The sequence below is a fragment of the Mesorhizobium sp. M0159 genome, assembly GCF_040322295.1.
Classification (GTDB): domain Bacteria; phylum Pseudomonadota; class Alphaproteobacteria; order Rhizobiales; family Rhizobiaceae; genus Mesorhizobium.
Genome location: NZ_JAMYTF010000013.1, coordinates 1 through 115,343, shown reverse-complemented (window position 1 = coordinate 115,343; position 115,343 = coordinate 1). Strand labels below are relative to the sequence as shown.

92 protein-coding genes, 1 tRNA gene and 3 pseudogenes (1 of these 96 running past the window's edge) are annotated in these 115,343 nt (G+C 63.4%); 47 read left to right on the top strand and 49 right to left on the bottom strand.

Translation table 11 applies throughout. The annotated features are described in order from the left end of the window. From gyrB to NKJ32_RS15750, 3 genes are all read right to left on the bottom strand, one after another. Window positions 1-1,413 carry the 5' portion of a DNA topoisomerase (ATP-hydrolyzing) subunit B gene (gene gyrB, locus NKJ32_RS15760; RefSeq protein ID WP_352828001.1) on the bottom strand. 1,059 nt of this gene lie to the left of the window's left edge, so the window shows 1,413 of its 2,472 coding nt (coding positions 1-1,413); it begins with the start codon at window positions 1,411-1,413; its stop codon lies off the left edge, out of view. A gap of 146 nt (window positions 1,414-1,559) precedes the next feature. Continuing rightward, window positions 1,560-4,226: a caspase family protein gene (locus NKJ32_RS15755; protein ID WP_352827998.1), complete on the bottom strand. Its 2,667-nt coding sequence runs from the start codon at window positions 4,224-4,226 to the stop codon at window positions 1,560-1,562. A gap of 58 nt (window positions 4,227-4,284) precedes the next feature. Further along, window positions 4,285-4,854 (bottom strand): NADPH-dependent FMN reductase, encoded by a 570-nt coding sequence (locus tag NKJ32_RS15750; protein ID WP_352454723.1) that lies wholly within the window; start codon window positions 4,852-4,854, stop codon window positions 4,285-4,287. A 183-nt stretch (window positions 4,855-5,037) separates the two neighbouring features. On the opposite strand from NKJ32_RS15750, the gene NKJ32_RS15745 reads away from it, so the two are divergent. After that, window positions 5,038-6,411 (top strand): cytochrome P450, encoded by a 1,374-nt coding sequence (locus NKJ32_RS15745; RefSeq protein WP_352454722.1) that lies wholly within the window; start codon window positions 5,038-5,040, stop codon window positions 6,409-6,411. Between the two features lie 21 nt (window positions 6,412-6,432). Here the strand turns inward: NKJ32_RS15745 and NKJ32_RS15740 are convergent, their stop codons facing one another. Then, window positions 6,433-7,407: a complex I NDUFA9 subunit family protein gene (locus tag NKJ32_RS15740; RefSeq protein ID WP_352454721.1), complete on the bottom strand. Its 975-nt coding sequence runs from the start codon at window positions 7,405-7,407 to the stop codon at window positions 6,433-6,435. Between the two features lie 243 nt (window positions 7,408-7,650). Here NKJ32_RS15740 and NKJ32_RS15735 point away from each other — a divergent pair, with 243 nt between their 5' ends. Further along, window positions 7,651-7,923 (top strand): hypothetical protein, encoded by a 273-nt coding sequence (locus NKJ32_RS15735; RefSeq protein ID WP_352454720.1) that lies wholly within the window; start codon window positions 7,651-7,653, stop codon window positions 7,921-7,923. A 57-nt stretch (window positions 7,924-7,980) separates the two neighbouring features. Here the strand turns inward: NKJ32_RS15735 and NKJ32_RS15730 are convergent, their stop codons facing one another. The 5 genes from NKJ32_RS15730 to NKJ32_RS15710 all read right to left on the bottom strand — a co-directional run bounded on the left by NKJ32_RS15730 (window position 7,981) and on the right by NKJ32_RS15710 (window position 12,448). After that, window positions 7,981-8,982 (bottom strand): Ldh family oxidoreductase, encoded by a 1,002-nt coding sequence (locus NKJ32_RS15730; protein WP_352620731.1) that lies wholly within the window; start codon window positions 8,980-8,982, stop codon window positions 7,981-7,983. 111 nt (window positions 8,983-9,093) lie between these two features. Next, on the bottom strand, window positions 9,094-9,900 hold the full coding sequence (locus NKJ32_RS15725) for an ABC transporter permease (protein WP_352620750.1): 807 nt from the start codon (window positions 9,898-9,900) through the stop codon (window positions 9,094-9,096). 14 nt (window positions 9,901-9,914) lie between these two features. Next, window positions 9,915-10,580 carry an ABC transporter permease gene (locus tag NKJ32_RS15720; protein WP_352453687.1) on the bottom strand — a complete coding sequence of 222 codons (666 nt, stop codon included), beginning with the start codon at window positions 10,578-10,580 and terminating at the stop codon, window positions 9,915-9,917. A 212-nt stretch (window positions 10,581-10,792) separates the two neighbouring features. Continuing rightward, on the bottom strand, window positions 10,793-11,587 hold the full coding sequence (locus NKJ32_RS15715) for a transporter substrate-binding domain-containing protein (protein ID WP_352568373.1): 795 nt from the start codon (window positions 11,585-11,587) through the stop codon (window positions 10,793-10,795). A 51-nt stretch (window positions 11,588-11,638) separates the two neighbouring features. Beyond that, a complete protein-coding gene (locus NKJ32_RS15710; protein ID WP_023676274.1) occupies window positions 11,639-12,448 on the bottom strand; it encodes an ABC transporter ATP-binding protein in 810 nt (269 codons plus the stop codon). Between the two features lie 217 nt (window positions 12,449-12,665). Here NKJ32_RS15710 and NKJ32_RS15705 point away from each other — a divergent pair, with 217 nt between their 5' ends. Genes NKJ32_RS15705 through NKJ32_RS15695 form a run of 3 tightly spaced genes read left to right on the top strand, consistent with a single transcriptional unit; the run spans window position 12,666 to window position 15,856 of the window. Further along, window positions 12,666-13,514: a dimethylarginine dimethylaminohydrolase family protein gene (locus NKJ32_RS15705; RefSeq protein WP_352568564.1), complete on the top strand. Its 849-nt coding sequence runs from the start codon at window positions 12,666-12,668 to the stop codon at window positions 13,512-13,514. Beyond that, on the top strand, window positions 13,511-15,091 hold the full coding sequence (locus NKJ32_RS15700) for a 5-guanidino-2-oxopentanoate decarboxylase (RefSeq protein ID WP_352827994.1): 1,581 nt from the start codon (window positions 13,511-13,513) through the stop codon (window positions 15,089-15,091). Before NKJ32_RS15705 ends, NKJ32_RS15700 begins: the two co-directional genes overlap by 4 nt. Window positions 15,092-15,148: 57 nt before the next feature. Beyond that, window positions 15,149-15,856, top strand: coding sequence for an SDR family NAD(P)-dependent oxidoreductase (locus NKJ32_RS15695; RefSeq protein WP_352625129.1), 708 nt, complete (start codon window positions 15,149-15,151; stop codon window positions 15,854-15,856). 107 nt (window positions 15,857-15,963) lie between these two features. On the opposite strand, the gene rpsA is transcribed toward NKJ32_RS15695, so the two are convergent. From rpsA to aroA, 4 genes and pseudogenes are all read right to left on the bottom strand, one after another. Further along, window positions 15,964-17,661 carry a 30S ribosomal protein S1 gene (gene rpsA, locus NKJ32_RS15690; protein ID WP_023676278.1) on the bottom strand — a complete coding sequence of 566 codons (1,698 nt, stop codon included), beginning with the start codon at window positions 17,659-17,661 and terminating at the stop codon, window positions 15,964-15,966. A gap of 205 nt (window positions 17,662-17,866) precedes the next feature. Then, complete coding sequence (cmk, locus tag NKJ32_RS15685; RefSeq protein ID WP_352625169.1) at window positions 17,867-18,517, bottom strand: (d)CMP kinase; 651 nt, start codon at window positions 18,515-18,517, stop codon at window positions 17,867-17,869. A 30-nt stretch (window positions 18,518-18,547) separates the two neighbouring features. Continuing rightward, a pseudogene (locus NKJ32_RS15680) lies at window positions 18,548-18,826 on the bottom strand (DUF6881 domain-containing protein); the annotation flags it as partial. Further along, complete coding sequence (aroA, locus tag NKJ32_RS15675) at window positions 18,823-20,181, bottom strand: 3-phosphoshikimate 1-carboxyvinyltransferase (protein WP_352625131.1); 1,359 nt, start codon at window positions 20,179-20,181, stop codon at window positions 18,823-18,825. The gene aroA and the pseudogene NKJ32_RS15680, both read right to left, overlap by 4 nt. 195 nt (window positions 20,182-20,376) lie before the next feature. On the opposite strand from aroA, the gene NKJ32_RS15670 reads away from it, so the two are divergent. Together NKJ32_RS15670 and NKJ32_RS15665 are read left to right on the top strand one after the other, a co-directional pair. Beyond that, window positions 20,377-20,766: a TIGR02300 family protein gene (locus tag NKJ32_RS15670; protein WP_023676282.1), complete on the top strand. Its 390-nt coding sequence runs from the start codon at window positions 20,377-20,379 to the stop codon at window positions 20,764-20,766. Between the two features lie 163 nt (window positions 20,767-20,929). Continuing rightward, a tRNA-Ala gene (locus NKJ32_RS15665) sits at window positions 20,930-21,005 on the top strand. Window positions 21,006-21,229: 224 nt separating this feature from the next. Here the strand turns inward: NKJ32_RS15665 and NKJ32_RS15660 are convergent. After that, the gene (locus NKJ32_RS15660) at window positions 21,230-21,535 is read right to left on the bottom strand and encodes a hypothetical protein (protein WP_352623313.1); all 306 of its coding nucleotides are present in this window, start codon (window positions 21,533-21,535) and stop codon (window positions 21,230-21,232) included. A gap of 286 nt (window positions 21,536-21,821) precedes the next feature. Here NKJ32_RS15660 and NKJ32_RS15655 point away from each other — a divergent pair, with 286 nt between their 5' ends. The 3 genes from NKJ32_RS15655 (at window position 21,822) to NKJ32_RS15645 (ending at window position 31,299) form a co-directional block, all read left to right on the top strand. Continuing rightward, window positions 21,822-27,533 carry a HAMP domain-containing protein gene (locus NKJ32_RS15655; RefSeq protein WP_352623319.1) on the top strand — a complete coding sequence of 1,904 codons (5,712 nt, stop codon included), beginning with the start codon at window positions 21,822-21,824 and terminating at the stop codon, window positions 27,531-27,533. 10 nt (window positions 27,534-27,543) lie between these two features. Then, window positions 27,544-29,652, top strand: coding sequence for a PAS domain-containing hybrid sensor histidine kinase/response regulator (locus NKJ32_RS15650; protein WP_502896637.1), 2,109 nt, complete (start codon window positions 27,544-27,546; stop codon window positions 29,650-29,652). A 150-nt stretch (window positions 29,653-29,802) separates the two neighbouring features. Continuing rightward, window positions 29,803-31,299 (top strand): helicase HerA domain-containing protein, encoded by a 1,497-nt coding sequence (locus tag NKJ32_RS15645; protein ID WP_352568365.1) that lies wholly within the window; start codon window positions 29,803-29,805, stop codon window positions 31,297-31,299. 247 nt (window positions 31,300-31,546) lie between these two features. Here the strand turns inward: NKJ32_RS15645 and NKJ32_RS15640 are convergent, their stop codons facing one another. The 3 genes and pseudogenes from NKJ32_RS15640 to NKJ32_RS15630 all read right to left on the bottom strand — a co-directional run. Further along, window positions 31,547-34,051 (bottom strand): adenylate/guanylate cyclase domain-containing protein, encoded by a 2,505-nt coding sequence (locus tag NKJ32_RS15640; protein WP_352681415.1) that lies wholly within the window; start codon window positions 34,049-34,051, stop codon window positions 31,547-31,549. Between the two features lie 42 nt (window positions 34,052-34,093). Next, window positions 34,094-35,188 (bottom strand): branched-chain amino acid ABC transporter substrate-binding protein, encoded by a 1,095-nt coding sequence (locus NKJ32_RS15635; RefSeq protein WP_352448431.1) that lies wholly within the window; start codon window positions 35,186-35,188, stop codon window positions 34,094-34,096. A 242-nt stretch (window positions 35,189-35,430) separates the two neighbouring features. Next, window positions 35,431-35,787: pseudogene (locus NKJ32_RS15630) on the bottom strand (ABC transporter permease subunit); the annotation flags it as partial. Between the two features lie 127 nt (window positions 35,788-35,914). Here NKJ32_RS15630 and NKJ32_RS15625 point away from each other — a divergent pair. Both NKJ32_RS15625 and NKJ32_RS15620 read left to right on the top strand, forming a co-directional pair. Further along, window positions 35,915-36,514 (top strand): ANTAR domain-containing response regulator, encoded by a 600-nt coding sequence (locus NKJ32_RS15625; RefSeq protein ID WP_352568364.1) that lies wholly within the window; start codon window positions 35,915-35,917, stop codon window positions 36,512-36,514. A gap of 2 nt (window positions 36,515-36,516) precedes the next feature. Then, complete coding sequence (locus NKJ32_RS15620; protein WP_352577826.1) at window positions 36,517-37,755, top strand: CmpA/NrtA family ABC transporter substrate-binding protein; 1,239 nt, start codon at window positions 36,517-36,519, stop codon at window positions 37,753-37,755. Between the two features lie 243 nt (window positions 37,756-37,998). Here NKJ32_RS15620 and NKJ32_RS15615 read toward each other — a convergent pair whose 3' ends face one another. After that, a complete protein-coding gene (locus NKJ32_RS15615) occupies window positions 37,999-38,127 on the bottom strand; it encodes a hypothetical protein (protein ID WP_352448433.1) in 129 nt (42 codons plus the stop codon). Here NKJ32_RS15615 and NKJ32_RS15610 point away from each other — a divergent pair. From NKJ32_RS15610 to NKJ32_RS15570, 9 genes are all read left to right on the top strand, one after another. After that, window positions 38,114-39,430 (top strand): CmpA/NrtA family ABC transporter substrate-binding protein, encoded by a 1,317-nt coding sequence (locus NKJ32_RS15610; protein WP_352623312.1) that lies wholly within the window; start codon window positions 38,114-38,116, stop codon window positions 39,428-39,430. The two genes, NKJ32_RS15615 and NKJ32_RS15610, sit on opposite strands and share 14 nt — an antisense overlap. A gap of 84 nt (window positions 39,431-39,514) precedes the next feature. Then, the gene (ntrB, locus tag NKJ32_RS15605) at window positions 39,515-40,411 is read left to right on the top strand and encodes a nitrate ABC transporter permease (RefSeq protein WP_352577824.1); all 897 of its coding nucleotides are present in this window, start codon (window positions 39,515-39,517) and stop codon (window positions 40,409-40,411) included. Between the two features lie 11 nt (window positions 40,412-40,422). After that, a complete protein-coding gene (locus tag NKJ32_RS15600) occupies window positions 40,423-41,220 on the top strand; it encodes an ABC transporter ATP-binding protein (RefSeq protein WP_352577823.1) in 798 nt (265 codons plus the stop codon). A 393-nt stretch (window positions 41,221-41,613) separates the two neighbouring features. Beyond that, window positions 41,614-41,811 (top strand): hypothetical protein, encoded by a 198-nt coding sequence (locus NKJ32_RS15595; protein ID WP_352827990.1) that lies wholly within the window; start codon window positions 41,614-41,616, stop codon window positions 41,809-41,811. A gap of 58 nt (window positions 41,812-41,869) precedes the next feature. Beyond that, on the top strand, window positions 41,870-43,171 hold the full coding sequence (locus tag NKJ32_RS15590) for an MFS transporter (protein ID WP_352568357.1): 1,302 nt from the start codon (window positions 41,870-41,872) through the stop codon (window positions 43,169-43,171). Window positions 43,172-43,190: 19 nt separating this feature from the next. Further along, window positions 43,191-45,641 carry a nitrite reductase large subunit NirB gene (gene nirB / locus NKJ32_RS15585; RefSeq protein WP_352623311.1) on the top strand — a complete coding sequence of 817 codons (2,451 nt, stop codon included), beginning with the start codon at window positions 43,191-43,193 and terminating at the stop codon, window positions 45,639-45,641. Window positions 45,642-45,707: 66 nt separating this feature from the next. Beyond that, complete coding sequence (nirD, locus tag NKJ32_RS15580; RefSeq protein ID WP_023676297.1) at window positions 45,708-46,037, top strand: nitrite reductase small subunit NirD; 330 nt, start codon at window positions 45,708-45,710, stop codon at window positions 46,035-46,037. A gap of 3 nt (window positions 46,038-46,040) precedes the next feature. Then, entirely contained in the window at window positions 46,041-48,995 is a 2,955-nt protein-coding gene (locus NKJ32_RS15575; protein WP_352827987.1) for a nitrate reductase, read from the top strand. Window positions 48,996-49,098: 103 nt separating this feature from the next. Continuing rightward, on the top strand, window positions 49,099-49,584 hold the full coding sequence (locus NKJ32_RS15570) for a hypothetical protein (protein WP_023676299.1): 486 nt from the start codon (window positions 49,099-49,101) through the stop codon (window positions 49,582-49,584). Between the two features lie 25 nt (window positions 49,585-49,609). Here the strand turns inward: NKJ32_RS15570 and NKJ32_RS15565 are convergent, their stop codons facing one another. Then, window positions 49,610-50,641, bottom strand: a complete 1,032-nt coding sequence (locus tag NKJ32_RS15565; RefSeq protein ID WP_352623309.1) for a hydroxyacid dehydrogenase — start codon at window positions 50,639-50,641, stop codon at window positions 49,610-49,612. Between the two features lie 177 nt (window positions 50,642-50,818). On the opposite strand from NKJ32_RS15565, the gene NKJ32_RS15560 reads away from it, so the two are divergent. Together NKJ32_RS15560 and NKJ32_RS15555 are read left to right on the top strand one after the other, a co-directional pair. Continuing rightward, the gene (locus tag NKJ32_RS15560; RefSeq protein ID WP_031211677.1) at window positions 50,819-52,255 is read left to right on the top strand and encodes an aldehyde dehydrogenase family protein; all 1,437 of its coding nucleotides are present in this window, start codon (window positions 50,819-50,821) and stop codon (window positions 52,253-52,255) included. A gap of 37 nt (window positions 52,256-52,292) precedes the next feature. Beyond that, window positions 52,293-52,874, top strand: a complete 582-nt coding sequence (locus NKJ32_RS15555) for a DUF1349 domain-containing protein (protein WP_023676303.1) — start codon at window positions 52,293-52,295, stop codon at window positions 52,872-52,874. Window positions 52,875-52,915: 41 nt separating this feature from the next. Here the strand turns inward: NKJ32_RS15555 and NKJ32_RS15550 are convergent, their stop codons facing one another. Continuing rightward, the gene (locus NKJ32_RS15550) at window positions 52,916-53,668 is read right to left on the bottom strand and encodes an SDR family NAD(P)-dependent oxidoreductase (protein ID WP_352623308.1); all 753 of its coding nucleotides are present in this window, start codon (window positions 53,666-53,668) and stop codon (window positions 52,916-52,918) included. A 328-nt stretch (window positions 53,669-53,996) separates the two neighbouring features. On the opposite strand from NKJ32_RS15550, the gene NKJ32_RS15545 reads away from it, so the two are divergent. Then, window positions 53,997-55,268 (top strand): O-antigen ligase family protein, encoded by a 1,272-nt coding sequence (locus tag NKJ32_RS15545; RefSeq protein WP_023676305.1) that lies wholly within the window; start codon window positions 53,997-53,999, stop codon window positions 55,266-55,268. Between the two features lie 127 nt (window positions 55,269-55,395). On the opposite strand, the gene NKJ32_RS15540 is transcribed toward NKJ32_RS15545, so the two are convergent. Continuing rightward, entirely contained in the window at window positions 55,396-56,607 is a 1,212-nt protein-coding gene (locus tag NKJ32_RS15540) for a polysaccharide biosynthesis/export family protein (protein WP_084641075.1), read from the bottom strand. A gap of 207 nt (window positions 56,608-56,814) precedes the next feature. Next, window positions 56,815-57,492 (bottom strand): sugar transferase, encoded by a 678-nt coding sequence (locus tag NKJ32_RS15535; RefSeq protein ID WP_023676307.1) that lies wholly within the window; start codon window positions 57,490-57,492, stop codon window positions 56,815-56,817. 549 nt (window positions 57,493-58,041) lie between these two features. On the opposite strand from NKJ32_RS15535, the gene NKJ32_RS15530 reads away from it, so the two are divergent. From NKJ32_RS15530 to NKJ32_RS15495, 8 genes are all read left to right on the top strand, one after another. After that, window positions 58,042-58,371 (top strand): exopolysaccharide production repressor protein, encoded by a 330-nt coding sequence (locus NKJ32_RS15530; protein ID WP_245274682.1) that lies wholly within the window; start codon window positions 58,042-58,044, stop codon window positions 58,369-58,371. A 455-nt stretch (window positions 58,372-58,826) separates the two neighbouring features. Further along, the gene (locus NKJ32_RS15525; protein ID WP_023676309.1) at window positions 58,827-59,849 is read left to right on the top strand and encodes a glycosyltransferase family 2 protein; all 1,023 of its coding nucleotides are present in this window, start codon (window positions 58,827-58,829) and stop codon (window positions 59,847-59,849) included. Between the two features lie 270 nt (window positions 59,850-60,119). Continuing rightward, complete coding sequence (locus NKJ32_RS15520; protein WP_023676310.1) at window positions 60,120-60,521, top strand: hypothetical protein; 402 nt, start codon at window positions 60,120-60,122, stop codon at window positions 60,519-60,521. A 132-nt stretch (window positions 60,522-60,653) separates the two neighbouring features. Beyond that, entirely contained in the window at window positions 60,654-61,520 is an 867-nt protein-coding gene (gene exoK, locus NKJ32_RS15515; protein ID WP_023676311.1) for an endo-1,3-1,4-beta-glycanase ExoK, read from the top strand. Window positions 61,521-61,605: 85 nt separating this feature from the next. Next, on the top strand, window positions 61,606-62,937 hold the full coding sequence (locus tag NKJ32_RS15510; protein WP_023676312.1) for a UDP-glucose dehydrogenase family protein: 1,332 nt from the start codon (window positions 61,606-61,608) through the stop codon (window positions 62,935-62,937). A 31-nt stretch (window positions 62,938-62,968) separates the two neighbouring features. Continuing rightward, on the top strand, window positions 62,969-64,048 hold the full coding sequence (locus tag NKJ32_RS15505; RefSeq protein WP_352568351.1) for a glycosyltransferase: 1,080 nt from the start codon (window positions 62,969-62,971) through the stop codon (window positions 64,046-64,048). Window positions 64,049-64,118: 70 nt separating this feature from the next. Continuing rightward, entirely contained in the window at window positions 64,119-65,405 is a 1,287-nt protein-coding gene (locus tag NKJ32_RS15500) for a glycosyltransferase (protein WP_352827984.1), read from the top strand. Further along, window positions 65,402-66,865, top strand: a complete 1,464-nt coding sequence (locus tag NKJ32_RS15495) for a lipopolysaccharide biosynthesis protein (protein WP_352568349.1) — start codon at window positions 65,402-65,404, stop codon at window positions 66,863-66,865. Before NKJ32_RS15500 ends, NKJ32_RS15495 begins: the two co-directional genes overlap by 4 nt. A gap of 222 nt (window positions 66,866-67,087) precedes the next feature. On the opposite strand, the pseudogene NKJ32_RS15490 reads toward NKJ32_RS15495, so the two are convergent. Further along, window positions 67,088-68,140, bottom strand: a pseudogene (locus NKJ32_RS15490) (polysaccharide pyruvyl transferase family protein); the annotation flags it as partial. Window positions 68,141-68,442: 302 nt separating this feature from the next. On the opposite strand from NKJ32_RS15490, the gene NKJ32_RS15485 reads away from it, so the two are divergent. From NKJ32_RS15485 to NKJ32_RS15460, 6 genes are all read left to right on the top strand, one after another. Continuing rightward, window positions 68,443-69,615 (top strand): glycosyltransferase family protein, encoded by a 1,173-nt coding sequence (locus tag NKJ32_RS15485; RefSeq protein ID WP_352568348.1) that lies wholly within the window; start codon window positions 68,443-68,445, stop codon window positions 69,613-69,615. Between the two features lie 11 nt (window positions 69,616-69,626). Continuing rightward, a complete protein-coding gene (locus NKJ32_RS15480; RefSeq protein ID WP_352568347.1) occupies window positions 69,627-70,619 on the top strand; it encodes a glycosyltransferase family 2 protein in 993 nt (330 codons plus the stop codon). Further along, window positions 70,619-71,569 (top strand): glycosyltransferase family 2 protein, encoded by a 951-nt coding sequence (locus NKJ32_RS15475; RefSeq protein ID WP_352623307.1) that lies wholly within the window; start codon window positions 70,619-70,621, stop codon window positions 71,567-71,569. The genes NKJ32_RS15480 and NKJ32_RS15475 overlap by 1 nt, the downstream gene beginning before the upstream one ends. Further along, window positions 71,559-72,509, top strand: coding sequence for a glycosyltransferase family 2 protein (locus tag NKJ32_RS15470; protein ID WP_352568345.1), 951 nt, complete (start codon window positions 71,559-71,561; stop codon window positions 72,507-72,509). The genes NKJ32_RS15475 and NKJ32_RS15470 overlap by 11 nt, the downstream gene beginning before the upstream one ends. Before the next feature lie 75 nt (window positions 72,510-72,584). Next, a complete protein-coding gene (galU, locus tag NKJ32_RS15465) occupies window positions 72,585-73,481 on the top strand; it encodes a UTP--glucose-1-phosphate uridylyltransferase GalU (protein WP_352568344.1) in 897 nt (298 codons plus the stop codon). A gap of 149 nt (window positions 73,482-73,630) precedes the next feature. After that, a complete protein-coding gene (locus NKJ32_RS15460; RefSeq protein ID WP_352568343.1) occupies window positions 73,631-76,051 on the top strand; it encodes a polysaccharide biosynthesis tyrosine autokinase in 2,421 nt (806 codons plus the stop codon). 15 nt (window positions 76,052-76,066) lie between these two features. Here NKJ32_RS15460 and NKJ32_RS15455 read toward each other — a convergent pair whose 3' ends face one another. Beyond that, window positions 76,067-76,840 carry a metallophosphoesterase family protein gene (locus NKJ32_RS15455; RefSeq protein ID WP_352827977.1) on the bottom strand — a complete coding sequence of 258 codons (774 nt, stop codon included), beginning with the start codon at window positions 76,838-76,840 and terminating at the stop codon, window positions 76,067-76,069. A 121-nt stretch (window positions 76,841-76,961) separates the two neighbouring features. Continuing rightward, window positions 76,962-78,869: a propionyl-CoA synthetase gene (locus NKJ32_RS15450; RefSeq protein WP_352568341.1), complete on the bottom strand. Its 1,908-nt coding sequence runs from the start codon at window positions 78,867-78,869 to the stop codon at window positions 76,962-76,964. A gap of 170 nt (window positions 78,870-79,039) precedes the next feature. Between NKJ32_RS15450 and NKJ32_RS15445 the strand changes: the two genes are divergently transcribed. Next, window positions 79,040-79,831 (top strand): DUF2259 domain-containing protein, encoded by a 792-nt coding sequence (locus NKJ32_RS15445; protein ID WP_023676324.1) that lies wholly within the window; start codon window positions 79,040-79,042, stop codon window positions 79,829-79,831. Window positions 79,832-80,115: 284 nt separating this feature from the next. Here NKJ32_RS15445 and dhaK read toward each other — a convergent pair whose 3' ends face one another. The 14 genes from dhaK to NKJ32_RS15375 all read right to left on the bottom strand — a co-directional run bounded on the left by dhaK (window position 80,116) and on the right by NKJ32_RS15375 (window position 92,839). After that, entirely contained in the window at window positions 80,116-81,102 is a 987-nt protein-coding gene (dhaK, locus tag NKJ32_RS15440; protein WP_023676326.1) for a dihydroxyacetone kinase subunit DhaK, read from the bottom strand. 26 nt (window positions 81,103-81,128) lie between these two features. Further along, on the bottom strand, window positions 81,129-81,551 hold the full coding sequence (locus NKJ32_RS15435; protein ID WP_023676327.1) for a hypothetical protein: 423 nt from the start codon (window positions 81,549-81,551) through the stop codon (window positions 81,129-81,131). An 8-nt stretch (window positions 81,552-81,559) separates the two neighbouring features. Continuing rightward, on the bottom strand, window positions 81,560-83,176 hold the full coding sequence (gene ptsP / locus NKJ32_RS15430) for a phosphoenolpyruvate--protein phosphotransferase (RefSeq protein ID WP_023676328.1): 1,617 nt from the start codon (window positions 83,174-83,176) through the stop codon (window positions 81,560-81,562). Then, window positions 83,160-83,462, bottom strand: coding sequence for an HPr family phosphocarrier protein (locus NKJ32_RS15425; protein ID WP_023676329.1), 303 nt, complete (start codon window positions 83,460-83,462; stop codon window positions 83,160-83,162). Before NKJ32_RS15425 ends, ptsP begins: the two co-directional genes overlap by 17 nt. Before the next feature lie 22 nt (window positions 83,463-83,484). After that, window positions 83,485-83,874 carry a dihydroxyacetone kinase phosphoryl donor subunit DhaM gene (gene dhaM / locus NKJ32_RS15420; protein ID WP_352448466.1) on the bottom strand — a complete coding sequence of 130 codons (390 nt, stop codon included), beginning with the start codon at window positions 83,872-83,874 and terminating at the stop codon, window positions 83,485-83,487. Beyond that, window positions 83,871-84,473, bottom strand: coding sequence for a dihydroxyacetone kinase subunit DhaL (dhaL, locus tag NKJ32_RS15415; RefSeq protein WP_352827973.1), 603 nt, complete (start codon window positions 84,471-84,473; stop codon window positions 83,871-83,873). The genes dhaM and dhaL overlap by 4 nt, the downstream gene beginning before the upstream one ends. 81 nt (window positions 84,474-84,554) lie before the next feature. Next, window positions 84,555-86,198: a dihydroxyacetone kinase subunit DhaK gene (locus NKJ32_RS15410; protein ID WP_023676331.1), complete on the bottom strand. Its 1,644-nt coding sequence runs from the start codon at window positions 86,196-86,198 to the stop codon at window positions 84,555-84,557. A gap of 67 nt (window positions 86,199-86,265) precedes the next feature. Beyond that, window positions 86,266-87,279, bottom strand: a complete 1,014-nt coding sequence (locus NKJ32_RS15405; protein WP_023676332.1) for an ABC transporter ATP-binding protein — start codon at window positions 87,277-87,279, stop codon at window positions 86,266-86,268. Next, entirely contained in the window at window positions 87,272-88,384 is a 1,113-nt protein-coding gene (locus NKJ32_RS15400) for an ABC transporter ATP-binding protein (RefSeq protein WP_023676333.1), read from the bottom strand. Before NKJ32_RS15400 ends, NKJ32_RS15405 begins: the two co-directional genes overlap by 8 nt. A gap of 3 nt (window positions 88,385-88,387) precedes the next feature. Then, window positions 88,388-88,588, bottom strand: coding sequence for a hypothetical protein (locus tag NKJ32_RS15395; protein WP_023676334.1), 201 nt, complete (start codon window positions 88,586-88,588; stop codon window positions 88,388-88,390). Then, window positions 88,585-89,535, bottom strand: a complete 951-nt coding sequence (locus NKJ32_RS15390) for a carbohydrate ABC transporter permease (protein ID WP_023676335.1) — start codon at window positions 89,533-89,535, stop codon at window positions 88,585-88,587. The genes NKJ32_RS15395 and NKJ32_RS15390 overlap by 4 nt, the downstream gene beginning before the upstream one ends. After that, window positions 89,532-90,479 carry a carbohydrate ABC transporter permease gene (locus NKJ32_RS15385; RefSeq protein WP_031211681.1) on the bottom strand — a complete coding sequence of 316 codons (948 nt, stop codon included), beginning with the start codon at window positions 90,477-90,479 and terminating at the stop codon, window positions 89,532-89,534. Before NKJ32_RS15385 ends, NKJ32_RS15390 begins: the two co-directional genes overlap by 4 nt. A gap of 126 nt (window positions 90,480-90,605) precedes the next feature. Then, window positions 90,606-91,937 (bottom strand): ABC transporter substrate-binding protein, encoded by a 1,332-nt coding sequence (locus NKJ32_RS15380; RefSeq protein WP_023676337.1) that lies wholly within the window; start codon window positions 91,935-91,937, stop codon window positions 90,606-90,608. A 212-nt stretch (window positions 91,938-92,149) separates the two neighbouring features. Further along, window positions 92,150-92,839 (bottom strand): PIG-L deacetylase family protein, encoded by a 690-nt coding sequence (locus NKJ32_RS15375; protein WP_352623303.1) that lies wholly within the window; start codon window positions 92,837-92,839, stop codon window positions 92,150-92,152. A 27-nt stretch (window positions 92,840-92,866) separates the two neighbouring features. Between NKJ32_RS15375 and NKJ32_RS15370 the strand changes: the two genes are divergently transcribed. The 5 genes from NKJ32_RS15370 (at window position 92,867) to nhaA (ending at window position 99,778) form a co-directional block, all read left to right on the top strand. Beyond that, entirely contained in the window at window positions 92,867-93,757 is an 891-nt protein-coding gene (locus NKJ32_RS15370) for a DMT family transporter (RefSeq protein WP_352577799.1), read from the top strand. A 75-nt stretch (window positions 93,758-93,832) separates the two neighbouring features. After that, entirely contained in the window at window positions 93,833-96,451 is a 2,619-nt protein-coding gene (hrpB, locus tag NKJ32_RS15365; RefSeq protein WP_352577798.1) for an ATP-dependent helicase HrpB, read from the top strand. Between the two features lie 89 nt (window positions 96,452-96,540). Further along, window positions 96,541-97,866, top strand: a complete 1,326-nt coding sequence (locus tag NKJ32_RS15360; RefSeq protein ID WP_352448476.1) for an ActS/PrrB/RegB family redox-sensitive histidine kinase — start codon at window positions 96,541-96,543, stop codon at window positions 97,864-97,866. Window positions 97,867-97,929: 63 nt separating this feature from the next. After that, window positions 97,930-98,493, top strand: a complete 564-nt coding sequence (locus tag NKJ32_RS15355; protein WP_023676342.1) for an ActR/PrrA/RegA family redox response regulator transcription factor — start codon at window positions 97,930-97,932, stop codon at window positions 98,491-98,493. 91 nt (window positions 98,494-98,584) lie between these two features. Next, complete coding sequence (gene nhaA / locus NKJ32_RS15350; protein ID WP_352568332.1) at window positions 98,585-99,778, top strand: Na+/H+ antiporter NhaA; 1,194 nt, start codon at window positions 98,585-98,587, stop codon at window positions 99,776-99,778. Window positions 99,779-99,795: 17 nt separating this feature from the next. Here nhaA and NKJ32_RS15345 read toward each other — a convergent pair whose 3' ends face one another. The 7 genes from NKJ32_RS15345 to NKJ32_RS15315 form a co-directional block, all read right to left on the bottom strand. Beyond that, window positions 99,796-101,223 (bottom strand): gamma-aminobutyraldehyde dehydrogenase, encoded by a 1,428-nt coding sequence (locus tag NKJ32_RS15345; protein ID WP_352568331.1) that lies wholly within the window; start codon window positions 101,221-101,223, stop codon window positions 99,796-99,798. Window positions 101,224-101,248: 25 nt separating this feature from the next. Next, complete coding sequence (locus NKJ32_RS15340; RefSeq protein WP_023676345.1) at window positions 101,249-102,064, bottom strand: ABC transporter permease; 816 nt, start codon at window positions 102,062-102,064, stop codon at window positions 101,249-101,251. Beyond that, a complete protein-coding gene (locus NKJ32_RS15335) occupies window positions 102,054-103,004 on the bottom strand; it encodes an ABC transporter permease (RefSeq protein WP_023676346.1) in 951 nt (316 codons plus the stop codon). The genes NKJ32_RS15340 and NKJ32_RS15335 overlap by 11 nt, the downstream gene beginning before the upstream one ends. Before the next feature lie 14 nt (window positions 103,005-103,018). Continuing rightward, entirely contained in the window at window positions 103,019-104,014 is a 996-nt protein-coding gene (locus NKJ32_RS15330) for an ABC transporter ATP-binding protein (protein WP_352568330.1), read from the bottom strand. A 188-nt stretch (window positions 104,015-104,202) separates the two neighbouring features. Further along, entirely contained in the window at window positions 104,203-105,357 is a 1,155-nt protein-coding gene (locus NKJ32_RS15325) for an ABC transporter substrate-binding protein (RefSeq protein ID WP_023676348.1), read from the bottom strand. Between the two features lie 304 nt (window positions 105,358-105,661). Continuing rightward, the gene (locus NKJ32_RS15320; protein WP_023676350.1) at window positions 105,662-106,588 is read right to left on the bottom strand and encodes a LysR family transcriptional regulator; all 927 of its coding nucleotides are present in this window, start codon (window positions 106,586-106,588) and stop codon (window positions 105,662-105,664) included. Window positions 106,589-106,666: 78 nt separating this feature from the next. After that, on the bottom strand, window positions 106,667-107,443 hold the full coding sequence (locus tag NKJ32_RS15315) for a DeoR/GlpR family DNA-binding transcription regulator (protein ID WP_352568329.1): 777 nt from the start codon (window positions 107,441-107,443) through the stop codon (window positions 106,667-106,669). Window positions 107,444-107,878: 435 nt separating this feature from the next. On the opposite strand from NKJ32_RS15315, the gene NKJ32_RS15310 reads away from it, so the two are divergent. Then, the gene (locus NKJ32_RS15310; RefSeq protein WP_352828010.1) at window positions 107,879-108,763 is read left to right on the top strand and encodes a phosphotransferase; all 885 of its coding nucleotides are present in this window, start codon (window positions 107,879-107,881) and stop codon (window positions 108,761-108,763) included. Next, window positions 108,760-111,213, top strand: a complete 2,454-nt coding sequence (locus NKJ32_RS15305; RefSeq protein ID WP_352623198.1) for a GcvT family protein — start codon at window positions 108,760-108,762, stop codon at window positions 111,211-111,213. The genes NKJ32_RS15310 and NKJ32_RS15305 overlap by 4 nt, the downstream gene beginning before the upstream one ends. A gap of 18 nt (window positions 111,214-111,231) precedes the next feature. On the opposite strand, the gene NKJ32_RS15300 is transcribed toward NKJ32_RS15305, so the two are convergent. Further along, window positions 111,232-111,864, bottom strand: coding sequence for a class I SAM-dependent DNA methyltransferase (locus NKJ32_RS15300; RefSeq protein WP_352454671.1), 633 nt, complete (start codon window positions 111,862-111,864; stop codon window positions 111,232-111,234). A gap of 103 nt (window positions 111,865-111,967) precedes the next feature. Here NKJ32_RS15300 and NKJ32_RS15295 point away from each other — a divergent pair, with 103 nt between their 5' ends. Then, window positions 111,968-112,870: a phosphotransferase gene (locus tag NKJ32_RS15295; protein WP_352568326.1), complete on the top strand. Its 903-nt coding sequence runs from the start codon at window positions 111,968-111,970 to the stop codon at window positions 112,868-112,870. Here the strand turns inward: NKJ32_RS15295 and NKJ32_RS15290 are convergent. Together NKJ32_RS15290 and NKJ32_RS15285 are read right to left on the bottom strand one after the other, a co-directional pair. Continuing rightward, window positions 112,867-113,787, bottom strand: coding sequence for a DMT family transporter (locus NKJ32_RS15290; protein ID WP_352782155.1), 921 nt, complete (start codon window positions 113,785-113,787; stop codon window positions 112,867-112,869). The genes NKJ32_RS15295 and NKJ32_RS15290 overlap by 4 nt on opposite strands. 115 nt (window positions 113,788-113,902) lie before the next feature. Continuing rightward, window positions 113,903-115,177: an amidohydrolase family protein gene (locus tag NKJ32_RS15285; protein ID WP_352469954.1), complete on the bottom strand. Its 1,275-nt coding sequence runs from the start codon at window positions 115,175-115,177 to the stop codon at window positions 113,903-113,905. Window positions 115,178-115,343: the final 166 nt, after the last annotated feature.

Below are 115,343 nucleotides of genomic sequence, written 5' to 3'. Positions count from 1 at the left end.
GAGGATCTTGCCGCGCAGCGGAAGAATGGCCTGGTTCTGGCGCGAGCGGCCGCCCTTGGCCGAGCCGCCGGCGCTGTCGCCCTCGACGATAAAGATCTCGGATTTCGCCGGATCGCGCTCCTGGCAATCGGCCAGCTTGCCGGGCAGCGAGGTAACGCCGAGCGAACTCTTGCGGGTGATGTCGCGTGCCTTGCGCGCGGCTTCGCGCGCGGCAGCGGCCTGGATGACCTTCTCGATGACCGCCTTGCCCTCGGTCGGGTGCTCCTCGAGCCAGGTGCCGAGCGCTTCGTTGACAAGCCCTTCGACCACCGGGCGGACCTCGGACGACACCAGCTTGTCCTTGGTCTGCGAGGAGAATTTCGGGTCGGGAACCTTGACCGACAGCACCGCGGTCAGCCCTTCGCGGCAATCATCGCCGATCAGCGCCACTTTTTCCTTCTTGGTCAGGCCCGAGGAGTCGCCATAGCCGGTTATCTGGCGCGTCAGCGCACCGCGGAAGCCTGCCAGATGCGTGCCGCCGTCGCGTTGCGGGATGTTGTTGGTGAAGGCCAGCACGTTTTCATGGTAGCTGTCGTTCCACCACATGGCGACTTCGACCGTGATGCCGTCGCGCTCGGCGCGGATCGAGATCGGCTTGTCGAGCAACGGCTTCTTCGTCCGGTCGAGATATCGGACGAACTCTTCGAGGCCGCCATCGTAGTGCAATTCATGGCGCATGATGTCGGCATGGCGGGCATCGGTCAAAATGATGCGCACGCCGGAGTTAAGGAAGGCGAGTTCGCGCAGCCGATGCTCCAGCGTACCGTAGTCGAATTCGACCATGGTGAAAGTCTCGGACGACGGCAAAAACGTGATTTCGCTGCCGCTGCGCCCTTCATAGGTGCCGGGGACCTTGTCTTGTTCATAACTGCCGGTGATGCGCAGCGGCGCGTCGGCATTGCCATGCGTGAAACTCATCTCGTAGATCTGGCCGTTGCGGCGGATCCTCAGTTTCAGCCAGGCCGACAGGGCGTTGACGACCGACACGCCGACGCCGTGCAGGCCGCCTGACACCTTGTAGGAGTTCTGGTCGAACTTGCCTCCGGCATGCAGCTGCGTCATGATCACTTCGGCCGCCGAAATGCCTTCGCCGGTGTGGATATCGGTAGGAATGCCGCGGCCATTGTCGATGACCGTCACCGATCCGTCCGGATTGAGCGTCACCGTCACCAGGTCGGCATGGCCGGCCAGTGCTTCGTCGATGGCGTTGTCGACGACTTCATAGACCATGTGGTGCAGGCCCGAGCCGTCGTCGGTATCGCCGATATACATGCCCGGCCGCTTGCGAACGGCATCCAAGCCCTTCAAAACCTTGATGGAATCGGCGCCGTATTCGGCTTCAACGCCGTTGGCGATGTCGGTCTGGTCGCTCATGAAAACCTGTCTGATTGATGCCGTGTGCAGAGCGCGAAAAATCGGCTTCGAATCGCGCATTTCTAATGTCGTAGATATAGGCGCAAAAGGCGGTTTTTCCAAGGTTTGCAGGCATTTCGGAACGGAATGACCATCGCGTGAGCCGGCTACCGGCGCCTGGCTTCGATCCTGGCCAGCCGCTCACGTAAAAACTTGATCATGAACTTGTGGCGCGGTGCCAACCGCCCGCTCCGGTCGAGCTCGAGCGTCATGTCGAGCGCCTTGGAAAGCACAGCCTTCGGGTCCTTTGCGACTTGGGCGTAGTCGATATAGGCGACCACCAGGTCGCGCTGCCAGGTGGCGTTGTCCGGATCGGACCAGGCAAGTTTCTCGCGAATGGCCAGGCTGTCCTGAAGGGCTTGGCGGGCGCCCCTGACGTCGCGCTGCCTGAGGCGCAGCGTGGCGACTTCGGACAGCGTTATCGACAAGTCCCGCTGCCAGTCGGAATTGGCGGGATCGAGCTTGGCCAGCCTCTGCGCAATCGCGTAGCTGTCCAGATAGGCTTTCAGCGCGCCTTTGTGGTCGCCCTGTATCGCCAGGACGCCGGCGACTTTCTCGATGCACACGGACAGGTCGCGCTGCCATTCGGTGTTGTTCGGGTCGCCGGCGGCGAGCGCGCTGGCCTGCGAAAGTGCCTCACGATAAGCCGAAAGTGCCGCCGGCCAATTCTGCTGGTCGCTCAGCGCATTGCCGATCTTGGCGTTGCCGACCGACAGGTCGCGCTTCAACTCGGTGTCGTCCGGATCGCGTTTCGCCAGTTGTTTGACGATCGCCAGACCTTCCTTGTAGGCCGCCAGCGCCCCGGCGGCGTCGCCGCGTTCGCGCAGCAGGTCGCCTATCGTATCGTGGCTGACCGAGACGTCACGCTGCCGGTCGGCGTCTCCCGGTTTGTCCGCCGCCAGCGCCAGCCGCACCTTCAGGCTCTCTTCATAGGCCGCCTGTGCGTTGTCCAGTTGGCCTGCGATATGGGCAAGGTGACCGATCTCATCGTAGGTGATGGTCAGGTCGCGCTGCAGTTCGGCACGGTCGGGCTCTCCGGCGGCGAGCTGCTTCTTGATCGACAGGCTTTCCTGGTAGACCTCTGCGGCGCCGGCCAGATCGCCTTGCGTCGCCAATACGTTGCCGATCTTGTCGTCGGCCATGGCGAGGTCGCCGAACCACTCCAGATTGTCCGGTTCTGCCTCGGTCAGGCCCTGCAGAATGGTCTTGGCGGTCTCATAATTCTGCAGCGCTGACGGCAGATTGCCTTGCGCCATCCGCACGTTGCCGAGCTTGACGTGGCTGACGCCGAAGTCGCGCTTCACGTTGGGATCGGTTTCATGATGCGACCGCCGCTCGAGATCGGCTTGCAGCGCCTCGAAGGCACGGCCGGCCGCATCGATATTGCCGACCGTGGTATAGAGCTTGCCGAGCTCGTCCAGCGTGCGGATCAAGCGGTCGGCGTCGTCGAGCGACAGCACCACCTGTCCGGCTTCGCCATAAAGCGCGAGCACGGACTCATAGTCCCCGATGGCTGTGGCGTAGTCGAGGTCGGCGCGCGCCGCCCCGCCGGACAGATAGCGCGTTGCGGCCTCGGAGAGCGTGCGGCTGACGAAATTGGCCTTCAGCGCGTTGCGCGAGACATTGTCGATCTCGGCTGCCTCGGCGAGCTTTTTACGCGCGGCATCGAACGCTCCCAGCGAAAGCTGCTCTTCGGCCTGCCGGCGCAACGCTGCCACCCGCAGATCGTCGGATCCAAGCGTCTGCATTTCGCTCCGCACCTTGACGAAGGCGTCGGCTGCCTCACGCAGCCTGGCGTTCAGACTGTCAGCGGAGAGGTGGCCGGTATCGGAACTGATCAACGCGCCATAGAGCGGTGCCAGCGGCATGTTGGCGTCGCTGGCGATCTTCTCCACCTCGCCGCGCATCTGAGGCGTCACCTCGGCCATGGCCAGCAACAAGCGTTCGCGCTCCGGCAATTTCTCCTTGGCCGAGGCGGCAAAGAACAGCTGCGGCAGGCCGCTCTCGACATAGGGCAATTGCTTACCGCGCGAGAGGTCGTAAACCTCCTGCTGCACGAGCGTCAGCACGGAGCGGATCTCGAGACCTTCGGTGCCGAGGTATTTCGTCAGCGCCGCGGTAAACGGCGAATTCTGGTCCGTCCCATCCGCGGCGGTCTCGCCGGGCGCCGCCGAGAAGGCAAACAGGATGTTTTCTGCCCGCCCGATGCGGCCAAGACCCGGCCGGACCTTGTCGCTGACCTCTTTTACCAGCGCCGTTGCGCCGCGGCCTTCGCCGCCCGTAGCCGCAAACGGATCGCTGCGGCAGGCATCGAGCACGATCAGTCCGACCTTGCTGGTGGCGGCGACGGTCGCGCGGATCTCCTCCAGCGGCAGGCTGGTCCTTTCCAGCGTAGCGAGCGACGACGCGTCTGCATCGACCGGCAGGAGCCGATTCTCGCCGGCTATCTCGACGCCGTGGCCGGAGAAGAACACCAGCGCCACGTCGGCGCCTTTGGCATCCTCGCGGAAATCGTCAAGCGCCCGGCGCATGCGCCGCAGGTCGCGGTTGGTTTCGAGGAAGACCTCGAAACCGAGCTTCCTCAGCACCGTTTCCATGATCTCGCCGTCATTGACGGGATTGGCGAGCGGCCGGATCAGCCGGTAGTCGTTCTCGGCGATGACCAGCGCAGCGCGCCGCTCCGCCATTGCAGCGGAGGCCGTCGAGAGGATCAGCAGCAAGGCAAACAGAAAACGCAAATCGAACCGCCCCGGCCCGGTCATTTGCCGGAGCATTCCATCTCTTTATGGCATGAGCAAGTTACGGCATCGGCAAGCCGGGCCGTTCGCGTTGTCAGCCAACCCGCATCGGCTTCAGCGCTTCGCTCCAGCGGAACAGCTCGTCCAGCATGGTCCTGGCCCCGCCGAGCACCTGCTCGCTGGGCAGGAAGGCGCCGGTCTCGTCGAGCAGCTTCTGGTACATCGGCAGCGCCACGCCTTCCGGAATCGGCATGACACCGACGGCGGTCAGCAACGGTTTGACCGCCTGCGCCGCTCGTAAGCCGCCGGAGACACCGCCGTAGCTGAGGATGGCGGCCGGCTTGTATCGCCATTCCCTGAGCAGGTAGTCGACCGCGTTGACGATCGCGGGAGCGGTGAAATAATTGTACTCCGGCGCCACGAAGACGAATGCGTCGGCGGCGTCGATTGCTTTCGACCAGGCTTTCGTGTGGCTGTTTTCGTATTTGCCGAGTCTCGGATGATGCGGCTCGTCCAGCACCGGCAGGTTGAATGCGGCGATGTCAGTGAGCACCGGCTCGAATTTGCCATGCTCGCGCGCAAAGCTCTCCAGCCACTTTGCGAAAGCGGGTCCGGCGCGGCCCGGCCGCGTGCTGCCGATGATGACGTTCAACTGGTGCTTCAAGGCAGGCTCCCGCCGGTTCTGACATCTGTGGTGCTGCCACCTAAGACACGCAGCCGGACACAGCAAGCAGGCACTTTCCGGTGCCCGGGTCACATTCCAGAGAGCGGATGCATCACCTTGTCGTCCGCTCACATGGACGCCTGCCTTGCCCGCCACTACATTGAGGTGTCAGCGGAGCAAGTCATGGACAGTCAGCCCGTCCCCTTCGTCCCGCCGGCGCCGAAGCCGCGCACCGCGCCGCCCTCGACGCTGGAGATGATCCGCATCGTCTACCGCAATCCGCTCGAACTGTGGGGCGAGCCGACCTACAACGAGCCCTGGATTTCGGTGACCGGCATCGGCGGGCCGCTGGTCATCGCCAACGACCCCGGTCTCATTCGCCACGTGCTGGTCGATAACGCCAAGAACTACAAGATGGCGACGGTTCGCCAGCTGATCCTGCGGCCGATCCTGCGCGACGGCTTGCTGACCGCCGAGGGCGAGGTGTGGAGGCGTTCACGCAAGGCCATGGCGCCGGTGTTCACGCCGCGCCATATCTTCGGTTTTGCCGAGCCGATGCTGAGGCGCACGCGGGAGTTCGTCACGCGCTACGAGGGCGGCGGCACGTTCGACATCGCTCACGACATGACGCTGCTTACCTTTGACATCCTGGCCGAGACGCTGTTTTCCGGTGAGATTTCAGGCGAGCCGGGCAGCTTTGCCAAGGAGATCGACCGCCTGTTCGAGACCATGGGTCGGGTCGATCCGCTCGACCTGTTGCGGGCACCCGATTGGCTGCCGCGTCTGACCCGCATCCGCGGCCGCAAGACCATGGCCTACTTCCGCAAGATCGTCACCGACACGGTGCAGATGCGCGAGGCGCGGTTGAAGCGTGATCCGGACACGGTGCCGCAGGATTTTCTCACGCTGCTGTTGAAAGCGGAGGGACCGGGCGGGCTGACCCGGGCCGAGGTCGAGGACAACATCATCACCTTTATCGGCGCCGGCCACGAGACTACGGCCAGGGCGCTCGGCTGGACGCTCTACTGCCTTGCCGAAGCGCCGTGGGAGCGCGAAAAGATCGAGCACGAGATCGATGCCGTGCTGGCGCGTGAGCCCGACCCGACGAAATGGCTCGACGCCATGCCGCTCACCCGTGCCGCCTTCGAAGAGGCGCTCAGGCTCTATCCGCCGGCGCCATCGATCAACCGCGAACCGATCGAGCCCGAAACCTGGAACGGCCTCTACATACCGCGACGTGCCGCGGTGCTGGTGATGCCGTGGGTCGTCCACCGCCATCGCAAGCTGTGGGACAGGCCCGACGCCTTCATGCCGGAACGCTTCCATCCGGGAAACCGCGAGAAGATCGACCGTTTCCAGTATTTGCCGTTCGGCGCCGGGCCTCGCGTCTGCATCGGCGCCAGCTTTGCCATGCAGGAGGCAATCATCGCGTTGGCGATCATGCTGTCGCGCTATCGTTTCGATACCACCGCGCAAACCCGCCCCTGGCCGGTGCAGAAGCTGACGACGCAGCCGCAAGGCGGGCTGCCTATGCAGGTTACCAGGCGCGCGGCGTAGGCAACCCGACGTCCGTTCGTGTTATGCGGCGGACTTGCGTTGGAACTGGCCGGCGGCGCGGTAGCGCCAGAGATAGCTGGGCAGGATGGTTCCGATCGACCGCGGCTGGATACCGAGGCCGGCGAGCGTCCTGTTGTCCTTGACGGCGGCATCCGACACCACATTGTGCTGGCGCAACAGCAGGACCTGGTCCTTGGTCAACAACGGATTGGGCAGCAGCCCGAGAATTGATGCCTGGAAGTTCGCCAGCCACCATGGCACGGGCAGCAAAAACCGCTTGCGTTCGATGATGACAAGCAGCTCTTGCATGCATTCCTTGAAGCTAAGCACCTGCGGCCCGCCGAGTTCATAGATCCGGCCGCCCTGGACCTTGCCGTCGACCGAGTGTGCCACCGCTTCGGCGACGTCGCCGACATAGACCGGCTGGAATTTCGTCTGCCCGCCGCCGATCAGCGGCAGCACTGGGGAAAAGCGAGCCATGTTTGCAAAGCGGTTGAAGAAACCGTCCTCCGGCCCGAAATTGATCGATGGCCGAAAGATCACGGCGTCCTGGACCGTCTCAAGAACGGCCTTTTCGCCGAGCGCCTTGGTACGCGCGTAGTCCGATTGCGCGTGGAGATCCGCACCCAGAGCCGAGATATGGGTGAGGCCGGCGCCGACGGCGCGCGCCGCTTCAGCGACAGCCCGCGCGCCGAACTCGTGGACGGCAGTGAATTTCTGCCGGCCGGCCTCATGCGCGATCGCCACCAGATTGACGACATGGTCCGCGCCTTGCACGGCGCGGTCGACCGACCAGCGCACCCGGACATTGGCTTGCACCGGCTGGATCTGCCCGACATTGCCGAGCGGCTGCAGGTGGCCGGCGAGATCGGGCCGGCGGCAGGCGACCCGGATGCGGTAGCCGCGCTTGGCCAGCGCCCGCACGACATGACGACCGACAAAGCCGGAGCCGCCGAACACGACCACGAGCTTTGGGGTCTGCAGGATTTCGGTCATGGCTGGCTCCGGCGGCTATCCAGATGGCTTGGTTGAAGCCGTTTCATAGTCGGTTTCGCGCCAAAGGCAAAGGGCGACCATCGGTCGCCCGGCATTGTTGAAGCATGATTTCCAGTATCCGTTGGAAACGGCAGAAAACCCGCCGACGCCGGGCTTTAGGGTAACTCCATTCGGGACAGGAACCTTTGTTCCGGCCGGCGATTTTAGGATGTATGGTTTGATTCCGAATGGAGGATATTGCCGATGACGACAAAACGCGTTGCGATCTTCGCTCTGGCTTTCGCAACAGGCTGCAGCATTGGTGCCTCGGCATTCGCGGCAAACCGGCATCACCACCAAGCTCAACCCGAACGCTACGTTCCGGCCAACGGCAACATCATCGACATTCTGTTCGGTGGCCCGCGCTACTATGACAACCACCTGTTCACGACGGCCGCCGAACCCTGCTCCTACAACAGGGTAGGGCCGGACGCGAATGCGGCGAACGTCATCAACGATCATTATTGCGGGAAGTAGGCTCGCTCTGCCGGATCGGCAGGCGTTCTCAGCCGCTCATCGGACAAACGAATTTCTTCAGGACGAATAGCGGGCGGCGAATTCGGAAATGCGCTGCACCACGGCTTTCGGCGCGCTTATGCCGCGCGCCGCCGCCTTCTCCGCGGCCTCGGCCCGGGCACGCCCCGGCACATGCACGCCATAGCGCCGCCGCAGCCGGTTGAGTTGATCCTTCATCCGCTTTTCGAAGTCCGGATCGAGCAGCTTGGGCTCGACGGCAAGCACGAACAGGCCGGTCCCCGGACTGTCCGGCCCGCCGCTGAACCATGGCGCATCGAGCGACCAGTTGGCGCCCGACAGGCCCGCAGCCAGCACCTCGACCATCAGCGCGATGTTGGCGCCGCGCTGGCCGCCGAAGGCAAGCATGGCGCCCTTCATTGCAGCTGCCGGGTCCGTGGTCGGATTGCCGCTCGCATCCAGTGCCCAGCCTTCGGGTATCTTCTTGCCGTCCTCGGCCGCCTTGCGGATGTTGACGAAGGCGGTGGCGCTCGACGATTGGTCGATGACCAGCGCCGCCCCGTCCGCGGCGGGTGCCGCAAAGGACATCGGGTTGGTGCAGTAGACCGGCTTGACCGAGCCCGAGCCGGCAAGCACGGCCGGGCCGTTGGTGGCGGCGAACGACACCAATCCCTGCGCGGCCAGCCGTCCGGTGAAATAGCCGAGCGCGCCGCACGTATAAGCATTCTTCTGCGAAAAGATGGCGACGCCGAACAGCCGCGCCGCCTTGGCGAGGTCATCGATCGTGCGGTCGAAACCGGTATGCGCTAAGCCGCCGCGCGCATCGGAAAGATAGACCGCGAGCGCCGGCCTGGTGATCACCGGATCGGCGTTGCCGTCGATACGGCCGGCCTCCAGTGCTTCAAGATAATCGATAAAGTGCGAAAGCCCGACGATCGACAGTCCTTCCGCCTCGGCCGCGACGATCGAGGCAGCCAGCGACTGCGCCGCCTCTTCGTTGGCGCCAGCGCCAAGTGCGGCCATCCGGCACAGCCCTGTCGCCTGGTCGAGACTGAGTTGCATTGTGATTGCCATGGATATCTGAGGGAATGGGTGAATGGTAAATGGTGAGTGGGACTTAGCCGGTAACACTACGGGCTACTCACTACTGACTATTCACCATTCACCATTCACCTAACCAATCTTGTTCGGAATCCGCGCCTCGATCTTGCCCAGGGTGAAGACGAGGATGCCGGTGATCGCCATATAGATCAACGCCAGGAGCAGCAAGGGTTCATAGGTGAGGTAGGTATCCTGACGCACCTTTGAAGTGACGGCGAATATGTCGATCACGCTGATGGTCGCCACCAGCGGCGTCGATTTCAGCTGCAGCACGATTTCGCCCGTCAGTGTCGGAAGCGCGCGGTAGAAGGCCTGCGGCAGCCAGATTCGCCGGAAAATCCTCCAGCGGCTCATGCCGAAGGCGCGGGCGGCTTCCAATTGGCCTTTCGGTACGCCGGCAAAAGCGCCTCGCATCACCTCACCCTCATAGCCGGCGAAGGACAGCGTCAGCCCGAGCACGCCATAGGGCCATGCCTGCCTCAGATAGGGCCACATCCAGGACTCGCGAATCCATGGATATTGTGGAAACAGCGAGCCCAGCCCGTAATAGAGCAACCAGAGCTGCAGCAGCAGCGGCGTTCCCCTGATGACGGTGCAGAAGGCCTTGGCGGGCGCCGCGAACCAGAAAGAGCCTGCGGCTTGTGCCAGTCCGAGCGGCATGGCGAGCAGGAAGCCCAGCGTGCAGGTGACGGCAAGAATCCACAGCGCGCGCCAGATGCCGAGCAATCCCATCCCGTAATATTTCGGCAGCCAGTCCCAGCGCATGAAGACGGCCGCCGCCAAAACCAGCCCCAGCGCGATCAGGATCAGCGCGATACGATGCGGCTTCAGCCACAGCGAAGCGCGTGCGGCTATCTCGACGGCCGCTTCGCCAGTCATCACCGGGCCGGCCATCAACGGGCCTCCTTGAGCGACGGCATGCCGCGGCGGGCCCAGCTCTCGATGCGGCCGATGATCAGGTTGGAGACCAGCGTCAACAGAAGGTAGATCGCGCCGGCGGCGACAAAGAATGTCAGATAGGCTTTGGTGACGCCGGCCGCCTGCCGTGTCGCCAATGTCAGCTCGAAAAAGCCGACGACCGCCAGCAGGGCGGTGTCCTTGGTGGCGATCAGCCAAAGATTGGCAAGGCCGGGTATGGCGAACGGCAGCATCGCCGGCAGCGTGATGCGCCGCAGCAGCAGGCCGGGAGACATGCCATAGGCGCGCGCGGCTTCGATCTGGCCCTGCGGAATGGCGAGGATCGCCCCGCGGATCACCTCGGTCGAATAGGCGCCCTGGACGAAGCCGAGCACGGCAATGCCGGCCGCCAGCCCGCTAATGTCCATGCGCTGATAGCCCATTGCCGTCAGCATCTGATTGATCAGATCGGTGCCGGCGTAATAGAGCAGAAGGATCAGCACCAGCTCCGGCACGGCGCGCACGACTGTCGTATAGACTGCCAGGAGATCGCGCACCACCGGACCACCATACAGCTTGCCGGAGGCGCCGCCGATGCCGATCAAAAGGCCGAGACAGGTGGCGCCGACCGCGATCTCGATCGTATGGAGCAGCCCGACGATGAGCGTTCCACCCCAGCCCGGCGGCGTGGGCGAGAGAAGCGCGATGGCGGAGGCGGCCCAAGCCGGAACAAATGCGTCGATCAGCGTCGCCCTCGAATTGCTGGCGCTAAAACCGCCGGCGATCTCCGCCCGCGGAAGCACGCGTCGATGGATTTCGACTAACCACGCGGCTCTATCGGGGCCGTGTGGTTAATCGCTCATGGATGAGGCCGTCAGTTCGACTGCGTGTCGGCACCGTAAATGTCGAAGTCGAAGTACTTCTTCGAAATCTCGTCATATTTGCCGTTGGCGCGGATGGCCTTGATGCCGGCGTTGATCTTTTCCTTCAACTCGGAGTCTTCCTTGCGGACGCCGGCGCCGACGCCGGGCCCGAGAATGGCCAGATCCGGCGCGACCATGCCCTTCAGATCGCAGCATTGCTTGCCCTGGTCCGATTTTAGGAAGGCGTCGAGGGCAATGGAATCGGCCTGCACCGCGTCGACCCGGCCGGCGGCAAGATCCTGGTTGGCCTCGTCCTGGGTCTGGTATTCCTTGATTTCCGCCGCGTCGGCGAAGTGCTTCTTGGCGTAGTCGGCGTGTACGGTCGAGACTTGGACGCCGATGATCTTGCCCTTGAGGTCCTCCGGTGTTGAGCCGAACTTCTGGTCCTTCGGCCCGATGATCGCAGTCGGGGTGTTGTAATATTTGTCCGAGAAGGCGATCGTCTTCTCGCGCTCGGCGGTGATCGACATCGAGGCGGCGATAAGATCGATCTTCTTGGTCGTCAGCGCCGGAATGATGCCGTCCCAGGCGACGGGGGTGATGACGCAGTCGAGCTTCTCCTCGGCGCAGACGGCATCGATGAATTCGATCTCCCAGCCGACCCATTTGCCGGAAGCGTCCGGCGAGGCGAAGGGCGGATAGGGTTCGGCGGCGACGCCGATCTTGACCGGATCGGCCTTGGCCACGCCCATCGCGGCAACGCCGAGCAGCAGCGCTGCGGCAAAGGTCTTGAGAATAATCTTCATCGTCATGACTCCCAGTTTTGTTGTTGTTCCCGGTTTTCGTCCGCCCACAGTTTAACTGATGTTGCGGATGAACTGCTTCAGCCTTTCGGATTTTGGTGCGCCGAAGATCTGTTCCGGCGGCCCTTCTTCCTCGACCAGCCCGTTGTGGAGGTAGACGACATGCGTCGCGACCTCGCGGGCAAACTTCATCTCATGGGTAACCAGCACCATAGTGCGGCCTTCGCGCGCCAGGTCGCCGATCACCTTCAGCACCTCGCCGACCAGCTCCGGGTCGAGCGCCGAAGTCGGCTCATCGAACAGCATGACGCGCGGGTTGATGGCCAGCGCCCTGGCGATCGCGGCACGCTGCTGTTGGCCGCCCGACAGATAAGCGGGATAGACGTCGCGTTTTTCGGCCAGGCCGACGCGGGCGAGCAATTTTTCCGCCTCGCCGATCGCCACATCGCGCTTGACGCCGAGCACATGCACGGGAACCTCGATGACGTTCTCGATCAACGTCATGTGGCTCCACAGATTGAAGTTCTGGAAGACCATGCCGAGCTTGGAGCGGATGCGTTCGATCTGCTTGCGGTCGGCGGGCACGGTGTGGCCGTAGCTGTCGGCCTTCAGCTTTATCTCTTCGCCATTGACCCGGATGATGCCGCTGGTCGGGTTCTCCAGGCAGTTGATGCAGCGCAGCAGCGTCGATTTGCCCGAGCCGCTGCCGCCGATGATGGCGATCACCTCGCCATCGCGCGCCGACAGCGAAACGCCCTTCAATACATGCAGCTTGCCGAAATTCTTGTGCAGGTTCTCGACGTGGATGGCTTCGGCAGCGCCGTTCTGCGCCGTATGCTTCAGGGCGGTGGCCGGCGCTGTCATCGTCGCGGCGCCCCGCGGAGCAGCCGAGGCAGTCCTTGCTGGAATTTTTTACCCATTACCCGTCACTGGACAGCGTTCCGATTCTCAAGATGGACCGTTCCGCTTGCCTCCGTCAACCGCAGTTTTTGGACCATTGATCACGGCCTGCCGAGTGGCTATTGGCAGGAGGGGCGCGTTTCAGGAGAACTTAGTGGGCAAAGCATACGGGTCGCAGTCGATGGCCGGGCCGCTGCAGCGCGTGCTGATGCGCTCCGCCGCCAGCGCCATGCGTCGGGCCGAAGCGCTGGAGTGGCACTATGGCCCCGGCTTCGATCCACAAAAAGCGGCAACCCAGCATGATGCACTGGCCAGGCTGATTTCTGTCTCAGGTGCCGAAATCGAATGGCTGAGCGACGCCGATGACGGGCTTGCCGATTCGGTCTTTACCCACGATCCGTCGCTGATGACCGACCATGGCGCGGTCATCCTTGCCATGGGCAAGGCGCTGCGCCGGCGAGAGCCCGGCCTGCACGAGGCAGCCTACGGGCGCATGGGCATCCCCACCCTCGGCCGTATCGAGGCTCCCGGCCAGGTCGAGGGCGGCGACTGCGTGTGGGTGGATGCAAACACGCTGGCCGTCGGCCGCGGCGTGCGCACCAATCAGCACGGCATCCAGCAGCTCTCCAACCTGCTTTCACCCAAGGGCATCCAGGTCTATGGCTTCGACCTCCCGCTCTGGCAGGGCGAGGAGGCCTGCCTGCATCTGATGTCGGTGATCAGCCCGCTCGCAGACGATCTGGCGCTGGTCTATGCGCCCCTCCTGCCGGTCGCCTTCCACCAGATGCTGCGCGAACGCGGCATTCGGCTGGTCGAGGGCGACGCCGACGAATTCTTCGCCTCGAATGGGCTCAGCCTGAACGTGCTGCCGACCGCGCCGCGCCAGGTTATCGCCGTTGCCGGTTTTCCGAAGACGGCGGCTGCCATGCAAGCCGCCGGCTGTACGGTCTCGACATTCGAGGCCGATGCGCTGTGCATTGCCTGCGAGGGCGGCCCTACCTGCCTCACGCGCCCGGTGCTAAGACAATGACGACCATCGGCGAAGCGCTCATCACCTTGCTGGAAGCGCACGGCGTCGACATCGTGTTCGGCATTCCCGGCGTGCACACGGTCGAGCTCTACCGCGGACTGGCGCGGTCGAATATCCGTCACGTCACGCCGCGCCACGAGCAGGGCGCCGGCTTCATGGCCGACGGCTATGCGCGCGCCAGCGGCAAGCCGGGCGTCGCCTTCGTCATCACCGGGCCAGGACTGACCAACACCATCACCGCCATGGGCCAGGCGCGCGCCGATTCGGTGCCGATGCTGGTAATCTCCGGCGTCAACGCAACACCGACGCTGGGCAAAGGCCTTGGCCATCTGCATGAATTGCCGGACCAGCGCGGCATGATGGAGAAGGTGGCGCTGTTTTCGCACCGTGTCACGGAGGCCGGCGAACTGCCCGGCGTGCTCGCCGGCGCCTTTGCGCTGTTCTCATCCTCGCGTCCGGGTCCGGTGCATATCGAGATCCCGACCGATGTCATGACCATGCCCGCCAACGGCATCGTGCCGCTGCTGCGGAATTCAGCGCCGCCCGAGCCGGATGTGGCGGCGATTGCAGAGGCGGCAAGGCTATGCGCGTCTGCCCGCCGGCCGCTTATCCTGGCCGGTGGCGGCGCCAAAGCTGCCGAAGCGCCGTTGCAGCGCCTGGCCGAGAGGTTGGGAGCGCCGGTCGTCCAGACCGCCAATGCGCGCGGCCTGCTCCATCGTCATCCGCTTGGCGTGCCGGCCAGTCCCAGCCTGAAGGCGGTGCGTGCGCTGATGGCCGACGCCGATCTGGTCATTGCGGCCGGCACCGAATTCGGTCCGACCGACTATGACGGCTATGGCGACGGCGGTTTTGTCCTTCCCGCCAATCTGATCCGCATCGACATCGGCGCCGACCAGCTTGCCCGCCGGCCTGCGCGGATTTCGATCCAGGCCGATTCTGGCGCAGCGCTCGAGGCGCTGCATGCCGAACTCGGCACGGGCCAGGCGCAATCGGGCGGCGGCGCAGCTCGCGCCGCCGCGACGCGGCAGGCGGCCTTTGCCGAGATTGGCCCGGCTATGCAGGCGCAACTGGGCGCCGTCGAGACGATCCGTGATACGCTGCCTGGCGCGATCATCGTCGGCGATTCGACCCAGCCGGTCTACGCCGCCAACCTCTACTACGATCACGACCGGCCGGGCGGCTGGTTCAACGCCGCCACCGGCTTCGGCGCGCTCGGCTATGGCCCGCCAGCGGCGATCGGTGCCGCCCTCGCCAGGCCTGAGGCGCCGGTCGTTTGCCTCACCGGCGACGGCGGCTTCCAGTTCACCCTGCCGGAACTGGGCGCCGCGCTCGACGCTGCGGCGCCGGTGATCTTCACAGTCTGGAACAATCGCGGCTACCGCGAGATCGAGACCTCGATGCTCGACGTCGGCGTCGAGCCGGTCGGCGTCTCCCCGGCACCGCCGGATTTCTGCAAATTGGCCGAAGCCTACGGCATTGCCGCCGAGCGGATTTCCGGCACCGGCGGCTTGGCGGACGCGCTTGGGCGCGCGCGGGCGACTGGACGACCTTACGTCATCGAGATTTCGGTTGAGTGATCGCGCGAAAGGCGCGACCTTCCGCATCGGCGGCGCGCAATGACGGAGCGGTCGAATATGACGGAAACACTGGACGGCAGACATATCGTGGTGACCGGCGGCACCGGTGCCCTTGGCGGCGCGGTCGTAGGAAAACTGCTGGAGCAGGGCGCGATCTGCCATGTGCCCAATGCCCACGCTGCCGCGCCTGCGCATTTTCCCTTTCCGGCGCATGACCGCGTCAGGCTGGCGCACAATGTCGACCTTGCCGACCCTGCCAAGGTCGACGCCTTCTATGCCAGCGTTCCAGATTTATGGGCATCGGTGCATCTTGCCGGCGGCTTCACCGCGGCGCCGGTCGAGAAGATCGAACCCGCCTCCTTCGCCGAGATGATGGACACCAATGCCCGCACCACCTTTCTGTGCTGCCGCGCGGCGATACGCTCGATGCTGGGATCTTCCGTGCCGGGCCGCATCGTCAATGTCACCGCGCGAGCCGGGCTCGATCCGCGGCGCGGCTCCGGCAAGGTGGCCTACGCCGCCGCCAAGGCGGCAGTCGCCGCGATGACTGTGGCGATGGCCGAAGAGCTGAAGGGCAACGGCATCCTGGTCAACGCCGTGGCGCCCTCGACGCTTGACACGCCGGCCAACCGGGCTGACATGCCGAACGCAGATTTCAGCAGATGGGTCAGCCTTGAAGCGGCCGCCGAGGCCATTGCCTATCTCGCCTCGCCGGCCAACATGGCGATCAGCGGCACGCTGGTGCCACTCTACGGCCGGGCCTGAGCCTGCGGCTCGTCACAAGCAAAAGGTCACAAGCAAAAGCCCCGCCGGATCGTTCCGGCGGGGCTTTTTTTGTTTCGTTTATAACCCGCGCGAGGCGCGGTGTTGGCTTAGCTGCCCTGCTTCTTCAGCGCGGCGCCAAGGATGTCGCCCAGCGAAGCGCCGGAGTCGGTCGAACCGTATTGGGCGACCGCTTCCTTCTCTTCGGCGATTTCCAGCGCCTTGATCGAGACCTGCAGCTTGCGGGTCTTCTTGTCGAAGGCGATGACGCGGGCGTCGACCTTCTGGCCGACGGTGAAGCGCTCGGGGCGCTGCTCGTCGCGGTCACGGCTGAGATCGGAGCGCTTGATGAAGGTCTCGATGCCGCTGTCGACCAGCCGCACTTCCAGACCGCCATCCTTCACGCCGATAACCTCGCAGGTGACGACTGCGTTCTTGCGCAGTTCGCCTGACGTCGCTGCTTCGCCGACCGTGTCCTTGGCCAGCTGCTTGATGCCGAGCGAGATGCGCTCCTTGTCTATGTCGACGTCGAGCACCTGCGCCTTGACCATGTCACCGCGATTGTACTCTTCGATCACCTGCTCACCCGGACGGGTCCAGTCGAGGTCGGAAAGGTGGACCATGCCGTCGACGTCGCCTTCGAGGCCGATGAACAGGCCGAACTCGGTCTTGTTCTTGACCTCGCCCTCGACCTGGCTGCCGACCGGATGGCTGCGCGCGAAGGCCTCCCACGGGTTCTCCAGCGTCTGCTTGAGGCCGAGCGAGATACGGCGCTTGGCCGGATCGACTTCGAGCACCACCACGTCGACTTCCTGCGTCGTCGACAGGATCTTGCCGGGATGCACGTTCTTCTTGGTCCACGACATTTCCGAAACGTGGATGAGGCCTTCGATGCCCGGCTCCAGCTCGACGAACGCGCCGTAGTCGGTGATGTTGGTGACGGTACCCTTGATCTTCTTGCCGATCGGGAACTTGGTGCCGATCTCGGACCACGGGTCGCTCTCGAGCTGCTTCATGCCGAGCGAGATGCGGTGGGTTTCCTGGTTGATGCGGATGATCTGCACCTTGACCGTCTGGCCGATGTTGAGGATTTCGGTCGGATGGTTGACACGGCGCCAGGCCATGTCGGTGACGTGCAGCAGGCCGTCGATGCCGCCGAGGTCGACGAACGCACCATAGTCGGTGATGTTCTTGACGACGCCTTCGACCACCTGGCCTTCTTCGAGATTCTGCACGATTTCCGAACGCTGTTCGGCGCGGCTTTCCTCAAGCACGGTGCGGCGCGACACCACGATGTTGCCGCGGCGGCGATCCATCTTTAGGATCTCGAAGGGCTGCGGGTTGTGCATCAGCGGCGAGACGTCGCGGATCGGGCGGATATCGACCTGGCTCCGCGGCAGGAAAGCCACGGCGCCGTCGAGGTCGACGGTGAAGCCGCCCTTGACCTGGTTGAAGATGACGCCTTCGACGCGTTCGCCCTTGGTGAACTTCTCTTCGAGACGGACCCAGCTCTCTTCGCGGCGGGCCTTTTCGCGCGACAGCATGGCTTCGCCAAGCGCGTTCTCGATACGCTCGACATAGACCTCGACCGTGTCGCCGACCTTGAGCGTCGTGTCCTTGCCCTTGACGCCGAATTCCTTCAGCGGCACGCGGCCTTCGACCTTGAGGCCGACGTCGATGATGGCCATGTCCTTTTCAATGGCAGTGATGATGCCCTTGACGACCTGGCCTTCGCCGGAATGGCCGGCGGAAAATGATTCTTCGAGCAGGCTCGCGAAATCATCGCGAGTGGGATTTGCAACTGACATAGTTTCTCCTGGAATGCCCCGCAATCTGTCGCGGGGCGGGCGCCGTGGGTTAGCGTTGCGTTGGCCTGCCGGCGTTCCGGGCAAAAAGCCCTTGGCCGCCCTTGAGCGGCAATTCCGGCGCATGAAGAATGCTGGCAGGCTGGTTCATACCCGATATGGGAATTCTTGTTGTCGCCGGCAATCGGCGGCGGCAGGAAAACCCGGCTCAGGCTTCGTTTCTCTTGGCCAGGACGTTGTCGATGATCACCTGAGCTGCCAGAAACGCGGCCTCTATAGCCATTTCCGACGTGTCGAGCAAGTGCGCATCGGCCGCCGGCTTCAAGGGCGAGTCCATGCGGCCCATGTCGCGCTCGTCGCGGCGCACGATATCGGCAAGGATTTCATCGAAATTGGCAGTGCCGCCGATGCTCTCGATTTCGTCCAGCCGCCGCTTTGCCCGCACCTCGGCGCTGGCCGTGACATAGAGTTTTACGTCGGCATCGGGACAGACGACGGTGCCGATGTCGCGGCCGTCGAGCACCGCACCCGGCGGGGTTTTTGCAAAGTCGCGCTGCTTGTCGACCAGTATGCGCCGGACCGACGGGATGACAGCCACTTTCGAAGCCGCCTCGCCGACCGCGTGTGCCGAAAGCACGGCGCGGTCGAGCTTTGCCAGATCGACCTGACGAGCCGCGGTTTCAGCGGCCGAGACATTGTCGAGCGGCAGGCCGAGCCGGAGCAGCGCATGCGCCACCGCGCGATAGGTAAGGCCGGTGTCGAGCAGGTTCAGCCGATAGTGATCGGCCAGCCGCCGGGCAAGGGTGCCTTTGCCGGCACCGGCAGGTCCGTCGATGGCGATGGTGAAGGACGCCGTCATATGCCGTCGCGAGGCAAGCGCCTGCTGCCAACGCTTTTCAAACTCTGCCGCCGTGACTTCCACCGCCTCAAATACAGGATCAGCGTTGATCTCGTCGAGGTCCGGAAAAGGTTGGTCTGAGTTCGTTGTCCCGCCAACTTCGAGGTCCTCTGATCCATCTGGCGCGACGCCACGTGACGCAAAACCGACTGAACCGTCCCGATAGAACTCTATTGTTCTCGACTGATAGTTGTCGTCGGCAATCTCATACCAGAGATGAGATGGTTGCTCCGGCCGCTCGTGCTTCCAATGTACGCAGACATATTTCATTCAATCTCCGCACCGAGCCCCTTCATCAGGCCCATGAACTCCGGAAAACTCGTCGCGATCATCGCCTGGTCGTCGATGGTCACGGGCTTTTCCGTCGCCAGCCCCATCACCAGAAAACTCATGGCGATGCGGTGATCGAGATGGGTCTGGACGATGGTGCCCTGTCCGTTGGGATGCTGGCCGAGGCCCTTGCCGCCGGGTTTTCCGCGCACGACAAGCGAGGCCTCGCCTTCGCTGCAGTCCACGCCGTTGAGCTTCAGCCCTTCGGCCACTGCCGACAGCCGGTCGGATTCCTTCACGCGCAGCTCTTCCAGCCCGAGCATCAGCGTCTCGCCCTCGGCGAAGCTCGCCGCCACGGCAAGCACCGGATACTCGTCGATCATGGTCGGCGCCCGTTCGGGCGGCACGGTGACGCCTTTCAGCTCGGAGTAACGCACGCGCAGGTCGGCGACGTCTTCGCCGCCTTCATTGCGGCGCTCGAGAATGTCGATCCGGGCGCCCATTTCCTGCAGCGTCAGCAGAAGGCCTGTGCGGGTCGGGTTCATCAGCACGTTTTCGATGGTAATGTCCGAACCCGGCACGATCAGCGCCGCCACCAGCGGAAAGCCGGCCGAGGAGGGGTCGCCAGGCACCGCGATCGTCTGGCCGGTGAGCTTGCCCTGGCCTTCGATGAAAATGTGGCGCACGCCGCGCTCGTCGGTCTCGACCGACAGATTGGCGCCGAACCCCTTGAGCATCTTTTCGGTGTGGTCGCGCGTCATAACCGGCTCGATGACGGTGGTGATGCCCGGCGTGTTCAGCCCAGCCAGCAGCACCGCCGACTTGACTTGCGCCGATGCCATCGGCACGCGGTAGGTGATCGGCGCGGCGTGCTTGGGCCCGTGCATCGTGATCGGCATGCGGTCGCCGGGCGTCGCCTTCAGCACCTGCACGCCCATCTGGCGAAGCGGTTCGAGCACGCGGCCCATCGGCCGGCCCGACAGCGAGGCGTCGCCGATGAAGGTGGTTTCCATGTCATAGGTGCCGACCAGGCCCATGGTGAGGCGTGAGCCGGTGCCGGCATTGCCGAAGTCGAGCGCGCCTTCCGGCTGCAGCAGCGCGCCGTTGCCGGTACCGCGGATCACCCACTCAGCGCCATGCTTCTCGATATGAGCGCCCATCGCCTTCATGGCAGCGCCCGTACGCATCACGTCCTCGCCTTCCAGCAGCCCGGTGATGCGGGTTTCGCCGGAGGCCAGGCCACCGAACATGAACGAGCGGTGCGAGATCGACTTGTCGCCCGGCACCCGTGCCGCGCCTGAAAGGCCAGATGATTTGCGGGCGGTGGCCTGCTTCGGGGCGGCAGTGTGCGACATGGTTCTTTCCTGGAAACGCCGGCGGCCGGCCATTTTCTGCTGGTTTGCGGGGGTCTCCTATCATGGCGTACCGAAATGGTCATCCCCTTGGTATGAAGGCCTTCGAATTCAAGCTTTTTGGGACGCCGGCTTTTCGCTTTGACAGCGCCGTAAACTCTGGTTAAGGGGACCAAACTTTCATCGACGAGGCTTGCTGTGGCAAAACCCGAACTTGGCACCAAACGCATCGACCCGGAGACAGGTCGAAAATTCTATGACTTGAACAAGGACCCGATCGTCTCGCCTTACACGGGCAAGAGCTATCCGCGCTCCTATTTCGAGGAAGGCAAGATCGCCGCCCTCGAGGAGGAAGAGGAAGTTGCCGAGAAGGAAGTGGACGCCGAGGAGGAAGAGGGCGTCGAGGTCGTCTCGCTCGAAGAGGCGGACGAGGACGCGAAGGCCGACGAGCTTCCCGATCTCGGCGATGACGAAGACGACGTTGACCTTGGCGATGACGAGGATGACACGTTCCTCGCCGACGAGGAGGAAGAAGACGACGACGTTGCCGACATGATCGGCGTCGGCGAAGACGACGACGAAGTCTGAGCGAACCGCATTCGCCGGCTTTCGCGGCGCTGCCTAGAAAAAGCGGTTCTTGAAGGCTTGATATTGACTGAGGGCGGGGTTAGAAGCCGCCATCACTAACGGCGCGGTCTAGAACCCGCGCCGGATCTCTTCGCCGGAAACGGCGCCGGTGAACTGCCGGAGTGGGGCCATAGCTCAGTTGGGAGAGCGCTTGAATGGCATTCAAGAGGTCGTCGGTTCGATTCCGATTGGCTCCACCAGTTCTCTCCGCGAAAATCAGCAGAACGGCCGCCCGCCCGTCCGGGCTGGCCGTCGCAGAACCTAGCTGAGACTAGTGTAATCGGCCGCCCTACTTGGGCTCGCCGATCCATTCAGAAGTAGTGAGCCCGTGCCCGGTCTGTGCATTTTTCTGGCTGTGGTTTGAACCGCGAGCACCGGGACTCGACCAGGCAGCGGGCTGAAATGATCGCTGCGCAAAACTCCGTTACTTGTTGCAGTTCTGCATATCCGACGTCATAGCGCCGCTGGGGGTGTTGTTGTCGGTATCGATGCCCGCCGTATCCTTGCAGCGGTCCTCCATACCGTTTGTCTGCGGCGTGGTAGAGTTCGTTGCGTTCGGATCGATCGTGTTCGGGGTAGCTGCGCTGCCGGTCCCGGTGTTGCCGCCGGAAGTGCCTGTGTTGACGCCGGTATTGCCATCGGCGCTACCGGTCCCGGAGTCCATGGATTGTGCCATGGCAGATGTGGCCAGGCCGATAGCAAGTAGGGATGCAGAGAGAATTTTCATCATCTTAGTGTCTCCATCGAGTTGCATCGCTCTATCGCGATCTATACCAACGAGAGTTTTTTCGAGATGTTCCGTTGGGCAGAAATATTGATCGATACATCATTATGGATCTTTGTTGCTCGTCGTTTCGTGAATGCGGCTGCGAAATTCCTGCCGCATAGCGGCAATTTCGTCTGGAACCAAATCGAGCATGCCGCGTTCTTGCGCTTGCGGGGAGTTGTGTCGGCCGCAGGGGACAGTTTCACCAGGACATTCAAGAAATCCGTGAGCTGGGAGGGGCGCTGTGAGCGTGCTTGCATCCACAAGGCAATTGGACCACCGTCAAATACTGAACGCGCTGAAGGCTTTTCGGAGCGGTGATTTCTCCGTTCGTATCGACAATGTCTACGCCGGCCTTGATTCCGAGATCGCCGACACCTTCAACGAAATCGTAGAACTCAACGATCAGGTCACGCGCGAGTTCGAACGCCTCAGCAAGGTCGTCGGCAAGGATGGCCGGATCGGCGAACGCGGCCGTGTCCGCAACGCCACCGGCAGCTGGGAATCGAGCGTCCGTTCCGTCAACGATCTGATCGAGGACATGGTTCAGCCGACGGCCGAAGTGGCGCGCGTCATCGGCGCGGTGGCCAAGGGTGACCTGTCGCAGACGATGATGGTCGAAATCGACGGCCGGCAGCTGCGCGGCGAGTTTCTGCGAATCGGCAAGATCGTCAACACCATGGTCGGGCAACTGGCCTCCTTCGCCTCGGAAGTGACGCGCGTGGCGCGCGAGGTCGGCACCGAAGGCAAGCTCGGCGGCCAGGCCCGCGTGAAAGGTGTGGCCGGGACCTGGAAGGACCTGACCGACAACGTCAACGCGATGGCGACGAACCTGACCGGGCAGGTGCGCAACATCGCCGAGGTGACGACCGCCGTCGCTTCCGGCGACCTGTCGAAGAAGATTACCGTCGACGTGAAAGGCGAAATCCTCGAACTCAAGAACACCATCAACACGATGGTCGACCAGCTCAATTCCTTCGCCTCGGAAGTGACGCGCGTCGCGCGCGAAGTCGGTACAGAAGGCAAGCTCGGCGGCCAGGCGCGCGTCGAAGGTGTCGGCGGCACCTGGAAGGACCTGACCGACAACGTCAACCTGATGGCCGAGAACCTGACCGGCCAGGTGCGCAATATAGCCGAGGTGACGACGGCTGTGGCGCTGGGCGACCTGTCGAAGAAGATCACCGTCGACGTCAAGGGCGAGATCCTCGAGCTGAAATCGACTATCAACACCATGGTCGACCAGCTGAATTCATTTGCCGGCGAGGTGACGCGCGTCGCCCGCGAGGTCGGCACCGAGGGCAAGCTCGGCGGCCAGGCTCAGGTGCGCGGCGTTGCCGGCACCTGGAAGGACCTGACCGACAACGTCAATTCGATGGCCGAGAACCTGACCGGCCAGGTGCGCAACATCGCCGAGGTGACGACTGCGGTCGCTTCGGGCGACCTGTCGAAGAAGATCACTGTCGCCGTGCAAGGCGAAATCCTCGAGCTCAAGGACACCATCAACACGATGGTCGACCAGCTCAATTCCTTCGCTTCGGAAGTGACGCGTGTGGCGCGCGAGGTCGGAACCGAAGGCAAGCTCGGCGGCCAGGCCGAGGTGAAAGGGGTCGGCGGCACCTGGAAAGACCTGACCGATAACGTCAACCTGATGGCCGCCAATCTGACCGGCCAGGTCCGCAACATCGCCGAGGTGACGACCGCCGTTGCCCGCGGCGACCTGTCGAAGAAGATCACCGTCGACGTCAAGGGCGAAATCCTGGAGCTCAAGGATACCGTCAACACGATGGTCGACCAGCTTAATTCCTTCGCCTCGGAAGTGACGCGTGTGGCGCGCGAAGTGGGGTCGGAAGGCAAGCTCGGCGGCCAGGCGCATGTCGAGGGTGTCGGCGGCACCTGGAAGGATCTGACCGACAACGTCAACGCCATGGCCGGCAATCTGACCGTGCAGTTGCGCGACGTCTCCAAGGTGGCGACGGCAATTGCGACCGGCGATTTGACCCAGAAGATCACCGTCGATGCGCTGGGCGAGATCCTGCAGATCAAGGACGTCATCAACACGATGGTCGACCAGCTGAATTCCTTCGCCTCCGAGGTGACGCGCGTGGCGCGCGAGGTCGGTTCGGACGGCAAGCTCGGCGGCCAGGCGCAGGTGCGCGGCGTTGCCGGCACCTGGAAAGACTTGACCGACAATGTCAATGCGATGGCTGCCAACCTGACCGGCCAGGTGCGCAACATCGCCGAGGTGACGACGGCAGTGGCGCTGGGCGACCTGTCGAAGAAGATCACGGTCGATGTGCGCGGCGAGATCCTCGAGCTCAAGGACACCATCAATACGATGGTCGACCAGCTGAATTCCTTTGCCTCGGAGGTGACGCGCGTTGCGCGCGAGGTCGGCACCGAAGGCAAGCTCGGCGGCCAGGCGCAGGTGCGCGGCGTTGCCGGCACCTGGAAGGATCTGACCGACAATGTGAATTCGATGGCCGAGAACCTGACCGGCCAGGTCCGCAACATCGCCGAGGTGACCACCGCTGTGGCGCGCGGCGACCTGTCGAAGAAGATCACCGTCGACGTCAAGGGCGAGATCCTGGAGCTGAAATCGACGATCAACACCATGGTCGACCAGCTGAACTCCTTTGCCGGCGAAGTGACGCGTGTCGCCCGCGAGGTCGGCACCGAGGGCAAGCTCGGCGGCCAGGCGCGGGTCGAGGGCGTTGCCGGCACCTGGAAGGACCTGACCGACAACGTCAATCTAATGGCGACGAACCTGACCAACCAGGTGCGCGGCATCGCCGATGTCGTGACCGCGGTCGCGCAAGGCAATCTCAAGCGCAAGCTGACGGTCGACGCCAAGGGCGAGATCGCTTCGCTCGCCGACACCATCAACGGCATGATCGAGACGCTGGCGACCTTCGCCGACCAGGTGACCAACGTCGCCCGCGAGGTGGGCATCGAAGGCAAGCTCGGCGGCCAGGCCCGGGTGCCCGGCGCTGCCGGCCTTTGGCGTGACCTGACCGACAACGTCAATCAGCTGGCGGCCAACCTGACCACCCAGGTGCGCGCCATCGCCGAGGTGTCGACGGCGGTGACCAAGGGCGATCTGACCCGCTCGATCAGCGTCCAGGCCTCCGGCGAGGTGGCGGCGCTGAAAGACAACATCAACGAGATGATCCGCAATTTGAAGGACCAGACGCTGAAGAATGCCGAGCAGGACTGGCTGAAGACCAATCTCGCCCGCTTCTCGCGCATGCTGCAGGGCGAGCGCGACCTGGCCACGATCTCGCGCCTCATCATGTCCGAACTCGCCCCGCTGGTGAATGCGCAATATGGCGTGTTCTACGTGACCAACCGCGACGAGGATGAATTCTATCTGGAGCTCGCCGCCTCCTATGGCGCCGAAAGCAAGGCGGAGATCAAGCAACGCCTCGATCTGCGCGAAGGCCTTGTCGGGCAGAGTGCCGCCGACAAGCGCGCCATCATGCTGGACAATGTGCCGCCGAATTTCCTGCGCGTTACCTCCGGCCTTGGCAATGCCGCGCCGGCGAACGTGATCATTCTTCCGGCTCTGTTCGAAGACGAGGTGAAGGCCGTCATCGAACTCGCCTCGTTCAGCGAATTCCGCGACACGCACCAGTCGTTCCTCAACCAGCTGATGGAATCCGTCGGCATCGTTCTCAACACCATCGCCGCCACCATGCGCACCGAAGGCCTGCTCAAGCAGTCGCAGCTGCTGACCTCGGAATTGCAGGCGCGTCAGACCGAACTGACCAAGAAGCAGGAGGAGCTGCACGCCACCAATGAGGAGCTGCAGGAAAAGGCGCAGCTGCTCGAGAACGAAAAGAAGCAGGTGGAGAACAAGAACCTGGAAATCGAGATGGCGCGGCGGGCGCTGGAGGAGAAGGCCGAGCAGCTGGCGCTTACCTCGAAATACAAGTCGGAATTCCTCGCCAATATGAGCCACGAACTGCGCACGCCGCTGAACTCGCTGCTCATCCTTTCAAACCTGCTCGCAACCAACCAGCAGGGCAATCTCAACGACAAGCAGGTCGAGTTCGCGCGCACCATCAATTCGGCCGGCACCGACCTCTTGAGCCTCATCAACGACATCCTCGACCTGTCGAAGATCGAATCGGGCACCGTCTCGATCGATATCAACGATATGCCCGTGGTGCATCTTCGCCAGCATATGGAGCGAACCTTCCGGCAGCTGGCGACCGACAAGGGACTTGGCTTCACCATCAATGTCGACCCCGAGCTGCCGGAGACCGTCCGCACCGACGAGAAGCGGTTGCAGCAAATCGTGCTCAACCTTTTGTCGAACGCGTTCAAGTTCACCTCGCAAGGCGAGGTCCGCTTGAATTTCCGGGCCGAAACGACGGGCCGTCACAACGGCTCGGCGCAACCGATGGAGGCGCTCGCGATCGTGGTCAGCGATACCGGCATCGGTATTCCGCAAGACAAGCAGAAGCTGATTTTCGAGGCCTTCCAGCAGGCCGACGGCACCACCAGCCGCAAATATGGCGGCACCGGGCTTGGGCTCTCGATCAGCCGGGAGATTGCCCGGCTGCTCGGCGGCGAATTGCGGGTCGAGAGCACGCCGGGCAAGGGTTCGACGTTCACTCTGGTCATTCCATTCGACGGACCCCGGATGGCCTTGGCCCCGCAAGCGGCGTTGCTGCCGGCGATGGAGGTGGCCGCGACGACAGCGCAGCCGAGCCCGCCGTCCTCCGAATTGCTCGATGACCGCGACATGATCTCGTCTGAAGATCGGGTCGTGCTGATCGTCGAGGACGACCCGACCTTCGGCGGTTTGCTGCTCGGCCTTGCACGTTCGGCCGGGCTGAAAGGCGTCCTGTCGACCGCGGGCTCCGGCACGCTGGCTTTGGCACGCAAGCTGGTTCCCGACGCGATTACGCTCGATCTCGGACTATCGGATATCGACGGCTGGGTGTTGTTCGATCTGCTTCGCCATGACCCGAAAACCAAGGACATTCCCGTTCATGTCATCTCGGGCGCCGAAGACATCGAGGTGCTTGCCCGCAAGGGTGCATCCAGCATTTCAACCAAGCCCGTATCGTCGGACGAACTGATGAAGGTCTTCCAGGATATTCATTCCAGAAAGCTCCGCGTCCAGAGCCGCGTCCTGATTGCCGATCCCGATCCCGAGCGCCGCCTTTCGCTGATCGAGGCGATCCGCGACGGCGTCACCTCGGTTACGGCGATCGGCCGCGTCGCGGCGAATGCGGACGAAATCGGCATCGCCAACTATGATGCCGTTGTGCTCGGCTTTGGCCGCTCGGCCAAGGACAACGCCCAGATGCTGGATGAGATTGCCGTCCTGTTCGGGCAGTCGGTGTCGCGACTGCTGTTCTTTGCGCCTCATCCGGAAGCGCTGCAACAGTCGCTCGCCTTGCATCCGGCATTGGCGGATGTTCCGCGGGCGGAGAATTTCGCGCAGCTGGCTCTCCTGATGTCGGCAACACTCCCCGGGCGAGGCCACGAAAACGATGGTGCGGCAGCCGAACAGCCGGACAAATTCGACCTCGCCGGCGCAAAGGTCCTCATCGTCGACGACGACATCCGCAACATCTATTCGCTTACTAGCGTTCTCGAGACCTATGACATCCAGGTGCTGCATGCGGAGCGCGGCCGGGAAGGTATCGCGCTTCTGGAGCAGAGCCCGGACATCGATGCGGCACTGATCGATATCATGATGCCGGAAATGGATGGCTACGAGACGATGCGGCAGATCCGCAGCATGCCGGCGATCGCCCATATCCCATTGATCTCGGTCACAGCCAAGGCAATGAAGGGCGACCGGCAGAAGTGCCTCGACGCCGGCGCCTCCGACTACATCGCCAAGCCTGTCGACCTCGATCTGCTGTTGGCATTGCTGCGTGTCTGGATCGGCCGTTCGCGATCCCGTGTCCATGGTCCGGAAAAGACGCTCATGGCAGTGAACTGACGGCCGCTCGATGCAGAAGCTGTCGAGAAACGGAGCAAGGAAGCTGGAGGTCATGGCGCCGGCAGCGGGGCCGGCAAAGGCGCGCATCCTGGCCGTGGATGACGACGAGCGCAATCTGCTGGCGATCGGCGAGGTTCTGGCCCCTATCGGTGAAGTCGTCTGCGTGCAGTCGGGCGAAGAGGCGTTGCGCGCACTGCTGAAGGAGGATTTCGCAGTCATCCTGCTGGACGTGCTGATGCCCCGGCTGGATGGCTACGAGACCGCGGGATTGATCCGCCAGCGCGAGCAATCCAGGCGAACGCCGATAATTTTTCTCACCGCCATCAACAAGGAAGACGCGCACATGCTGCGCGGCTACGACGCCGGCGCGGTGGATTACGTGTTCAAGCCTTTCGACCCGGCCATGCTGCGTTCCAAGGTTGCCGTGTTCGTCGAACTTCATGAGAAGACGCTCGAAATCCAGCAAAAGGCGGCTGCCGAGCAACGGCTGCTGGCCCAGGCACTGCAGGCGCAGAAGGAAAAGCTCGAGGCCGAGCGGGCGCTGCGCAGCGCACAGGAGCGGCAGCATGCCATTTTGAGCTCTCTTCCGGTCTGCTTCCACGCAAGGGCGGCGGAGCCGCCGTTCGGCGCCAGCTTTGTCACCGAAGGGGTCGAACGCCTGACCGGCTTTCCTGCGGAACGGCTGACCGCCGATCCAGGCTTCGGCCTGAGCCGCGTTCATCCCGACGATCTGCCGAGAGTGAGGGAGGTCCTGCTCGCAGCCAAGGCCACCGGCTCCTACACCTGCGAATTCCGCTGGCAATGCGCCGACGGCAATTACCGGATTTTTCTCGACCAGGGCGTCCTGTCGAATGGCTCCGACGGCCGGAACCCCGAGATCCTCGGCACATTGCTGGACGTTACCGAGCGGCGCGAGCTTGAGGACCAGCTGCTGCAGTCGCAGCGCCTCGACGCGATCGGCAAGCTTACCGGCGGCCTGGCGCATGATTTCAACAATCTGCTTGCCGCAATTCTCAGCGGATTGGGATTGCTCGAGCGCCATGCCGAGTTCGACGGACAGACCAGGCAGGTTCTGGAACTGACACGCCGGTCGGCAAAACAAGGCGCCGAGCTCGTCAACCGCATGCTTGCCTTCTCGCGCCGCCAGACGCTGCGGCCGCAGGCCGTGCGCCTCGCCGCGCTCGGCGATACAATGAACGGGTTGGTGGCCCCGGTCCTGGGCGGCCTGATCCGTTTCGATTGGCTTGTCGACGACACTGTGTGGCCGGCGCATGTCGATGCCAGCCAGCTGGAGCTCGCGCTGATGAACCTGGTCTTCAACGCGCGCGATGCCATGCCGTCCGGCGGCACGATAATCGTGGAGGCGCAAAATCGAACGCTAGGCAGTGCAGCCGAGGATATTTCGGCGGGCGACTATGTCGTGGTCACGGTCAAGGACACGGGGTCGGGCATACCGGCTGACATTCTCGCCAAGGTCGTAGAACCGTTCTTCACCACAAAACCGGTCGGCAAAGGCACTGGCCTCGGTCTGAGCACGGTGCATGGTTTCGTCAAGCAATCGGGCGGCACGCTTCGCATTGAAAGCACCGTCGGCAGTGGAACATCCGTCCAGCTCTGGCTGCCGCGTTCAATCGAGCGCCCGGTGGAAATCGCCGAGAAGTCCGATGCCGACGACAGCGTCGGGAATGCCGGCGAGGACTATCCATCGGTCCTGCTGATCGACGACAGCAATGTACTACGGGAACTGACGGCGCAATCGCTTCGCCAACACGGCTTTGCGGTTACCTGTGCCGGGGGCGGTGCCGAAGCGCTGGCGATGATCGAGCGGGCGCCGTACGATTTCGATGTCATCGTCACCGATTTTGCCATGCCGCTCGTCTCGGGCCTGGAGGTCATTCGGTTCGCCCGGAATCTGCGGTCCGATTGGCCGGCGGTGATGATAACGGGATATGCCGATGCCGACGCGATCGCCGACCGGCCCCCCGACGTGCCGCTGCTCGGCAAACCGCTGCGCGAAAAGGACCTGATGGAGAGCATTCTTGCGGCGGCCGCGCGCGCCGGCTCGCAGAAAGCCAGGCAGGCCCAGCCGGTGAAAGGCGGGTACCGGTTTTCGACCTGAAGAGACAAGCCTTATCGAATCGAAACGGTACGTTCCGTATCCTCGATCGTCCGCGACATCCAGCCTGTGCGCAACACGGAGCGCCGGCCATGGCGCGCTCGACGGGCTGTGATGCGGTTGATAAGCCCTCTCCGCAAGGAGAGTCGAGACATGACCGTTGCGATCGAGATGGGCCAGACGAGCGCAGGCGCCCCGGCGGCGCTGGATCTTGAGGAACTGCTGGCGACGCGGCTTCTGGTGCAGGGCAATTCGGGCTCCGGCAAGTCCCACCTGCTGCGCCGGCTCTTGGAGCAGAGCGCGCCCTGGGTGCAGCAGACCATCATCGACCCCGAAGGCGACTTCGTGACGCTGGGCGACCGTTTTGGCCATCTGGTGATCGACGCCGAGGAGCATACCGAGCGCGGCCTGCAGAGCGCCGGCGAGCGGGCGCGCATCCACCGCGTCTCCACGGTGCTCAATCTCGAGGGGCTCGACGCCGAGAACCAGATGCGGCGCGCCGCCGCCTTCCTCGGCGGGCTTTTCGAGGTCGCCCGCGACCACTGGTACCCGATGCTGGTGGTGGTGGACGAGGCGCAGCTGTTCGCGCCGGCCGTCGCCGGCGAGGTTTCGGACGAGGCGCGCAAGCTCTCGCTCGGCGCCATGACCAATCTGATGTGCCGTGGCCGCAAACGCGGGCTGGCCGGGATCATCGCCACCCAGCGGCTGGCCAAGCTTGCCAAGAACGTCGCCGCCGAGGCTTCCAATTTCCTCATGGGCCGGACTTTTCTCGATATCGACATGGCGCGCGCCGCCGACCTTCTCGGCATGGAGCGGCGCCAGGCCGAGGCCTTTCGCGACCTCGAGCGCGGGCAATTCATGGCGCTCGGCCCGGCGCTGTCGCGCCGTCCGCTCGGCTTGCGCATCGGCCCGACAGATACAAGCCCGCGCAACGCGACCCCGCGCCTGATGCCGCTGCCGGAATCGGCGTTGGAGGATGCCCGTGCGATCATCCTGGCGGCCCCGCCGCCGGAAACCGTCCGGCCGCAGCGCCGCTCGTCGCCGGATCTACTCGATCAGCTGATGGCGGCGAAGTCGGCGGCGCTGGAAATCCGCCCGGAAGCAGCGGAGGCGCAAATCAGCGCCGAGGATTTGGCGGAGCGGCGCGAGCGCGTCGACCGGGTGCTGCGCGCCGTGCTGGCGCAACCCGATGCCGGCTTCCGGGTCATCGGCGTGCTTTATCAGGAGTTCGTGGTCCGCTGCCGCATCGAGGGCCTCGCCTCGGTCGTGCCGGACCTGCCCGAGTTCCGCCGCATGCTGACCCGCGCCCGCGCCGGCCTCGGCTCCGACATGGCGGGCGACGACGCCTGGCAGGACGTCTCGGCGCGCGCCTCGCTGCTGCCCGAGGACATGCAAGGCGTGTTCATGATGATCGCTCGCGCCGCCAAGGAGGGCTGGCCCTGCCCGAGCGACGCGGCAATCGCCCGCGCCTACGGCTCGCACTCGCTGCGCCGCGCCCGGCGCCTGCTGACCTATATCGAGGAGCAGGGGCTGATCGTATGCCAGCTCGACGGAGCCGGCCGGCGGACGGTGACGCTGGTGGAGCTCGCCTGGGCAACGGCACCGGGGGATCCCAATGCGGAGGAGGCGGAGCAGGGGAGTTTGGTGTGATGGGGGGACGAACTCACACTGAGAAAGCACCGCTCATCAGGCAGGGGCTAAGTCTGTTTTGCGCCATATCCGGACCTTGCCAGTGATGCCGTGAATGTTAAGTCTCGGCTCCGATGCGGACGTTCCGCCCGAGTTCGAAGACTGACCGCGACCGTTCTGCGGCCTTCGCATGGATAGCGCCAATGAGCGGCGTCCCACATCCCACTCCTTGTGTCCATTGGGAGGGGTCGTTGTGGACCAAGCCCTACTACCCAGGCTTGTGACGAAGCCGATCCAGCGCGTCTCGAAGTGCATTGGCGGCATCGCCACGCTCGTCAGGGGACATCAGCTCCGGTTCAAGTTCCAACCTGAAGTGCGGCAGCTCGGTTCGAACAGCACGACGAGCGGCCGCCAGATTGGCCTTCAGATCGATGACGCGGTAGGTGGCGACGGGATAGGCGATCCCCTTGACCTGGACTTGCCCCAGTTCCTCACAGTCGATTGCGTCCTTCACTTGCGCAAACGTCTCGTAGGAAATGAGGATGGCCCCCGGCGGCGCCTCCTGCTCCAGGCGCGAGGCGAGATTCACGGCGCCGCCGATTATCGTGTAGTCCATCCGGTCCTCGCTGCCGAAGTTACCGACGGTGCAGTAGTCGGTATGGATGCCGATGCGACAGCGCAGCGGTGTTTCGATCCCCATGTCCCGCCAGACTTCGGCAAGCTCGCTAATCCGCTTTTGCATTGCAAGTGCCATCTGCGCGCAAGCCAGCGCGTCCTCCTTGACGCCGCGAGTCTCGGGATCGCCGAAAAACATCAGGATCGCGTCGCCGACATATTTGTCGATCGTCGCGCCGTGATCCGAAGCAATTTTCGACATTTCCGTCAGATAGTGATTGAGGAGTTGGGTGAGATCCTCGGATTCCATTTTGTCAGTGGTCTCGGTAAAGCCGGCGATATCGGAGAAGCATATTGTCAGTTTCTTCCGCTGGCTGGCGATCCTGACCTCCTGGCGGCCGGTGAATATCGAGCGATACACCTGGGGCGCCAGATACTTCGCCAGCTTGCTGGAAAGCGCCTCCAGAACCACGGATTTCTCGGCGAGGTTCTCCTCCCTTTGCTTCAGCTCAGTGATGTCCGAATAGACGGCGACCGTGCCGCCGGCGCTGATCCGCCGCTCGCTGACCATGACCCATCGCCCGTCGCCTCGCCTCTGCACCCAAGGTTCGCCAGGGTTGCGGTGCCGCGAGAGGCGCTCGGCGACCCACTCCTCGACCCGCCCCTCGGCGTCCCTGATGTAGCCGCGCTCAGCGGATCGGCGAATGATTTGCTCGAATGTCGTGCCGGGCGTCAGTTCGCTCTCCAGACCGGTGTAGAGCAATTCGCGGTAGCGGCTGTTGCTGAGGACGAGCCGGTCCTCCCAGTCGTACAGAGCGAATCCTTCGGAGATGCTTTCGATGGCATCGATGAGCCGCTGACGAGCTTCCGCAACGTCGCGCAGGTTCTTTTCCTCGACCTCGACAGCAGTATCCCGGAAGAGTCTCAGCGCTTCGGCCATGCGCCCGATTTCGTCGCTGCCCGCGGCTGGCAGCGGCGCACGAAGATTGCCCCCCGCAATCGCGAGCATGCCTTGGCTCACGGCCCCCAGTCGGGCGAGGAGGCTGCGGTCGACATAGAGCCAGACAACCAGAACCGAACTCAGGAGGCTGAGAAAGGCGGAGCCGAGTACAACCGCGGTGCCGTAGCGCTGGACGAGCGCGGCTTCGCGACCGGACGCAGCGATCTCCTGATCTGCCGTGGCGACCAGGCGATCGACGCCAGCGGTGAGATTGCGCGACAGTCGATTGTTCTCGGCCAGAAGCCTTTCGCCCTGTGCCAGGACAGCAAACTCGTCCTCCCGCACCTTGGGGATGCTGTCCTCGCCGTCGGTCAAACCCCTGAACTCGTCAACACGCTGCCGGAAGCGGGTCCGCAGCTTTTCGTCGATCTCCGTGGAAACCTTTTCAAGAGCAGTGAGCGAACGGCGTAGCGGAAAAAGGATCAACGCCAGGTCGCCCGGCGTCGGCGCGTTCGCGACCTTCACCAGCGCGTCGTTGACCGCCGAGATCTCCAGCTGCGCCTTCTGCTGGGGAATGTAAGCCGCAATCGCCTGGACCAGGTCGGCCATCGCCGCTGCGCGTCGATCGGGCGACAGCGACGTGTCGGCCGCGACCGCCCGCCATTGCGGGAGCCTGGAATCCATTACTAGGATGCCGGTGGCCACAAGGCGCTGGCTTCCGGTCGTCGTCGCGGCGAGGCGGTTCAGGAGCTCCTCCTTGCGGGCGACCACGTCGAGCCGGGCGACAACAAGAGAGTCGAGCTCCTTCAGGTTGCGCCTCAGAACAATCGCGGCTTCCTCGATCTCGGCCAAAGGCACTGTGCCCAACGTGGCATCCCGGAGGTCCGTGCGCAGGGCCTCGAGGCGGGACATCTCGAGCGCGACGGCAGCCGAGACCTCGCTGTGCTGAGCCCTGCTTGTCGCTGCCAGCACCGATGGCGCGGCAGCAGCGACCCGTTCGGCCTGGCGCGACAGCTGGAGGGAGGCGAGCGCCGACGGCACTCGATCCGTGGTAATTCGGTCCACGACGTCGCCAACCTGGAGGAAGGCATAAAGCGCCGCAGCGGTTGCCAGCACCGCAAGGGCGCTGATCCCGAAAAAGGCGAGCAACAGCCGGCCGCGTATGCCGAGGCGTTCAAGCTCGGCGAGTCGGAACAGTCCGGCCACACTGGTCTGCATCAGACTAGACATCTCAGCCGGCACGCCGGCGATCAGCGAACCCTATTCAACCGGCACGTACTCTCCGCCGCGCCAGACGTACCAAACCCAACTCTGCTTCGTGAGGTCGCCCTTGTCGTCGAAATCGACCCGGCCGATGACGGTGTCGAATTCCTGTTCGTGCAGTGCCGCAATGATGGCCTTCTGCTCCAGCGAACCTGCCTTCGAGACTGCCTGGGCCCAAACCTGGACCGCGCAGTAGCTCAACAGCGTGTAGCCCGCGGGTTCGAAATTCTCCGCACGGAACTGCTCAACGACCGCGGCCGCTTCGGGGCTTCGCCTCGGGTCCGCCGGGAACGTGAAGAGGGTCCCCTCCGCCGCGGGGCCGGCGATCAGGGCAAATTCCTCGGTCGCCAAAGCATCTCCGGATATGAGCTGAACCGTGTAGCCACTGTCGTGTGCAGCGCGAGCAATCAGCGCAACCTCGGCATGATACCCACCCACATATAAGGCGGAGACGCCGGCGGTCTGCAACGTAGCGACCTCGGCCGAATAGTCGTCCTTCCCGGGAATGTATGCGTCGTAAACGGCCTCAGTCACGCCCCGCTTGTTCAGCTGCTTCCTGGTCTCGTCGGCGAGACCCTTCCCATAGGTCGAATTGTCGTGGAGGATCGCAATCTTCTTGTTGCCCCAGCGATCGGCAAGGTAGTTGCCGGCGATGAAACCTTGCGCGTCGTCGCGGCCAATGGTGCGAAAGACATTGGCACGGCCCTGTTCGGTCAGCTGCGGATTGGTCGAGCCTGGGGATATCTCAACGACGCCTGCCTCCTCGTACACTTTTGATGCGGGGATCGAGGCCCCGGAGCAATAATGCCCGACGACGAGCACGACCCCGTCAGCCACCAGCTTCTTGGCGGCCGCCACAGCTTGCTCGGGATCGCAGAAGTCGTCGACCGAGATGAGCCTCACCTTCTGGCCGAGCACGCCGCCCGCCGTGTTGACGTCGGCCACTGCCATCTCCGCGCCGCGCTGTCCCTGCTCGCCGATCCAGGCGAGCCGTCCCGTCATCGCAGCCGAGACGCCGATCAGCACCTCCGCCCGCGCGGAGCTGAACACGGCCGCGAGAACTAAGATCGCTATGGCGATGATGCGGTGCATGTGTGCACCCCCTTAACTGTAGCTTACGCCAATCCCGTCAAAGCCGACAGCCCCTTCGGCAAGCGCGACTGTCTCGGGCTGCTATTGCAGCGCACACCCAATTTGGCGAAGCAAGCATACACTGGAATGGCGTGTCATAACTTCGTTCGCTGAGGTCGGAATCGCGCGCCAAATCCGGACGTTACCACTGACCGGAGTGAGCGTCGTGATTGGGTCAAAGCAGCCCCCGCCTCAGCTTCCCCCTATCTCTCCTCCACAATCCGCAAATAGGCCGCCGTCACAAACAGCACGATTAACCCAAACAATATCCACCACGCCCCTTCCGGCATCTGCAAAATCGTCAGCAGCGTCGTCAGCGCGGTAGGGATCAGCGCCGTTGATTGTGCCGGTGCAGCCGCCGCGGCCGCCGAAGATCGAGGTGCCGCCGACGACGGCGGCGGCCACCCAAGGCAGCACCAGCGGGTCGGCGAGCGACGGCCTTGATCAGGCCGATGTAGTGCAGTGCCGACGAGCACGCTCGAGATAACGTAGAGCGCGGTGATCACCTGCCAGCAGCGTACGCCGGACAGGCGCGTTGCCCGTTCGTTGTCGCCGACCGCCCCAGCACCACCGCCGCGACGCTGGCCGTCGCGTCCAATTCCTCAGGCGGCGCCTGGACGCCGGCTTTGTTTCCGTGAATCTCGCGATGCCGCATTGCACAATCGTCTCGCCTGCGCAAAATGCGGCATGATCCGCAAATCCCTCACTGTCCTGGTGATCGATGAGAACCACATCCGCGCTTCGATAATCGAAGCGGGATTGCGGGAGGCCGGGCATCAGCAGGTCACGGTCATCCATGACGTCGCCGGCATAGCGCGGCGGATAGCCGAGATCGAACCCGACGTGATCGTCATCGATCTCGAAAATCCCAATCGCGACATGCTCGAAAACATGTTCCAGCTGTCGCGCTTGGTGAAGCGGCCGATCGCCATGTTCGTCGACCGCTCGGATCAGGCTTCGATCGAAGCAGCGGTGGAAGCCGGAGTGTCGGCCTATGTCGTCGACGGCCTGCGTCAGGAGCGGGTCAAGCCGATCCTCGACATGGCAATCAGCCGCTTCAATGCGTTTTCGCGCATGGCGCGCGAACTGGAAGAAGCCCGCAGCGAATTGGAAAGCCGCAAGGTGATCGATCGCGCAAAGGGCATCCTGATGAAGTCGCGCGGCCTGTCGGAGGACGCGGCGTATACGCTGCTGCGCAAGACCGCCATGAACCAGAACCGCAAGATCGCCGAGATCGCCCAGAGCCTGGTAACGGCGGCAGGCCTGCTGGATCCCGAGGAGAGTTGAGAATGGCGGCCGAGCACCGGATCAATGCTGGCTTCATGCCGCTCTTCGACAGCGCTGTCCTTGTCGCGGCGAAGGAAATCGGCTTCGCCCTGCGTGAAGGCATCGACCTGACGCTCAACCGGGAAACATCCTGGGCCAACATCCGCGACCGCATCGCCATCGGCCATTTCGATCTGGCGCACATGCTGGGGCCGATGCCGATCGCCTGCAATCTGGGGCTGACGCCGCTCGCCTCCGATACCGTCGTGCCGTTTTCGCTCGGCCTCGGCGGCAATTGCGTGACGGTTTCGAACGCGGTCTGGGCCGGCATGGCCGCGCACGGCGCCCAACCCGATCTCGATCCGGCGCGGGCCGGCAAGGCGTTGGGAGCGCTGATTCGTGAGCGGGCGAATGGCGGCGGCGATCCGCTTCGCTTCGCCGTCGTCCATCCGCACTCCGGGCACAATTACGAATTGCGCTACTGGCTCGCCGCCTGTGGCATCGACCCGTCGCGTGAAATCGAGATCGTCATCGTGCCGCCCCCCTTCATGGCCGACGCACTCGCCGCCGGCAGGATCGACGGCTACTGCGTCGGCGAACCCTGGAACAGCGCCTCGGTCGTCGCGGGCACCGGCCATATCGCCACGGTCAAGGCGGCCATCTGGAAGACCAGCCCCGAGAAAGTCGTCGGCGTGCGCAAGGCATGGGCGGAAAGAGAGCCGGACGCGCTTTCAGCCCTGCTGCGTGCGCTTCATCACGCGGCGCGCTGGTGCCAGGATCCGGCAAACCGTGACGAACTCGCGGCCCTTATGGCGCAGCCGGCCTTCCTCGGACTTGCGCCGGCGCTGCAGATGCCGATCCTCAGCGGGCATCTGGCGCTCGGCGGCGGCGCCGAACTGAGTGTCGGCGACTTCTTTCTGCCCTTCAACAAGGCGGCGAACTTCCCGTGGAAGAGCCATGCGCTGTGGTTCTACACGCAGATGGTGCGCTGGGGGCATGTCGCGCACACGCCGGAAAACCTCGCTATTGCCCGCGACTGCTACCGCCCCGATCTCTACCGCTCGGCGTTGAAGCCGCTTGGCGTAGCGCTTCCCGGTGCCAATGCCAAGGTCGAGGGCGCGCTGAAGGCCGCGACTCCGGTCGGTTCGGCGGGGGCAAGCCTGGTGCTCGGTCCCGATGGTTTCTTCGATGGCCAGATCTTCGATCCCGACGAGATCGACGCCTACATTGCCGGCCAGAAATTGGCGCGCGCCGAAGTCTGATCATTTCGGCGGCATTCTTGTGCGCTGCACAAAAAATGTGCGTGCAACTGCGCTAATGAACAATCTTTGGCTTGCTCGCCCAGCGGGCCGGCGCGCCGACGATTTTGGCATGTCGTTGATCTCGTTGATGTTTGTCATCCATTCCGAAACTGGCACGGTTCCTGCGTTGCAATAGGCAGACTCTTCTCGGGTCACGGAATAGGCGTCCAATGGCGGGCGCTACAGGCAACGCTGCCGCTCAGGTCAACACGCGATCCCGGATGGACGGACGCGCGCGGCCTGGCCGGCGGCTTTTTTGTTTTGGTCGAACACGCAATCGACGGCGCCGATCCCAAGCCGCGCCCAACCGGAGATGACGATGACGAAAAGCACCAATAGCCATTCCGCCCAAACGGCGATCAGCCGCCGCGATTTCCTGAGGATCAGCGCGGCCACCGCGGCAACGCTGGCCGCGGCGCGTGCGCTGCTGCCCTCCGGCGCCTATGCGGCGCCCGCCGCGCCGGAAGTCACCGGCGCCAAGCTCGGCTTCATAGCGCTGACCGATGCGGCGCCGCTGATGATTGCCAAGGAGAAAGGCCTGTTCGAGAAATTCGGCATGCCCGACGTCGAGGTGCTCAAGCAGGCCTCCTGGGGGGCGACGCGCGATAATCTGGTGCTCGGCGGCGAAGCCAACGGCATTGACGGCGCCCATATCCTGACGCCGATGCCTTATCTGATGCACACCGGCAAGGTGACTCAAAACAAGCAGCCGCTGCCGATGGCGATCGTGGCCCGGCTCAACTACGACTGCCAGGGCATTTCTGTCGCCCAGGAATATGCCGGCACCGGTGTCGGCCTCGACGCCTCCAAGCTGAAGGACGCCTTCGCTGCGAAAAAGGCCGCAGGCAAGGAGGTGAAGGCCGCCATGACCTTCCCGGGCGGCACGCACGATCTTTGGCTGCGCTACTGGCTGGCTGCCGGCGGCATCGATCCCGACAAGGACGTCTCGACCATCGTCGTGCCGCCGCCGCAGATGGTCGCCAACATGAAGGTCGGCAACATGGACGTGTTCTGTGTCGGCGAGCCGTGGAACGAGCAGCTCGTCCACCAGGGCGTCGGCTTCACCGCCGCCACCACCGGCGAACTGTGGAAGGGCCATCCGGAAAAGGCGCTCGGCCTGCGCGCCGCCTTCATCGACAAGTACCCGAACTCCACCAAGGCGATCCTGATGGCCGTCATGGAAGCCCAGCAATGGTGCGAAGCCAAGGAAAACAAGGACGAGATGGCCGCCATCATCGGCAAGCGGCAATGGATGAACGTGCCGACTGCCGACATCATCGGCCGCCTCAAGGGCGACATCAATTACGGCAATGGCCGCGTCGCCAACGGCACCGATCTCTACATGAAGTTCTGGCAGGGCGGCGTGTCCTATCCCTTCAAGAGCCACGACAGCTGGTTCCTCGCCGAAAACATCCGCTGGGGCAAGTTCGCGCCGACCACCGACATCAAGGCGCTGGTCGCCCAGGTCAATCGCGAGGATCTGTGGCGAGAAGCGGCCAAGGATCTTGGTGTCGCCGCGGCCGATATCCCGGCGTCTTCATCGCGCGGCGTCGAGACCTTCTTCGACGGCAAGGTCTTCGATCCGGAGAACCCGTCCGCCTATCTCGACAGCCTGAAGATCAAGGCATCGGCCTGAACGGTGCAAACGGCGCTCGCGCCGTTTGTCGCCACAAGCGCAACGGCGCCGCTTGTCGCCAAATGCCAAAGGAACGTTCGAGAAATGTCTATCCAAGCCATCGAGGACCGCAAGGTGAAGCCGTTCCCCGCGCCTGCCAAGCCCGCCGAAATCATCGCCTTCACCGCCAGGGCGCGGCGCCGCTTCGACCCGGCCGCGATCGCAGGCAAGCTGGCCAGCACGCTGGTGCCGCCGGTCATCGTCATCACCATTATGCTCGTCGTCTGGCAGGTCGCCTGTTCGTCGCCCACAGCCAGCCTGCCACCGCCAAGCCAAGTTTGGAACGAGGCCTATGACCTGATCGCCCATCCGTTCTTCAACAATGGCCCGCAGGACATTGGACTCGCCTGGCGGGTGCTGATCTCGCTGCAGCGCGTCGCCATCGGCTTTGGCCTTGCGGCTGTCGTCGGCGTCGCGCTCGGCGCGCTGGTTGGCCAGTCGATCTGGGCGATGCGCGGTCTCGATCCGGTGTTCCAGATCCTGCGCACGGTACCGCCGCTCGCCTGGCTGCCGCTGTCGCTGGCGGCGTTCCGCGATTCCAGCCCGTCGGCGATCTTCGTCATCTTCATCACCTCGATCTGGCCGGTGATCATCAACACCGCCGTCGGCGTCCGTAACATTCCAGAGGACTATCGCAACGTCTCCCGCATCCTCAGGCTCAACCAGCTCGAATTCTTCGTGAAGATCATGGTGCCGGCCGCGGCACCTTACATCTTCACCGGCCTGCGCATCGGCATCGGCCTGTCGTGGCTGGCCATCGTCGCCGCCGAAATGCTGACCGGCGGCGTCGGCATCGGCTTCTTCATCTGGGATGCCTGGAACTCGTCGCGGCTGCCCGACATCATTGTCGCGCTCGCCTATATCGGCGTCACCGGTTTCTGCCTCGACCGCCTGGTCGCGGCGGTCGGCGCCTTCGTCACCCGCGGCACAACGGCAAAGTGAGGAGAGGGACGATGACGGCCTATCTGAAACTCGACCATATCGACAAATCCTTCGCCCGCGGCAGCCAGGTCAGCGACGTGCTGAAGGACATCCGGCTGACCATCGACAAAGGCGAATTCGTCTCGATCATCGGCCATTCCGGCTGCGGCAAGTCGACCTTGCTCAACCTGATCGCCGGCCTGACCAAGGTCTCGGCCGGCGCGGTTCTGTTGGATGACAAGGAGGTCGATAGTCCCGGCCCGGAACGCGCCGTGGTGTTCCAGAACCACAGCCTGCTGCCATGGCTCACCGTCTACGAAAACATCAATTTGGCAGTCACGAAGGTCTTTGGCCGGAGCAAGAGCCGGGCCGAGCGGCATGAATGGATCATCCGCAATCTCGATCTCGTTCAGATGGCGCATGCCAAGGACAAACGTCCGGCCGAGATTTCGGGCGGCATGAAGCAGCGCGTCGGCATCGCCCGGGCGCTGGCCATGGAGCCGAAGATCCTGCTGCTCGACGAGCCGTTCGGGGCGCTCGACGCGCTGACGCGCGCGCATCTGCAGGACGCGGTGATGGATATCCATTCGAGGCTCGGCTCGACGACGATCATGATCACCCATGATGTCGACGAGGCGGTGCTGTTGTCCGACCGCATCGTCATGATGACCAACGGCCCGGCGGCCACCATCGGCGAGGTTCTTGCCGTGCCGCTGGCCCGGCCGCGCCGGCGCATCGAGCTTTCCTCCGACCGCACCTTCCTGCGCTGCCGCGAGGCGGTGCTGAAATTCCTCTACGAACGCCACCGCTTCGTCGAAGCCGCGGAGTAAGGCCATAACGGGAAAACTCGTCATCATCATTGGCAATCTGCATCGGCAATGGGCAATCTACCGCATTGCACAAATATTATGCTGCTGTGCAAGGCATTTTGACTAATCTTTGATCCGCTGCCGAGCTTGGTCAAAAGTCGCGCGGCTGCGGTTCATATTGATTTCATTCGATAATTAAGAGCGCTGTCGAATTGGCACGCTTCCTGCTTTCCAAAATGTAGGGTCCGCAAGGGCCAAGTGAAACGGCGTCCAATGGCGGGCGCCACAGGCAAAGCTGCCGCTCAGGTCCACACGCGCTCCCGGAACCCCGGACGCGAAGACCTGGCCGGCGGCTTTTTTGTTTTGACGCAATCGACGGCGCTGGTCCCAAGCGGCGCCCAACCGGAGACGACGATGACGAAACGGATTGGAACTGGCGCTTCCCTCGCGGCCTTCACGCGCCGCGATTTTCTGGCCGTCAGCGCGCTCCCGGCGGCGCTGTTCACCGCCGCGCTCCTCCTCTTTCCCGCCGGCGCCAAGACTGACGGCAAGGGTCTCGAAGTGACCGCGCAAAGGTCGGTTTCAACCAGTTCGCCGATGCTGCGCCGCTGACAGTCGCGAACGAACAGACAAGGGCGGTGCCTCCCACGCCGCAAACCGGAGCCAGAAAATGACCGCAAATCTCCCAGCCGCGCCCAGCCAGGACAGCGCTCCCCGGCAGGCGCTTGCCATGTCCACCATCGCCTTCACCGTCTGCTTCGCGGTGTGGACGATCTTTTCAATCATCGGCGTGCGCATAAAGCAGGAGCTGGGGCTGAACGAGACGGAGTTCGGCCTGCTCGTCGGCACGCCGATCCTCACCGGCTCGCTCGTCCGTATGGTGCTCGGTGTCTGGACCGACCGTTTTGGCGGACGGCTGGTATACACCGCGACCATGCTTGCGGCGGCGGTCGCGACCTTTCTGCTCGCTTTTGCGCACACCTACGGGCAGATGCTGGTCGCCGCACTAGGCGTTGGGCTCGCCGGCGGTTCCTTCGCCGTCGGTGTCGCCTATGTCTCGCGCTTCTTCCCGGCCGGCAAGCAGGGTACGGCGCTTGGCATTTTCGGTGTCGGCAATGTCGGCGCCGCGGTCACCAAGTTCCTGGCACCGTTCGTGCTTCTCTCCTGGGGCTGGCAGTCGGTCGCGCTGATCTGGGCGGCAGCACTCGTCGTCATGGCCGCCGTCTTCTGGTTCACGACCGGCGACGATCCAGTCATCCGCGAGCGCCGCGCCGGCAAGGCAGCGCCCGCGAGAAGCTTCTTGCAGGAATTCGCGCCGCTCAAGAACCTGCAGGTCTGGCGCTTCGCCTTCTATTATTTCTTCGCCTTCGGTGCATTCGTGGCGCTCTCGCTGTGGCTGCCCCGCTACCTGATCGGCGTCTACGGCTTCGGGCTTGCGACCGCCGGCATGATCGGGGCGGCCTATTCAATTCCGGCAAGTATTTTCCGCGCCTATGGCGGCGTGCTTTCCGACCGGATCGGCGCCCGGACCGTGCTCTACTGCACCTTCGCTGTCAGTGCCGTCGCGACTCTCGTTCTGTCTCTCCCCTCGGCAGACTACGTCGTGCGCGGTATCAGCGGGCCGATCGCCTTCCATTTCGAGATCGGCCCGCTGGCCTTCATAGCCGTTGCCTGTGTGCTCGGCTTCTTCATGAGCCTCGGCAAGGCCGCCGTCTACAAGCACATCCCGGCTTACTATCCGCAGAGTGTCGGCGCGGTCGGCGGCGTTGTCGGCATGATTGGCGGGCTCGGCGGCTTTATCCTGCCAATCGCCTTCGGCGTGCTCAACGACCTCACCGGCGTCTGGTCGAGCTGCTTCATGCTGCTCTTCGTCATCGTCGCCACCTGCTTTGCCTGGATGCATTCTTCCATCCGGCGGATGGAGCGCACGGCGTCTGACGAAGCTTCAGGCCTTTCCTACGCGGCTGAGTGAGACCGGAGTGGATCAGGACATGACCGAGAAACTCGTTATCATTGGCAACGGCATGGCCCCCGGGCGCATGCTGGAGCACCTCCTGGAAAAGGCGCCTGGGCGCTACCAGGTCACCATCTTCAACGCCGAGCCGCGCGTGAACTACGACCGCATCATGCTCTCGCCGGTTCTGTCGGGCGAAAAGGCCTATGAGGAGATCATCATCCATGGCGACGGCTGGTACATCAAGCACGGCATCACCCTCTACAAGGGCCACAAGATCGTCGCCATCGACCGGCAGGCAAAGACCGTCACCTCCGATCATGGCGTGACCGAGCCCTACGACAAGCTTGTCATCGCCACCGGGTCGGTGCCGTTCATCATTCCGGTGCCGGGCCATGACTTACCGGGCGTGCTCACCTATCGCGATCTCGACGACGTCCGGGCCATGATGCTTGCCGCCCAGTCGCGGGCCAAGGCTGTGGTCATTGGCGGCGGCCTGCTCGGGCTGGAGGCCGCGGCCGGCCTCAACGCGCAAGGCATGGACGTCACCGTGCTGCATGTCATGCCGACGCTGATGGAGCGCCAGCTCGATCCAGCCGCCGGCTATCTGCTGCAGCGCGCGGTTGAAGAACGCGGCATCAAGGTCATCACCAAGGCCAACACCCAGGCGATCACCGGCAACGGCAAGGTCGAGCGGGTGGAGCTTGCCGACGGCACAGTCATCCCGGCGACGCTCGTCGTCATGGCGGTGGGCATCAGGCCGAATGCGGCGCTGGCGAAGGAAGCCGGCATTGCGGTCAATCGCGGCATCGTCGTCGACGCCGGCATGCGCAGCAACGATCCCGATATCTACGCAATCGGCGAATGCGCCGAGGTCAACGGCCAGGTCTACGGGCTGGTCGCGCCGCTCTACGAAATGGCGCGCGTCGCCGCCAGCCATCTGGCCGGCAATGAGGCGGCGGCTTTCGTCCACATGGACACGCCGACCAAGCTCAAGGTCACCGGCATCGAGCTGTTCTCGCTCGGCGACTTCGCCGAGGGCGATGACCGCCAGGAGATCGTGCTGCGCGATGCCGCGGCCGGCGTCTACAAGCGCCTGGTACTCAAGGACGACCGCATCATCGGCACCGTGCTCTATGGCGAGACGGCGGACGGCGCCTGGTTCAACGACCTCAAGAAGAAGCAGACCGACATATCCGAGATGCGCGATACGCTCATCTTCGGCCAGTCCTACCAGGGAGGCGCCCCCCTGGACCCTATGGCGGCCGTTGCAGCCTTGCCGGATGATGCGGAAATCTGCGGCTGCAACGGCGTATGCAAGGGAAAGATCACCGGCGCGATTACGGCCAGGGGCCTGACCTCGCTCGACGACGTGCGCGCCCACACCAAGGCGTCGGCCTCCTGCGGCTCCTGCACCGGGCTGGTCGAAAAGCTGATGGTGCTGACCATCGGCGACAAATACAATCCCGCGGCGGTCCAGCCGATGTGCAGCTGCACCGCGCTTGGCCATGACGAGGTCCGCCGGCTGATCAAGGCCAAGGGCTTGAAGACCATTCCCGCCGTCATGCAGGAACTGGAGTGGAAGACTTCCTGCGGCTGCGCCAAATGCCGGCCGGCGCTCAACTATTATCTCGTCTGCGACTGGCCCGACGAATACGCCGACGATTACCAGTCGCGCTTCATCAACGAGCGCGTCCACGCCAACATCCAAAAGGACGGCACCTATTCGGTGGTGCCGCGCATGTGGGGCGGCGTCACCAACGCCGCCGAATTGCGCGCCATCGCCGACGTCGTCGACAAGTTCGAGATCCCGATGGTCAAGGTCACCGGCGGCCAGCGCATCGACATGCTCGGCATCCGCAAGGAAGACCTGCCGGCGGTATGGGCCGATCTCGGCCAGGCTGGCTTCGTCTCTGGCCACGCCTATGCCAAAGGACTGCGCACCGTGAAGACCTGTGTCGGCTCGGACTGGTGCCGCTTCGGCACGCAGGATTCGACCGGCTTGGGCATCCGTATCGAAAAATTCATGTGGGGCTCGTGGACCCCGGCCAAGGTCAAGATGGCGGTGTCGGGCTGTCCGCGAAACTGTGCCGAGGCGACCTGCAAGGATGTCGGCGTGATCTGCGTCGATAGCGGCTACGAGATCCATTTCGCCGGCGCCGCCGGTCTCGACATCAAGGGCACCGAAGTGCTCGGCCTGGTCAAGACCGAGGACGAGGCGCTGGAGCATATCGTGGCGTTGACGCAGATGTATCGCGAGCAGGGCCGCTATCTCGAGCGTATCTACAAATGGGCCAAGCGCGTCGGCATAGCTGAGATCAAGCGTCAGATCATGGACGATGGCGAGAAGCGCAAAGCCTATTTCGACCGCTTCGTCTTTTCGCAGAAATTCGCCCAGGTCGACCCATGGTCGGAACGTGCTTCCGGCAAGGACAAGCATGAATTCCGGCCGATGGCTTCGGTCGGCTTTGCCCAGGCGGCGGAGTAGGCGCGTGTTCCCGAAAAGTGGAATGCGGTTTTCGGACAAGAACACGCGCAAAAGAGGAATGGCCACATGAATTGGGTATCGATCGGCACGCTCTCGGACATTCCGCGTCGCGGCGCGCGCTGCGTCGCCACGCCGGAAGGAAAGATCGCCGTCTTTCGCACGGCCGACGATCAGGTCTTTGCCATCGACGACCATTGCCCGCACAAAGGTGGGCCGCTCAGCCAGGGCATCGTCCATGGCACGGCGGTGACCTGTCCCTTGCACAATTGGGTGATCTCGCTGGAGACAGGCAAGGCGCTCGGCGCGGACGAGGGCGCGGTGCGCACCATTGCCGTGCGGATCGACGGCGAGCGGCTGTTCATTGCGCTGGAAGCGCTGGCCAGCCGCGCGGCGTGAACCATGCAGATTGATGAAGCGCGCGAGGTGAGGACCACCTGCCCCTATTGCGGGGTGGGTTGCGGCGTGCTGGCGAAGGTCGCCGCGGACGGTGAAATAACCGTTCGCGGCGACCCGGACCACCCGGCGAATTTCGGCCGGCTCTGCTCCAAAGGCTCGGCGCTAGCTGAGACCATCGACCTCGACGGCAGGTTGCTATACCCGGAGATCCACGGTCGCCGCACCGACTGGGACGAAGCGCTCGACCTTGTCGCTTCGACCTTCTCGCAAACCATTGCCGAACACGGCCCCGGCTCGGTCGCCTTTTATGTTTCCGGCCAGTTGCTGACCGAGGACTATTACGTCGCCAACAAGCTGATGAAAGGCTTTATCGGCTCGGCCAATATCGACACCAATTCGCGTCTGTGCATGGCCTCGTCGGTCGCCGGCCACCGCCGCGCCTTTGGCTCGGACACCGTTCCGGGAAATTACGAGGATCTGGAACTTGCCGACCTGATCGTGCTGGTCGGCTCCAATCTCGCCTGGTGCCATCCGGTACTCTACCAGCGCATTGCCGCCGCCCGGGAAAAGCGGCCCGAGATGAAGGTGGTGCTGATCGACCCTCGCCGCACCATGACCTCAGACATCGCCGACATGCATCTGGCGATCGCGCCCGATGGCGACGTCGCTTTGTTCACCGGGCTGCTCGCCTATCTCGGCCAGCACAACGCGCTGGACCGCACCTATATCACGGCGCACACGACCGGCTTCGGGCAAGCGCTTTTCGCCGCCTCGGCGCTCGATCTTGCCGGCATCGCGGCTGCCACGGGTCTCAGTGAGGACGAACTGGCCCGCTTCTACAGCCTGTTTGCCGCGACGGCGAAGACGGTGACCGTCTACAGCCAAGGCGTGAACCAGTCGTCTTCGGGCACCGACAAGGTCAACGCCATCATCAACTGCCATCTGGCCACCGGCCGCATAGGCAAGCCCGGCGCCGGGCCGTTCTCGGTGACCGGCCAGCCCAACGCCATGGGCGGCCGTGAGGTCGGCGGCATGGCCAACATGCTGGCCGCCCACATGGAGATCGAAAACCCCGAGCACCGCGAACGCGTGCAGCGCTTCTGGAATGCCCCAACCGTCGCCGAAAAACCCGGCCTGAAAGCGGTCGAGATGTTCCAAGCGGTGGCCGACGGACGCATCAAGGCGCTGTGGATCATGGCCACCAACCCGGTCGATTCGATGCCGGACGCCGATGCCGTCGAGGCGGCGATCAGGGCCTGCCCGTTTGTTGTGGTCTCGGACGTGCTGGGCGAGACCGACACGGTCCGCCACGCCCATGTCCGGCTGCCGGCCTCCGCATGGGGCGAAAAGGATGGCACCGTCACCAATTCGGAGCGCCGCATCTCGCGCCAGCGGGCTTTTTTGACCAGGCCCGGCGAGGCAAGGCCAGATTGGTGGATCATCGCTGAAGTCGCCAAGCGGATGGGCTTCGGCGAGGCTTTTTCGCATGTGTCGCCGGCCGACATCTTCGCCGAGCACGCGGCGCTGTCGACATTCGAGAATGATGGCGTTCGCGATTTTGATATAGGCGCGTATGGCGATATCGGTGCAGAGGCCTATGAGGATCTTCTGCCGTTCCAATGGCCAGCGCCGGCCTCACCCTCCCCCTTGAGGGGAGGGTCGGCACGCGCGTTGAGCAAAGCGAAACAAGCGGGACGGGGTGGGGTCGGTGGTGAAGTCTCGACCTCTCCGGGTCGCCCCACCGAGGTGGAGGCCGTCGCAGATGACCCCCTCTGGCCTGCCGGCCATCTCCCCCTCAAGGGGGGAGATCAGCCTGCTGCTCGGCTGTCGCCAGTCTCCCAGGTTGATGAGTGGGCGCAGCCGGCAAAACCGCCAATCTCCCCCCTTGAGGGGGAGATGGCCGGCAGGCCAGAGGGGGGTGTTCAGGCTGGACATAGCTCAGCCAGCATCCGCTTCTTCGCCAATGGCGGCTTCTACACGCCCGACGGCAAGGCGCGCTTCATTGCCATCCGCCCAGCCGCACAAACCCGCACCAACCCGGACTACCCGCTCGTCCTCAACACCGGGCGCGTCCGCGACCATTGGCACACCATGACGCGGACCGGCAAGAGCCCGCGCCTGTCGCAGCACATGGCCGAACCGTTCGTCGAAATCCACCCGGCGGATGCGCAGCACTATGGTATCGGCGATGCCGACATCGTGCGCGTCTCGACTGGCCATGGCGAGGTGCTGGTCCGCGCGCTGGTGACGGTGCGCCAACGCCAAGGCTCTGTATTCGTTCCGATGCACTGGACCGATCAGATCTCCGCCCGCGCGCGTGTCGATGCACTGGTCCCGCCGACGACCGATGCGATTTCAGGTCAGCCGGCCTCGAAGAACGTTGCCGCCCGCATCCAGCGGTTCGCCGCCACTGCCTTCGGCTTCGCCGTGCTTGCCGAACGACCCGCATCGATCGACGCCGATTACTGGAGCCTCGCCCGCTGCCCCGCCGGCTGGCGCCTTGAAATTGCGCTGCAGTCCGGCCGTGACTGGACCGGGTTTGCCGCCTCGCTGTTCGGCCTCGAAGGCGAGACGCTCGCCTATCACGACATCGCCGGCGGGCACCATCGCTTCGCCCGTTTCGCAGGCAATCGGCTGGTCGGCGCGTTCTATCTTGCGCCTACCCCGGTAGCGGTGTCGCGCGGCTGGGCGGTCGAACAACTTGGTGCTGACCATGCCGATCGGCAGGCGCGGCTGGCGATTGTCGCCGGGCGGCCGGGCGGCAACAGCGTCGACCGCGGTGCCATCGTCTGCGCCTGTTTCGGGGTCGGTGCCAACCAGATCGCGGAAGCGGTACGCGGCGGCTGTACCAGCGTCGCGGCAATCGGCGCCGCCCTTCACGCCGGCACCAATTGCGGCTCTTGCCGCGTCGAGATCAAGACCATTATCGACGGGCGGCGTCTGCAAGCTGCGGAGTGATGCGCCGAGGAACTCTGCCGCGCCGCTGCATGATGCTTACTAGCAATTTACAAACCATGGGCTACCAACGTTCTGACTTCGATTCGCTCGGAACGGGAGCCTCATGAGCAAAGCCCTGACCTCATTCGCGCTTGCCGCCGTGCTGACGGCCTTGCTGATGGCGCTCAGCCTGGCGGTGGCCAGGCATGGCTATCCCTATGGCGCGATCGGCGCCAAGCGCTTGAGCGACGTCGCCGATGCGGGGACGTTCATTCCGCTCGCGGCGATCTATTTTTTCAGCGCACTGCTGATGATGGTTCTGCCGATCAGGCTCGCTGGCATCGTCCTGACACATGCCGCCGATGCGATCTTCTGGACGGTCATCGTGTTGTTTGCGCTCATCGTTGGATGTCTCGCCGCGAGATTTGCTTTCGGTCAGCGCGATGTGCTCTCCGCACTCCTGAACTGGCGCTTCCTGTTTGTCGCAGGCGTCGTCGGATGCCATCTGTTCATCAACGAGCTGCGCCGCAACATCTTGTTGAGAAGCCTGTTCTTCGTCATCTTCGCCGCAGCGACACTGGCCTGCCTGTTTTGGTCCTTCACCGTCTGAGCATGTGCGACCGTCGGCAGGCGGCTTAATTCTTGTCGACCGGCTTCGAACGCATTCGCGAAACGGTCTCACGCTCGGCCCGCTTCGAACGCATCGGCGGCAGGCCGCGGTCGATCAGGTCCATGTCTTCCAGCACCATGTCGCCCATCCGCTTGAAGGCGATGTCAAGCGCGCCGGCCCGGTGGGCGGAGCGCAGGAACCCCGGCAACGTACGGACCGGGTGATCCTGGGCCAGAGGCTCCTCAGGAAAAACATCGCTGGCGGCGACGATATGGCCGCTGCGGACGACGTCCATCAGTGCCGGGAAATCGACCACGCCGGCTCGGCTGAGCAGGATGAAAGCGGCTCCCTTGCGCATCCTGGCAAACGCCTCGGCGCCGAGGAAGCCCTGGTTTTCGCTGGTCACCGAAGCGACGACGAAGACGAAATCGCTGTTCGACAGAACGTCGTCAAGAGAGGCCGGCTCGACGCCGTTTTCGATCAGGATCGACGGCGGCAGCCACGGGTCGAAGACTTTTGTCCGCGTGCGAAAGCCTGACAGCAGCCGGTTGAGCGCACGGCCAAGATCGCCGAAGCCGATAATGCCGACATCCGCGCCGGAAAGAAGCCGCGCCGTCCGGTTGCCGTCGCCGCCCCACAGCTCCTTGCCCTGACGAAATGCGAGATCGGCGTCGACGATTCCGCGGGCGAGGTTGAGCGCCATGGCAAGGCCGAGCTCGGCCACCGGCTCTGCAAACACCAGCCCGGTGGTGACGACATGGATGCCGCGCGAAAACAGCGCCTCGTACGGCATGTTGTCGATAAGGTTGCTCTCGACATTGAAGACGCAGCGCAGCGCCTTCATTTTCTCCAGCGTCTCCGGCGTGATCGGCGGCTGGCCGACAATGTAGCGCGCCTCGCCAAGGATATCGGCCGGCAGCGCCGCGACACCTTCAGGCGATGTTTCGACGATGCGGTATTTCGATCGAAATTTCGCCAGCGCAGCCGGCGTGAAGATCAGGTCGAGCGTGCGCGGTTCGGGTGCGCTGATCACCAGCGGCAAGGCGCTGTCGGACATGATACTTTACCTCCCGTGCGATCCGCGTCGCACCACACAAGAATCGTCTTTTCCCGCCCCCGACACCTATCACATGCCTGTCGAGAAGGAGAAGTTTGCCTTCTTCGGCCTTGCGGTGCGGCGGTCGGTGGTCCAGATAGACGGCGATCGAAGGACGACAAGGAAGACAGCAACATGATCCCGTTTCGAAAGAACCTCATCGATGGCGAGTGGGTAGGCGATGCCGGCTCCCGCAACATCAACCCGTCCAATCTCGACGACGTGGTCGGCGAATATGCATCGGGGGGCGCGGAGCATGCTCGGCAGGCCATCGCCGCGGCGAAAGCGGCATTTCCGGCATGGTCCCGATCGGGCCTGCTGGCACGCCATGCGGTGCTGAGGAAGACGTCGGACGAGATCACCGCGCGGAAAGATGAAATAGGCCGGGCGTTGGCGCGCGAAGAAGGCAAGACACTGGTCGAGGGCATCGGCGAGACTGTGCGGGCCGCCCAGATATTCGATTTTTTCGCCGGCGAGGCGTTGCGCCTGTCGGGCGAGCTGGTGCCAAGCGTGCGGCCCGGCGTCGGCGTCGAGATCACCCGCGAAGCGGTCGGCGTCGTCGGCATCATCACGCCGTGGAATTTCCCGATCGCCATTCCGGCTTGGAAAATCGCTCCGGCGCTGGCCTACGGCAACACCATCGTCTTCAAGCCGGCGGAACTCGTTCCGGAGAGCGCCTGGACCATTGTCGACATCCTGCACCGCGCCGGGCTGCCCAAGGGTGTGCTCAACCTGGTGATGGGCAAAGGTTCGGTGGTCGGCCAGGCCATGCTCGACAGTCCTGACCTCAACGCCATCACCTTCACCGGCTCGGTCGGCACCGGCAAGCGCGTCGCCGCCGCCAGCGTCGAGCACATGCGCAAGTTCCAGCTCGAAATGGGCGGCAAGAACCCGCTTGTGGTGCTCGACGATGCCGACCTTGCCGTCGCCGTCGACTGCGCCATCAACGGTGCCTACTTCTCGACCGGCCAGCGCTGCACGGCGTCGTCCCGGCTGGTGGTGACGGACGGCATCCACGACCGCTTCGTCGAGGTGCTCAAGGACCGCATGGCCAAGCTGATCGTCGGCGACGCTCTCGATGCCAAGACGCAGATCGGGCCGGTTGTCGACCAGAGCCAGCTCAAACAGGACGAGGACTATATCGCCATCGGACGTCAGGAAGGTGCCGATCTCGCCTTCGGCGGCGAGCGGCTCGATCGCGAAACCCGCGGCTTCTATTTGCAGCCTGCGCTGTTCACCGAAACCACCAACGCCATGCGCATCTCGCGCGAGGAGATTTTCGGCCCGGTCGCCAACGTCATCCGCGTCAAGGATTATGACGAGGCGCTGGCGGTGGCCAACGACACGCCGTTCGGGCTGACGTCCGGCATCTGCACCTCGAGCCTCAAGCATGCCACGCACTTCAAGCGCAATTCGGAAGCCGGCATGGTCATGGTCAATCTGCCGACGGCCGGCGTCGACTTCCACGTGCCTTTCGGCGGGCGCAAGGGATCGAGCTACGGCCCGCGCGAGCAGGGCCGCTATGCCGCAGAGTTCTACACCACGGTGAAGACCGCTTACACGTTTGCCGGCTAAGAAAAGGCGGCAGACCAGCCAGGCAGCGAGCAAGTCGATGGCATCTGAGAATACGGACCTGACCTGGCTCAATCCGCCGCCGCACCACGCCTTCGGCAACAATACGGTGCATGTACGGACCGGTGAGGAGACCGACTTCTGGCGCGAGACGTTCTACGGCTTCTGGCGCGACAATGGCCATTTCCTCTATCGTGAGGTCGAGGGCGATTTCAGCGCCGAAGTCACGGTCAAGGGGCACTATGAGGTACTTTACGATCAGGCCGGGCTTATGGTCCGCCTGAGCGAGACGCACTGGATCAAGGCCGGCATCGAATACACCGACGGGCTGATGTATTTTTCCGTCGTCGTCACCAACGATGCCTCCGACTGGTCGCTGGCCAGCATTCCGGCCGATCCGGACGGGGTCAGGATCCGCATGACCCGCCATGCCGAGACGATCCGCGTCCAGTATCGCGACGCATCTGACAAGCACTGGAAACCGGTGCGGCTTGCCTATTTCCCGCCGTCGAAAACGGTCGATGTCGGCATGATGTGCTGTTCGCCGCAGCGCGAGGGCTTCGAAGTGACATTCAGCGATTTTTCGATCGGCCCGCCGATCTCGCGGGAGCTTCACGACTGAGGCGCCGCGATCCGGTCGGGCGGTTTGCGTCCGGCCCCGCCTCAGTAGGTCGCCCGGCCGCCGGAGACGTCGAAGACGGCCGCCGTCGTGAACGAGCATTCCTCGGACGCGATCCAGCAAATCAGCGCCGCCACCTCCTCGACCTCGCCGAACCGCGCCATCGGTATTTTGGACAGCATGAAGTCGATGTGTTGCTGGCTCATCTGCTGGAAGATCGCGGTGCGCACGGCCGCCGGCGTGACGCAGTTCACCGTTACTTTGGTCTTGGCCAGTTCCTTGCCGAGCGATTTGGTCATGCCGATCACCGCCGCCTTGGAGGTGCTGTAGGCCGAGGCGTTCGGGTTACCTTCCTTGCCGGCAATCGAGGCGATGTTGATGATCCTGCCGTAATTGCGTTCGAGCATATGCGGGACCAGCGCCTTGTTGCAGAAGAAGACGCCGTTGATGTTGATGTCGGTGACCCGGCGCCAATCCTCCACCGAATACTCCCAGGTCGTCATGTTCGGCCCGGTGATGGCAGCACTGGTGACAAGGACATCGACCACGCCAAGCGCTTCGATCGTCTCTCCGGCGGCGGCTTCGACCGCTATGGGGTCGGCGACGTCTAAGGTGACGCTGTGCAGGCCTGGAACAATGGCCTTGGCCTGCTCGATCTGGGCGGCATCGCGATCCCAGACCGAAACACGCCCGCCTTCGTCAGTGATCCTTTGCGCGACGGCCAGGCCGATGCCTGAGGCGCCGCCGGTGATAACAGCAGATCGTCCGGCAAATCGTCCCGCGAAACTCATCGGCATGTGGTCTTCCTCCCAATGGGCGGCGAATGTGAAGTCAACGGCGGACAAGTTCAAGCGCGGACTTGCAACCTCAGAACAGCTTATGATGGGCCAGCACCGGTCAATTGTACGGCACTGCCTTCTGGCCAAATCGTCTCGCCCGGTATGGAGAGAACGGCTGGAACGACGCGCCCGGTTGGCATCCGGGTGACAGGCGGCGCCGGATGGGTTATATTGCACTGCACAATGCGAGCGCCTGCAGGCGAGGCTCCCATCGATCTGACGAATCGGCCCACGAGCGGCCCATGAAATCGGCATTGAGCTGCAAGGACGGAAAACCGCTATCGAGATGAAGATTCCAAAATCTCTGTTGATCGATCCGGACAAGAACACGGTCTATGGCAGCTTTGCCGTTGCCGTCTCGATCTGGGCGTTCTCCTACTCGACCATTTTCGGCCAGGCCATGATCCTGGCTTATTATGCGGTCTGGCTACCGCTCATCCTGGTCGACTACCGCAAGATATTAAGGCACGCTTCCAGCGCCTGGCTTCCGCTGGCCTTTGCAACCTATGTCTGCTTCTCGGTGTTCTGGTCGGCGGCTCCCGGCACCACGGCAAGAACGGCCGTCCAATATTGCTCCCATATCGCCTGCGCCTACATTGCCGCGCGCACCGTCAGCGTCCGGACCTTGACCATAGGCGCCCTGATCGGGATTTTCGTCGTTCTGCTCTACTCGCTCAAGGTCGCAAGTTATTCCTACGACGTTCTCGACGGGACATACAATTTCGTCGGCGCTTTCAGCTCCAAGAACCAGATCGGCTTTGTCGCATCGCTCGGCATTTATTTCTGCGTTGTCTACCTCGCCTTTCTCAGGCGCGGACGCATAAGCTTTTTGTTGATTGTACCGATCGTCCTTCTGTCGGGCTATCTGCTGGTCGTGTCGCATTCGGCCACTTCGATGGCGTCGACCCCGGCGGTTCTCGCTCTGGTCGCCCTGCTTTCCATCGGCAAGCTGCTTTCGCTCCGCCATCGCCGGGTGATTTTCATAATCGGTGCGGGCGGGCTGGTCGCCTGCACCGTGATTGCGCTGAATCTCGGGCTGATGGACTTTGTCCTTGGCCTTTTCGGCAAGGATTCGACGCTCACCGGACGAACCTACCTCTGGCAACAGGGCTGGAATGCCGCGCAGCAATCGCCCATCCTCGGCGTCGGCTACGCGGCTTATTGGGTGCAGGGCTTCTCCGAGGCCGAGCGGCTGTGGAACGAATTCTATATCGCCGCGCGAAGCGGCTTCCACTTCCACAACACCTACATCGAGACCTTGGTGGAACTCGGCTTCGTCGGCGCGACACTGCTTTCGCTGATCATCCTGCGCACGCTCTGGGGTCACGTCTCGGCGCTGATATTCAGGACATGGCAAGCCGACTCCGTGATTCTTGCCGGCGTCATGGTGCTTCTGTTCATCCGATCCTTCGTCGAGGTCGAGACCCTCAATCCCTACATCATGGGATCGTTCCTGCTGTACTACAGCTACTTCAAGCTGGTGAGGGTGCCGGCCGTCGCTCCTTCCCGGTGGAGCGCCGTGAACCATCTCGAGGAACCGGACGCCGTGCGAGGCTAGAGCGGGCGGATCCAGGCGGTTCGTTGCCCGAAGGCCGCCTTGTTTTCTGACCCATAAGATCCCAAACGCAAAAACCCCCCGCAGACCGCTGCCTGCGGGGTTGGTGCTTTGCTCCGGTGGAAAGAAGCTACTGGATGGCCATGGGCGCCGGTTTGACCTTGATCACGTCCCCTGGCAGCACCGGCGTGTCTTCATCGGCGGTGATTTCGCTGGTCTTGCCGTCGACCACCCGCACCAGGGAAAATGACAAGGCCGCTGGTTCGTTGTTGCCGTAGAATTGCGGCATGGGGCTGCCCGACAAGGCTTCGGACATCAAGGCCTTTTCCATATTCAGCTTCAGCGTCACCTCGTTGAGATCGGCTTCCGTCTGTTGCCGGTCGGTCGCGAGGCTGGAGTTCTGGGTGTTCTCGAGATCGATGGCGTCCTGGGTGGCCTTGCTGATCGACTGCTTGGCCGTGAGAATCGCCGTTTCGTAATCCAGGATCTGGCCCTCGAGGTCGGCGATGGTTTGCTGCGAGTTCAAAACCCGCGTGTTGACGACCAGCCCCTTTTGCGCCAGCGAGCCGATGCCGTTGAGCTGCTCCTTCGCCAGATCAACCTGCTTCTGCTGGTTGACGATCTTTTTCTGCAGCGAATCGATCTCGCTTTGCAGCAGTGCCTTCAAATCGTCGAGCGCCTGCAAGCGCAGCTTGAGTTTCTTCTGGTCGGCCGCCAGGATCGCCGTCTCATCGGCAACGATGCTGGGCAGCTTCGGATCGTCGGCCACCTCTTTCGGCACCGCGAATGTCGGCTTGTCCGCTAGTTCCGCTTCGATGCGGGCGCGCTTGACGGTCAGCCTGACCAATTGGTCTTGTAGTACGTCGAAATTGCCCTTGGCATTGATCAGGTCGCGGTCGTAGCGCTGTCCGCTCTCCGGGTTCCGCCGGGCTCCGCCGGCAATGCTCATCGCTTTCAGCACGGACAACCCAGGCACACAAGGATACTGGCCGGGCGATTGCACCTCGCCAGAGATGTAGAATGGCCGGTACTGCGCCATTTCGACGGAAGCCTCCGGCTTGTCGGCCAGAGCGAGCTTGCGCTGCAGCGCCTCACCGAGCGATGCCGCGATCTCCGAAGTCGTCTTGCCGGATGCGGGCATCTCGCCGACGAAGGGAACCGACAAGGTTCCAGCGGGGCCGACCGTGTATTCTCCATTGATGGCCGACCAGTCACGGAACGTGCCTTCGACGGTCTGCCATTCCGCCACGCGGATGGTCAGCTTGTCCTGTGCTCCTAGGCGATAGTCGTCGGCGAAGGCAAACTGTGGCAGGGCTAGCGACAGCGTCAGGCCGGTCGCCATTGTAAGGCAAGTCGTCAAAAGCCGTACTCGCCGCATGCGTCTGGAGAGAATGCCGGTGCAAAAGATATCGATTATATCTGCTTTCAACTGAGCGTTTCCGATCTGGTTTGCCCCGCCCGATGAGCTGCCGATGCCTGAGTTAGGGGCCTGAGTTCTGGGCCCGAATTCTGGACAGTCGCTCCTCGATGCACGGCCAGCAAGCGGCCGTCAGTAGCAGCCTCGCGACATCCAGACCGCAGGTACGGTCTTGATGATGATGCGAATGTCTTCGAACATCGACCAGTTCTCGACATAGTGCCTGTCGAATGCGACGCGGCTGTCATACGAAACATCGTTGCGTCCGCTGACCTGCCAAAGCCCGGTGAGGCCGGGGCGCGATTTCAGGTAATAGACGGCCGAATTGCCATATATCTCCAGCTCATCGCGCACCACGGGACGAGGCCCGACCAGGCTCATATCCCCCTGCAGGATGTTGATGATCTGCGGCAACTCATCGAGGCTGAGCTTCCTCAGCACCGCTCCGACGCGCGTGATCCGCGGGTCGTTCTTCAACTTGCGGGTCGCTATCCATTCGGCGTTGGCCTCCGGATTCGCGGCGAGATAGGCAGCAAGCACCCGCTCGCCGTCTGGAACCATGGTGCGGAACTTGAGGCACGGAAAAATCCGTCCTCCGCGGCCGATTCGGCTGTGACCATAGAAAATCGGCCCGCCATCGGAAAACCTGACAAGCAGCGCTATCATTACGAACAGCGGGCTGAGAGCGACCAGGCCGATCAGCGAACCGACAATATCGAAGCTGCGTTTGAGCAGGCCGCCAATCGGTGGCGGAAAATCGACGCCGGCCTGCGAAAAATCCGCATCGGCCGGCTTGGCTACGTCCCTCATGCGTAAACTCCATACGTTGAACGGATGGTTTACCGCACGATACCAAAAAAATGTTGCAGCGCAACACACAATTTCTCAGACGGCTGTAATAGTCGCGTCATGAACTGACTAAATAATAAACTCGTCCTGCACAAAATTTCCCATTTATGTCGCAAAAGAGACAGATTATGGGCAATTTTGGAAAAGCTAGTCCAATTTTTGGGCTGATTTTAGGCGAATCGCTCTTTATACCCTCCTGTGGAGCTTTGCCGTCATTTAGAATTTCAAGATAATGACTGATGTTATGATAAAATACTATTCAATATTATGAATCATACTGGAGCGAGTCGATATCCGGCAATCAGTGGTGATGCCGACGTGTGCGTTGCACCATGGCAGAGTCGATCCCGAGGATTCGTTTAAAATTTATTCCGCAGCTGCCCTTGCCGCCTATTGCGCGGCTCAATAGAGTTGTAAATTGTTTCTGTCGGACTATGGACAGATTGGGCTAGGCCGGAAGCAACCGGCCAGACGCGGGCAACCTAAATAAGCTCGCAGAGTTTAAGGGAGGTGCTCGGGGTGGGCTTGTCGACATTTTTTCCCGAGCCGGTTGATGGGCTATCGGGTATGTCACTGCCAAAGTTCATTATCGGAATGTGTTTTGCGCTGGCGATCGTGATCGTCTGGTCCTATTTGGGCGGCGCCTCGCTCGGTACGACGCTGTTTCGCGTCATCGGCTGTGCCATAGTCATCCAACTGGGTTATTTTCTGCTGGTCTTTGCCATGGTCGCCAGAAATGCCCCGACCCCGGCCGACAAAATTCGCGACGCTGAACGAAAGCTGAGTTCGAACGAAGCGGCCGAAGGCGAGAAACTCAGCGCCAGGAGAGGCCTTCACTGATTTCGGGCCTGGCCGCGGTCTGCGATGTCCATATGACCTGTGGTTAAGCTCGCCGGTCCTCTGACGAATTGCTCGCCTCAACAACACCGGCAGTCGGCATTCCTGTTCTTTCAATTCCTTGACACTGCGGGCCTCGACGCGCTCGCTCCGCCCCGCCGCCGTCCGGTCGGCGAGGATCAGCAACTGGTTTCTGCCAGTCGAGCGCTCTATAGAGCGTGTAGGAACGGCTCTGCCAAAGCGGCGCATTTCTGGAGCCATCCCGATTGAGGCTCGCCGCCTGCCCAACCGGGCCATGACACCCAGCAAAATGAAAAACTGGACGGCGCCGATGATTTTGGCGATGCTTGCTTCGCACTTGCAGCATAGGCGTTTGGGCCGATGCATTTCAGAATGGGCGGTGGGGCATTGAGCGGACGGGGCGAGGAAATCCGCAACGACTTCTGCAATCGAGAGGCATGTCCATGACATCATTCCAGGTCTGCGTGATCATCGCCGCCCGCAATGCGGCGCGGACAATCCCGGCTGCCATTGCATCGGCATTACGCGAGCCTGAGGTTGCGGAAGTTGTCGTCGTCGACGACGCGTCCACCGACGATACCGCGAAAGTCGCCCACGCGGCCGGCGACGGCACGGGCCGCCTTTCCGTCATCCGCTTCGACGTCAATCGCGGCCCATCCTTTGCACGCAACGCCGCGATAGCCGGTTCCAGGTCGCCGTTCATCAGCATTCTGGACGCTGATGATTTCTTTTTCGAAGGCAGGTTTCACAGACTGTTCGCCAGCACCGATTGGGATTTCGCCGCAGACAATATCATGCTTGTCAGGGATGACGCGGCAACCGACGTTTCGAAAATCGTTGCTCCACCGTTCTCGCCCGAGCCGGAATTCCTCGATTTCGAGGGTTTCATCGACGCCAACATCTCCAGGCGCCGTGTGCAACGCGGGGAACTGGGCTTCCTCAAGCCAGTGATCAGCCGCGCCTTTCTCGATCGGCATGGGCTGCGCTACGACGAGAAGCTGCGCCTGGGTGAAGACTATGAACTCTATGCGCGCGCGGTTGCCCATGGCGCGCGCTTCAAGGTCATCAAATCCTGTGGCTACGGCGCGATCGTGCGCGCCGATTCGCTGAGCGGACGGCACAAGACCCAGGACCTGAAGCATCTGGCCGATGCCGACCTGGCACTGCTTGCGATCGACAGTTTGCCGGAGGCATCGAAGGCTGCGCTGAGAAGGCACGAGCGGCACATCCGCGACAAATACCGGTTGCGGAAGTTTTTAGACGTGAAGGCTGAGCGCGGGCTGGCGCCGGCCGCGGCCTACGCCTTGGCCGGCTCGTCCAACCTCACAGCCGTCGTCCGCGGCGTCGCCTCCGATAAGCTGGATGCGCTGTTTCGCCGCGCCGGCCTCGCCGCGAAGCGTCAGCATGTGCCGCCGCTGCGCTTCCTCATGGCCGGAACCAGCACGGCCAGCGAAAGCTAGGCCCGTCAACGTGCGACGGCGGTAGCTACTCCCTTACCCTTCGGTCGGCTCGGACGGTTTCAACGAGATTCATGAGTTTACGATCTAGGTGGTTGCCTATCCGCGCAGGGAATGGCAATCTATGTTGCGGTGCAGCAATTTTGGACGGCCAACCGAACTGGCCCAAGATATCCCCCTGTCAGAGGAGCTGGACGATGCAAGAAATGTCTTTTGAACGCGGACGGGCGCCAAGGCCGGTCACCAGCTCGACGATGATGGGGCGCTGACTGCATGGCCTCGATCTTTCGCTTCCGATCGAGAGATCCGGCGCGCGACACGCAGACCGACACCTCGCGCCTCGATCGCTTGGCAAAGCTGCTGGACCAGATCTCGGCCGAGGTCGAGGCAGAGAAGAACGGGCTTGAGAACCGCTACAGGACAACGGCTACCAATGCCGCCTTCCTGGTCGAGGCCATGGAGAACGGAGCGGTCTCCTCCCGCAAGTCCTCCGAAGTCGGCGAACTGACCAGGTCGATCCTGAATTGCGAGCGACGCATCGCGGCGCTCTCGCGCCAGAAGCAGATGATGAAGGATCTCCGTCATTCGCTGGATGAAATCTTCGATGAGAATCGGCAGAACGGCCCCGACATAAGGACCGATTTTGTGAAGCCCGCCGATTCCGGCACAGGCTGAGCGAACACCCCGAGTCGGCGCAATGGTTTTAGGCACAACACGGAGCTTGGGAGCGACAGAGGTCAAGATCAGGTTGTTTCGTCACGGTTCGAACGATCGCTTTGGGGGCGCACAGCACAAGGTGAGTTTGATATGAACGCAGATCCTAAAAGCACGCCCGCCCCGGCAACCCGAGGCACCCCGTTCACGCGCCCGATCCCAGGCAAGCTGCGGCGGCTCCGTTCAGACGGCGCGTTTCTGCTGGTCGTTCTCGGCAGCATGGTTGCGGGCCTGGTCCCCGTGCGCGCCCAGGATCTCCCAACCGCGCCGTCCTTTGTCGATGATTTCACCAGCCTCAGTCGCGCGCGCTGGTACATTTCCGACGGCTGGACGAACGGCAAGCATCAGAACTGCACCTGGTCCAAAAGCCTGATCGGGCTTTCCGACGGCATGCTGACGCTCGGTTTCGAGAAGCGCAAGCTGAAGGATCGCGAATTCGCCTGCGCCGAGATCCAGACCAAGCAGCGCTTCGGCTACGGCACTTACGAGGCGCGGATGAAGACCGACACGGGCTCCGGCGTCAACGCGGCATTCTTCAGCTTCGTCGGCGATGCCGACAAGCAGCCGCATGATGAAATCGACTTCGAGGTGCTGACCAAGGACACGTCCAAGGTTCAGGTCAACGCCTACATAGCCGGCAAAGGCAAGAACGAGAAACTGGTCGACGTCGCTGGCGGCACCGACAAGGCCTTCAACGACTACGCCTTCGTCTGGGAAAAGGACCGGCTGCGCTGGTACGTCAACGGCAAGCTTGTCCACGAGATCACCGATCCGGCGAAGCTGCCCACCCATTCGCAAAGGATCTATTTCAGCCTTTGGGGCAGCGATACAATGAAGGGCTGGATGGGGCCGTTCTCCGATCCCGGCCGCAAGCTCACCATGCAGGTGGATCGCGTTGCATTCACCGCACTTGGCCAGCCCTGCCAATTCCCCGAATCGCTGGCATGCAACACAAACTAGAAGCGCATCTGAACCGGCCGGGCCGAAGGTGGTCGGAAAACCGAAGCTCGAACAGGCCCGAAACCTTGAACAGGAATGAAACCGAATGAATTTGACTGTCTTTGGAATCGGCTATGTCGGTCTTGTACAGGCGGCGGTGCTTGCCGAAGTCGGCCATCAGGTGGTCTGCGTCGACATCGATGCAAAAAAGGTCGAGCGGCTCAACCAGGGTCATGTCCCGATCTTCGAGCCTGGGCTCGAAAGCATGGTCAAGGAGAACCATGCCGCCGGCCGCATCAAGTTCACCACCGACGCCGCCGCGGCGATCAAGCATGGCCAGATCCAGATGATCGCCGTCGGCACGCCGCCGGGCGAGGATGGTTCGGCCGACCTCAAATATGTGCTGGCCGTCGCCGAGGCCATCGGTCGTGAGATGGACGAGCCCAAGATCGTCGTCGGCAAGTCGACCGTGCCCGTCGGCACCTGCGAAAGGATAAAGGCCAGGATCGCCGCAACGCTGAAGGCGCGCGGGCGCGAGGATCTGGCTTTCGACGTCGCCTCCAATCCGGAATTCCTCAAGGAAGGGTCCGCTGTGAGCGACTGCATGAAGCCCGACCGGATCATCGTCGGCACCAGCAACGAGGACACCGAGGCGGTGATGCGCGAGCTCTACGCGCCGTTCAACCGCAACCACGAAAAGATGATCGTGATGGATGTGCGCAGTGCCGAGTTCACCAAATACGCGGCCAATTGCATGCTGGCGACCAAGATCAGCTTCATGAACGAAATGGCCAACCTAGCCGAGCAACTGGGTGCCGACATCGAGGAGGTCCGCAAGGGCATCGGCAGCGACCCGCGGATCGGCTACCACTTCATCTATCCGGGCCTCGGCTATGGCGGCTCATGCTTCCCGAAGGATGTGCGTGCCCTGATCAAGACCGCCGAGGCCGTCAAGTTCGACGCCAAGCTGCTGCGTGCCGTCGAGGAGCGCAACAACCAGCAGAAGTCGGTCCTGTTCGAGAAGGTGGACCGCTATTTCAAGGGCAATCTCAAAGGCAAGACATTTGCGCTGTGGGGCTTGGCCTTCAAACCCAATACCGACGACATGCGCGAGGCCCCGGCCCGCACGCTGATGGAAGCGCTCTGGGCCGCTGGTGCCAATGTGCAGGCCTATGATCCGGAGGCGATGCAGGAATGCCAGGCGATCTACGGGCTGCGCGACGACCTGCAACTGTGCGGCACCAAGGAGGCCGCGCTGCGAGGCGCCGATGCGCTCTTGATCGTGACCGAGTGGAAAAGCTTCAGCGCGCCGTCTTTCGATGCGCTGAAGAACGCGCTGACCACGCCCGTCATCTTCGACGGACGCAATCTCTACGACCCCAAGGTCATCGCCCGCCACGGCATCGAATACCACAGCATCGGCAGAATGGCGGCGTGACGCTAGGGCGGTCCAGCAAGGAGCCAGGTCCATGAAAGTTCTGTTTGCGGGCGGCAACGGCTACACGCCGCAGTTCAGCGGTGGCGTTCAGTCGAGCACGCATCATCTGGTCGAGCAGCTGCGCGAGCACGGTCATGACGCCTCGGTTCTGGCGGCGCTGTTCGGTGACGGCATGTTCGGCTTCAAGGCGCGCGCCAAGATGAAGCTGCTTCGCCAGCGAGCGGTCATCGACAGCTATCCCGGCTATCCGGTCGTGCGGGCATGGTTTCCCTGGGAGGCGGCGCGCTTCGCGGTCGAACGGCTCGATCCCGATGTCGCCGTCGTGCAGTGCCACAAATCGGTGCCGATCGGAAAGGCGCTGCAGGCGCTCGGCGTGCCGCTGGTGGTCTATCTGCGGAACGTCGAATTCCACGAACTGGCCGGCGACCTGCGCGAATTGCATTCGGCGCTTTATATCGCCAACTCCGAATTCACTGCGCGCACCTATAAGGAAAGGTTCGGCATCGATTCGACCGTGATCCCGCCGACCATCAATCCCGGGCTCTACAGCACGCCGACCACCGGTGAATTCGTCACGCTGATCAATCCTTACAATGAAAAAGGGTTCGAACTCGCCGTGCGCATCGCCGGCCAATGCCCAGAAATTCCGTTCCTGTTCGTCGAAAGCTGGAAGCTCGACGACGACCATCGGGCGCAGATCGAACAGATCATCGCCCCGCTGCGCAACGTCAGGCTGGAAAGCCGCACCAGCGACATGAAGACCGTCTATGGCCGCACCAAGATTCTGCTGGCGCCCAGCAAATGGGAAGAAGCCTGGGGGCGGGTGGCATCCGAGGCCCATTGCAGCGGCATTCCAGTCGTCGGGTCCCGTCGCGGCGGCCTGCCGGAAGCGATTGGCGCCGGCGGCGTGGTGCTCGACTATGATGCACCGCTCGACGACTGGGTCGCCGCGGTCAGGCGACTATGGAGCGACAAGGCCGAGTACGATCGGCTGTCGGCGGCGGCGCAGCTGTTTTCGGAGCGGCCCCAAATGAACCCCGACAGCCAGTTCGCGACTTTTCTCGGCGTTCTCGACCGCGCCAGGCAAGGCGCGCTGGAGCGTGCCGCCTGATGCATTTCGTCCAAAGCCATGCACGTTGCCCAAAAGCCGGCTCTCGCGCCTGACCGGGGTGGGAGCTGCCTTGGGACAAAGACACGCACAACACCAGACGCTTGAGGCGCCTCGCACGGTGGCGACGGGCGTCAGCCCTCATCCGCGCGAGCAGATCGCCGACCGGCCTCGAAAGATCGTCCATCCGATGAAGATTTGCTTCGTAGTTGATAAGTTCCCCTCTTTGTCGGAGACCTTCGTCCTCGACCAGATAGAAGGGTGCCTCGAGCGCGGCATGCAAGTCGGCGTCGTCTGCAACGAGACGTCCTTCGGCAAGGACAGCAACATCGACGATCGCCGCTGGCAGGCTCTCCCTGGCAAGGTCGTCTGCTGGTGGGGCGGGCTGGGGCGCTTTCGCCCGACGCTCAGGAGATGGTCGGGCAGGTTCTGGGATAAGCTCTCGACCGCTATCGACATCGCTTTTGCGCGCAAATTGCAGAACGCCGATGTGATCGTCGCGCATTTCGGCAATAACGGCATGCGCGTCGCCCGCGCCATGAAACGAGGCCGGATTTCCGCTCCGCTGGTGACCATATTCCACGGCCGCGATGTCGGCGAACCGCTGCATGACAACACGCTCACGCGCTACAAGGTTGTCTTCGACAAGGGCGTTCTCCAGCTCCCGGTGAACGCGTTTTTCCGCGACGCCCTGATCGGCGTCGGAGCACCCCCGGCGCAAGTCATGGTTCACCATATGGGCGTGCGGCTCGGTGAGATCGGCTACCATTGGCGTTCCTGGGACCGGGACACGCTGTCCTTCATCTCGGTCTGCCGGCTGACCGAAAAGAAGGGCATCGAATTCGCCCTTCGCGCCCTCGCCAGCCTGCCGCGGCGCGACTGGGTCTATTCGGTGATTGGCGGCGGCGAATTGCTGGAAGAGTTGAAGAAGCTCGGCGCAAATCTCGGCATTGCCGACCGGGTGACTTTCCTCGGGCCGCGTCCGCACGCCGAGGTCAAGCAGTGCCTGCGCGATGCCCACGTATTCCTGCTGCCCAGCGTTGCCGCGCGAGACGGCGATCTCGAGGGTATTCCGGTGGCGCTGATGGAGGCTATGGCCGCCGGGCTGATCGTCGTCAGCACCTATCACTCGGGCATTCCCGAACTGATCGAGGATCAGGAGACAGGCTTCCTCGCACCGGAGCGAGACGTTGCGGCGTTGGCCCGCAAGCTTGTCTGGGTGGCCGAGAACCCGGACAAATGCGAGCGCATCGCACGTGCGGCGCGCCGCAAGATCGAGCAGGATTTCAACGCGGACGTACTCAACGAACGTTTTGCGCAGATCGTTGCCCAGCTGGCCGAAGCCAGGCAGCCGGCATGAACGCCAACCCGCCCCCCCAGTTCGGTCGCGTCGCCCTGCGCGGCGGCGTGGTGACGATCGGCGCGCAAGGCTTCAAGATGGCGATCCAGTTTCTCTCCGTCATCGTGCTTGCGCGTCTGCTCGTGCCCGAGGATTTCGGCCTGGTGGCTTCCGTCGGGCCGATCGTGGCCTTTGTCGGGCTGCTTCAAAACCTTGGCCTGCAGCAGGCCGTGGTCCAGCGCAAGGATATCAGCACCGAGCAGCTCAACCAGGTATTCTGGATCAGTGCGCTGGTGGGGCTGGGCAGTGCCGTGGTGGTTGCATGCCTGGCGCCCGCCATCGCTGCCTTCTATGGCGATCAACGCATGGTCGGGATCACCATCGGCTCTGCCTTGCCGCTGCTGCTTGGCAGCCTCGCCGCGGTGCCGCTGGCGCTGATGAACCGTCACTTGCGCTTTGGCCAGCTCGCGCTGAACGACGTGATAACCGCTGCTGCCGGACTTGCGACTACCGCAATCGCCGCCTATGCGGGGCTGGGCTACTGGTCGCTGGTCATCGGCCCTGCGGTATCGGCTGTTGTCGCGCTGGCCGCGGCATGGCAGGTGGCGCGCTGGACGCCGTCGCGGCCGGACCTGAAGGTCGATACCGACATATTGTCCTTCGGCGCCAATCTGACCGGCTTCAATCTGGCCAACTTCTTCTCGCGCAATCTCGACAACATCCTGATCGGAAAATATTCGGGCGCGATCGAGCTCGGCTATTATGACCGCGCCTACAAGCTCCTGCTGTTTCCGCTGCAGAACATCAACCAGCCGCTGACACGCGTGATGGTGCCGCTGCTGAGCCGCATCCATGAGGACAAGGCGCGGTTTCGCGACATCTATGTGCGAACCAATTGGATGCTGGCGGCCATCACTATGCCCGGCATCGCGGCGCTGACGCTGACGTCGGACCAGGTCGTCGGGCTTCTCTTCGGCGAGCGCTGGACAGCGGTGGCGCCGATCTTCGCCTGGCTGGGCATCGCCAGCCTGATCCAGTCCGTCTCGAGCACCACCGGCTGGATCTTCATCTGCCAGGGCAAGACCAAGACCATGTTCCACTGGGGCATCTACTCGTCGCTGACGACGGTCGCCGCCTTCATCATCGGCCTGCACTGGGGCGCCGTCGGTGTCGCGGCGGCCTATGCGATCAGCGGCTATGTGCTGCGCGTCCCGGTGCTTGCCGTTCTTGTCCACCGGGTCGGCCCGGTGACCGCAGCCGACTTCCTGGTCATGCAGGGACTTTTCATCGCGTCGTCGCTGCTTGCCTGGTCCGTGTACCGCGAGTTGCCGGCATCGCTGACCGGCCAGTCAGACCTGCTCGCGGTGGTCCTGGCGGTTGCCCTCAATTATTCGATCGGCCTGGTCCTCATGCTTGCCCTTCGCCAGTCGCGCAGCGCCCTGTTCACCACGCTTTCCAGCGCCATGCGCAACGCCCGCTAGGCCGGCAATCACCGGCCTCAAAAGCTCACCTGCCGACATCGCCGACGCATGCTCCTCAAGCACTGCCTGAAGGCTCGTCCTGCGATAGAGGTCGAGATTGGCGGTAAGTCTGCCGAGCTTCTCGCTCGCTTCCTCGGGCGTCACCGTGTCGATGTCGAGCAGCAGGTCGGCGACGCCGATCCGCTTGGCGAGTTCCTTGGTCTTGAATTCATAGGCGATCGGCAGCACCGGCGTGCCGACGCAGAGCGACATGATCATCATGTGCATGCGCGTTGCGACAACGAAGTCGAAGCCTTTCACCAGTGCCATCAGTTGCTCCGGCGTGTGGAACGAAGCGTCCACGCTGACATGCTTGGCGATCTCCGGATCGAGTTCGGCAACGATAGCCCGCGCCGTCTTGGAATCATCATGGGCGTATTCCGGCACGCCCTGGCAGGTGGAGACGAAGGTGACCTCCTTGGCGTGGTCCCTGACCAGGATGGTCGCGATCGCGCGGATCGAGTCGATGTAGCGGCGCATGCCGCCCTCGCCGTCGCTGACATAGTTCCAGTGACGGACGGAAATGGCGACGCGGCCGGTGACGGTCGCCGACTGGCCGGAGGCCAGAATTTTTCCGATCCTGTCGGTGTCGGCCAGGGCAAAGACGGCGTCGGCCACGACGTGGCATTTGCCGGGGTCTTTCACCATGTCCACAATGTGGCCTCGCGAACGTTCGTCGCGCAGCAGGATGAGCGGGCTCCGATCGAAGATTGGGCTCAACTCCTGGCGATTGTAACTTTTGTTGAACGGGCCGAGCGATTGCGTGAAGAAGACGGGGTCCTTGCCCAGAATCGCGTCGATCCGGAATTGATTGAGTCGCCGTTCCAGATTGTAAGTCTCGACAAGATAGGTTCCGCCTGTCGTGACCACGAGGTCGGCGTCTTTGTAGATCTCGAGACCACGGCGATTGCTTGAGCTGAACAAACGCCCGAGAACGCCGCGGATGCCGAACCGCCGCAGGGCATTGAGGACGAGCCGATTGTAGATCGGCTTGAACAGGTTCTTCAGCCCGCTGCCGTATTTGTAGCGGAACAGCGATTCCGACAGCAGCTTGTGGAATTCGAGATCAGGATACTCTTTCTTCGTGTAGAGCCTCGCCGCCACCTCCGGCTGGCTGTCGAAGACGTAGAACTGGATATCGTCTTGCACGATCGTCTTGAAAACATGGCGGATCGCCAGGAGAATCGCTGCATCCCCGGTATTCAGGCAGACGGTGTTTTCAACCGCGATCTTCATGGAATGACCTCATTTCGTGAGTAGTCCCGTGCTTCCATCGACGGGTGCGAAGGGGCGGATTGCAGGCGGGTTGGCCGAAAATGCTGCACGCCAAGGATGGTCCTCGCGTCGTGATTATTGGCGCGCAGCCCGATGGCAGGCCAACGCGCGGTCCATGTGGCCCAAGCAGAGCGAGATTAACCCATCGATTTTGCAGTGCAACAAAAAACGGGGATCTTTGCTACGCTGCAACCAAAAATGTTGCGATGCAGCAAGAGCTGTACTAGCATTGTCGCGGGCGGGCCAACAGCGGTCGAGTTTTCATGCTGCATGTCTTGTACTTGGTACACGACGTCTCCGACCCGGCAGTGCGCCGGCGGATCATAATGCTCAAGGCAGGCGGCGCCCAGGTTACGCTGGCGGGCTTTCGTCGTACGGCAAGCGCAGTTGCTGATGTCGAGGGCTTGCAGCCGATCGATCTCGGCCCGACTCGTGATGGCCGATTCGCCCAACGTCTGGCCGCGATCATGAAGGCAGTCGTCTCGACCGGCTCGAAGCTGGGCTCAATGCCACGGCCCGACCTCATTATCGCGCGCAATCTGGAAATGCTGGCGCTTGCCCGCCGCGCCAGGTCGGCTTTCCAGGCAACGGTGCCGATCGTCTACGAGTGCCTGGATATCCATCGCCTGCTGCTTCGCGACGATCCGCTGGGCTGGGCGATGCGCGGCGCAGAACGCTTCCTGGCCAGGGATGTGAAGCTTCTGGTGACCAGCTCTCCGGCCTTCATCGCCAACTATTTCAAGCCGTTCGGACAGATTGCCGCCCCGGTCGAACTGCTCGAAAACAAGTATTTCGAGCCAGCCGCGGCCTCGCTGGATGACCGCGCGGCGCCGGAGAACCCCGTAGCGCCGCCTTGGCGGATCGGCTGGTTCGGGGCGCTTCGCTGCCGTCGCTCCCTGGAGCTTCTGGCCGAATTTTCGCGCCGCCTCGACGGCCGCTTTGAAATCGTCCTCAGGGGCCGGCCGGCGCTGTCCGAATTTCCCGATTTCCACGGTTTCGTCGAATCGGAACCCTGGCTCTCGTTTGGCGGGCCCTACCGCAATCCCGAGGATATGGCGGCGATCTATCGCGAGGTCCACTTTTCCTGGGCCATCGACTTTTTTGAGCAGGGCCTGAACTCCGAATGGCTGCTGCCCAATCGGCTCTATGAGGGCTGCCGCTTCGGAGCCGTGCCGATTTCGATGGGAGCCACCGAAACCGGCCGGTTCCTTGACCGGCAAGGCATAGGGGTTCTTTTGCCAGAAGCCACGCCCGAGGCGCTCGAAGCCGCCGTCGGCACGATGGAGCAGCATCGGTTCGAGACATTGAGGGCGCGTGTTCTCGCCCGCAATCCGCGCATATGGAGCTACGACCGCGCCGATTGCCGGGCGCTCGTCGAAAAGCTCCGCGGGCTGACTGCGGCTCCCGGTCCATATGCTGCCGAAGCATTGGCATAGAAGGACTGCCGATGACGCAAACCGAAATTCCATCCTGCATGATCGTGGTTCCGTGCCTGAACGAAGCAGCCCATATCGGCGCGTTGCTTCGAGAGCTCCGCCCTGCGGCCGAGAGGCTGGGCGCCGTGATCATCGTTGCCGATGGCGGCAGCACGGACGGCACCAGGACGATCGTCGCGGACATCGCCGCAAAAGATCAGCGGGTGATCCTGCTGCACAATGAAAAGCGCTTGCAGAGCGCGGCAATCAATCTCGCCGTCGCCAGGTTCGGGGAAGGCGTCGACTATCTCATTCGCATCGACGCGCATGGCGGCTATCCTACGGATTATTGCGACCGGCTGGTCGAAGAAGCGCAGGCCACCGGTGCGGATTCGGTCGTCGTCTCGATGCTGACCAGTGGCAGCGGCATGGTTCAGAAAGCAGCGGCAGCGGCGCAGAACTCCAGGCTCGGCACCGGCGGCTCCAAGCACCGGCATCTTTCGGCGGGGGAATGGGTCGATCATGGCCACCACGCACTGATACGGATATCGGCCTTCACCGCGGTCGGCGGCTATGACGAAACCTTCAGCCACAATGAGGATGCCGAACTCGACTATCGGCTCCGCCAGGCCGGCTACCGCATCTGGATGACCGGCAAGACGCAAATGGTCTACTACCCGCGCTCCTCGCTGAAGGGCCTCTATTTTCAATATCTCGGCTATGGCCGTGGCCGGGCGAAGAACGTTCTCAAGCACCGCATGATCCCGAAGATCCGGCAGATGGTGCCGCTTCTGGTGTTCCCCGTGGTTCTTCTCGCCGCCTTTTCCTTCGTCCACTGGCTGGCGGCCGTGCCGCTTTTGCTATGGGCGTCGGTCTGCCTCGGCTACGGCTTTTGGACCGCCGTCAGCCAGCGCAAAGCCGACATTGCGCTTGCCGGGGTCTCGGCAATGGTCATGCATTTCGGCTGGTCGGTCGGTTTCTGGCTGCAACTGCTCGCACCGCGACCGCAGCGCGGGGTGGCGTGATGGACCCCCTCAGGAAAAATCGAAGCATCGATATCTGCGTCTGCACATTCCGCCGGCCGGAGCTTGCCGACACGCTTCGCTCCATAGCGGTCATGGACATGCCCGCGGGGTTCGACGTCGGTATCGTCATCGCCGACAACGACGATACGCCGACGGCCGGAACGCTGGTCGCCAAGCTGGCGGGGGAGTTGAAGCTGCCGGTGACCTACCGGCACGCCCCGGCCCGCAACATCTCGATCGCGCGCAACGCTTGCCTCGATACCAGTGCGGCGGATTTCGTCGCCTTTATCGACGACGACGAGACGGCCACCGCTGGCTGGCTTGCCGAACTGGTGGCGACGGCGGAAGCAACAGGTGCTGCGACGGTGCTTGGGCCGGTGCAAGCCCGTTACCTGCCGGATGCGCCCGCCTGGATGCGCAAAGGCGATTTCCACTCGACCTTGCCGGTCTGGGTGAGCGGCGAAATCCGCACCGGCTACACCTGCAACGTCCTGCTCAGGATTGGCGCTGAGAGCCTGCGCGGCCGGCGCTTCAGCCTGGCACGTGGCCAGACCGGCGGCGAAGATACGGAATTTTTCGACCAGATGGTCAAGTCCGGCGGCCGCATCGCCTTTTCGCCGGAGGCTTGGGTCTACGAAGCGGTGCCACCTGCCAGGGCGGCATTCGACTGGCTCGGCCGCCGCCGGTTCCGCGTTGGGCAGACGCACGGTCATCTTCTGGGGCGCAACGCACACGGCCTTGCCCGGCTCAAGCAGGTCGGCATTGCCGCGGCAAAGGCCGCCTACAGTTTCCTGTCGGCAATTCCGGTCGCCATCGACCCCGTACGTCGGAACCGCAGCCTGCTTCGCGGCATTATGCATGTCGGCGTCGTCAGCGGCCTCGTCGGGGTTCGTGAAATCCGCCAATACGGCCTGTCTTCGCCGCAGCAAGGGGGCAAGCGTGCAGCCTGACGTGAGCTTCGTGATTGCCGCCTACAATGCCGAGGCGACCATCGATCGGGCGATTGCCAGCGCCGTCGCCCAGCGCAATATCAGCGTCGAGGTCATCGTCGTCGACGACAAGTCGCGCGACCGGACGCTCGACCTGGCGAGATCGTACCCCGAAGACATCGTACGCGTTGTCGCGCTTGAGCAAAACCGTGGCCCCGGCGGCGCCAGGAATGCCGGCCTTGAGCTTGCACGCGGCAGGTGGGTCGCGGTCCTCGATTCCGACGACGCGGTCTATCCCGGGCGACTCTGCACCATGATCGAACGCGCGGAGAAAGCGGGCGCCGAGATCGCGGTCGATAATCTGCAGGTCGTTCGCGAGGATGGCGTTGCCGAAGAGACGATGTTCCCGGCCGACTATCTGGAAGGCCTCGGTTCAATCTCGCTGGCGGATTTCATCGGCGGCAATGTCCTCTTCGAATCGAGGTTCAATCTCGGCTACCTCAAGCCGATCTTCCAGCGCCGGTTCCTGAACGAGAACGGGCTTCGTTACGATGAAAGCCTGATCATTGGCGAAGACTATATCCTCCTGGCCAGTGCTCTGGCTAAAGGCGGCAATTGCGTGGTCGAGCCGACGACGGGCTATATCTACCACATTCGCACCGGTTCCATCTCCCGGGTGCTCGAACTTCATCACGTCGAGGCGATGCGCAGGGCCGATGCCACCTTCGCCGCGACCCATTCCATGGATGCTGCGGCCGAGGCGGCGTTCGCCAGGCGCGCTCGCAGCCTGCGCCGGGCGGCATCATTCCTGTCGCTGGTCCAGCACATCAAGGCGCGGTCCCCGCTCAAGGCGATATGGACGGCGCTCAGCGATCCGGCGGCGGTTCGGCATATGAGCATGCCGATCGCCGTCCGGCTGCGAAGGGTAGCGGCACAGTTTGCCGTGGTGGCGGGGAGGTGAAGGGCTGCAGGTGAATGAAGACAGTTTCGCCGCCTGCGACAGGGTTGAAATCGATCTCCTCAGAAGGAACATGCAATGAAAAAAGTCAGGAAGGCAGTCATACCGGTGGCGGGGCTCGGAACGCGGTTCCTGCCGGCGACCAAGTCCATGCCGAAGGAAATGCTGCCGGTGGTCGACAGGCCTGTCGTGCAATATGCGGTTGACGAGGCGTTCGAGGCCGGCATCGAGCACATCGTCTTCGTCACCGGCCGCAACAAGGCGGTGATCGAGGACTATTTCGACCTACATCCTGAACTGACCGGAACCCTGGAGCAGAGCGGCAAGAAGGCGCAACTCGAATCGCTTGAAAGCCTGCTTCCCGTCGCCGGCGCGACGAGCTTCATCCGCCAGCAGTCGCCGCAAGGCCTCGGCCATGCCGTCTGGTGCGCGCGCGAAGTCATCGGTGACGAGCCCTTCGCATTGCTTTTGCCGGACATGGTGTCCTTCGGCGGGCGCGGGTGTCTCGCCGAGGTCGCCGATCTTTATGCGCAGACTGGCGCAAACGTTATCGCCGTCGAGCGTTGCGATCCGACCGAGACCAGCAAATACGGCATTGTCGGGCGCGGCGCTGATGTCGGCACGGGCTTCGAGGTGACGGCCATGGTCGAAAAGCCGGCTCCTGCCAACGCGCCGTCGAACTTCTACATCAACGGCCGCTACATCCTGCAGCCCGAGATATTCTCGTTGCTGGCCAGCCAGCAGCGCGGCGCCGGCAACGAAATACAACTGACCGACGCAATGGTGCGTCTCGCACAGACCCAGGCCTTCTTCGCCCAGCCTTTCGACGGCCGCATGTTCGACTGCGGTTCGAAGGAGGGCTTCATCCAGGCCAATGTCGCTTTCGCGCTGGCGCGGGAGGACATGAAGGGCCCGATCTTCGAGATGCTGCAGGAATTCGTACGGTCGCATCAGCGTCGGGAAGAAGCCGCATAATGTCCATTTTTTCGAGGCATTGTGGGTGCGGCTGATGACGCAGGACAGGCCGTTGCGCCGCGCGCGACGCGCACTGTCCGGCGCAAGGTTTGCACCCTATGTCCCGACCTTCGAGGCGGTAGCGCCTGCAAACTAGAATTGGACCGAAGATGAACTATGCCAATTTTCCTGTCGACAAGAGGACGCCATTGCCGGCTTCTAATGCGGCAAACGCCGAAGACTTCATCGACATCGAGCGCCTGCTTGGCATGGCCGCGCGGCAGGCGAAAGTGGTTGCCGCCTGCGCCGTCATCGGTCTCTTTCTCGGCGTGCTCTATTTGCAGACGACGCCTCCTACCTACGTGGCGACGAGCAGCGTGCTGATCGACGAAGGATTGAACAAGGTCGTCGACGACATTTCGGCGGCGTCGGTCAGCATGCAGACCGACTCCGCCGTTCTGAGCCAGATCGAAATACTACAGTCGGCCAGGCTGGCTGGGGTGGTCGTCGACAAGCTGAAGCTCGATCAGAACGACGCTTTCATGAACCCTCCGACATCGGCCCTGTCGAAGGTTGCTGGCTTTGTGCGCGGTATCATCCAGTCTGTCCGCCCCAAGCGCGCCGCTAGCACAACCGATGTCACTCAGCTTGATGCTGCGACGCGTGACGCGATCACCGCATCGTCGTCGCCCCGCGACTATGCAATCTTCAAACTGCAGAACCAACTCGACGCCGAGCGGATCGGCCGAAGCTTTGTCATCAGCATCTCCTTCCAGGCGACGGATCCGGCGCTTGCGACCGCCATCACCAAGGCCTATGCCGACGCCTATCTCGCCGATCAGCTCGATGCCAGCTTCGACGCGACCGAGCGGGCGGCGGTCTGGCTGCAAGGCCGGCTGACCGAGCTTCGTGAGAGCTCCCAGGCGGCCGCATTAGCGGTCGAAAAGTTCAGGGCCGAACACGGATTGGCCGTCAATGACGGCCAGCTGATCAGCGACAAGCAATTGTCCGATCTCAACACCCAGCTGATCGTCGCGCAGGCCGATACCGCACGTGCCGGCGCCCGCTATCAGCAGTACAAGTCGATCGTCGAAAGCGGCTCGGACAATGCATTCAAGGACGCCGCGATATCGAACGACCAGCCGAGCAGCTCCGTCATCACGACGCTGAAGAACCGCTATCTCACCGTCGCCAAGCGGCAGCAGGACGTCGAAGCCAATTTCGGCCCGCAACATCCGCAGGCCGTCGCGCTCGCCAAGGAGAAGGCCGACATATCGGCGCAGATTTTCGGCGAGCTGAAGCAACTGACCGAAAGCTACCGTAACGAATACGAGGTCGCTCTGGCGCGCGAAACCGCGCTCCGCGCAAATGTCGCCTTGGCGGCTGGCAAGAGCTCCATCGACAACCAGTCGCAGGTCAAGCTGCGTGAGCTGGACCAAAAGGCGACGGCGCTGTCGACGCTCTACCAGACGTTCCTGAACCGCTATGAGGAGGCCGCCCAGCAGCAATCCTTCCCGGTCGGCAAGATCCGGGTCATCTCGGACGCGACGATGCCGCAGTCGGCCGCAACCCCGCGCACGGCCATCGTGCTGGGGCTTTCGCTGGCGCTTGGCATAATGATGGGCGCAGGGGTTGGTGGCCTGAATGAATTCAGGGAACGCTTCTTCAGGACCGGCGAGGATGTGCGCGACCGTGTCGGCCTCAAATTCCTCGGCTACCTGCCGGTCATCGGCAAGGCTGGCAAGGATGACCAGCGCAATGGCGGTCAGCCTGACGTCAAAGTCGTTGAATCCAAGACCGCCAAGTCCTCCAAATCCCAGCCCTCCAAAACATTGTCGGCAGCCGAAAAACGTGCGCGGATGCGGGTAACCGTCGATGCACCGGCATCGATGTTCTCAGAGACGCTGCGCAACGCCAAGATCGCCTTCGACGTCGTCATGGAGGGCCAGGGCAGCCGGGTCATCGGCGTGGTCTCGGTGCTTCCCGGCGAAGGCAAGTCGACGGTGGCGGCCAATCTTGCCGGGTTGCTTGCCGTCAACGGATCGAAAACGCTGCTGATCGACGGCGACCTGCGCAATCCCGGCCTCAGCCGCAGCCTCGGTATGGAGGCCGAGCAGGGCCTGATGGAAGCTGTGGTGAGCGGGCAGACATGGCAGTCGGTCGGCAAGATCGACCGGCAGACCAAGCTGGCTATCATCCCGGCCGTCCTGCGTGGCCAGTTTTCGCATACCAGCGAGCTTCTGTCTTCAGCCGGCATGCGGCGTTTCATCGATAACGCCAAGGAAACCTTCGAATACATCATCGTCGATCTGCCGCCGCTCGGGCCTGTCGTCGACGCCAAGGCCTTCGCTCCGCTTGTCGACGGCTTCGTGCTGGTCACCGAGTGGGGACGCACGCCGCGTGCGATGGTGCAATCCATGCTCAGCTCGGAGCCCTACATCGCCAAGAAGATCATTGGCGCGGTGCTGAACAAGGTCGAACTGAAGAAGCTGGCCAAATATGGCGCGATCGGCGGCTCGGAAAAATTCTTCGACAAATATTCGAGCTACTATCTGGAAAAATCGGAAGCGCGCACCAAGGCAGCCGCCTGAGCGACGACATCGCGCTCAGGAAAATATCAACCTGGCGCGGTTGTCGATGATCCTGAGGGCGGTCAGCTGGCCGGTTTGGAAGGCGCCGGTGTCTATGCCAAGCCGGCGTCCCTCGAGCTTCGGAGTGTCGACCGGCGTATGTCCGTGCACGACATAGCGGTCGAGAAGATGCGTAGCGTCGAAGAAGTCCGAACGGATATTCAGCAGGTCGTCCTCGTCCTGCGCGGCGAGGTCGATGCCGGGCCTGATGCCGGCATGGACGAACACGAATTTCGCCGAACAGACCATGACCGGCAGCGCACGCATGAAACTGACGTGGTCGGCGGGGATGATCTCCCGAATGCGCCTGTCGACCTCCTCGCTTGAACCGTAGAGATCGGCCATGCGCTCCGGGTCGACGCCGTAGGAAAACAGCGTTTGCAGGCCGCCTATTGCCAGCCACGACTCTCTCGAAATGATCCCGTCGAGATAGTTCAGCATCACGACTTCGTGGTTGCCGGCAAGGCAGATGCGCTGGAAATCATGGAGCGGCGGCGCCAGCAGATGATCGAGCACACGCGCCGACTGGGGTCCACGATCGACGTAGTCGCCAAGCATGATGATGAGCTTGCGCCCTTCGAAGGGCGCCGAATCGAGCAGGATCTTCTGCTCCAGGGCGCGGAGTTCCTTGTAGCAGCCATGCACGTCGCCGATCGCATAGACGACTGCGCCCCGCATATCGATCTCCAGCCGCTGGCGTGCCGCGGCCTGGGGCTTTCTCGATCGCTGGAACAGGGTCACGTATGGCATCTCGCATGGCTGTGGGTGCGTCTCGATTCCGAAACAACATGACGACACCGCGCGTGGATACCACGTCCGGCGCCGGTCGTTCCATACCGGAGCTTCGGACGCAACTCGGCTTCGGCGCCCCTTACAGGCCGATGCCGCGGCGGTTCAGCGCGGCGGTGATCTCGTCGAGGATGGCCGGGTCGTCGATCGTTGCCGGCATGGCCCATTCCTCCTTGTCGGCGATCTTCTGCATGGTGCCGCGCAGGATCTTGCCGGAGCGCGTCTTCGGCAGGCGCTTGATCGTCACCACCGTCTTGAAGGCAGCGACCGGGCCGATCCGTTCGCGCACCAGGGTGACAACCTCGTTTTCGATGATGCCGGCGTCGCGGTCGACGCCGGCATTGAGCACGACGAAGCCGAGTGGAACCTGGCCTTTCATAGCATCGGCAATACCGACGACGGCGCATTCGGCGACGTCGGGATGCGCGGCCAGAACCTCCTCCATGGCGCCGGTCGATAGCCGGTGGCCGGCGACATTGATGATGTCGTCGGTGCGAGCCATGACATAGAGATAGCCGTCCTCGTCCATCATGCCGGCATCCGCGGTTTTGTAGAAGCCGGGGAACTCGTCGAGATAGGCTTGGCGAAACCGCTCGTCGGCATTCCACAGCGTCGGCAGGCAGCCGGGGGGCAACGGCAATTTGACCACGACGTTGCCAAGCGTGCCACGCTTGACCTCATGCCCGGCATCGTCGAGCACGCGGATGTCATAACCGGGCATCGGCACGCCGGGCGAGCCGTATTTGACCGGCAGCAGGCCCAGTCCGGCGGGGTTGATGGTCATCGGCGAGCCGGTCTCGGTCTGCCACCAATGGTCGATCACCGGCACGGTCAATTTCTGCTCCGCCCATTTGATGGTTTCCGGATCGGCGCGCTCGCCGGCGAGGAACAGCGTCCGGAATTTGGACAGGTCGTATTTCGGGACGAATTCGCCCCTCGGGTCCTGTCCCTTGATGGCGCGAAAGGCGGTTGGCGCGGTGAACAGCGCGACGACGCCATGCTCGGCGATCACACGCCAATAGGTGCCGGCATCGGGCGTGCCGACCGGCTTGCCCTCGAACAGGATCGTTGTGCAGCCATGCAGCAGCGGGCCGTAGACGATATAGGAATGGCCGACCACCCAGCCGACATCGGAAGCCGCCCAGAACACTTCGCCCGGCTTGACGCCGAACTCGTTTTCCATCGACCATTTCAGCGCGACCATATGGCCGCCATTGTCGCGCACGATTCCCTTCGGCTGGCCGGTCGTGCCCGACGTGTAGATGATGTAGAGCGGATCGGTGGCAAGCACCGGAACACAGTCGACATTGGCACCCGCGGCCCGCTCCCGCGCCACGGCGTCGGCATAGTCGATATCGTGGTTTTCCCTGAGTTCGCAGCGCAGTTGGTCGCGCTGCAGGATAAGGCAGCTTTCCGGCTTGTGCCGCGACATCTCGATCGCCTTGTCGAGCAGCGGCTTATAGGCAACGACGCGCCCTGGCTCCAGGCCGCAGGAAGCGGAGATGATCAGCTTCGGCTTGGCGTCGTCGATGCGGGTGGCGAGCTCATGCGAGGCAAAGCCGCCGAAGACCACCGAATGCACGGCGCCGATCCGCGCACAGGCAAGCATTGCGAAGGCTGCTTCCGGTACCATCGGCATGTAGATGATGACGCGATCGCCTTTTTGGATGCCACGATTCTTGAGCACCGAGGTCAGCGCGACCACCTCGCGCTTCAACTCGGCATACGTGAATTTCCTGATTGTGCCCGAAATCGCGCTGTCATGGATCAACGCGATCTGGTCGGCACGGCCGCCCGCCACATGACGATCGACGGCATTGAAGCAGGTGTTGCACGAGGCGCCAACGAACCACCTGCCATAGACGCCGGCATTGGCGTCGAACACCGTCTCGAAGGGCGAGAACCAGTCGATTGCGCCGGCGGCATCGGCCCAGAATTTTTCCGGGTCGCGTTTCCAGCCGTCATAGACCTCGTGGTAGCGTGACGCCATCCAGCTTCCTCCCCAGGAATGTTTGCTGTCCTTGAAATAGCGTATGCTGGTTTGTGTAACCATGTATTTGTGCGTTTCGTTTGCTGTCGTTCTAACTTGGCCGCAAGTGCGGGTCATGGTGGTCTGGGGGCCGGTATCGTTCGAATTTTCGGCATTAGGGGCAGGGCGCGATGAAATTGCGATATGAGCTTGGGTTTGCCGCGGTTGCGACGCTGGCGGTGGTGCTCGCTTCAGCTGCTCAGGCAGGCGACGCGGCGGCCCGGCGCGTCATCGGCTTTTCGCCAGACGGCAACTACTTCGCCTTCGAACAGTACGGCACGCTCGATGCCGGTGCTTCGGATTCGGGCTGGTCGGAGATCGAGATCATCGACACGCGGACCGATGAGTTCGTCGGCGGCAAGCCGATCGTCATCGCCGACGAGACGGAGGATTCGACATTGACGCTTGCGCAGGCGAGGGCACAGGCCGCCGAACTGGCGGCGCCCTTGCTGGCCAAATATGCCATCGCGCCGCGCGGCGAGCGGACTGCCTTGGACAGGTTCACCTTTCCCGACGACATGGTCGCCTACAATGACATTGCGCGCCTCGAGCAGGTTTCGCAAAAATGGCTTTCGCCGGCCTATGACGAGCTTGGCACCATCCAGCTCGAGCAGATCCGTGCCGACAGCACGGCGGATTGTTCAGCGAGTTTCGACGCGACGCAGCAAGGCGAAACGACCGGCAAGGCGCTCGGCTTTCGCCTGACGCTGCAGGGTCAGGACGGCAAGCCGATCAAGCTGCTGCATGAGGACAAGGCGGTGCCCGGTTCGAGGAATTGCCCGACTTCCTACAGCCTGTCGGAATCTTACGCATTCACCCCGGATGGAAAACCGGGCGTGCTTGCGGTGCTCGTGCAGCGCTTCAGCCAGGGATTTGAAGGGCGCGACCGCCGTTTCATCGCCGTGACTGGCCAGGCGCACTGAGGCAACGCGCTGAGACGTAGTCCGCTACCCGAGTTTGTTGTCCCTAAAGCGGGAGGGCAGCGAGCATAAGTCCGACCCCGCCGACGATCAGCAAGGCGGCTGCCAGCACCTTTCCATGGCGCTCGAAACCCGTCGGCGCCCGATCCCAATTGTAACGCATGCTCGAACTCCCCAAACCCGCAGATTCTTTATCTTACGCAGGGTGAGGAGGGCAACTGTCTGGCGATGCGCGGCGTTGCCGATACCGGTCTTGTCACCGACTATTTCTGGGGCATTCTCCGCCGCTACATGCCCCAGCGCAGCGCGGCCGTATGTACCGGTGCATCCCACCAAACAGCCGCCTCGTCGTCGAGCATGCTCAGCGTGATCGAACAGCCGGCCATGTCGAGCGAGGTTACATAGGACCCGACCAGCGACCGGGTCACCGTCACGCCGTGCTTCTCGAAGATTTTGCGGGCGCTGTTGTACATCAGATAAAGCTCCATCAACGGTGTGCCGCCAAAGCCGTTGACGAAGAGTAGCGCCTGGCCTCTGGCACCGTCGCCCAGGTCACCCAGGATTGCGGTACAGATCTCCTCGGCGATAGCATCGGCGCTTTTCAATGTGTCGCGCCGCCTCCCAGGCTCGCCGTGGATGCCGACCCCGAACTCCATCTCGCCATCGCCGATATTGAAGGTCGGCTTGCCCGCCGCCGGCACGGTGCAACTGGTCAGCGCCACGCCCATCGAGCGCGTCGCGCCGTTGACGCGCTCGCCGAGCGCCTTCAACGGCTCCAGTGCCATGCCTTGTTCGGCCGCCGCGCCGACGATTTTCTCGACCACCAGCGTGCCGGCGACGCCGCGCCGGCCGGTGGTGTAGGACGAGTTTTCGACCGCAACGTCGTCATTGGTCACGATTTGCATCACGCCTTCCGACATTTCAGCGGCCATGTCGAAATTCATCACGTCGCCCTCGTAGTTCTTGACGATGAACAGGCAGCCGGCGCCCGTATTGACGACTTCGGCCGCCGCCATCATCTGGTCAGGCGTTGGCGAGGTGAATACCTGGCCGGGGCAGGCCGCATCCAGCATGCCGTGCCCGACGAACCCGCCATGTAGCGGCTCGTGACCCGAGCCGCCGCCGGAGATCAGCGCCACCTTGCCCGGTGTGAGCAGCTTGCGGCGGACAAATTTGTGTTCCTCGCCAAGCGCCAGGATATCGGCATGCGCGGCAACGAAGCCGTCGAGGCTCTCGGTCAGCACCGTATCGACCGAATTCAAAAATTTCTTCATGGCCGTCCTCCCGAAATAGCCCAGCGTCAGCTGCCCTTGCCGGCGATGCTGGTGATCTTCTGGATGAAATCGTTGACCGCCCGGTCGAGCGCCGCGTTCTGCTTGTCGTCGCCGAAATCGGGAACGATCAGCGAGACATGGCGTGTCTTGCGCAAGCCTGCGGCCAGCGACATCTTTCCCGGATGCGCCCGATGGTAGGCCTCAAGGAAATGATCGCGTTCGGCCGGGCTGAAATGGCAGACGGAGAAGATAGCCGGCAAATGCTTCGACGGGATCGGCGTCGAATAGGCCGGGCTGGAAATCTGCGTGACGAAGCTGCGATGCTTGCCCAGCGCATCAGCGAGGCGCTGGCGCATGCCGGACGGGCGCTGGTCGATCACCTGCGACAGGATCGTCTTGTAGGCGCGGATCGCCTCTTCGGGGCCGGATTGCGACGCCTTGTCTGCCATACCGGGGCCTAGATCGAAACGTCCGCGATGGCCGCCTTGGCCATCGCGAGTTGGGCGGGAGCGACGGAGAGGTCACGCAGGCCGGTTTCGAGCAGCGCCGGGATCGAGGCGGGGTCGCCGCCGGCATCGCCACACAGGCTGACCGGGATATTATGCTCGCGGCCGAAGGCGGCAACCGAGGCGATCAGCCGGAGCACGGCTGGGTGCCTGACGGAATTCAGATGTGCGACCGACGCATTGTCGCGCGCGGCGGCCATCACGTATTGGGTCAAATCATTCGAGCCGATCGAGAAGAAGGCGGCCTTGGCGAATGCCTCCGGTGCGATGGCCACCGACGGCACCTCGACCATGATGCCAAGCGGCGGCATTTTGTGCGCGATGCCGCGCGCCAAAAGGTCAGCCTGCTCCTCAGCGAACAGCGCGGTGGCGTGTTCATACTCTTCCGGAACGGCGATCATCGGGAACATCACCTTCAGATTGCCGTGCATGGCAGCACGTAGCAAAGCGCGGATCTGCACACGAAAGACCGCCGGACGCATCAGTGACAGCCTGATCCCGCGCAGGCCAAGGAATGGATTACCTTCCTCGACGGTCAGGCCCGGCACAGGTTTATCGCCGCCCGCATCGACAGTACGGATCGTCACCGGCCTGTCGCCTGCCCATTCCAGCACTCTACGGTAGGCGCGATATTGCGTCTCCTCGTCCGGCAGCGTCTTGCCGAACAGGAATTCGGTCCGCATCAGCCCGACACCGTCGCACGCCGCAGCATCGATGCGGTCGACATCGGACGGATCGGCAATATTCACCTGCACGTGGACCGCTATGCCGGTCTTCGTTGCTGCCGGCCTTGTCAAATAGGCTACCGCATTGTCGCGATGCGCCGCGAAAGACGACGACGATCGCCGGAATGCCTCGATCTCCGCTTTCGAAGGCGCCAACACGATGCCGCCATGTTCGGCATCGAGCAGTGCGATTCCGACAAGCTGAGCCGGCGAAGCACCGGGCCCGGCTACCCCACGCGCTACGAGCCCCAACCCCACCACCATTGGCACGCCGCGTGAGCGTGCCAGCATTGCGACATGACTTGCGGCACTTCCGGCCGTAAGTGCTATGCCGCCGCCGGCACTCCAGTCGGTTTCGAGGAAGCGCGTCGGTGCGATATCCTCGCCGTAGAAGATCGCACCTGCCGGCGCGGCAATGTCGCCGCCCCCGGCAAGCGCGCGTAGCACCTGGTCGCGTATGTCGCGCATGTCGGCCGCGCGCGCCCGGAAATAGTCCTGCTCGGATGTTTCATAGCCGGCTATCTCGGCGTCGAGCGCTTTTCGCCAAGCCACATCAGCAGCCATGCCCTCGGCAATTCGCGCAAAGGCCGGGCCGGTCAGCGCGTCGTCCTCCAGCATGGCGAGCTGGAATTCGAGGATCCCGGCCGCCTCGCTGTCGCTGGTTTCGATCAATGTCGCGAGCCGGCCTGCGGCAATGGAGATGGCGGCCTCAAGCGCCGCCTTCTCGTCCGCGGCAGTCGCCTTGCGGACATAACGCACAGCAGCCTGGCCCAGATCGAACAGCGGCCCCTCGGCATAGCCGGCCGATGCCGAAATGCCCTGCAGCCTAAGCGGTTCGGGCATGGTCCTTGCCTTCGTCGAAATCGCGCCGCACCAGCTCGACCAGTGCGCCGACCGCCTCGCCGGCGCCGTCCCCTTTGGCTCTGATATGCAGGACAGTGCCTTTCGGCGCTTTCGCCGCCATCACCTTGACGATGCTCTTGGCGTCGAACCATGGCCCGTTGGCGGCGAGCGCAATCTCGACGTCGGCCGAAAACGTCTTGGCAAGCTTGGTGAACTTCACCGAAGGACGCGCATGCAGTCCCACCTCATGGGTGATCAGGACGCTGGCTTCGGCTGCTGCGGACATGCTTGTCAAAATTCCCGTTCGTTCACGACGGCGACAATTCGTGCGCCGTCGCCACCACTTCCCTGAGCGAGGCGCCGCCGGAAGCCTCGGTCGCCGCCATCACCGCGCCTTCGACGATCGGCGCATTGCAGACGATGATCTTCTGGGCGCGTGGTTCGCCGATCATCTCGACCGCCATCTCGCTATTGGTCTCGGCACCGCCGAGATCGACGAGGATCGCGACCCCCGCCTCCGACCAGGCCTTGTCGATGGCGCCCATGATCGCCTCGACATTGGTTCCCAGCCCGCCATGGCCGTTTCCGCCGCACCATGCAAGCGGCACTTCGTTGCCGACCATCTGCCGCACCATGTCGGCGGTGCCTTCGGCGACCAGCGGCGAATGCGATACGATGACGATGCCGACATTGCTCATGCGCGCCTCTCGATTGCCTCGGCTACGGCTCGCACCAGAAGCGCAGTCGAGCGTGCGCCGGCATCCATATGACCGATCGAACGGTCGCCAAGGAATGAGGCGCGCCCACGCAGCGCCTTCATCGGCACGGTCGCGTCGGCCGCGTTGTCGGCGATCTTGACGATGTCCGCTGCCGTCTTTCCCTGCAGCAGGGCCTCATGCACCGGCTGCAGCACGTCGAGCATGGTTTTTTGCCCGGCCTGCGACTTGCCTCTGGCGGCAACCGCTTCGATCGCCTTGCCGAAGGCCGCCGCCAGGTCGGCGCGACCCGGCGCGGCGGAAATCTCCTTGCCGAGCGCCATGAACAGCGCGCCGAACAAGGGACCGGAAGCTCCGCCGACGGTCATCACCAGTTTGGTGCCGATCGCCTTCAGCGCCTCGGGCAACGGCTTTGCCGCAAACGCGCCGGCCTCGGCCCGCACTGCCTCGAAGCCGCGTTTCATGTTGAGCCCATGGTCGCCGTCGCCGATGGCCTGGTCGAGACTGGTCAGCTCTTCGGCATGTGCGGCGATCGTGTTTGCCGCCGCCTCGATCAGCCTGGAAATATCCGCTGCCGCCATATCACCCATGCTCCTGGCCCCTGCGCTGCCGGCAGTACGAGAAAATTGCATATCCGGCAATTGAAGCATTCTTTTCCCCAGTCAAGCGGGTTCGAGCAACGCAGCGAGGGCAGTGAAGACCTCGGCGACGGCAAAGGCGCCGGGGTCGACCACGCCGTCGAGCTGGCTGCCAATATAGGCGGACCGCCCGGCCTTGGCCCTGCGCATGGCAGCGGTGGCCTCGGCTCCGCGTTGCGCCGCGACCGCCGCATCTTCCAGACTCCCCCTATCCAGCGCCCTCAAGGCGGGTTCCAGGGCATCGATCATCGTGCGATCGCCGACCCTCGCTCCACCATAGAAGGACATCCGATCGAGGCCGGCGAGAAGCGCCTTGGGAAGCGTTTCGCCAGACTCCAGCGCCAGCGCGGCGGCGGTGAAGAAGATCGACAACAGCACGCCGCTAGAGCCGCCCATGCTGGCGCTCAGGATATCGCCGACGGCGGCGAGCGTTGCGGCAGGGTCAGCGAGCGGCAGTGTCGCAATGCGGCCAAGCACGCTGCGCGCACCGGCCGCCACAGTCGATCCGGTGTCACCGTCTCCCGCCTTGGCATCCAGTCCGTTCAACGCGCCTTCAAGCGAGATCAGCCGGTCGCAGACCGCGACAACCAACCGGTCGGTGCGTGCGTCCTGGCTGGCTTTCGACGCGTTGTTCGGGCCGGCGGCTTTGGCCATCGGCACGACGCTGGCTTGGCGAACGGCTCTTGCCGGCAGCCAGGCGTGAGGGCCTACCGGCGCCCGCAACGCCGCTTCGCGCGATGCATCGAGCCGGATCAGCGACAGGGAAAAGCCGTTCATGTTGAGCGCGGTCATAAGCTGCCCGGGCCCGATTGTCAGCGTCACCTTTTGTGCCAGCGGTGAAGCCAGTACCGCATTGGCGACAAGCAACATTTCCAGCGGTGGCACCGAACCGAGATTATTGATCAGCAAGGCGTAGTCGCTGACCGGATCGAGCCGCGCGGCAAGGCGCTCCGACATGATCGCAACCAGCCTTTCGGCACTTTGCACCGCAATCCGCTCAACGCCCGGTTCGCCATGGATGCCGAGGCCGAGTTCGGCATCGTCCGCCCCGAATCTTTCTTCATGGCTCTGACCGGGGATCGAGCAGGATGACAGCGATATGCCGAGCGAAACGATATCCGCCGCCGCTGCCCGCGCCGCCGCGGCAACCGCCGCCAGGTCAATGCCGGCTTCCGACAGGTGGCCGGCGATCTTGTGCACGAACAAGGTGCCGGCCACGCCACGCGGCTGGGCAATATCAGGCAGGGCAATGTCGTCCGCGACGATCACCATCTCGACGCGGAAGCCTTCGGCGCGCGCCTTCTCGACGGCCAAGCCGAAGTTGAGGCGATCGCCGGTATAGTTCTTGACGATCAGCAGGCACCCGGCGGGACCGGTCACCGCACGGATGGCGGCCAATACCGCTTCCACGCTCGGCGAAGCAAAGATCTCGCCCGAAACCGCCGCCGTCAGCATGCCAATGCCGACAAAGCCGGCATGGGCAGGTTCGTGCCCGGCCCCGCCGCCGGAAATGACCGCGACCTTGGTCTTATCCCAGTTCGCGCGGAGAATGACCTTGATCTCGGGATAGCCGTCGAGGCGAGCGAGATCGCCGGCGCCGGTCGTACCGAGGAAGCCGTCCAGGGCCTCAGTTACGATCGTATCCCTGCGATTGAAAAAATGCTTCATCGAATTGGTCCAGTCCGGTGCCCGAAATTGCCGGTTGAAAGGTGCCAGGAAAACACTCGCGCAGCGCTCACATCAGCCGTCGCCCATCGGGGCCGAAATACAGCGGCGAGCGATAGCGGATCATGATCTTGTCGCCCTGCGCCAGGTCGGTGTCGGGGTCGGTTAGCGTCACCAGCTTCCTGGTCCCCACCGTCACATGCAGATGGTTCTGGTCGCCGAGATGCTCGACCCAATCGACGACGCCGTCGGCATGGCCGTTCGCCGCCTTCTCGATCGAAAGATGTTCGGTACGAGCACCGATCGTCTTTGTTCCCGCCGGCGCGCCGCCATCCGGCAGCAGTCCGACCGGCAACAAATTGATTGCCGGTTGGCCGAGCCTTGCGGCGACGTGAAGGTTTGCCGGCTCAGAATAGATCGTGCGCGGGGAACCGATCTGCACCAGCACGCCGTCGGCGAGAATGCCGATGCGGTCGGCCATGGTCATCGCTTCGATCTGGTCGTGCGTGACGTAGAGCATTGTGGCGCCGAGTTCCGCCTGGATGCGCTTCAGCTCGAGCCTGAGATCGGCGCGCAGCTTGGCGTCGAGCGACGACAGCGGCTCGTCCATCAGGTAGATCGACGGCTTGCGCACCAAAGCGCGGCCGATGGCGACGCGCTGCATCTCGCCGCCAGAGAGTTTGGTCGAGCGATTATTCAGCTTGTGGTGGATGCGCACCATCTTGGCCACGTCCTCGACGCGGCGGCGGATCTGATCCTCCGGCATTTTCCGTGCTGGCGAGCGCAGCGGAAAGGCGAGGTTGTCGTAAACCGACAGATGCGGATAGAGCGAATATTGCTGGAACACGAAAGCGGTGTCGCGCTCGGCCGGCGACAGCGTCGTCGTGTCGTGGCCGGCAATATGGATCGAGCCCGCTTCCGGACGCTCCAGCCCGGCGATCAGCCTGAGCGTCGTCGTCTTGCCGGCGCCGGTCGGCCCGAGCAGCACGACGAATTCCCCGTCGGCGATATGCAGGTCGAGATTGTCGACGGCGACATGCTCGCCAAAAGCCTTGGTCACGCTTTTGATGTGAACGTCAGCCATGATGTGCTCTTCCCTGGGAGGCCGAGTCATGGATTTCGGTGCGCACCGCACGGCCGGATCCTTTTGCGAACAGCGACAGCCGCGCGCTGCTCAGCGCCAGGCCCACATGATCGCCCGGATTGAGCCGGATTTCGGCCGGCACCCTGGCCTTGATGATGCCGTCTGCTGTCTCCACCGCCACGATCTGAGTGGTGCCGAGATATTCCGTGCCGTAAATAGCACCGCGCAGCTTCGAAGCGTCGTCGAAGCGGATGTGCTCCGGTCGGATGCCAAGCGCCATCTCGGCCGGCGCGACGTCCTCGCGGATCTCCGGCACGGCCACCTTCGCGCCTTGCACAACAATTTCCCTGGCGCCCTTTGAAAGCCCGCCGCCGAAGCCGAGGAAATTCATCGGCGGCGAGCCGATGAAGTCGGCGACGAACATCGTCGCCGGCCGGTCGTAGATCTCGCGCGGCGTGCCGAACTGCTCGATGACGCCGTGGTTCATCACCGCGATCTTGTCGGCCATCGACATCGCTTCCATCTGGTCATGCGTGACATAGACGGTGGTGGCGTGGATGCGGTTGTGCAGTTCTCGCAATTCATGGACCATCAGGTCGCGGAATTCGGTGTCGAGCGTGCCGAGCGGCTCATCCATCAGGAAACATTTTGGCCGCCGTACGATGGCGCGGCCGAGCGCCACGCGCTGGCGATCGCCGCCGGCAAGCCCGGAGACCGATTTGTTGAGCAGATGGTCGATCCGCAAAAGCTTCGCCGTCTCCTCCACTCGGCTCCGGATTTCAGCGCCTGGCATGCCTTGCGCCAGCAGTGGAAAGCCGATGTTCTTCCGCACATTCATGTGCGGATAGAGCGCGAACAGCTGGAAGACGAAGGCGATGTCGCGCTCGCGGGCACGCCGCATGGTGACGTCCTCGCCGCCAAGCAGGATCTTGCCGCCGGTCGGCAGTTCGAGCCCGGCGATCATGCGCAACGTCGTCGTCTTGCCGCAGCCGGACGGCCCCAGCATGACGAAGAATTCGCCGTCCTCGACGACGAAGTTGGAATCCTGCACGGCGACGAAATCGCCGAATGCCTTTCTCAGATGTTCGACCCTGATCTCGGCCATCGTCTACTCCGGAAATTTCGAGACGATGATGAACATCGCCGTGCCCGCAAGCATGGTGATGAAGGAATAGGTGTAGAGCACCAGTGCGAAGGGCTGGAACAGCATCAGGAAGCCGATAGCGATGATCGCGGTGGCGACGTTTTCCATCAGCCCGCGCCTGGCCCAGACGGGCCAGCGCGATTTGCGTTTTGCGGTCATGCTCATTTACGCACCGCGCCAAAGGTGATGCCGCGCAGCAATTGCTTGCGAAGCAGGATGGTGAAGACCAGGATCGGCACCAGGAAGATCGTCGTGCCGGCCGCGACCGCCGGCCAGTCCTGACCGCCTTCGCCGATGATGGTCGGGATGAAGGGCGGCGCGGTCTGCGCCGTGCCCGAGGTCAGTAGCGCAGCGAAGGCATATTCGTTCCAGGCAAAGATCAGGCAGAAGATGGCGGTTGCGGCAATACCGGTGGTCGCCTGCGGCAGTACCGTGCGCCAGAACGCCTGCAGCCTGGTGTAGCCGTCGATCATCGCCGCTTCTTCATATTCGCGCGGGATCTCGTCGATGAAGCCTTTCAGCAGCCACACCGCCAAGGACACGTTGACCGCCGTATAAAGCAGGATCATGCCGAGAGCCGTGTCCGACAGGCCAAGCTCCCGGTACATCAGGTAGATCGGGATGGCGACGGCGATCGGTGGCATCATCCGCGTCGACAGGATGAAGAACAGAAGGTCGTCGGCGAGCGGCACCTTGAAGCGCGAAAAACCATAGGCCGACAGCGTGCCGAGGAACACCGCGCAAAACGTCGAGCCGAACGCGATGATCAGCGAATTGACGAAGCGCGGCATGAAGTTGGACGGGCCGGCGATCACCATGTTGCGCTTGCGCACCGTCTCGTCGCACAGGCCCGTCGCCGGTCCCAGCGAGTTGATGTATTCCGGTGTTTGCCGAGTCCGGGTCGAGAACAGGTTGCAGTAGCCCTCGAGGCTGGGCTGGAACAGGATCTTCGGCGGATAGGCGATCGAATCCGGCGGCGTCTTGAAGCTGGTGGCGAAGATCCACAGCAGCGGCACGATCGAGATCAGCGCGTAGGCGACGATGATGGTGCCGGCGACGCGCTTCGACGTGGCCGACGGCGCGACAACGGAATGGGCTGACGTCAGGCTCATCTCTGCTTCACCTTGTTGAGCGCCTTGACGTAGATGTTTGCGAGGCCAAACACTGCGACGAACAGGATGATGGCGAAGGCCGAGGAATAGCCCGTCCGCCAGCTTTCGAAGGCCTGCCGCTTCAGTGTGATCGAGGCCACTTCGGTGGTCGATCCCGGCCCGCCGCCGGTGAGCAAATTGACCATGTCGAACATCTTGAAGTTCTCGATGCCGCGAAACAGCACCGCCAGCATGATGAAGGGCAGCGCCATCGGCAGCGTGATCGACCAGAACTGCCGCCAGTTGGAGGCGCGGTCGACCTCGGCCGCTTCGTAGATGTATTCGGGGATCGAGCGCAGGCCGGCGAGGCAGATCAGCATCACGTAAGGCGTCCACATCCAGGTGTCGACGATGATGATCGACCATGGCGCCAGTGACACGTTGGAGAGCATGCTGATTTCGGTTGCCGGAATGCCGGTGACGAACGAAACGGCGTAGGCGAACAGCCCGATCTGCGGCTCGTAGAGGAAGCGCCAGAAATTACCGACGACCGCCGGCGACAGCATCATCGGCACCAGGATGATTGTCGTCCAGAAGGCGTGGCCGCGAAACTTGCGGTCGATCAGCCAAGCCAGCGTGAAGCCGATCAGCGTCTGCAGCAGGATGGTCCAGAACACGAAATGCGCCGTCGTCTGCATGGCGATCCAGATGTCCTGGTCGGCGAGGATGCGCTTGTAGTTTGCCAGCCCAAGGTTCTTCACAACCTCGTTGGGCCGATTGGCGCGAAAATTGGTGAAGGACAGATAGATTGCCCAGAACAGCGGAAAGATGTTGATAGCTAAAAGCAACAGGATCGTCGGCGAGATGAACAGCCAGGCGAGGCCCTTGTCGCTGATGCCCCGGACCTTGCGGGCCAACGGCTCGGGCGTAGCCCGGGCAACGCTGTCCGCCGTCCGATTGAGCATGGTCAGTCCTGCTTCGGTCACTTGGCTCGTCTCGACAATGGAATTTATCTGAACTGTGTCCCGTGCCAAGTGGCACGGGACGGTTCGGTCACGGGCTCGGGAGGAGCCGGTTACATCTTGCCCCGGCTACATCTTTCCATCGTCCTGGAAGACCTCGGTCCAGTCCTTGACGAGGCCGTCGAGCGCATCCTTGGCCGAGCCTTGCCCGGCAACGACGTAGTCGTGGAAGCGCTTCTGCGATGCCTGCAACAGCGGGGCATAGCTCGGCTCGGCCCAGAAGTCCTTCACGATGGCCATCGAGTCGAGGAAGGTCTGCGCGTAGGGCTGGCTGGCCGGGAAGGCCGGGTCCTTGACGACCGCGTTGAGGCAGGAATAGCCGCCGAGCGACCACCATTTGGACTGAACGTCCTTGTTGGCGAACCATTTGATGTATTTGAGCGCGGCTTCCTGCTTGTCGGAATAGGAGACCACCGAGATGCCCTGGCCGCCGAGCTGGGCGAACTGGTCCCCGTCCGAACCTTTGGGATTGACGAAATAGCCGATCTTGTCGCCGCCGACATTCTCGTCCTTCTGCAGGCCTGGCCAGGTGAAGGCGAAGTTCATGTGCATCGCCACCTGGCCGGATTTGAAGGCATCGACGCCTTCGCCCATGTAGCTGTTCGAGGCGCCGGGAGGGGTGCAGCAATCGTAAAGGGCTTTGTAGAACTCCAGGCCCTTCACCGATTTATCGGAGTTGACGAAGCCTTCCATCTCGTAGGGCTTTTTCGGGTTTTCGTACTGGAAGCCGAAGCTGTAGAGGACGTCCATGGCGCCCATGGTGATGCCTTCCGAGCCGCGCTCGGTGTAGATCGACGCGCCATAGACGGTCTTGCCGTCGATGTCGCGCTTCTGGAAGAATTCGGCGATCTGCTTCAATTGGTCGAAGGTCGTCGGCGGGCCGAGATCCCAGCCGTACTTTTCCTTGAATTCCTTCTGCAGCTCCGGCTTGGAGAACCAGTCCTTGCGGTAAGTCCAACCGACGACGTCACCCATGGCCGGCAGCGCCCAGTAATTCGGCGAGTTCTTCGGCCATTCCGAATAGCCGACGACGGTCGCCGGCACGAAATCGTCCATGCTGATCTTCTCCTTGTCGAAGAAGTCGTTCAGCTTGACGTAATGGCCGTTCTCGGCGGCACCGCCGATCCACTGGCTGTCGCCGATGATGAGGTCGCACAGCTTGCCGTGCGAATTCAGCTCGTTGAGAAAGCGATCGGCATAGTTGGTCCACGGCACGAATTCGAATTTCATGCCGATGCCGGTTTCCTTGGTGAAGTCCTTGGACAATTCCACAAGCGCGTTGGCCGGGTCCCAGGCTGCCCAGCAAAGCGTCAGATCTTCTGCCTGCGCGACATTCGAAACGGCTGTCGACGCAAAGAGTGTCGATGCCAGTCCCAACGCCAATTTCAAGGTCGATTTCATGCCTTCCTCCCATTTGCGAAACGCGTCCGGATGACGGTTTCAAGAGCCCGCTAAACCCCTCCTCGGGGGCCCAAACACAACGACGCGGCGGCGCACCGGATGTTTAGTAATTTGTTTAGTGATGCAATTTTTACTAAACAAGGCAAGCGAATTCGTTGCTGCATCGCAGCATGCTGGATAGGAAAGCAACGTGAGAAGTTGCGGCGACCTGCCTAGGTCACCGTCTTGTTGCTGACGGCCACCGGACGGATCACTGGGGCCGGCGGCAGCAGCGCGCGGATATCGGCGAAGGGGAAGACTGGCTCGAAGCGGAAGGCCTCGGCGAACGATCCGGCTGGGCCGTTGCACTGGCCGGCGCGAAAGGCGTTCTGCGTGCGCGCCGCGTCGACGAAACGCTCGGGATCCTGCGACTGGTGCGCCCGGATCGCCTCCGCCTTGAGATCGAAATGCCTGGAGGTATCGACGTAGTGCGTTGGCGAAAACCCGGTGCCGCCGAACGTGTCGGCATGTAGCACCGGCACCGAGAATGACGCTGCGATGCGCACGCCATCCGACAGCGCGCGGTGGTCGCCATGATAGTCGTTCGGCGCATGCGTTATCACCAGATCCGGCCCTATCTCGCCGATCAGTGCTTTGAGCGCCCCGATCAGCGCGGCATCCGCGACCAGCCCGCCATCGGGAAAGTCGAGGAAGCGCGGCGTCACGCCAAGCAGGCCGGCCGCCGCCGTCGCCTCCTTGCGGCGCGTGCGGGCCAGCGCTGACGGATCGCCGTAGCCGCCCCTGGTGCCATCCGTGGCTATGGCAAAAAAGAGTTCTGCGCCTTGCGCGGCATAGGCCGCCATCGTACCGAACATGAAGATCTCGATGTCGTCCGAATGCGCGCCAAGCGCCAATATCTTCACTCTCATCTCTCCCGGAAATGGAAAAACGTGCCCAACGGAATTCTGCTCGCGCTCATCGCCTATGCAAGCTATTCGTGCAGCGACGCGGTTGTCAAAAGCCTGGGCGGGCAGTTCAACGTCTTCGAGATCGGCTTCTTCTCGACATTGTTTGCCGGCTGCTTTCTGCTCTTTGCCAGGCCGGCAGGCGAGCGCTGGCTCGATTTCTGGCGCACCAACCGGCCCTGGGCGGTACAGGCCCGGGCCTGGGCCGGCATCGCCTCGGGCGTGCTCAGCGTCTATGCCTTCACCACCATCCCGCTGGCGGAAGTCTATGCGCTCATCTTTCTGGCGCCGCTGTTCGTCACTATCCTGGCCACGCTGGTCCTCAAGGAAAAGGTCGGCCCATGGCGATGGCTGGCGGTCGTCGCCGGCTTTGCCGGGGTCATGCTGGTCGTCAGGCCTGGTTTTCGCGAGTTGCAGCTTGGCCATCTGGCGGCGTTCATCATCGCCTTCCTGGCCGCCACCAATGTCATCCTGATGCGTTCGCTCGCCGCGCAGGAAAAGCGCACAACGATGCTCGGCGTGCTGATCGGCTACGGCCTGCTCTTCAACGGCGTCGGTGCGGCGGCTACCTCGTTCTCGCTGCCGGATGGCAGGCAATGGGCCTGGCTGGTGCTGGCCGGCGCCTTTACCGCCGGCGGCCAGCTGCTGCATCTGCTGGCGGTCAAATACGCGCCGGCCAACCGCATCGCGCCGACGCATTACTCGCAGATCGTCTGGGCGGTGGTTCTAGGTGCGCTGTTCTTCAGGGAATATCCGGATTTTCTGTCGCTGGTCGGCTTGGCCGTGGTCGGCGGTTCCGGCCTGCTAACGATGGTGCGCGAGGAGGTGCGGCTCGGCACGGTGCGCTGGAACCCGTTTTTGCGGACCAGGCTTTGAGTCGGCGCCGAGGTTGCGCCGCGACCGCCACCGCTGATATGCGGTCGCTGCCAACTGGCTGCACAGCATAGCACAATGACGACAAAACCCTTGCCGGACCTGCCGGTCTCCGTTGTCTTGCCGGCGCTCAATGAAACGCTGAGCCATGGTAACAGCGCCGTGCTGGTGGCGCCGCCCGGTGCCGGCAAGACGACGCTGGTTCCACTGGCGCTGCTCGACGCTGAATGGCTCGGCGGCGGAAAGATCATCCTGCTCGAGCCTCGCCGCCTCGCCGCCCGCGCTGCCGCCCGCCGCATGGCCGAATTGCTCGGCCAAGAGCCCGGCGAAACCGTCGGCTATGCCATGCGCATGGAAAACCGCAGTTCCGCAAAGACCAGGATTCTCGTCGTCACCGAAGGCGTGCTGTCCCGCATGATCCTCGACGACCCGGAACTGCCTGGTGTCGCGGCGGTGCTATTCGACGAGTTCCACGAACGCTCGCTCGACGGCGATTTCGGGTTGGCGCTGGCGCTCGACGTGCAGGGTGCGCTGAGGCTCGAACTCAGATTGCTGGTGATGTCGGCAACGCTCGACGGCGCGCGTGTCGCAAAATTGCTGTCCGGCGCGCCGGTGATCGAGAGCGCAGGCCGCGCCTTCCCGGTCGACATCCGCTATGACGAGCGGCCGGCCGGCGTCACCATCGAGGACGCCATGGCCAAGGCGATCCGCTCGGCGCTTGCCGGGGAGGAGGGCAGCGTGCTCGCTTTCCTGCCCGGCCAGCGCGAGATCGAGCGCACCGCCGAGCGGCTGGCGGGCAAGGTCGGCGCCGATACCGACATCGTGCCGCTCTATGGTATGCTCGACAACAAGGCGCAGGACGCGGCGATCAAGCCGGCGCCGCTCGGCCGCCGCAAGGTCGTGCTGGCGACGTCGATCGCCGAAACCTCCATCACCATCGACGGCGTGCGCGTCGTCATCGATTCCGGCCTGTCGCGGCTGCCGCGCTATGAGCCAGCGAGCGGCCTGACGCGGCTGGAGACGGTACGTGCTTCCCGCGCTTCCGCCGACCAGCGCGCCGGCCGTGCCGGGCGCACGCAGCCGGGCGTCGCCATCCGGTTGTGGCGGGCCGAGCAGACGGCGGCCCTGCCGGCCTTCACGCCGCCGGAAATCCTCGAGGCCGATCTTTCCGGCCTGTTGCTCGATAGCGCGGCGTTCGGCGTCGCCGATCCGACCAGCCTGTCCTTCCTCGACCCCCCGCCGGCTTCGGCGCTCACCGAGGCGAGGGTACTGCTACGTGCGCTCGATGCTGTCGATGCGGCAGGACGCCTGACGGATGCCGGTGCCGCGATGCGCAGGCTGGCGCTACCGGTGCGGCTCGCCCACATGGTCGCCGAGGCGGCAAGGACCGGAGAGGCGCTCGAGGCGGCGATGCTCGCCGTATTATTGACCGAGCGTGGCCTTGGCGGCGATGGTGCCGATCTCGAACGGCGGCTGCTGCGCTTTCGCGCCGAAAGATCGCCGCGCGCCACCGCCGCCCGGCAGCTGGCTGAGAGGCTGGCAAAGCAGGCTTCACCCTCCCCCTTGAGGGGAGGGTCGGCGAGCGAGCCGAGCGCAGCGAGACGAGGGAGACGGGGCGGGGTCGTCGATGGCGTGCCCGAACCGACCCCACCCCGATCCGCCACGCGGATCGACGCGCCGGGGCGAGCCACGGGTCTCGCCCGTCCTTCCGACCCCCTCAAGGGGGAGGGCAGCACAGCCGGCGCTCTCCTCATCCATGCCTGGCCGGATCGGGTCGCCAAAGCGCGCGGCGAGCGTGGCCGCTTCGTGCTTGCCAACGGCTCGGGCGCCATGCTCGACCCCTCCGATCCGCTGGCCGGCGAGACCTGGCTCGTCGTCGCCGACCTGCAGGGCAAGGCGCAGAACGCCCGCATCACCGCAGCGGCAGCCATCGATGAGGCCGACATCCGCACTGCCCTGGCGGAAAAGATCGAGACCCGCCGCGAGGTGAGCTTCGACCGCGACAGGCGCGCGGTGCGGGTGCGCGAAACGGTTCGCCTCGGCGCCATCACGCTGTCCGAACGCATGCTGCCGGCGCCGACCGGTGCCGACGCGGATCGCGCCATCCTCGACGCCTTGCGCGAACACGGCCTAGCCCTGTTGCCGTGGAACAGGGAGGCGGAGACGTTGCGGCAGCGGCTCGGCTGGCTGCATCGCGGCCTCGGCGCGCCATGGCCCGATGTCTCCGACGCCGCGCTCGTCGAGCGCCTCGACGACTGGCTGCTGCCGTTCCTTTCCGGCGCGGCATCCTTTGCGGCAATCGATCCCAGCGTGCTTTCGCAAGGCCTGATGACGCTGGTGCCGCACGAATTGCAGCGCAAGATCGACACATTGGCGCCGACCCATTTCGACGCGCCGTCGGGCAGCCGGCTGCCGATCCGCTATGACGGCGAATGGCCGGTGCTGGCGATCCGCGTGCAGGAACTGTTCGGCTTCGACCGGCATCCGGCGATCGCCAACGGCACTGTGCCGCTGACGCTCGAATTGCTGTCGCCGGCTCACCGGCCGATCCAGACGACGCGCGACCTGCCCGGCTTCTGGCGCGGCTCCTGGGCCGATGTGCGGGCAGAGATGCGCGGCCGCTATCCCAGGCATGTCTGGCCGGAGAACCCGCTTCTCGCCGCCGCCACCAGCCGCGCCAAGCCGCGCGGTACCTGATGCTTCCAGACTGTCATTCCGAACCGAGGGCCGGCTTCGGCGGTTTTCGGAAAAGACCTCCGGCTGTTTCCCCTCTATAATCACTTGCCATGATAAACATCCTGCACGCACCCGACTTCCAGCAAAGCCAGCGGCTGCGCCTCAACACGCTGATCAGGTTGCGCTGGCTTGCCATCGTCGGCCAGAGCCTGACCGTGCTTGTCGTCGCTTACGGGCTGAAATTTCCGCTGCCGGTCAGCATGTGTTTTGCGCTGATCGCCTGTTCGGCCTGGATGAACCTTTTGCTGACCTTCCGCTATCCGGCGGCGCATCGGCTTACCCCGTTCTCGGCCTTCGCCATCCTGACCTTCGACAGCCTGCAGCTTGCCGGCCTGCTCTACATGACCGGCGGACTCACCAATCCGTTTTCGCTGCTGATGACCGTGCCCGTCGTCGTCTCGGCGACGTCGCTGCCGCTGCGGCTGACCGCCATGCTCGGCGCGCTGGTGATCGTGGCGGCGACGCTGCTGGTCTTTTACCACCTGCCGCTGCCATGGCATGAGGGCGCGCCATTGGCGATGCCGTTCATCTATGTCGCAGGCATGTGGATGGCGGTGTTCTGCTCCATCGCCTTTACCGCGATCTATGCCTTCCGGGTGGCCGAGGAGGCGCGGCTGCTTGCCAACGCGCTTGCCGCCACGGAATTGGTGTTGCAGCGAGAGCAGCATCTCTCTGCCCTCGACGGCCTCGCCGCGGCCGCCGCGCACGAGCTCGGCACACCGCTCGCCACCATCACACTGGTCGCCAAGGAAATGGAGAAGGCGCTTGGCGAAGATCCGAAATACGGCGAGGACGTGAAGCTGCTGCGTTCGCAGAGCGAGCGCTGCCGCGAAATCCTGAAGCGCCTGACCAGCCTGTCCTCCGAGAGCGAGGTGCACCTCTCGCGCCTGCCGCTGACCTCGCTGGTCGAGGAGGTGACGGCGCCGCACCGCGATTTCGGCATTTCGATCAAGCTTCGGCCGGGCGAGCGCATCGGCCCGGAACCGGTGGGCCGGCGCAATCCCGGCGTCATTTACGGCCTCGGCAATCTGGTCGAGAACGCGGTCGACTTCGCCCGCAACAGCGTGACAGTGCGCTGGAACTGGAATGAAGCCGCCGTCAGCTTCTCGATCATCGACGACGGGCCGGGCTTTCCACCGGAGATCATCGACCGTATCGGCGAACCCTATATGTCGACACGACAAGGCACCGAAGCCGGCGGCGGCCTCGGCCTCGGCCTATTCATCGCCAAGACCTTGCTCGAACGCTCCGGCGCGACGCTCGATTTCCGCAATTCAAGCGAGCCCGGCGAGGGCGCTATCGTGCAGATATCGTGGCCGCGCAGCGTCTTCCTCAATCCCGAGCAGGCTTCGGCCACCATGTTCGACACGGCCTAAATTGGACAATAGCGTTGCGAAACTATATTTGCGTAAAAATCAGGCAGCAGGATTTTCAGCACGATGAGTACTGACGAAACGATTGGCGCAATGGTCGAAGGCGAGGATACCTCGCTGCTGATCGTAGACGACGACAAGCCGTTCCTGACGCGGCTTGCCCGCGCCATGGAAACCAGGGGTTTCGTGGTCGAGACGGCGGAGAGCGTCGAGGAGGCGGTTGCCAAAGCGCGCGCCAATCCGCCGGCCTATGCGGTGGTCGACATGCGGCTGGCCGACGGCAACGGCCTCGACGTCGTCGCCGCGATTCGCGAGAAGCGCGACGATGCCCGCGCCATCATCCTCACCGGCTACGGCAACATCGCCACTGCGGTGACGGCGGTAAAGCTCGGCGCCATCGACTATCTGTCGAAGCCGGCCGATGCCGACGATATTTTTGCCGCCCTGACCCGCACCGCGGGCGAACGCGCAGCGCCGCCAGAAAATCCGATGTCGGCCGATCGCGTGCGCTGGGAACACATCCAGCGCGTCTACGAAATGTGCGACCGCAACGTCTCGGAAACCGCACGCCGCCTGAACATGCATCGCCGCACGCTGCAACGCATCCTCGCCAAGCGCGCGCCGCGCTAAAGGGCTCTCATTACAGGCTTGCCCGGCCAGCGCTGTTTGCGCATCATCGCTTGGCGGTGTCGGACCTTGCTACTGATACGACGGAGGCGACATGCAGGACGAAAAGCGGCTGGTCTCCATGCTGCGCGAATTCCTCGACAGCGAGGCGGCCGGCGGCCTCGTCCTGATGGCTGCGGCGGCCTTGGCCCTGATCGTCGCCAATTCGCCGCTGGGCGAGGCTTATTTCTCCGCCCTCCATGCCTATCTCGGACCGCTCAGCGTCTCGCACTGGATCAATGACGGCCTGATGGCGGTGTTCTTCCTGCTGGTCGGCCTCGAGATCAAGCGCGAAATGCTTGACGGCCAGCTGTCGACCTGGCCGCGCCGCGTGCTGCCCGGCATCGCCGCCGCCGGCGGCATGGCAGCGCCGGCACTGGTCTACGTCGCCATCAACCACAACAATCCAGCCGCTCTGTCTGGCTGGGCGATCCCAACCGCCACCGATATCGCCTTTGCGCTCGGCGTGCTGTCGCTGCTCGGCAGGCGCGTCCCGGGCTCGCTGAAGATATTCCTCACCGCGCTCGCCATCATCGACGATCTCGGCGCGGTGCTCATCATCGCGGTGTTCTATACCAGCGGCCTCTCGCTCGCCTATCTCGGCGCCGCCTTCGCCGTGATCGCGCTGCTGGTGGTGCTCAACCGCATGCGGGTGCTGACGCTGCTGCCGTACATCTTGCTCGGCATCGTTCTGTGGGTTTTGGTGCTCAAATCGGGCGTCCATGCGACGCTCGCCGGCGTCGCGCTGGCCCTCACCATACCGCTGAAGATATCGCCGGGCAGCGGCCATGATCTCGACCATTCGCCGCTGCACCGGCTCGAACACGGCCTGCACAAAGTCGTCGCCTTTTTCGTCATCCCGATTTTCGGCTTTGCCAACGCCGGCGTCTCGCTCGCCGGTCTCAGCGCTGCCGCCCTGGCCGAGCCGCTGACGCTCGGCGTCGCCGCCGGCCTCGTCTTGGGCAAGCTGGTCGGCGTGTTCGGGTCTTCCGCGCTTGCCATCCGGCTTGGCTTCGCCGATCTGCCGGCCAATGCCGGCTGGCTGCACATGGTCGGCATTTCGCTGCTCTGTGGCATCGGTTTTACCATGAGCCTGTTCATCGGCCTGCTCGCCTTCGCCAGCGACGCCGCCCTGCAGGACGCGGTCAAGGTCGGCATCCTCGCTGGCTCCTTTATCGCCGCGCTCCTAGGCGCCGCTGTGCTGCTGGTGGCGCCGGCCGGAGGCGAGGCGGAGGAGGCGGAAGAATAGGCGTCTCCTCGCGGGCGCTACCCGTGAGCGACCATGACGTGGCGGACGGCCGTATAGTCCTCCAGCGCGTAGAGCGACATGTCCTTGCCGTAGCCGGATTGTTTCAACCCGCCATGCGGCATCTCGTTGGTCAGCATGAAATGGGTATTGATCCAGGTGCAGCCATATTGCAGCCGGGCCGCCGTCGCCATGGCGCGCGAAACATCCTTGGTCCACACCGACGACGCCAGGCCATAGTCAGAGTCATTGGCCCAGTCCACCGCTTCGTCGACTTCGGAAAAGCGGGTGACCGAGACCACCGGACCGAACACTTCGCGGCGCACGATCTCGTCCTCCTGCAGCGCGCCGGCGACGACGGTCGGCTGGTAGAAGAAGCCGGAGCCCTCGCCCGGCTTGCCGCCCGTGGTGATCTCGATGTGCTTGAGCTCAGAGGCGCGCTCGACGAAGCTCGAGACGCGGTCGCGCTGGCGACGCGAGATCAGCGGGCCGATCTCGTTTTCGGTATCGTCAGGACGATCATACTTGATGGTCGAGACGGCAGCGGAGAGGTCGGCGACGAGCTTGTCGTAGATCTTCTTGCCAGCGTAGATGCGGCAGGCGGCGGTGCAGTCCTGGCCGGCATTGTAATAGCCGAAGGCGCGCAGGCCGTTGACCACCGCGCCGAGATCGGCGTCGTCGAAGACGATGACCGGCGCCTTGCCGCCGAGCTCGAGATGCGTGCGCTTGACCGATTTGGCGGCAGCCTGCAGCACCTTCTTGCCGGTGGCGACGTCGCCGGTGATCGAGATCATGTTGACCTTCGGGTGGTTGATCAGCGTGTTGCCGACGCTGTCGCCGCGACCGAGCACGACGTTGACGACGCCTTCCGGCAGGATCTCGGCAAGGATTTTCGCCAGCTTCAGCGCGGTCAGCGGCGTCTGTTCCGACGGCTTGAAGACGACGGTGTTGCCGCCGGCAATCGCCGGCGCCAGCTTCCAGGCCATCATCATCAGCGGATAGTTCCACGGCGCGATCGACGCGACAACGCCGATGGCGTCGCGGCGGACCATCGAGGTGTGGCCGGGAATGTATTCGCCTGCGACCTGGCCGGGCATCGAGCGGACCGCGCCGGCAAAGAAGCGGTAGCAGTCGACGATCGCCGGGATCTCGTCATTGAGCACGGCATTGATCGGCTTGCCACAGTTCAGCGCCTCGAGCGCCGCGAAATCCTGTGCAGCAGCCTCGATGCGATCGGCGATCTTCAGGAGATAGCCGGCGCGCTGCGCCGGTGTTGTGCGGGACCAGGTGACGAAGGCTTTTTCGGCAGCAAGCACGGCCGCCTCGATCTGCGCTGGGCTGGCCTCAGGCAGATTGAGGATGGTCGCCCCGGTCTTCGGGTTGAGGATCGGCTCCTCGGTCTCGGTGCCTTTTTCGAATTTCGAGCCGATCAGCATCTGCGTGTCCATGGAAGTCTCTCCCTTATGAACGAGATCATTTGCCCGAACCGGCGATCTGGTCGCCGTCGCGGGTCAGGTAATAGGCAGCGAGGATGGGGAGCAGCGTCACCAGCACTACCACCATCGCCACGACATTGGTGACCGGACGCTGGCGCGGACGGATCAATTCTTCGAGCATCCAGATCGGCACCGTCTGCTGCTGGCCGGCGGTGAAGGTGGTGACGATGACCTCGTCGAAGGACAGCGCAAAGGCAAGCATGCCGCCGGCCAGCAGCGCGGTTGCGATGTTGGGCAGCACGACATGCCGAAAGGTCTGGAAACCATCGGCGCCGAGATCCATCGACGCCTCGATCATCGAGCCGGACGTGCGGCGGAAACGGGCGACCGCATTGTTGTAGACGACGACCACGCAGAAAGTGGCGTGGCCGAGCACGATCGTCCAGAACGAGAACGGGATTTCGGCCAGCGCGAAGGCCGAGCGCAGCGCGATGCCGGTGATGATGCCGGGCAGCGCGATCGGCAGGATGACCAGCAGCGAGATGGTTTCGCGGCCGAAGAATTTTGTGCGGGACACGGCGGCTGCGCATAGCGTGCCGAGGATCAGAGCGATGGCAGTCGAGATCGCCGCGACCCGCACAGACAATGACAGCGCCTGCCAGACGTCGGGGCGGTTCCAGGTGACGGCGAACCATTGCGTGGTCAAGCCCGGCGGCGGCCAGACGAAGCTCTTCTCCTCGGTGGTGAAGGCATAGACGAAGATCAGCAGGATCGGCAGGTGCAGAAAGAGCAGGCCGCCGGTGGCAGCGAGCTTCAGGCCGATCGGCGCGGATGGGCCACGGTCAGAGCGCATCGAAAGCCCCCATGCGCTTGGCGCCCCAGAGATAGAAGCCCATGATAACGATGGGCACCACGGTAAAGGCGGCGGCGAGCGGGATGTTGCCGGCGGTGCCTTGCTGCGAATAGACGGCCTGGCCGATGAACAGCCGCGAGGTGCCGATGATCTGAGGAATGATGTAGTCGCCGAGCGTCAGCGAGAAGGTGAAGATCGAGCCGGCAACGATGCCGGGCAGCGCCAGTGGGAACAGCACGTTGCCGAAGGTCTGGCCGGGCGAGGCGCCGAGATCGGACGAAGCCTCGACCAAATTGCCCGGCACGCGCTCGAGTGCGGCCTGCACCGGCAGGATCATGAATGGCAGCCAGACATAGACGAAGACGATGAAGGTGCCGGTTGAGGAGACCGACAATGAGTTGCCGCCGACGATCGGCAGCGATAGCCAGGCATCAAGCAGCCAGAGAAGATGCAATTTGGCCAGCAGCCATGTCAGGATGCCTTCCTTGGCCAGGATCAGCTTCCAGGCATAGATCTTGACCAGGTAGCTCGACCACAGCGGCAGCATGACGCCGAGATAAAACAGCGCCTTCCAACGGCCGCGCGCATAGCGCGCCGCGTAATAGGCGATGGGAAAGGCGATGATCGCCGCAGCCAGCGTCACCAGCGCCGCCATCGTCACCGTGCGCAGGATGATGTCGAGATTGGCGGCCTGCAGCAGGTCGCCATAAGTCTTCAGCGTGAACTCGCGGTTAATGAGGCCGGAGAACTCATCGATCGAAAAGAAGCTCTGCAAAAGCAGCGCAAACAGCGAGCCGATATAGACGATGCCGAGCCAAAGAACCGGGGGTAGCAGCATCAGGAGCAGCAAGAATTGCGGCCGGCGCCAGAAGAGATCGGAGAGCCCGCCGCGTACGCCGCCACTACCCGGCAGGATGGCGGGGGCCGTGGCCCGCGGCATGGCAGCGTCCAGGCTCATCCTAGCTCGTCCATCAGATGCAAATGCTCGCGGTTGAAGGTGAGCACCACCGCCTCGCCTTCCCGGGGCAAGGCAGCACCCGCCGGCACGATGGCATGCAGCCGCAAGCCCTCTGCATCGAGCGCCAGTCTTGTCGTGGCGCCGAGATAGTTGGTCGAGACCAGGCGGGCGGCAACCCCTTCGCCGTTGGCCCGGCCAATACGGATGGATTCGGGCCGCAGGCTGCCCCAGCGATGCTGGCCGGCATAGCGCTGGACGAAATCCGGCGGCAGCACGTTGGACGAGCCGACGAAATCGGCGACGAAGCGGGTCTTGGGACGCTGGTAGATGTCTTCCGGCGTGCCGATCTGCATAATCTTGCCGTCATTGAAGACGGCGACGCGGTCGGCCATCGACAGCGCTTCGCCCTGGTCGTGGGTGACGAACACGAAGGTGATGCCGAGCGCCTTCTGCAGCGATTTCAACTCCTCCTGCATGTTTTCGCGAAGCTTGAGGTCGAGGGCGCCGAGCGGCTCGTCGAGCAACAGCACCTTGGGCTGGTTGACCAGCGCACGGGCGAGCGCGACGCGCTGGCGCTGGCCGCCGGAAAGCTGGCCAGGGCGACGGGCGCCGTAGCCGGGAAGCCGCACCAGCGCCAGCGCTTCTTCCGCCGCCTTTTGCCGCTCCGGTCTGCCGACGCCCTTGACCATCAGCCCATAGGCGACGTTGTCGAGCACGTTGAGATGCGGGAACAGCGCATAATCCTGGAACACGGTGTTGACGTTGCGGCGATAGGGCGGCACGCCCTCGGCGCGTTCGCCGAAGATCGCGATCGAGCCCGCCGTCGGCTGCTCGAAACCGGCGATGAGGCGCAGGCACGTCGTCTTGCCCGAGCCGGAAGGCCCGAGCATAGCGAAGAACTCGCCCGGCACGATGTCGAGATCGACCGCGTCGACGGCACGCACGCTGCCGAAATGGCGAGAGACGTTTTGGAAGGAAACGGCGGAGGTCATGGGGCTGTCCTGATCTGTCAGGCTCATCAAATTTCAGGCGGTAGCGCTGCCTCTCATCCGCCTGCCGGCACCTTCTCCTCGTATAGTGGACGGGGAGAAGGGAGGCGCTCCAACGCTGGCGACCCCCGTTCTTCACGGGGAGAGGGTAAGGGTGAGGGGCAGCGCCGAGCTTCGTAGGTGAGGCGAACTCACCGCCCGCCGATGACGCCGATATAGTCCGACACCCAGCGGTAATAGGGCACGCACTGGTCGTTCTGGGTGGCGCATTTCGAGACCGGCGTCTTCCAGAACTTGATCTTGTCGAAATTGTCGTACCCGTTGGTCTTGCAGCCTTCTTCGCCGAGCAGTTCGTTGCCCTTGCAGGCGGCGGGCACCACCGGCAGCGAGCCGAACCAGGCGGAGACGTCGCCCTGCACTTTTGGCGACAGCGAATGCTCCATCCACATGTAGGCGCAGTTCGGGTGGGCAGCATCGGCCTCCATCATCGTGGTATCGGCCCAGCCGGTGACGCCCTCCTCGGGGATAGTCGAGGCGACCGGCTTCTTGGCCGCGATCAGCGTGTTGACCTGGTAGGGCCAAGAACCGGAGGCGACGACGCCTTCGTTCTGGAAATCGTCGACCTGGATGGCGGCGTCGTGCCAATAGCGTCCGACCAGCGTACGCTGGACCCGCAACAGGTCGAGCGCCGCCTTGTACTGATCCTCGGTCAGTTCGTACGGATCCTTGATGCCGAGCTCCGGCTTGTGAGCCATCAGGTAATTGGCGGCGTCGGCGATGTGGATCGGCCCGTCATAGGCCTGGACGCGGCCCTTGTTCGACTTGCCGTCGGGAAGCTTCAATTCCTCGAAGACCACGTTCCAGCTCTTCGGCGCCTCCTTGAACACTTCGGTGTTGTACATCAGCACGTTCGGCCCCCACTGATAGGGGACGCCGTAATGGACTCCGCCGACGGTGAACCAGGGCGCATCCTTCAGCCGGTCGTCGACCGTCTTCCAGCTCGGGATGAGGTCGGTGTTGATCGGCTGGACGCGCTTGCCGGCGACCAGACGCAGCGAGGCATCGCCCGAGGCGGTGACCAGGTCGAAACCGCCCTCGTTCATCAGCGAGACCATCTCGTCGGAGGTGTTGGCGGTCTTGACGTTGACCTTGCAGCCGGTTTCCTTCTCGAAGGACGTGACCCAATCATAGCCCTTGTCGGTTTCGCCGCGCTCGATATAGCCCGGCCAGGCGACGATAGTGACCTCGCCTTCGCCTTTGCCGAGCTCCTTGACCTGGGCGATGGCCTGGCCGGAGAAGCTCAGCGCGACCGTCAAGGCAGTGCATGATTTCAGCAATGAATTCATCGTCGATCTCCCATTTTTGCATGACCTCGAAACCGGTTTCGGGTTTCGGAAGAAGATCATGCGCCCGTTCCAAAACGTTGGATGCGCGGCTCTGAAGGGCCGTGCTCCTCGCATCGGCCCGAAAATCGGAATCGATTTTCGGAAAGTCCGATGCGAAAACTAAAAGTCTTAGAGCGTACTATGTGCGTCCAATTGGACGCACGTCGCTCTAACGGCAGCTTTGTTCCCTGACCGAAAAGTGCTGCGAAATTTCCGGTTTCGCAAATTCATTTATCAGAAAGCCGATATCGGTTTTTCCGATATATCAGCGGCCGATCTTCTCAGGCCGTTGGCGCACCATGCGCTGCGACTGGGCAAGTCCGATGAAGTCACGAGCCGCCTGCGGCAGGCCGGAGCCGCGCCGCCAGACCATGCCGACCTGGACGACTGGTAACGACCCCGAAATATCGCGAGATTCGATGCGGTCGCCTTCCAGCGACCATGGCCGGTAGACGAGGTCGGGCAGCAGCGCCACGCCGGCGCCGGTAGCGACGAGGCTGCGCACCGCTTCGACCGAGCGGGTGCGGAAGGCGACATGCGGCTTGGCGCCGATTGCCGTCAGCAGCTTTCCGGTATTCTCCTCGATCTCGTCGACGGTCAGCATGATCAGCGGTTCCGAGGCGATGTCGCCGATGCCGATGATGTCGGCACCGGCCAAGGGATGGCCGAGCGGCAGCCATAGCCGGTAGGCCGAGACTTCGAGGATTTCGGACTGCAGTGCCGTGCGGTCGCGCAGGTTCGAGGTGACCATGACGGCAATGTCGAGCTTGCCGCCAATTAACAGGTGCTCGAGATAGTCGCCATTGTCCTCGATCGCCGAGACCTCGACACCCGGATAGGCGCGGCGGTAGCGGGCAAGAAGATCGGAAAGCACATAGCCGGCGACCAGCGAGGTGACGCCAAGTTGCAGCCGCCCGCTTGCCGCGGCCTGTTCGCCGAAGAAGGCGCGGCGCGCATCGGAAACGTCGGCCAGGATCTTTCTCGCATGGCGCAGGAACTGGTGGCCTTTGTGGGTGATGTTCAAGCCGCGCGGGTGGCGCTCGAACAGCTCGACGCCGAGATCGTGCTCCAGCTCCTTGATCGCCTCGGTGACCGAGGATTGCGAGATCGACAGGTTCTGGGCGGCGCCCGACACTGTGCCCTGCTCGGCGACGGCGATGAAGAACTGCAATTGGCGGATGGTGAAAGCCATGGCCGGACTAAACACGGCAGAGGCGGCGCTGGGAAGTGGGTGCTGGCGCAGATCTCCCGATAGAGCTCACGATAGAGCTCAGCCCTCGCTTCCGCCATCGGCAATGCTGAGCCGTGCGCCGGCCTGGGCAAGGGCGGCGGCGATGTCGTGCGGCGGCGGACGGTCGGTCGCGAGTTCGGAAAAGCCGCCGAAGCCGCAGACCTGAACAAGGCCCTGGCGGCCGAATTTGCTATGGTCGGTGACGACAAGCGAACGCTGGCCGCGCGACAGCACCATGCGGGCGAATTCGGCCTCTTCCAGATCATAGTCCATGACGCCGGTGACGGCATCGACCGCACCGGTCGATATCACTGCATGGCTGACGGAAAAGCGGCTGACGAATTCGATGGCAGAGACGCCAAAGGCAGCACCGGAATCGCTGCGCAGCTCGCCGCCGGCCATGTAGACCTTATTGCCGTTGACGGTGGCCAATGTGCGGGCGATGTCGGAGGAGTTGGTGACGACCGTCAGCCGCCGGTGGCCGAGCAGTTCCCGGGCCAGGAAAGACGTGGTGGTGCCGGTGTCGAGCATGATCGATTCGCCGTCGCGGATGGTGGCGGCGACCATGCGCGCTATTGCCCGCTTGGCATCGGCGTTCTCGCGCATGCGCCGCTCGAACGGCGCTTCGCCGGCAATCGACGGCAGGCCGACGGCGCCGTGCATCTTGAGGATGGAACCGTCGCTGGTCAGTGGCTTGACGTCGCGGCGTACTGTCTCCAGCGAGACGCCCAGCCGGTCGGCCAGGCTCGCAATGGTCACGGTGCCTTCCTCCCTGAGGAGGCGCAGGATTTCGCCATGCCGCTTCGAGTGGACCATCGGTTCCATCCGGTCGGATTGTTGCACCGCTGACCGCTTCTACGGCATAAATGCCACTAACTCCAAGGAATTTAGCAAAATTCGGGCAAAAAACCAGAAAATACCACAATTTCGCGTTGACAACGCCTCCAGCGTGGCGCGACATTATCGCTGTGACAGGCTCGGAACGGAGGACGACGGCTGAGCCGCACGAAAAATCGCTTGCCCGAACGCCCGGGAGATCGTCGGGTGCAAGGGTACCGAAATTCAGGATCCGCGGGGGCGGATGCCGGCGTCGAAGAACCCGGCACAAAGGGGCTCGTCGGTGCGGTGCGGGATACCGATCCCGAGATCTGCACCGACGAGATCTTCGCGTTGCCTCCATTCCTCCGTCCGATTGTCATCGCTGGCCAGCCGTGACATGCGTGGAAGATTGACCCAATGTTGGACGAGATCGTGACTGTCGAAGACCGCATCCGTGCGCTGCCTTGCTGGACGGGCAGCATCGACATCGCGCCGCTGCCGGGCGGGCTGAGCAATGCCAATTATCTGGTCAAGGACGCGGCCGGGCGGCACGTCGTGCGGCTCGGCCAGGACTATCCGTTCCACCATGTCTTTCGCGAGCGCGAGATGATGACGGCGCGGGCAGCGCACGCGGCAGGCTTCGCTCCGGCCGTCCACTACACTGGACCCGGCGTCATGGTGACGGAGTATCTCGGCGCCAAGGCCTATGTCGCGCAGGACGTGCGCGCCGATCTCGGCCGCGTTGCCGCGTTGCTGCGCGGTTTCCACCGGGAGATGCCCGGTCATGTCTCCGGCGCCGGCTTCATGTTCTGGGTATTCCATGTCATTCGCGACTATGCGCGCACGCTGGAGGAAGGCCGCAGCCGCAAGCTGGGCGAACTGCCGCGCCTGCTGACGCTGGCGGACGAGCTCGAGCGCGCGCAAAAGCTGCTGCCGATCGTCTTCGGCCATAATGACCTCTTGCCGGCTAACATAATCGACGACGGTCACAGGCTGTGGCTCATCGATTTCGAATATGCAGGCTTCAACACCGCGATGTTCGACCTTGCCGGCGCGGCGTCGAATGCAGGCATGAGCGACGAGGAGTCCTTCGCCTTCCTCACCGCCTATTTCATGAAGGAGCCGGACCCGGCGATACGGCGCTCGCACGCCGCCATGCAATGCGCGTCGCTGCTGCGTGAGGCGATGTGGGGCATGGTTTCCGAGCTTTACCTCGACGCGCCCGGTGTCGACTACGGCGCCTACGCCGACGAAAACCTGGCGCGGCTCGAAGCCGCCCTGGAAAACTACAGGACAAAATACGGGACGCGGACATGACCTTGCCCGCCCAGGCCGGGATCGTCGTCATCGGCGGTGGCATCATCGGCTGTTCGACGGCCTATCATCTGGCGCGCGACCACAAGGCCGAAATCGTGCTGCTCGAACAGGGCAAACTGACCTCGGGTTCGACCTGGCATGCTGCCGGGCTGGTCGGCCAGCTACGCTCGTCGGCGTCGATCACGCGCGTGCTCAAATATTCGGTCGATCTCTACAAGGGGCTGGAAGCCGAAACCGGCCTCGCCACCGGCTGGAAGATGACTGGCTGCCTGCGCCTCGCCACCAATGCCGACCGCTGGACCGAGTATAAGCGGCTGGCAACGACGGCTAAGAGCTTCGGCATGGACATGCATCTGCTGTCGCCGGCCGAGGTCAAGGAAATGTGGCCGCTGCTGGAAGCCGGCGACCTCGTCGGCGCGTCCTGGCTGCCGACCGACGGTCAGGCAAGCCCTTCCGACATCACCCAGTCGCTGGCCAAGGGTGCGCGCATGCATGGCGCAAAATTGTTCGAGGAGGTGCGGGTCACCGGCTTTGAAATGACCAACGGCCGGATCGTCAAGGTTAGGACGAACAGGGGCGATATCGCCTGCGACAAGGTGGTGAACTGCGCCGGGCAATGGGCGCGGCAGGTGGGTGCGCTCGCCGGCATAAACGTGCCGCTGCAGCCGGTGAAGCACCAGTACATCATCACCGAGAGGATCGTCGGCTTGGCGACCGACGCGCCGACAATTCGCGACCCCGATCGCCGCACCTATTTCAAGGAGGAGGTCGGCGGGTTGGTGATGGGCGGCTACGAGCCGAACCCGCAGGCGTGGACGACCGGTCTGCCGGGCGGCGATGTGCCGGACGATTGGGAGTTTCGGCTGTTCGACGATGATTACGGTCATTTCGAGCAGCATATGAGCCAGGCGATCGAGCGTGTCCCGGCGCTCGCCAATGCCGGCGTCAAGCAGATGATCAACGGGCCGGAGAGCTTTACGCCGGATGGCAATTTCATCCTCGGTGTGGCGCCGGAATGCGCCAATATGTTCGTCGGCGCCGGCTTCAATGCCTTCGGCATCGCGTCCGGCGGCGGCGCCGGCTGGGTGCTGGCGCAATGGGTCGTCGACGGCGAGGCGCCGCTCGATCTGTGGGTGGTCGACATCCGCCGCTTCTCCGATCTCCACCGCGACCGGCAATGGGTCCGCGACCGCACGCTGGAAGCCTATGGCAAGCACTACACGATCGGCTTCCCGCATGAGGAATATGTCAGCGGCCGGCCGCGCATCGTCTCGCCTTTGTACGAGCGGCTGCAAAAACATCGCGCCGTGTTCGGCTCGAAACTTGGCTGGGAGCGGCCGAACTGGTTCGCGCCGGAAGGCATCGAGCCGAAGGACGTCTATTCGATGGGCCGGCAGAACTGGTTCCCGGCGGTTGGCGACGAGCACCGCCACGTGCGCGAAAAGATCGGTATTTTCGACCAGTCGTCTTTCGCCAAATACGAAATGACCGGAGCCGACGCGCTGAAGGCGCTGGACTGGATCTGCGCCAATGACGTCGCCAAACCGGTCGGCCGGCTGACCTACACGCAGCTCCTCAACACGCGCGGCGGCATCGCGGCCGATTTGACCGTGGCGCGGCTCGGTGAGGAGAAATTCTACATCGTCACCGGCACCGGGTTCCGCACGCATGATTTCTCCTGGATTGCCGATCATATCGGCAGGGAGTTCGACGTGACGCTGACCGACGTCACGGAGGATTTTGGCACGCTGTCGCTGATGGGGCCGCGCGCCCGCGACGTGCTGTCCGATGTGACCGACGCGGATGTGTCGAATACAGCTTTCCCGTTCGGCCATGTTCGCGAGATCGCCATTGCCGGCCACATCGTGCGGGCACTGCGCGTCACCTATGTCGGTGAGCTCGGCTGGGAATTGCATGCGCCGATCGCGGCGACGGGCGAGGTTTTCGATGCGCTGATGGCGGCGGGCGAGACCTACGACATCCGCCCGGTCGGCTACCGGGCGCTGGAATCACTGCGGCTGGAAAAAGGCTACCGCGCCTGGGGCTCCGACATCACGCCCAACGACACGCCGCAGGAGGCCGGCCTCGGCTGGGCGGTGAAGCTCAGAAAAAACACCGATTTCCTCGGCCGGCGGGCCTTGGAGAAGGTCGACGGTTCGCCGCCCAGGAAACGTTTTGCCGGCTTCACGGTCGACGATCCGGACATCGTCCTGCTCGGGCGCGAGACCATCCTGCGCAACGGCGAGGCGGTCGGTTATCTCACCAGCGGCGGCTATGGCTACACCATCGGCAAGAACATCGGCTACGGCTATGTGCGCAATGCCGATGGCGTCAACGATGATTTCCTCACTTCCGGCAACTACGAGCTGGTGGTGGCAATGGAACGGACGCCGGCTAAGATACACCTCGAGCCGCTTTACGATCCGGCAGGAGCAAAGGTGAAGGCGTAGAGCCTTCCGGTTTCAGCCTCAGTTCACGATGAGCACCAGCCCCCGGCTCGGCACGGTATCGGCCTCGCCTGGCATCGAAACATAGGGCGGCGTCTCTTCGGCGCGCGTGACGGTGCCTTGCGCCTCGAGCTCGGCGATCCGCGCGGCAAACCCGGCATCCCACAGCGTGTTCTTCACTGTCAGCACGATCACCCCGCCCGGCCGGCAGATGCGGATCAGCTCGTCCAGACCCTCGGCCCCGACATGGCCGGACGTGAAGACGCCGGCTGAGATGATCCCGGCATAGGCGTCGTCCACGAAGGGCAGCGGTCCGCCAAGCGCCAGGCAGTGCAGCGCTGAATAGACGCCCTTGCGCGCGGCTTGCGCCAGCATGCCTTCCGAGATGTCGAGCGCCTCGACCTGCGGATAACCGGTAATGGCAAGCCATTCGCCGATGAGCCCGGTGCCGGCGCCGGCATCGAGCAGAGGAGCGGCGCCGCGCGCCAGATGGCGGGCCAGCAAGGCAAGGCAGATGGTGGGATGGCGATAGCCAGCCGCCGACATGTCGGCGTCATAGGTGCCTGCCCAACTGTCGTAGAGCGCCGCGACGTCTTCCGGCCGCTTCGCCGCATAGGCTGCGGCGAGTGCGCTCTGCTGATTGCTGTCCGTCATCGCTTTCCGTCGCCTGGTATCGATCCGCAACGCGATCATAGCCAAACGGCGAAAACTGTGGAACCGTCGTCGTCCCAATAACACGGGGAAAGGAGCGAAATCCATGGCGGACGACCGGGCGCGCGCCGCACTTGCGGCTATTCCGGTGCTGGCCGGCTACGAGGGGCCGCTGGAACGGCTTGGCGGCCTCACCAATCTCGTCTTCAGAGCGGGAGATTTCTGCCTGCGTATCCCCGGCAAGGGTACCGAGGAATACATCAACCGCGCCAACGAGGCAGTGGCGGCGCGGGAAGCGGCGAAGGCCGGCGTCAGTCCCGATGTGCTGCATGTCGATGCCGAGACCGGCGTGTTGGTGACCCGCTTCGTTGCCGGTGCCGAGACGATGTCACCGGAAAAGTTCAAGACTCGGCCGGGCAGTCCGGCACGCGCCGGCAAGGCCTTTCGCAAACTGCACACATCCGGCGCGGTGTTCCCCTTCCGCTTCGAGCTGTTTGCGATGATCGACGATTATCTGAAAGTGCTGTCGACCAAGGACGTCGCCCTGCCTGCCGGCTACCACGATGTGGTCCGCGAGGCGGAGGCAGTGCGCTCAGCACTTGCGGCTCAACCTCTGCCGATCGTCGCCTGCCACTGCGACCCGCTATGCGAAAACTTTCTCGATACTGGGGACAGGATGTGGATCGTCGACTGGGAATATTCCGGCATGAACGATCCGCTCTGGGATATCGGCGACCTCAGCGTCGAAGGGCAATTCGACGCCGCGCAGGACGAGGAGATGACGCTGGCCTATTTCGGCGGCGAGCCGAGACCGGCGGAGCGCGCCCGCATCGTCATTTATAAGGCGATGTGCGACCTGCTGTGGACGCTGTGGGGACTGATCCAGCTTGCCAACAAAAATCCGGCCGACGACTTTCGCGCCTATGCCGACGGCCGGTTTGCGCGCTGCAAGGCGCTGATGGAGACGCCGGAATTTTCGCGGCATCTTGCGGCTATGCGCCGGGGTTAGTTCACGCCCTTTGGCACGTTTTCGGGCGGTACCGTGTCGACCACCTTCTGGCGGTGGAAGATGAACAGGCCGGCCAGCACGACGATGGCCGAGCCGACCAGGATACGCGGCCCAGGCACATCGCCGAAGAAGGCCAGGCCGAAGACCACTGCCCACAAAAGCAGGCTGTAATGCAGCGGCGCCAAGGTCGAGGCAGGGGCAAGCTTCAACGCCCGGGTGATCATCAGGTGCGCGCCGCAGGAGACGACGCCAAGAAGCAGCATGGCGCCGAAATCGAGCGATGACGGCGTCTTCCAACTGCCTATGGTCAACGCAGCGCCGACCAGCAGCGTGCCGATGCTCTGCCAGGTGACCAGCGAAGTGTCGCTGGTGCCGCGCAGCCGCCGGTTGAGGATGATGGCGAAGGCAAATGAAATGCTGCCGGCGAGCGCGAACATCGAGGACAGCGAGAACGCGGCCGAGGATGGCTTCAGCATGATCAGCACGCCGCAGAAGCCGACCAGGATCGCCGCCCAGCGGCGCCAGCCGACCCTTTCGCCGAGCAGGAAATGCGACAGCGCCGCCACGTAGATCGGCCCGGCCATGTAAAAGCTCATCACATCGGCGAGCGGCAGATAGACGACCGCCGCGTAGAACAGCGCCGTGTCGAGCGTCGTCATCACCACGCGCAGCAGCTGCAGCTCCGGCCGCTCCATGCGAAACAGCTTGGCCGGGCCCTGATGTGCAATCATCGGCCCGAGTATGAAAAACGCGCCGATCGAGCGGATCAGCACGACCTGGCCGACGGAAAAACTGGCGACCAGCCACTTGCCCATCGCGTCGTTCAGCGCAAACAGGAAGTCGCCGGCGAGCATCAGCAGGATGCCGGCCAGCAGCACGTTCATGATCGTTGAGTACTGGGCTGCGGGCCGCGCCATTCCGTTACCGGTTCCTCGCCGTGGGGTACGGTGACCCGCGTCGTAGTCGCAAGCTGCAGCCATGACGAGGCGAAAATCGAGAATTCGGTAAGACCAGCGCCGGAAATCGGCTGGACTAAGCGTGGCGCCGGTTCACCGTGCCCGGCCTTCCGGCGATCGAAAGCCGCGTGTCCTGCCGGCTGCGCTCGGCCACCACCTTGCCCCTGGCGATGACGCAGAGACGCTCTGGGCGCAGGCGCAGCGCCTCGACTGGGTTGCCGGCATCGAGAACGACCAGGCTGGCGCGCTTGCCGACCGCCAGGCCAAGGTGGTCGAGGCCCATGATGGCGGCATTGACGTTGGTGACCATGTCGAAGCAGCGCGCCATCTCGGCCGGGCTCGACATCTGCGCGACATGCAGGCCCATGAAGGCGACGTCGAGCATGTCTGCGGTGCCCAGCGAATACCAGGGGTCGAGCACGCAATCCTGGCCCCAGCCGACGCGGATGCCTTGCGCCAGCATCTCCTTGACCCGCGTCAGTCCGCGGCGCTTGGGAAAGGTGTCGTGGCGGCCCTGCAGCATGATGTTGATCAGCGGATTGGGGATCGCCGAAACGCCGGCCTCGGCAATCAGCGGCAATAGCTTCGAAACGTAGTAATTATCCATCGAATGCATCGATGTCAGGTGCGAGCCGGCCACTCTGCCCTGCAACCCGAGCCGCTGCGTCTCATAAGCAAGCTGCTCGATGTGGCGCGACAGCGGATCGTCGGTCTCGTCGCAATGCAAGTCGACCATCAGGCCGCGCTTCGCCGCGATTTCGCAGAGCTCGGTGACGGAGCGCGTGCCGTCGGCCATTGTGCGCTCGAAATGCGGAATGCCGCCGACGACATCGACGCCTATGTCGAGCGCCCGGATGGTGTTGTCGCGCGCCGTCGGCGAGCGGTAAAACCCGTCCTGCGGGAAGGCGACCAGCTGCAGGTCGATATAGGGGCCAACCGTCTTCTTCACGTCGAGCAGCGCCTCGACCGCCAGCAGGCGGTCGTCGCAAACATCGACATGGGTGCGGATGGCGAGCAGGCCCATCGACACCGCCCAGTCGCAATAGGCGAGCGCACGGTCGCGCACCGCTTCGTGGGTCAGAAGCGGCTTCAACTCGCCCCAAAGCGAGATGCCTTCGAGCAGCGTGCCCGAGACATTGATGCGCGGAATGCCGAGCGAAAGCGTGGCGTCCATATGGAAATGCGGATCGACGAAGGGCGGCGAGACCAGATTGCCATGGGCATCGATCGCCGTGCCGGCGCTGACGTTCAGCTCGGGCTCTATCGCTGCGATCGTTTCGCCGACGATGCCGATATCGGCGATCCTGCCGTCGGGCAGCGTCCCGCCGCGCACCACAAGGTCAAAATCCATCTAGCGCCACCTCGTTCAAAAAAGCCGTTTCTTCCCATGCAGCGTGCTGCCGCAAGGCGGAACCTTCAGGCGCGGCCCTTCCCTTCTCCCACAAGGAGGGCTTTGCACGGGAAGCGAAATCCTGGTTGGTGAGTTAATGGGGCTTTTTTGAAGGCCGGGAAAGCAG

Excerpts from the sequence above, each read along its gene's own strand:
- NKJ32_RS15740 (WP_352454721.1), bottom strand. The coding sequence starts at position 7,407 with ATGACCGAAATCCTGCAGACCCCAAAGCTCGTGGTCGTGTTCGGCGGC.
- dhaL (WP_352827973.1), bottom strand. The coding sequence starts at position 84,473 with ATGGCGGCAGCGGATATTTCCAGGCTGATCGAGGCGGCGGCAAACACG.
- NKJ32_RS15295 (WP_352568326.1), top strand. The coding sequence starts at position 111,968 with ATGGCGGACGACCGGGCGCGCGCCGCACTTGCGGCTATTCCGGTGCTG.
- NKJ32_RS15730 (WP_352620731.1), bottom strand. The coding sequence starts at position 8,982 with ATGCAACTCAGTCTCGACCAGGCGACAGGGCTGTGCCGGATGGCCGCA.
- NKJ32_RS15285 (WP_352469954.1), bottom strand. The coding sequence starts at position 115,177 with ATGGATTTTGACCTTGTGGTGCGCGGCGGGACGCTGCCCGACGGCAGG.
- NKJ32_RS15425 (WP_023676329.1), bottom strand. The coding sequence starts at position 83,462 with ATGTCCGCAGCAGCCGAAGCCAGCGTCCTGATCACCCATGAGGTGGGA.
- NKJ32_RS15455 (WP_352827977.1), bottom strand. The coding sequence starts at position 76,840 with ATGCCATACGTGACCCTGTTCCAGCGATCGAGAAAGCCCCAGGCCGCG.
- NKJ32_RS15610 (WP_352623312.1), top strand. The coding sequence starts at position 38,114 with ATGACGAAAAGCACCAATAGCCATTCCGCCCAAACGGCGATCAGCCGC.
- NKJ32_RS15450 (WP_352568341.1), bottom strand. The coding sequence starts at position 78,869 with ATGGCGTCACGCTACCACGAGGTCTATGACGGCTGGAAACGCGACCCG.
- NKJ32_RS15710 (WP_023676274.1), bottom strand. The coding sequence starts at position 12,448 with ATGACAGCGCCGGCCACCGCCCTGAAGCATACGGCGCAGAACGGCGCT.
- NKJ32_RS15360 (WP_352448476.1), top strand. The coding sequence starts at position 96,541 with ATGATAAACATCCTGCACGCACCCGACTTCCAGCAAAGCCAGCGGCTG.
- exoK (WP_023676311.1), top strand. The coding sequence starts at position 60,654 with ATGAACGCAGATCCTAAAAGCACGCCCGCCCCGGCAACCCGAGGCACC.
- NKJ32_RS15505 (WP_352568351.1), top strand. The coding sequence starts at position 62,969 with ATGAAAGTTCTGTTTGCGGGCGGCAACGGCTACACGCCGCAGTTCAGC.
- NKJ32_RS15385 (WP_031211681.1), bottom strand. The coding sequence starts at position 90,479 with ATGCTCAATCGGACGGCGGACAGCGTTGCCCGGGCTACGCCCGAGCCG.
- cmk (WP_352625169.1), bottom strand. The coding sequence starts at position 18,517 with ATGACGGCGTCCTTCACCATCGCCATCGACGGACCTGCCGGTGCCGGC.
- hrpB (WP_352577798.1), top strand. The coding sequence starts at position 93,833 with ATGACGACAAAACCCTTGCCGGACCTGCCGGTCTCCGTTGTCTTGCCG.
- NKJ32_RS15540 (WP_084641075.1), bottom strand. The coding sequence starts at position 56,607 with ATGGCGACCGGCCTGACGCTGTCGCTAGCCCTGCCACAGTTTGCCTTC.
- NKJ32_RS15535 (WP_023676307.1), bottom strand. The coding sequence starts at position 57,492 with ATGAGGGACGTAGCCAAGCCGGCCGATGCGGATTTTTCGCAGGCCGGC.
- NKJ32_RS15510 (WP_023676312.1), top strand. The coding sequence starts at position 61,606 with ATGAATTTGACTGTCTTTGGAATCGGCTATGTCGGTCTTGTACAGGCG.
- NKJ32_RS15485 (WP_352568348.1), top strand. The coding sequence starts at position 68,443 with ATGCTGCATGTCTTGTACTTGGTACACGACGTCTCCGACCCGGCAGTG.
- NKJ32_RS15320 (WP_023676350.1), bottom strand. The coding sequence starts at position 106,588 with ATGGCTTTCACCATCCGCCAATTGCAGTTCTTCATCGCCGTCGCCGAG.
- NKJ32_RS15625 (WP_352568364.1), top strand. The coding sequence starts at position 35,915 with ATGATCCGCAAATCCCTCACTGTCCTGGTGATCGATGAGAACCACATC.
- NKJ32_RS15305 (WP_352623198.1), top strand. The coding sequence starts at position 108,760 with ATGACCTTGCCCGCCCAGGCCGGGATCGTCGTCATCGGCGGTGGCATC.
- NKJ32_RS15290 (WP_352782155.1), bottom strand. The coding sequence starts at position 113,787 with ATGGCGCGGCCCGCAGCCCAGTACTCAACGATCATGAACGTGCTGCTG.
- NKJ32_RS15300 (WP_352454671.1), bottom strand. The coding sequence starts at position 111,864 with ATGACGGACAGCAATCAGCAGAGCGCACTCGCCGCAGCCTATGCGGCG.
- NKJ32_RS15445 (WP_023676324.1), top strand. The coding sequence starts at position 79,040 with ATGAAATTGCGATATGAGCTTGGGTTTGCCGCGGTTGCGACGCTGGCG.
- NKJ32_RS15380 (WP_023676337.1), bottom strand. The coding sequence starts at position 91,937 with ATGAAATCGACCTTGAAATTGGCGTTGGGACTGGCATCGACACTCTTT.
- NKJ32_RS15695 (WP_352625129.1), top strand. The coding sequence starts at position 15,149 with ATGACGGAAACACTGGACGGCAGACATATCGTGGTGACCGGCGGCACC.
- dhaM (WP_352448466.1), bottom strand. The coding sequence starts at position 83,874 with ATGAGCAATGTCGGCATCGTCATCGTATCGCATTCGCCGCTGGTCGCC.
- NKJ32_RS15475 (WP_352623307.1), top strand. The coding sequence starts at position 70,619 with ATGGACCCCCTCAGGAAAAATCGAAGCATCGATATCTGCGTCTGCACA.
- NKJ32_RS15645 (WP_352568365.1), top strand. The coding sequence starts at position 29,803 with ATGACCGTTGCGATCGAGATGGGCCAGACGAGCGCAGGCGCCCCGGCG.
- NKJ32_RS15520 (WP_023676310.1), top strand. The coding sequence starts at position 60,120 with ATGGCCTCGATCTTTCGCTTCCGATCGAGAGATCCGGCGCGCGACACG.
- NKJ32_RS15395 (WP_023676334.1), bottom strand. The coding sequence starts at position 88,588 with ATGAGCATGACCGCAAAACGCAAATCGCGCTGGCCCGTCTGGGCCAGG.
- NKJ32_RS15650 (WP_502896637.1), top strand. The coding sequence starts at position 27,544 with ATGCAGAAGCTGTCGAGAAACGGAGCAAGGAAGCTGGAGGTCATGGCG.
- NKJ32_RS15640 (WP_352681415.1), bottom strand. The coding sequence starts at position 34,051 with ATGCAGACCAGTGTGGCCGGACTGTTCCGACTCGCCGAGCTTGAACGC.
- NKJ32_RS15400 (WP_023676333.1), bottom strand. The coding sequence starts at position 88,384 with ATGGCCGAGATCAGGGTCGAACATCTGAGAAAGGCATTCGGCGATTTC.
- NKJ32_RS15460 (WP_352568343.1), top strand. The coding sequence starts at position 73,631 with ATGAACTATGCCAATTTTCCTGTCGACAAGAGGACGCCATTGCCGGCT.
- NKJ32_RS15565 (WP_352623309.1), bottom strand. The coding sequence starts at position 50,641 with ATGTCCGACAGCGCCTTGCCGCTGGTGATCAGCGCACCCGAACCGCGC.
- nirD (WP_023676297.1), top strand. The coding sequence starts at position 45,708 with ATGAATTGGGTATCGATCGGCACGCTCTCGGACATTCCGCGTCGCGGC.
- NKJ32_RS15575 (WP_352827987.1), top strand. The coding sequence starts at position 46,041 with ATGCAGATTGATGAAGCGCGCGAGGTGAGGACCACCTGCCCCTATTGC.
- NKJ32_RS15725 (WP_352620750.1), bottom strand. The coding sequence starts at position 9,900 with ATGACTGGCGAAGCGGCCGTCGAGATAGCCGCACGCGCTTCGCTGTGG.
- NKJ32_RS15590 (WP_352568357.1), top strand. The coding sequence starts at position 41,870 with ATGACCGCAAATCTCCCAGCCGCGCCCAGCCAGGACAGCGCTCCCCGG.
- dhaK (WP_023676326.1), bottom strand. The coding sequence starts at position 81,102 with ATGAAGAAATTTTTGAATTCGGTCGATACGGTGCTGACCGAGAGCCTC.
- aroA (WP_352625131.1), bottom strand. The coding sequence starts at position 20,181 with ATGTCGCACACTGCCGCCCCGAAGCAGGCCACCGCCCGCAAATCATCT.
- NKJ32_RS15735 (WP_352454720.1), top strand. The coding sequence starts at position 7,651 with ATGACGACAAAACGCGTTGCGATCTTCGCTCTGGCTTTCGCAACAGGC.
- rpsA (WP_023676278.1), bottom strand. The coding sequence starts at position 17,661 with ATGTCAGTTGCAAATCCCACTCGCGATGATTTCGCGAGCCTGCTCGAA.
- NKJ32_RS15315 (WP_352568329.1), bottom strand. The coding sequence starts at position 107,443 with ATGGTCCACTCGAAGCGGCATGGCGAAATCCTGCGCCTCCTCAGGGAG.
- NKJ32_RS15550 (WP_352623308.1), bottom strand. The coding sequence starts at position 53,668 with ATGCCGATGAGTTTCGCGGGACGATTTGCCGGACGATCTGCTGTTATC.
- NKJ32_RS15410 (WP_023676331.1), bottom strand. The coding sequence starts at position 86,198 with ATGAAGCATTTTTTCAATCGCAGGGATACGATCGTAACTGAGGCCCTG.
- NKJ32_RS15705 (WP_352568564.1), top strand. The coding sequence starts at position 12,666 with ATGGCCGGGCCGCTGCAGCGCGTGCTGATGCGCTCCGCCGCCAGCGCC.
- nhaA (WP_352568332.1), top strand. The coding sequence starts at position 98,585 with ATGCAGGACGAAAAGCGGCTGGTCTCCATGCTGCGCGAATTCCTCGAC.
- galU (WP_352568344.1), top strand. The coding sequence starts at position 72,585 with ATGAAAAAAGTCAGGAAGGCAGTCATACCGGTGGCGGGGCTCGGAACG.
- NKJ32_RS15525 (WP_023676309.1), top strand. The coding sequence starts at position 58,827 with ATGTCCATGACATCATTCCAGGTCTGCGTGATCATCGCCGCCCGCAAT.
- NKJ32_RS15545 (WP_023676305.1), top strand. The coding sequence starts at position 53,997 with ATGAAGATTCCAAAATCTCTGTTGATCGATCCGGACAAGAACACGGTC.
- NKJ32_RS15335 (WP_023676346.1), bottom strand. The coding sequence starts at position 103,004 with ATGCCGCGGGCCACGGCCCCCGCCATCCTGCCGGGTAGTGGCGGCGTA.
- NKJ32_RS15495 (WP_352568349.1), top strand. The coding sequence starts at position 65,402 with ATGAACGCCAACCCGCCCCCCCAGTTCGGTCGCGTCGCCCTGCGCGGC.
- NKJ32_RS15435 (WP_023676327.1), bottom strand. The coding sequence starts at position 81,551 with ATGGCAGACAAGGCGTCGCAATCCGGCCCCGAAGAGGCGATCCGCGCC.
- NKJ32_RS15715 (WP_352568373.1), bottom strand. The coding sequence starts at position 11,587 with ATGAAGATTATTCTCAAGACCTTTGCCGCAGCGCTGCTGCTCGGCGTT.
- nirB (WP_352623311.1), top strand. The coding sequence starts at position 43,191 with ATGACCGAGAAACTCGTTATCATTGGCAACGGCATGGCCCCCGGGCGC.
- NKJ32_RS15405 (WP_023676332.1), bottom strand. The coding sequence starts at position 87,279 with ATGGCTGACGTTCACATCAAAAGCGTGACCAAGGCTTTTGGCGAGCAT.
- NKJ32_RS15325 (WP_023676348.1), bottom strand. The coding sequence starts at position 105,357 with ATGAATTCATTGCTGAAATCATGCACTGCCTTGACGGTCGCGCTGAGC.
- NKJ32_RS15480 (WP_352568347.1), top strand. The coding sequence starts at position 69,627 with ATGACGCAAACCGAAATTCCATCCTGCATGATCGTGGTTCCGTGCCTG.
- NKJ32_RS15330 (WP_352568330.1), bottom strand. The coding sequence starts at position 104,014 with ATGACCTCCGCCGTTTCCTTCCAAAACGTCTCTCGCCATTTCGGCAGC.
- NKJ32_RS15755 (WP_352827998.1), bottom strand. The coding sequence starts at position 4,226 with ATGCTCCGGCAAATGACCGGGCCGGGGCGGTTCGATTTGCGTTTTCTG.
- NKJ32_RS15660 (WP_352623313.1), bottom strand. The coding sequence starts at position 21,535 with ATGATGAAAATTCTCTCTGCATCCCTACTTGCTATCGGCCTGGCCACA.
- NKJ32_RS15595 (WP_352827990.1), top strand. The coding sequence starts at position 41,614 with ATGACGAAACGGATTGGAACTGGCGCTTCCCTCGCGGCCTTCACGCGC.
- NKJ32_RS15700 (WP_352827994.1), top strand. The coding sequence starts at position 13,511 with ATGACGACCATCGGCGAAGCGCTCATCACCTTGCTGGAAGCGCACGGC.
- NKJ32_RS15600 (WP_352577823.1), top strand. The coding sequence starts at position 40,423 with ATGACGGCCTATCTGAAACTCGACCATATCGACAAATCCTTCGCCCGC.
- NKJ32_RS15390 (WP_023676335.1), bottom strand. The coding sequence starts at position 89,535 with ATGAGCCTGACGTCAGCCCATTCCGTTGTCGCGCCGTCGGCCACGTCG.
- NKJ32_RS15340 (WP_023676345.1), bottom strand. The coding sequence starts at position 102,064 with ATGCGCTCTGACCGTGGCCCATCCGCGCCGATCGGCCTGAAGCTCGCT.
- ptsP (WP_023676328.1), bottom strand. The coding sequence starts at position 83,176 with ATGCCCGAACCGCTTAGGCTGCAGGGCATTTCGGCATCGGCCGGCTAT.
- NKJ32_RS15355 (WP_023676342.1), top strand. The coding sequence starts at position 97,930 with ATGAGTACTGACGAAACGATTGGCGCAATGGTCGAAGGCGAGGATACC.
- NKJ32_RS15555 (WP_023676303.1), top strand. The coding sequence starts at position 52,293 with ATGGCATCTGAGAATACGGACCTGACCTGGCTCAATCCGCCGCCGCAC.
- NKJ32_RS15745 (WP_352454722.1), top strand. The coding sequence starts at position 5,038 with ATGGACAGTCAGCCCGTCCCCTTCGTCCCGCCGGCGCCGAAGCCGCGC.
- ntrB (WP_352577824.1), top strand. The coding sequence starts at position 39,515 with ATGTCTATCCAAGCCATCGAGGACCGCAAGGTGAAGCCGTTCCCCGCG.
- NKJ32_RS15345 (WP_352568331.1), bottom strand. The coding sequence starts at position 101,223 with ATGGACACGCAGATGCTGATCGGCTCGAAATTCGAAAAAGGCACCGAG.
- NKJ32_RS15620 (WP_352577826.1), top strand. The coding sequence starts at position 36,517 with ATGGCGGCCGAGCACCGGATCAATGCTGGCTTCATGCCGCTCTTCGAC.
- NKJ32_RS15570 (WP_023676299.1), top strand. The coding sequence starts at position 49,099 with ATGAGCAAAGCCCTGACCTCATTCGCGCTTGCCGCCGTGCTGACGGCC.
- NKJ32_RS15635 (WP_352448431.1), bottom strand. The coding sequence starts at position 35,188 with ATGCACCGCATCATCGCCATAGCGATCTTAGTTCTCGCGGCCGTGTTC.